Here is a 115,343-nt window from a genome sequence, read left to right as displayed (position 1 = left end):
AACATTAAGACTTGACCGCCACGGCGTGCGAAGTTTATTGCACGTTCCTGTGTAGCCGTTACGCCGACACATTCAATGACGATATCATATTTTTCATCATGCTCTTCTTTTTCAGGATTGAAAACTTTTGTTGCCCCAATTTTTTTTAACGTCTCAACTTTTTTCGGATTACGGCCGCTGACATCGACTTTCTTCAATCCTCTATTTGCCAGATATTGCGTAAACATTTGTCCAATAATGCCATCGCCTACCACGAGGGCTGTGTATTGCGGTTTAATTGTTAGTTGCCTTATTCCATATACAACACAGCTGACCGGTTCAGCCATCGCGGCTTCTTTAAAACTTAGACTGTCGGGAATCTTATATATATTGGTTTCTGGCACATTGACATACTCTGCCATTCCGCCATCGCGTGTAACACCGATTGCTTGCATGTTAACACAAAGCTGAGGCTTATTTTCATGGCAATAATCACAGTAGCCGCATGAAATATTCGGATCTATGGTTACACGATCCCCGACTTTGAGTTGGCTTTTCACACCTTTTCCTGCTTCTGCAATTACCCCGGAAATTTCGTGTCCTAAAACGATCGGCGGATTGGCTTGTGCGGAACCTGGCTGACCATGAAACAAATGCTTGTCAGTACCGCATATGCCCACGTATTTCACCTTCACCTTCATTTCATTATCTGCTAATGGCTCCTCAGAAACTTCTTGAAGTTCCATACGCTTATTTTCAGTTAATACTAAAGCTTTCATGTGATGAAAAATCTCCTTTCGGTCATTAAAACAATCTATGTATTATTATGGTCTTTCCCGTAATTTTTCTATCGTAATCATTATTCCCCACATCAAAATCAATAATCATCCAAAAAGTCTGGGATTTTGGGAGGGAGTTATTGTGATATTACCTGAGAGTATTAGTAAAGAGGAGTTAATAGCCATTATACAAAAATAAAGCCAGTTCCACTAAATATAGGGAACTGGCTATTATTTCTGAATCCCATTTATGAGGTTCAGACTAAAGCATCATTGTTTTTTTTCATTCTTTTTATTCTGGTTTTCAGCTTTTTTCCGACGGCGTTCTTCTCTTTTTAACATCACATATTGATTTATTGTATTTCTTACAACTGCTTTTGTGTCTTTGAGGGTTCGAGCTGTTTGTTGTACTCTCTGCTCCAGTTCTTCATCAGAATAATCGGACAGCTGTTCCTGTGTAATCAGTGTCAGGTTATAACTTTCTTTGACCAAATGAACTGTATATCTGCCGGCTCCTCCGACTCCATGTCCAATATTCTTTCCGGAAGGGTTTTTGCTGAATTCAACTATTGATGCAGCAATATTTCTACTGAGACGAGTATTCCAAAAAGAGATTAACGGACCTGCAAAAAATGAAATAATGATTGTTGCTGGACCAATCGGACCGCCTGCAATTAAAGCAGAAACCATAAATCCTAAATCCTGGACAACTCGGCAAATTCTATACTTAACACGCAGCCTTTTTGATGCGATCGGCGCAAGTGCATCATAAGGAGCAACACCGACTTTCGCGCACATATATAAAGAAGTGCCCAGAGTGAAAAGAAGCAGTCCTAATATTCCATTCACAATGCCGGTCAGAATGGTTGGTTCATAATGAAATACAGAGCTGTAAATACTCGAGAACCAATCAATCATAAAACCGGCACCAACCATATTAATAACTGTGCCAATGCCGATTTTTTTTCGATCCAAAAATAAAACAAATAAGATAATGAACAGATTGGCCAGGAGCTGATAAGTGCCTAAACTCAAGCCTATTTTATCCGAAATTCCAATATTTATCGCTGTAAAAGGATCGAGCCCTACATTTCCTTGTTTACACAGCATTGCCCCCATAGCAAGCAAGGCTACGCCAATGAATGACATAATCGATTTTAAGAAAATTTCTAGTCCTTTATGTTTGTTATCCGAGTTTTCCAACAGATTCATAATAACCTCCGCTTAATTAAACAAATTCTTTAAATGTTGCGTTGTTTTATGTGTTGTATATTACTAATATCCTATATCATAACATTGATTTTCTTCAATCACACGGATCCCAGCACATTTACCCTACTTTTGCCCTTTAATTGTTGGTAAAAGGGAAAAGGACGAATATTACCTAATTATTATTATTATATCCATATGAAACCAATTAGTCTAAATAAGATGTACCAAGAGCTATCTCGTAGAAATGAAGGAAAAGTGGCAAGAGAGAGATTAAAGGATATAGAGGTCGACTTTAGAAAGAGAAAGAGGGGCTGTGTTTAAAATTAAAGCATCCAAACAAATCCATCCAGCGATCGCGTAGCATTCCTAAGAACATACGCGATCGCTGGATGTTTTTTTAATAAACGATTCAAACAATTTGCGATACGGACTCTTTCATCTCTGCGGTAATACGTTCTTCAGTTTCATTATCAAAGAAGTGCGCCTTCGCCATATCGAAGGCTAACTCTTTAAATTGTCCGCTTGCTGCTGAAGCCTGCGCATCCACACGAGCGACGAAATTCTGGTTGTTGATGCTAGAGTACAGGTATGTTTCAGAACCCATTAATTCGGAGACCTCGATCATGATGTTTAACTTTGTTTCTGATGATGCTTTCATAAATTCTGCATCATCGTGAATGTCTTCCGGGCGAATGCCAAGGATTATTTCTTTATTGTTATACCCTTGATCAAGTAAATCCTTGTATTTATCCTCAGGCACTTTCACTTTCGTTTTCTCATCAATATGAAAGTATCCGTTTGATAGGGTACCTTGAAAGAAATTCATTGAAGGAGAGCCGATGAACCCGCCAACGAACACATTGTCTGGATTGTCATAAACTTCTTTTGGCGCGCCCACCTGCTGAATGATACCGTCTTTCATGACGACTAAGCGAGTTGCCATAGTCATCGCTTCGGTTTGATCATGTGTTACATAGATTGTTGTCGTTTGAAGCCGTTTATGCAGTTTTTGAATTTCTGTTCTCATTTGCACACGAAGCTTTGCATCCAGATTAGACAAAGGCTCGTCCATTAAGAACACTTTCGCATCACGAACAATCGCCCTGCCGAGGGCAACCCGCTGACGTTGTCCGCCAGACAGCGCTTTTGGCTTGCGGTTTAAATAGTCCTCTAAACCGAGAATTTTTGCTGCATCTTTTACACGGCGGTCGATTTCGTCTTTTTTATATTTTCTTAATTTTAATCCGAATGCCATATTGCTATAAACATCCATGTGAGGGTAAAGGGCATAGTTTTGAAAGACCATCGCGATATTTCTGTCTTTTGGGGCAACATCATTCATCAGCTTGTCGTCAATATAGAAGCTTCCGGAGGAAATTTCCTCAAGTCCGGCAATCATACGTAAAGTGGTTGATTTGCCGCATCCGGAAGGTCCGACAAAGACAATAAACTCTTTATCATTAATTTCTAAATTAAAATCCTTAACCGCTGTCACGTTTTTATCATATGTTTTATAAATATTTTGCAAGCTGATTCTAGCCATATGTATCCCTCCGTTTTCTTTTCTTACAATTATCATAAGGCAAGCTGATTTTCGAAGTAAACGTGCAGCCTGCATAAGAAATTTGTCGGGAGTTTGTTCAATATCACGAAAATCAGGAGCTTGTGTGTCAACGCGAAACTTCATTTCTTCAGAATGACTGCCCAGTAATTATTTTCGTTTAATTCCGACACTTTCAAAAAACCCGATTTTTGTCATAATACAGATAATGGATAATCTTAAATTTGTAAAAAGGAAGGGGGGAAAGTGATTGACTAATGAAGGTTCGTATGAAGAAGTCGCTAAAATGTTAAACCATTGGTATCACGACATTAAACGACACAATATTCCTAAGGCAGTTGCAATGAGAGATCAGATTCTTCATACCTATCCTGTTATAGAAGACCACCAAGACTTACTCCTATACTTTAGTCTCTTAGATTTTCGTCATAGCCTCATGGTTCAAGAATTCCCAGAATCAGATAGAGTTTATCAATTGATTAATAAAAACAAAGGCGATATTAAACAAACAAACACCATGATTCAATATTATTATTTATTTTTTTCAAGAATCTACGAATTTCATAAAAAAAACTATATGGATGCGATCAATTATTACAAATTTGCTATTGCCTATTACCAAGTCGATCAACACTTCTTTTCATTAAATTATGCAAAAAAAGCGTTCGAATCTTTTAATGCAACTGAGGACTATATTGAAAAAACCATTAACAGTGAAATGGTTTTAGCAGCAAATAAACTTGATCTTCACCGGTACGATGAAGCCGAAAACCATTACAAGAACGCCTTAGATAGAGCGAAAACCCACGGGTTTCGTTACACAGAGAGCCTTGCTTATTTCAACCTCGGTATATCCTATGACTGAAGAAACGTGTTACCAGAAGCTATAGATTGTTTTTTGAAAGCGATTAATATTCCAGAACATAACCAATCCATCTTTTGTATTCGTTCGATGTACATGCTAAGCAGGAGTTTATATAAATTGGAAAAGATGGACGAAGCGCGTCATTGGCATACCCAAGCTGTTTCTCGTGCTAAAGAAGAAGGAGAAATTGAGTATTTATCGAAACTAAATTTGATCCATGCTTTGTATGACATAGGAGATAGTATTTCAATTGAAAATGCATTGGATTACCTAGGCAGTAAAGATTGATGGTCAGACGTTGCCGAATTAACCTTAGATATTGCGATGTATCATAAACATCATGATGATTTTGAAAAGGCATCAGCATACTTCGAAAAAGCTCACCAAGCAACCTTGAATTGGCGAATGAGCCTATCAAGACATACGAAAAAAACGTATTTATTTAAATTTGACTAGAGAAATAAGAAATTGGATTAAACAAGTTGAAACTTGCTGAAGGATTGATCTGATAGAGTAGGAAAGCGTCTTCGATTGTTATCTCGAAAAAGTCTCCCATTTCTGAAGATAAAGATAGCATCATTGACACATGGGAGACGAATTTCTTTGATTCTACCTGAGAAGAGTTTTTCGTTTACTGATACGAGGACCTTGAGGATTTACTAATGAAGCATATTTATCTGGATGTGGCAATTTATCCAGTTTTAATTCCTGGAGGGGATTGTGTTTCAGTGCATGGAACTTCATATCTTCACGAATCCAAGCTTTCGTTGGATTGGAATGTTTCCACTCTTTCTTAATGTCTTCAACCCTTTTAAATGTAGCAAAAGTATGAGTATAACGCTTCCCGTTTACTATATACCGGCGATCCAACCAATATACCAGCATTTGCCTCGCACCACTTTTTCAAGTGCCACCAAGCTCCAGCTCACCCGCTTAATCCTGAGCATCTAAAAAAACAAAAATACAACAATGCAGCACAGAGTGTTCGGCAAGGCAAAGAGTGCCCAGTTAATTCCGCTATCCGTTCGTTGTTTACGATCCTCTTTGCTTTCTGTATTGGAATGTCCTCGCTGCTGGAATTCAGTGGTAAACGTCTGGAGATAAAGCCCTGATAAAATAATTCCGATGACTGCAAGAGTGCCTGCTACTTTATAGATGTATTGTATCATTTGTCAAAAGAGAACAGATAATTGAAGCCAGCGTCGATAATAACCCTGCGTAAAAAAACTTTTTCACTGCTTCAACCCCCTACTGATTCTCACGTTTATACTGATGTAGCCCTTTTTTAAATAATTCAAGGACGATTTCGTGCTGGGTTTTGCTTAAGACGTGCTCTTTGATTTTGTTTAGTTCGTCGACGAGCTCGGCATCGAGATGGAGGTTGACTGTTTTTCCTTTTTCGCTTGGCTCGATGAGGCAGTCGTTTTCTTCTTTTTTTGCTTCTCCTTCGATGATCAGATTATCCTTATTCCAATATTTGTGTGGTATGAGGATTTTTTCTCCAGAAAACACAATTTCCGATAAATTTTCTTCAAAGGAGATTGATACAGTATTTCCTGTACGGAGATTGTAATCTCTGATTTGCCGGGCAATGGCTTGATTTTCTTTATTGTTTATCAATCGGACGTTTGCTTTCATCGATCAAATCTCCTTCTCAACTAGCTGCAGGTCATCTTCATTGATTCCGCTAATGGATTGGAACGTGCCGTCAAGCTGGAGAGTGTAGCAAAAATGTTCTTTTTCGAGATAAAAATCAATAATCATTCCTTTAATCCCTTGTTTTGCTTCAACCGCATCGAGCACTGCAAATTTAGGTTTTAAGTAGCCTTTTTCATTTAAAAATGGAAAAACGGCAGCTTTCGGATACACGTATCTTTTTTTCCCTTGCTTAGATTTTATGGCCCAGAATCTTTCTTTTTCATCAATAACTTCTCCAAGGTAGCCTTCGTCTGCCCATCGTTTCATGGTAGACATATTCAACCGTTTGCCGATGTGTGAATAAACCAAATCGATTATTTCTTTAGACGAAATAAAACGGCGGCGTTCTGCTTCCTGTTCTTCCAAACAAGTTAATGTTTCCTTTAATTGAGCCAATGTGTGCTGCTGTTCTTCTATTTTTCTTTCCAGCGCATTGATTTCAGCTGCCATCTCTTGCTGATTCATACTCTCACATCTCTCTATCTTTTTCATTATTATAAATGAGTTTTCTATTTTATAAAATAAAAACATATTTTAATATGCAATTAAAAGATTGACATTCAATTATTGATACAATACGATAATGTTATGAATTTTGAGAAAATTTAAACGAAAGAGGTGCATGAAAAGCTTGAATAAAAACAGACTGCTGCATAAAAATATTTCACTTCACGATCTCTCAGCCAATTTTGCAGAAATTGAACCTGATTTATCACCGAAAGAAGTAATGGATGAAGCAAACAGATGTCTGTACTGCTATGACGCGCCTTGTATAAAAGCATGCCCAACAGAAATAAATATTCCATCGTTTATAAAGAAGATTGCCTCAGGAAATATGAAAGGATCGGCTAAAGTGATCATGGATGCGAATCCGGTAGGAGCAACATGTGCCAGAGTTTGTCCGACAGAAGAGCTGTGCGAAGGGGCCTGTGTTTTGAACGATGCTTCCCTTCCGATTATGATTGGCAATTTGCAGCGTCACGCTACGAATTGGGCGATGACAAACAATCAGCAGCTTTTTCAGCCCGGATTGCCGAATGGGAAAAAAATTGCAGTGATCGGAGGAGGTCCCGCAGGGCTATCGGCCGCAAGAGAGCTCGCCCGCACTGGCTTTAGTGTCACAATCTTTGAAGCTGAAGATAAGGCTGGCGGTCTCGACACATATGGGATTGTTTCTTTCCGACTGCCGCAAGACGTATCATTATGGGAAGTAAGCCAGGTAGAACAGTTAGGAGTTGAGATCCGCACCAATTCGCGAGTAGGCACGGATATTTCGGTAAAAGAACTTATTGATGGACATGATGCCGTCGTCTTAGCTATAGGCATGTCTGATGTTCCTTCCCTGAACATTGAGGGAGAAGGTTTAAATGGAGTGTATGACGCGATTGATTTTGTAAAAAGTACGAAATCACCTCCATTAACACAAGATTTTGTCGGAAAAAAAGTAACCGTCGTAGGTGCCGGAAATACGGCAATAGATGCCGCTACCTGTTCGGTTCGTTTAGGAGCTAAGAAGGTAAATGTCTTATACAGAAGGACAGTTAAGGAAATGACCGCGTACCCTTTTGAATACGATTTTGCTAAGCAGGATGAAATTGAATTTGAATGGCTCACACAGCCCGTCAAGATTCTCGGAGATGAAAACGGAGCTGTAAGGGGGATTGAATGTGTTTCCATGGAAATCAAAGAGCCTGATCACTCCGGCAGACGACAGGCAGTTCCTATTGAAGGGTCGAACGAAGTGATGGATACGGATGCCGTTATTCTCGCCATCGGCCAAACCCGATACACCCGTCTAATAGAAGAAATGGAGCTTGACCATGAGCAAGGTATCGTAACGATTGATAGCGGAACGTACCAAACCTCCAACTCGAAAATCTTTGCTGCAGGCGATGTCATTTTTAAAGCAGGCAAAGGGGATGCGATGGTTGTGACGGCTGCTCAGCAAGGAAAAATGGCTGCCCATTCAATTCACCGTCTACTGTCAGCTGCAGTAAAGCATGAAACAGCTTAATAAAGGAGGTTAGCTCTTTTGGCAGATTTACATATTACCTTTGCAGGGATCGAGGCTCCTAATCCGTTTTGGCTCGCCTCGGCACCGCCGACCAACTCAGGATATCAAGTTCAGCGGGCATTTGAAGCGGGATGGGGCGGAGCGGTCTGGAAGACGCTCGGCGATCCAATCCTCAATGTATCATCAAGATTTTCTGCCCTTCATTTTAACGGCCGCCGCGTTACGGGCTTTAACAACATTGAACTCATCACCGATCGTCCTCTCGAAGTAAACCTAAAAGAAATTTATGAAACAAAAAAGAAATTTCCAAACCACGCGATCATTGCATCCTTAATGGTTGACCCGATTCAGGAAAAATGGCACGAGCTTGTGAAAAAAACAGAGGCTGCAGGAGTGGACGGATTGGAGCTGAACTTCGGTTGTCCGCACGGTATGGCAGAACGCGGTATGGGATCAGCGACCGGACAGGTACCGGAGCTGGTGGAAAAACAGACGTATTGGGTGAAGGAAGCCGCAAAGACGCCGGTCATTGTCAAGCTGACGCCAAATATAACGGATATCACAGCAACTGCATATGCTGCTGTTCAAGGCGGAGCGGATGCGGTGAGCATGATCAATACGATTAACAGCTTAATGGGAGTGGATATTGATTCTTGGAATACTGTTCCTCACGTTGGCGGGAAAGGATCACACGGAGGTTATTGCGGTCCCGCGGTTAAGCCGATTGCTCTTAATATGGTTGGGAAATGTGCCGGTGACACCAGCATTAACGTGCCGATTTCAGGTATAGGCGGAATCTCTGATTGGCGGGATGCCGTCGAATTCATGCTGATGGGAGCGGGAAGCGTTCAAGTGTGTACAGCAGTAATGCATCACGGATTCAGCATCGTTGAAGATATGGTTGACGGACTGACCAACTATTTGGATGACAAAGGGCTTCACTCGGTTGAAGAGCTGATCGGAAAAACAGTCGAACGGTACACCGAATGGGGCAACCTGGATTTGAACTATAAAAGCGTCGCACGTATCAATCAGGATGCGTGCATCAACTGCAACAAATGCTACATTGCTTGCGAGGACACGGCGCACCAATGCATTGACAGGCTGACCGATGAGCACGGCAAGGGCTATCTTTCTGTCAGAGAAGAGGATTGTGTCGGCTGCAACCTGTGCAGCATCGTTTGCCCGGTAGAAAACGCGATTGACATGATTGAAATTCCGAGCTCGAAGCCGATGACATGGAATGAACGCCAAGCGGCGATACAAAGAATCACTTGATTAAATGAAGGAGGGCGTAAAGCGGTGGCAAAACTAATTAAAGGCGGAACAATTGTAACAGCCTCAGACATGTATGAAGCGGATGTCTTGATTGAAGACGAAAAAATTGCTGCGATTGGAACGGATTTTGACGCGGAAGAAGCGGAGATTATTGATGCGACAGGGAATTACCTCTTTCCTGGCGGGATCGATCCTCATACTCATCTCGATATGCCGTTTGGCGGCACAGTAACGTGTGATGATTTTGAATCAGGAACGATCGCAGCTGCTTATGGCGGGACTACGACGATCATCGATTTTTGCCTTACGAATAAAGGAGAGCCCCTGCAAAAAGCAGTCAATACTTGGCATGAAAAGTCGCAGCACAAAGCAGTCATTGATTATGGATTTCATCTGATGATCGGCGAGGCCAATGAAGCTATTTTAAATGAGCTTCCTGTTATCATCGAAGAAGAAGGGATTACCTCCTTTAAGGTATTCATGGCTTACAAGCATGTTTTTCAGGCTGATGATGAAACGCTTTTCCGTACGTTAGTGGAAGCGAAGAAGCTTGGCGCCCTCGTAATGGTTCATGCTGAAAACGGTGATGTGATTGAATATTTGGTCACTAAAGCGCTGAGTGAAGGGAACACTTCCCCGATTTATCATGCGTTAACCCGTCCTCCAGAGCTGGAAGGAGAAGCAACGGGAAGGGCAGCCGAGCTAACAGGGCTCGCAGGCTCCCAATTGTATGTGGTGCACGTGTCATGTGCAGAAGCGGTGAAAAAAATTACCGAAGCCAGGTCGAAAGGCTACCAAGTATGGGGTGAGACGTGCCCACAGTATCTTTTGCTCGATCAAACGGATTTGGAAAAAGAAAATTTTGAAGGTGCCAAGTACGTTTGGTCCCCGCCGCTGAGAGAGAAGTGGAATCAAGAGGTGTTATGGAACGCGCTAAAAAGCGGACAGCTGCAGACGTTCGGTTCTGATCAGTGTTCGTTCCATTTTAACGGCCAGAAAGATTTGGGACGGGATGATTTTTCGAAAATACCAAATGGCGGACCGATGATTGAAGACCGGTTCAGCTTGTTATTTTCGGAAGGTGTAAAAAAAGGAAGAATCAGCCTTAATCAATTTGTCGATCTCGTCAGTACGAAAAGTGCAAAGCTGTTCGGACTTTTTCCGAAAAAAGGGACGATTGCTGTCGGCAGTGACGCTGACATTGTGATCTTTGATCCGAATAAAAAGCGGACAATTTCTGCTTCCACTCACCATATGAATGTGGACTACAATGCTTTTGAGGGCATGGAGGTTACTGGTGAGCCTGTATCTGTGCTAAGCAGAGGGGAATTTGTCATCAAGGATAAGGCTTTTACAGGAAAGCCGGGAGCCGGAAAATATTTAAAACGAAGCAGATTTCGATCGGAATCCGAACTGAAAATGCCGGTCCAACATCGCTAGCTATGTGTAAGTATTAATATAAAAAGGATGAAGCGGATGTCAGAATTTAAGGAATACGAAAAGGAAAAAAAGCTGATTGATGGGCTTCTGGCTAATGGATACTACATTAGTCATGTGTATGAAAACTTTAATGGCTCTGTGCTTAAGTTTTCCCATTCGCAAACAGGTGACGTTAAGCAGTTGATCATAGGCAATGCAGATGCCAGAAAGTACTTTTCAAATGTGATCATCAATCAGAAAGAAAAAAATGCAACAAGCTAGAAAAGAGCAGTCTGGATGGCTGCTCTTTTACGTTAAACAATCAAATCCTGAATACTGAAGGAAAGGTGCCACGAGATTTTGCCTATTTGTTTTTCGGGAAAATAAGAAACATAATGAATTAATTCGTCTCCAAGGTGGGATATCACGCCATCATAGCCCTTCAGAAGCAAATACTCCTTTATACAATCCCCGATCCTTTCAGAAGAAGGCTGTGACATCGATTCAAATAGAGCTGATGATGTTTTCCACGTCCATGCATCCAATTTCAGCTGTTTTTCTCCATAATTTCGATTAAGAATCAATGGATTTTCAAACACGACTTCTTGCTTTAAGACAACCCCAGGCTGTAATTCAGCCTCTGCATGACAAAACGCGTACTGAGCAGCGAGCTCTAAATCGTTTACCATATAAACCCCTTGGCCATAAACGGGTTTTGCTGTAATCCCATTGCAAAAAACTCTCGATTCGCTCCTTACATACTTTTGATGCCTGATCACATGCTCAGCTTCCCTTAAACTTATCCCGCGATAAGAGGTTCTTTTCAAACCACTCTCCCCCTTTTAAAAGCTTCCCTTCAAGAGTAAGTATTCTTAAATGATTTAGACATGCGAGGACAAAGAAATAAATAGGTGAAATTTACAATAGCATATTTTTTGAGTAGAAATGGAATTTTTGTAAGGAAATATACCAATTGATTGATTTCTAATTATTTACATGTAAAATCTGAAAGCTTTCTGTTGATTTTTTTACTATCCTAAATTAATATTTAACTTTGTTAACAAATTTATTTACATGTTTGAAAGGAGAAAATCATTATGAGCAGAGGAAAATTGCTTGTAGCAAATCTAATTGGACTTATTGTCATTCTTGCTCTCATTGCAGGAGGCGTTTATTTTTATTATCAAAACAGCTCATTTGTCAAAACAGATGAAGCGCATGTACAGGGGGACCGGACACAAATCGTTGCTTCGGCTGCTGGTGTTTTGAACGACTGGAACATGAATGAAGGAGATAAAGTATCCAAGGACGATAAAATAGCAAAGGTCAAATCTGAATCCGGTTCACAGGATGTGAAGACCATTTCTGATGGAACGATTGTTAAGAACGAAGCGCAGGATGGACAACTCGTTCAAGCCGGGCAAGCCTTGGCGGAAGTTATCGATATGGATAACCTGTACGTAACTGCAAATATTAAAGAAACCGATTTAAGCGAAATAGAAGTAAATGACAAAGTAGATGTCACAGTCGACGGGGATCCGGGTTCCACATTTGAAGGGACAGTTGAAAAGATCGGCTATGCAACAAACTCCACGTTTGATTTGCTTCCGCAAACAAACGCAAGCGGGAATTATACGAAAACGACTCAAAAGGTTCAAGTGAAGATATCTATCAGTAACCCTTCTGATAAAGTTTTACCGGGTATGAACGCGTCTGTGAAAATTGAAAAATAATGAAAGCTCAGGTTGAACAGAAAGGAGGTTTTTTACCATGGCATTGCAAGAAAATAAACCAAAAACAGAAAATCCGAAATCGATTCTGATCATTCTAATGGCTGGCTTGTTTTTGGCTATTTTAAATCAAACGCTATTGAACGTGGCGTTGCCTCATTTAATGACAGAATTCGGTGTTGACACCTCTACTATCCAATGGTTAACGACCGGCTATATGCTGGTCAATGGCATCCTGATTCCTTTGTCTGCTTTTTTGATCACCAGATTCGGCAGCAGGTCTTTATTTCTTACAGCGATGATGTTTTTTACAATTGGAACATTGATCTGCGGAATAGCGACCAATTTTCCAATCATGATGACAGGGAGGCTCATCCAAGCAATTGGGGGAGGAATTTTACAGCCGCTTGTTATGACGACAATCCTATTTATTTTTCCGCCTGAAAGCCGAGGAAAAGGTATGGGTGTATTTGGGCTGGCCATGATGTTTGCTCCCGCTGTAGGTCCGACTTTATCCGGCTGGATTATTGAACATTATCATTGGAGGCTTATGTTTAATGGCCTAGTGCCGCTGGCTTTTGTTGTGCTGATCGCCGCATTTTTCTTATTCAGAAATATGGTTGAGCCGAGGAAAATTAAAATTGATCTTCTTGGAACAGTCCTTAGTGTCGCAGGCTTTGCCTCTTTGCTTTACGGGGTAAGCGAAGCGGGAAGTGAAGGCTGGGATGATCCTATAGTGCTGACAACTGTTATTATTGGTGTCGTTGGAATTGCCGCGTTCATTTTTCAACAGCTGAAGTCACCTGAACCTATGCTTGATTTTCGAGTGTTTAAATACGACATTTTCTCATTATCAAGCGTCTTAAATATCATTATTACGGTAGCTTTGTTTTCCGGTATGTTTTTGCTGCCGATCTATCTGCAGAATTTGCTTGGTTTTTCGGCATTGGATTCTGGGCTGCTCTTATTGCCGGGGGCATTAGTGATGCTTGTCATGTCACCGATTTCAGGAATACTTTTTGATAAATACGGACCGCGGCCTCTGACGATTGCCGGACTAATCATAACTGCGGTTACAACGTTCGATTATACGTTCTTAACGGTACAGACATCTTATACTCACATCATGGTCATTTATATGATACGCGCGTTTGGAATCTCACTGCTTATGATGCCGGTAATGACAGCAGGTATGAACCAGCTGCCAAAAGAACTGAACAGCCACGGAACGGCGATGGCAAATACCCTTCGTCAAATCAGCGGATCGATTGGAATCAGCTTAATTACTACTGCTTATACTAACCGGACATCGTTTCATTACTCAGTTATAGCTGATCAGACGAACACAGCAGATCCGAGTTTTATGCATAGCTTTCAATCTTATGTACAATCGATAGCAGGCCATCTGCATATTCCTCTTGATCAGGCGAAGCAAATCGTTTATAGCAGCCTTCTCAAACAGGCAAATGCCGAAGCAAATGTAATGGGTATTAACGACGCATTTTTTCTAACTGCTTTTATATGCGGCATTGGTGTCGTTCTTGCATTATTTTTAAGAGATGTGCGAAAAGATCATTTGCGAAAGAAAGCACATAAAAAGAACGTGAAAATGCTGCCTGCTCCAAAAGAAGTGAAAGAGTATTAAACTGAGAATTTAGGAGGGTGCAAGATGAAGATTTATGTTGTTTATGACAGTGAAGGCAATCATACGAAGCAGCTGGCTGAAGCGATTGAGAATGGAGCAAAAGAAATCCCTTCAGCGGAAGTTTTTATTGACCACGTTGATCAAGCTGATATTGATAAGCTTGAAGATATGGATGCAATTATTTGGGGATGTCCGGGCCATTTCGGAACCATCAGCTCAGGGTTGAAGTCATGGATTGACAAGCTTGGAAAACAGTGGGCAAAAGGGCTGCTTGTTAATAAAATTGGAGCCGTTTTTTGTACAACAGCTACAACTCATGGCGGCATTGAAACCACGATGCTGAACCTGATCACCCCGATGCTTCATCAGGGGATGATCATCGTCGGGCTTCCGGCGAATGTTCCAGAAAACGCCCTGTATGGCTCTTATTATGGGGCGGGCGTTACTTGCTCGGTAAACGATGGCGATATTTTGCCGGAGGAAGGAGCTGCAATTGGAACGGCTCTAGGAAGACGTGTTGCGAAAGTCGTCCAAGCGGCAGCAAACTAAGGAAAAGGAGATGATCGTATGACGTATTTGATAGGTATTGTCATCCTTGTCATTATTGTCATTGCAGCTCTCATTACGATGAATCTTAAAGCTGCCTCTCCTGAAAATAGAAAAACGGGTGCTCCCGATCATTTGCCGGAGGAAGAGCCAGAGAGGAACGAAGGGATCGGGAGTCCGGTAACCAGGGAAGATGTTCAGCCAGAAAAGATGAACGACGTCTCATACCGTCAGGCTTTAAAAGAGCTCCAACCTTTAGACAATGAAACCTATGATACAGAAAAGCCGAAAAACGAGCTTAATGACAATCTTTATCGAAATGTCTTAAAGAATTTTTCTGAAAATGACAAACGATAACGAGCGCGTATCCATCGGAAAAATCCACTGAATGAGGTGGATTTTTTTGTTCATATTAAAAATAGCAGATGAATAACGCCTCCCTTCTTATAAAATCGAATGTTATAATCGTCCTACCTGAGAAAGGAGTGATCTGTATGAGCAGAGTTGATGTAAACTGTGACTTGGGAGAAAGCTTTGGTACATATAAAAAAGGGAACGATAGTGAGATTCTTGATTATGTCACCTCAGCGAATATCGCATGCGGATTTCATGCGGGAGATCCGAGTGTTATGCGAAAGACGGTAGGCCTTGCGTTAGAAAAAGAAGTAAAAATCGGCGCTCACCCCGGTTTGCCAGATTTAATTGGTTTTGGTCGTCGGAATATGCAGCTTTCTTCTGAAGAAGCATATGACCTTGTTGTCTATCAAATTGGCGCCCTCTACGGATTTTTAAAAGCGGAAGGTGCTGAGATGCAGCACGTAAAACCGCATGGGGCTTTATATAATATGGCTGCCGCGGATCCTTCTTTAGCGGATGCTATTGCCAGAGCGGTATATAAGGTTAATCCTGAGCTCGTTTTATTCGGACTTTCCGGCAGTGAATTAATTAATGCCGGAGAAAATATAGGACTTGCTACCGCAAGTGAGGTTTTCTCCGATCGCACCTATCAACCAGATGGTACATTGACTTCCAGAAGCCAGCCTGAGGCACTGATTACGAATGATGAAAAAGCTGTCCATCAGGTGATTCGGATGGTGAAAGAAAAGAAAGTTGCAACGCTTGGCGGAGAAGAAATATCGATACAAGCAGACACCATCTGTATTCACGGCGACGGAATCCGTGCATTATCCTTTGCGAAAAAAATTAGAGGAGCATTCGAACAAGCTAACATTGAAGCAAAATCCGTACGCTAGGAGGAAAAACATGGATCCGATTAATACATCAGGAAAAAACGGAAAGAAAAGCAATTGGACGCTATTGCTCGGTGCGGCCTTTTTGATGGCAACATCAGCGATCGGACCCGGGTTTTTAACTCAAACGACAGTATTTACCCAAAGCCTGCTTGCAAGCTTTGGTTTTGTTATTTTAATTTCATTACTATTAGATATTTTCGCCCAGACGAATGTGTGGCGCATCATTGCAGTCACTGAAAAAAGAGGACAGGATATTGCTAATATGGTGCTGCCGGGTCTGGGCTTTGTACTTGCAGGCTTAATCGTGATCGGAGGATTGGCATTCAACATCGGCAATATTGCCGGTGCCGGTCTCGGATTGCAGGCTCTATTTGGCATCTCTCCGCAAATGGGGGCTGCAATCAGTGCAGTAATTGCCATTCTGGTCTTCTTGGTAAAAGAAGCAGGAAAAGCGATGGACCGTTTTACGCAAATTGCCGGCATTGTTATGATTTTATTAACGATTTACATTGCCTTCGCTACAACACCACCTGTTGGAGAAGCTGCAGTAAAAACGTTTGTGCCTGACAAAATTGATATACTTGCAATTGTGACACTTGTCGGAGGAACGGTAGGCGGATATATTACATTTGCAGGCGGTCATCGGCTTTTGGACGCCGGAGTCAAAGGAGTTGACAGTCTTCCGGAGGTAACGAAAAGCTCGATTATCGGAATATTGGTTACGACGGTAATGCGTATCGCTTTATTCCTTGCTGTGCTAGGTGTTGTGTCTAGCGGAGCAGCATTAGATCCAAACAACCCGGCTGCCTCCGTTTTTCAGAATGGAGCTGGAATGATTGGGCTTAAATTTTTCGGTATTGTGATGTGGGCGGCTGCGATTACGTCTGTTATCGGTGCTGCATACACCTCTGTTTCGTTTATTCAAACCTTCAGCCCGGCAATTGAAAAAAATAAAAATCTCATTATTATTGCGTTTATTGCCATTTCAACAATTGCTTTTATAACGGTTGGACGTCCTGTCGACGTTTTGGTTATTGTCGGAGCATTAAATGCTCTTATTTTACCGATCGCTCTTGGGTCGCTTCTAGTTGCGGTAACGAAAAAAAGAATCGTCGGCGACTATAAGCATCCGAAATGGCTGCTCATTTCAGGAATGTTTGTTGTTGTCGTCATGACGTTTATGGGGATTTATACGATCATTGATTTATTTCAATCATAAGGAGAGTGGCAGTCTTGAAAAATTTAGCCGGGAAGTCTCCGCGTGAGATTCGTGAGTTAATCCGAACCAACCAGTTTAACGGGCCGACAGCAGGTGTGGCCAGAGGATATGCCCAAGCCAATCTCGCAGTATTAAAAAAAGAAGACGCCTTTAGTTTTCTGCTTTTTTGCCAACGAAACCAAAAACCCTGTCCGTTGCTTGACGTGACCGAACCAGGTTCGCCGATACCTTCCCTGGTTGCTCCAGAGGGTGACATTCGAACTGATATCGGAAGCTACCGTATCTATCGGAATGGAGAGTTATCTGAAGAGGTTCAGGATATTACGCCATTTTGGGAAGATGACATGGTCGGTTTTCTGATTGGCTGCAGCTTTACTTTTGAACACGCTTTGATCAACAATGGCATTCCGATTCGGCATATTGACCTGGGGTGCAACGTACCGATGTATAAGTCGAATATCGCTTGTACAAGGGCAGGGAAATTTGACGGGAATATGGTCGTCAGCATGAAGCCGGTAAAAGAAAAAGATGTGGTCCGTGCTGTCCAGGTGACGAGCCGTTTTCCAGCTGTTCATGGCGGTCCGGTACACATTGGGAGCCCAGAAACAATTGGGATCCAAGACTTGGCTGCGCCTGATTTCGGTGATGCGGTTTCAGTTGATGCTGGGGAAGTTCCCGTATTTTGGGCTTGCGGAGTAACCCCCCAGGCTGTTGCCATGCATGCTAAGCCGGAACTGATGATTACACATTCCCCAGGCCACATGTTTGTAACCGATGTTAGCGATGAACAATACGGTGTACTATAATGAATACAGAAAACTTTGATTTTCTGTATTTTTCTTTTATATAGAGGTGATGTTATTGTCAGCGAAAGAATCAAGAAGCATAACGATATCCTCCCTTGGTGATTCAGCAATAACAGTCAGGTTTGGCGAAGAAATCAACCAGAAGGTGCATGAAATGGTCCAGACTGCTGCCCGTTATTTTGAAGATCACCCGTTTAAAGGCTTCATTGAATGTGTAGCCTCATTTACAAGTGTTACTCTGTTTTATGATCCCTGGGTCGTCTATAAGGATTCGAAGCAGGCTCCATTTGAGTGGGTGAAATCGAATATAGAAGAAAGCCTTGATAAAATGCCAGGCTCATTGGAAAGTACTGCCCGCACCATTCGTATCCCGGTATGCTATGGTGGCAGATTTGGCCCTGATTTACAGGAGGTTGCAGCCAGCAATGGCCTGACAGACGATGAGGTAATAGACATCCACACGAATGGGGAATACACAGTTTATATGATCGGTTTTGCCCCTGGTTTTCCTTTCCTCGGAGGGTTGGATGAAAAAATCGCAGCCCCGAGGCGCTCTTCACCGAGAACTTCAATTCCGAAGGGCTCGGTTGGGATCGCAGGGAAGCAGACTGGCGTGTACCCTATTTCAACACCTGGGGGCTGGCAGCTGATCGGACAAACCCCGCTAGCTTTATTCAGGCCGCTATCTGAACCACCGAGCCTGCTTCAAGCAGGAGATATCGTTAAATTCCACCCGATAAGTGAAGAAGAATTTTTAGCATATGAAGAGGAGGAAGACGCATGAGTCTCCTTATCGAAAAACCCGGCCTGCTCACGACAATTCAGGATCTCGGCCGATTTGGCTACCAAAAGCATGGTGTTCTGACGGGAGGTGCAATGGATACTTACTCTCTCAGAATTGCAAATTTCCTTGTCGGCAATCCTGAAAACGAAGCTGCTCTCGAAATCACTTTAATGGGACCCGGACCCTCACTTCGAGCAGAGGAAGATGTACTGCTTGCCGCAGCTGGGGCTGATGCAGCACTTTCGATTGACGGGAGCCCGATGAAAGCGTGGAAACCGTTTGTTTTAAAGAAGGATCAGACGCTTACCTTCGGACCCAGGCGTTCCGGCTCACGCTGTTATTTAGCAGCTGCAGGAGGATTTGATGTTCCTATAGTGATGAACAGCAAAAGTACATATCTCAGGGGCGCGATTGGCGGGTTTAGCGGAAGAGCGCTGCAAAAAGGAGATCCACTGAAAATCGGTGAAAAGAAGGAAGCGGTCCTGAGGTTTATGAATAAGCTGCTTAATGAATACAGCTGCGCCGCTCCGGAATGGTCTGTCTATTATCCTCCTTTTCTATCTTTTAAAAAGGAACCTGTCATTCGGGTGATTCCGGGAGAACAATTTGAAAAGTTTACGAATGAAACACAAAAGAAGTTTTTATCTGAAGCTTTTCAAATTTCCGGCCAGTCAGACCGGATGGGCTACAGAATGAACGGACCGCAGTTAAAATTGACAGAGCCACTCGAAATGCTTTCTGAAGCTGTATCCTTTGGGACGATACAAGTACCTCCTGATGGCAATCCGATTATCCTCATGGCAGATCGGCAGACGACCGGAGGCTATCCGCGTATTGGACAAATAATAACGGCCGACTTACCTACCATTGGTCAATTGATGCCAGGTGAAAAGCTCCGTTTTTCTCCAGTAACTCGGAAAGAAGCTGAAGACATCCTGATAGAAAACGAACAAATGATGACTGAGCTCCAAACCGGTATTGCATTGGAATACAGGAAAACATAACCTTAGAAAGGAAGTTGGGTCACCGGGATGAAATTGGATCGGCTGTTAGCAATCATCGTTGTGTTGCTTGGGAAGCGCAGAATTCAGGCAAAAGAGTTGGCTGATATATTTGAAGTTTCTGTCCGAACGATCTACCGTGACATCGATACGATCAATCAAGCGGGAATTCCGGTCATCACTTATCAGGGGACCGGAGGCGGCATCGGAATCATGGATGAATATCGTATCGAGAAAAAGTGGCTGACCGAAGATGAACTTGCAGCTATCGCTACAGCTTTACATAGTATTTCCTCTACGTATGACTCCAATCATATGAGAGCTGCATTGGAAAAAATCCGAAATCTTGTCAAGCATGATGGTGAAAGTAAATTTCAAGCAAAAACAGACAAGTGGTTTATCGATATTTCGACTTGGGGAAAAGACGAGAAGATAAAAAATAAGCTGCAGCTCTTAAGCGAGGCAATTGACAGCACTCATATCGTTTCATTTTCCTATGTAAATAATAAAGGGATGGTTTCAGTAAGGCAGGCTGAGCCGCATACGTTGGTACTGAAATCGCGGAACTGGTACCTTTATGCCTACTGTATGGAGAAAGAAGCATTTCGCTTTTTTAAACTGATGCGGATGAAGGATATCCAGACATCAACCGTGACTTTTGTTAGGAGAAAGGTAGAGCTTACAGACCTTCCTTGGGATACAGAATGGAATAAGCCTGAAAATTTGGTGGAATTAGAGATTCGTGTGAAAGACAAAGGCAAAAGACTGGCTGAGGAATGGTTCGGAGTCGAAGCAATACAGCTGAATGAGCGGGAAGAAATGATCATTACTACAGCGTATCCGGAAGACGAAGGGCTGTACGGCTTTTTGCTGAACTTCGGCACGTCTATTGAAGTGGTCCGGCCGTTGCATATTCGTAAAAAACTAAACGAATTAGCAAAAGAAATTTATCACATGTATGAAACCTGACAAACTGCTGTCAGGTTTCTCTTTGTATACTTGGAGAAAAAGGAGGAGATCAAATGGAACAAATTTGCCAAAGCTGCAGCATGCCAATGTCATTAGAGGTTTTTGGAACCGAACAAACAGGAGAGAAAACGAATGAATATTGTAAGTATTGTTACGAAAACGGTACATTCACTCAGCCAGACACCACAATGGAAGAAATGATAGAAATCTGCGTACCGCATATGACAGGGGAAGGAATGCCCGAGCAGCAAGCGAGATCGATTTTAAAAGAAGTACTGCCTGCATTATCGCGTTGGAAAGGTGATCCGTTATTTGTGAAATTGCCGACGCAGGTTTTCAACGGAGACATCGAATGAGAAAGAAATAGACGGCAAAGGAGAAATTCCGTTGTTATGGGAGCGATATTTTGCAAGGCAATCTCCAAAAGAAGATATTATTGCTTTATATACAAATTAGACAAGTGATGAATCAGGGGGGTATACTTTTGCGATTGGAAGCTTTACAGAAAAAAAGGAGGGATCTTCATTTTCCAGCCTGCTGCCGGAATCAACATATGCGGTATTCACTTCTCGAACAGGAAATGTCAAAGAGGTGGTGCCTGAATTATGGAACACAATCTGGAATTGGAAAGACAAGCATCCGCGCACCTTCACAGGAGATTTTGAAGTGTATGATGCTGAGTCAATAAATCCAGACGAAGCACAAGTGAAAATATATATTGCTGTGAAGGCTTAGGTTTTTGGCTCCATCTGCATATGCAGGTGGATTTTTCGTATTGTCAGCAGCCTGTCTGGAGCAGTTGCGAGGCGAATTATTTAGAAAATGGTCCAAAAAAAAGGGGAAGAGGTCGCAAAAACTTCCGTAGCGGTCAGAATCCCGTGAGCAAAGCGGATTCGCTGCCTGAGGAAAAGCTGCCGGAATCGGGTGAGGTCGAATAAATTCGCTAGTGGTCCGAAAAAAAGCAGAAGAGGTCGTAATAAATCCCGAAGTGGTTACAAAAATCAGCGAAGCGGTCGCAAAAACACTCAGATCGGTCAGAATCCCGTAAGCGGAAGCGGACTCACTGCCTGAGAAGAAGCAGCCGTACCCGGTGTGGGAAGAATAATTTCGCAAGTGGTCCGAAAAAAAGCAGAAGAGGTCGCAATAAATCCTGAAGTGGTCACAAAAATCAGCGAAGCGGTCGTAATAACTCCCGAAACGGGTCGAATCCCGTTTGAGAAGCGGATCGGCTGCCCGAGGAAAAGCTGCTGGAATCGGTTGGGGGTCGAATAATTTCGTAAGTGATCCGAAAAAAAGCAAAAGTGGTCGCAAAAAATAGCAAAGTGGTTACAAAAATCAGCCAAACAGTCACCAAAATTCCCTTATCGGTCAGTATTCTCCTGGTAAAAGTAGATTCTTAATCCAGGCAGAAGCAAGATCGACTTTTTCTATAAAAATAATCTTAAATTAGAGGTATACCTTCTCCATTGCCGAAGCAACTCGTATAATAGAAGAAAAAGGAGTGTCCCTTTTTGATCGTAAAAGATAGAAAAATCCCCCGAAAAATTTTAATCTTCAAGGCTTTGTTAAGAAGACTGCCTTCAAATCATCCCAGCCGCAAAAAAATCGAAGAAGAGCTGTTAAAAAGTTATGCCGGCTATCGGGGAGAGCAATCGATTGACTACCACTTAACTTTTCTTCCGGCAGACAAGTATCATTTACTGCATGATCTCAGGCTTCAAAATCGCCAAAAGCATTATTTTCAAATGGATACTTTAATTTTGTCACCGCATTTTTTTCTGATCCTTGAAGTGAAAAATATCTCTGGAAGCCTGTACTTTGATCAGGTATTTCACCAGCTGATTCGTACAGTTGACGGCAAGGAAAAAGGATTTCCGGACCCTATTTTGCAGGTGAAGAAACAGGAGAAGCAGCTCAAATACTGGTTAGCAGATAATCATTACCCGAGTGTACCGATTGTCTCATTGGTCGTCATTAGCAATTCTTCGACAATTATAAGGTGCTCCCCTAATGAGAAAGAAATGAAAGAAAAAGTGATCCACTCCAATGCACTCCCTTTCAAGCTTGAAGCTCTCGAAGCATTACATAAAACAGTGAAATTATCGAATAAAGAACTGAAAAAAATTTCTCATCGCCTTTATAAAAATCATCAACCAATCCAACCTTCTATTCTGCAGCAATTCCAAATCGCAGAGAAAGACATTCTGACAGGTGTGCATTGTCCGTCTTGTGATCGACTGCCAATGAAAAGAGAAGAAGGCAAGTGGAAGTGTGATCATTGCGAAAACTCAAGCAATGATGCCCACCTTTCCTCATTAGATGACTACGCTCTTCTTTTTAGTACTGAGGTTACAAACCAACAAATACGCCGTTTCCTTCATATGAAATCCGTCAAGCAATCCAGAAGTCTATTAACATCCATGAATTTGCACAAAACAGGAATGACCAAAGGCAGAACATACCACCTCGAACCGCCGCAATCATTTTAAAAACCGATTCTTAGGTTTAGATCTGCTAAAAAGAGTTTAAATAATTCAGTAGATCAAAGCTTGAAAAGAGGTGTCCGCTTTGTTTTTTTATTTGCTCGACTTTATCTGGCTTATGCTCTTGACAGTAGCCGTAAAGGGTGCGATGAACGTTCTTGGCGGCCATTTTAGCAAATAGCTTTTTTCGTCTTGGTTTTTGCAGCATTTAAAAAAGCCAGCGTTCGCGAGAAGCTGGCTTTTTGTACGACGACTTATTTGTAAATTTTCACGCGATCTTCAAGTGGTAAAAATTCTTTTTCTCCTGCTGGGGCAACCGGTTTCCCAAATGGCATCTGGGCGATCATCTTCCAGCTTTCCGGGATGTTCCATTCTTTTTTTACATCTTCTTCAATGAGTTCTGTGTAATGCTGCAGAGTTGCGCCGTATCCTTCCAGCTCCAGTGCCGTCCAGACAACAAGTTGATGCATGCCTGATGTTTGTTGAGACCAGATTGGGAAGTTATGTGCATATGGTGCGAACTGTTCTTGCAAAGATTCGATCACTGTTTCGTCTTCGAAGAAAAGAATCGAACCGTATCCATTTTTGAAAGAATTGATTTTTTCTTCTGTTGGTGCAAATTGTTCAGCAGGTACGATTTTGCGTAACGCTTCTTTTGTAATATCCCAAAGTTTATCGTGCTGCTCGCCAAGTAGGACGACTACCCGTGAACTTTGTGAGTTAAAAGATGAAGGTGTATGTTTTACGGCATGCTCTACGATTTCTTGAATTTTTTCGTCTGATGCTACATTTTCCTTACTGATGGCATAAATTGAACGTCTGTTTTGAATCGCTTCATAAAAGTTTGTCATAGCTTTTGTCTCCTTATTCGAAAATAGTTTGCTGAAGCCTCCCATAAGTATTCACCTGTCTGACATAAGTTATAAGTAAGTTACTTTACGTAAGTAAGTATAAATAATTAACATAGTTACGTCAAGTAAGTTCGTTAAATAAAATTTAAGTACATGTCAAAAAGATTCTTATACTTAAAGAAAAACAGATGATTTTTGAGTATAATTACCTATAAAAGAAAATCACAGGAGAAGATGTGCTACGTGGGCCGTAAGCAAAAACACGGCAGCTTTTTCAAAAAAATGAGGCGGAAACTAGTTCTTTAGACTCGGAATTAATTGATCAATTTATCAACGAATCTCAGGTGGCTTCTGATCAGTTGCTTTCGGCGGTTGAAGAGGTCCATTCCGCGATGGACCGGCTAAAGCGAATTGCAGACAAATCGGTTACAGAAAGTGAAGGATTAAAGGAAAGTAGCGACAAAGCGATGGAGCAAATTCAAGATGCTTTTGCCACCTTGCAGCAGGTTTCCGCCGCAGCTGTACAAATAAAAGAAATATCCAGCCAGTTAAGTACTGATAGCAATGATTCGCTAGAGACTGTCAGCGATGTTAGAAAATCGTTGGCGAATACAAGTCAAATGGTTACTGAGCTGAAGGAATATAATCAATCCGTCAGTAAAAAAATTGCCGAGCTATCCCATCAAGCTTCAACGATTGAAGATATGAACAGCATCATCAAAGAAATTATCAAAAAAACGACAATGCTCTCGCTGAATGCATCAATTGAAGCAGCAAGAGCAGGGGAACATGGGAAAGGATTTTCAGTTGTCGCGCAAGAAATTAAATCGCTTTCCGATCAGAGCCGTGATGCAGTTAATCAGTCATCGCAGCTGCTCTCTGCCATTGAGGAGAGTGTTTGTGAGGTAGTGGAGTCCGTTGAAAATGAAAAAAGGGCAGTCGAAAAAGGAATTGACGAAATAGAAAAAATGTCAGCTCAGATGGAAGGCATATATCAAAAGAAAAAGGGTGTTCATCAACAAGTTGAACAAACAGAGAACGCCAGCATAAACCAATCAGCCATGTCACAAAATGCCGCTGCAAAACTTGAATTAGTTGTAAAGACGGTTCAGCTGACTCTTGATTTTGTGACATGAAATGGGCCTTCAGCACAAAGAGGTTGGATACCTGCAATCCATTGGCAAGGGACTGCATGAAACGTCGAATTCGTTAGCAGCTGCTATTCAAGGTATGAATGTAGAAAATAGGGCGATTACGAATGATATTCAAAATCTTGATACGCTGCAAAAGCTGCTTGCCAAAATATCGAGCCATCACGAGCTTCAAACACTCGATCCCCGGCTGCATCATGAAATATTGACATCTTATTTTAATGAAACCGCCGAAATTGAGGCTATTTGGTCAAATAAAACTGATGGTACATTTATTTTTTCAAAGCCTGAAGCGGGCTTGTTCAATGCGAAGCAAAGAGAATGGTGGAAACAAGCAATGGATGGAGCCGTTTATGTATCCGATCCGTATATTTCAGCGATCACGAAAGCCTCTTGTGTGACTCTTTCACAGGCGATCAAAAATTCAGAGGGAGAAACAATAGGCGTCATCGGTATGGATTTACACACAAAAATAGAACGGCAATAGCTAATTGCCGTTCTATTGATTACTTTCGTCGTTAGAAGGATAGCTAATAACTGGAGAATTGCCCGACCCATTGCCGCTATAATACTCGGGTACTTCTCCTGGAAAAAAGTAGTCGCCGATTTTGACTGTTGTCTTCATCGGTTCTTCAGAGGTTAATGAAGGAATAATGACTTGAATGTCGACATTCAGCTCGACTAATATTTCTAACCAGACATTATTGATCCCTTCACTTTTTGTATTCGTCTTCAATTGTGATTCTACGGTGCCGGCGAGCATCATTTCGATCGGAATTTTCGGGCCGGTATTGGCAAAAATGGTATTTCCGGTAGCCGCACCTAACGGGATATAATAGACTTTTAATTCTTTTTCATCGTCGTTTGCTTCTGAAAAATGGTTGGTCTTTTTCCCTATTTCCTCATGAATATCCTTAGTCAATCCTGTCAAAAATTCTTGATACACGGAAGGATTAAAGCTAATTGGCGAGTTTTTCCCATCCCCCTGGCTATGGCGGACAATTAGCTTATTAATATCAATTTTCTCGCGATTTTTTTCTATGGCTCCATTTATCGCGTCCGTTGCAATGCTTTTCACCTCAATTTTAGCAACCTTCATTAACATCGGTTCAATGATTCGATCCACAATCACAAATGTACAAATATTAAAGAAGAGCAATAGGATCAAAGAATAGATGAAAACTATTTTGAAAGGAACAGGCCCTTTTCGTCTCAATCGCTTTGGCCGGTAGATTTTTTTCAGCTCTGATCCTCCTCTCTTGAAACTTTGCTATATTTACAAGCCTATGCGAAAAATGCGAAAAGCTTTCCTTTTATCTAAGATGAAAATGACATGATATTCCCTTATAACAATTATTTCTGAATGGGTTCTGAAGAGCTTTTAGAGAAGGCAGGAATAATCTTATTCAGTATTTCGTCCAACGGCAGAGCATACTGCTGTGAAAGCTCAGAGAGAAATTGCTTTCCTTCTTCGGATGCATGAAGAACCATCGATAATATTTTCGAGTTCATTATTTCACTTGGAGGTAATGACAATGTATTTACTGCCCAATACAATCCATAAAGTTCAAAGTTACGCTGGATGGTTGCATGTTTGAGAAACAAATCCATGTATTTTTTGGCAAAAGCAATTCCTTCCAGCTGTACTTTACTCACATATTCAACGCCTTGCCATTGCAAATCACATGCGCAGTTCAGCCACCATGCAGGCTCAATCACCTCCTGTATCTTTCGGAGAACCCTTTGCTCAAAATTGGGTTTAAAGGATCAATTTTTTGCTCCTGCAAACAGATTTCCAGTAGTTCTGCTTCCATCGCAGCGACTGTCATTCCTTGACCAAATATCGGATCAAAAATGCAGAAAGCATCTCCTAAAACTAACAAACCAGATGGCCATCTCTCCATTTTTTCAAAGTGATGACGGTTCAATTCAGAAACGCGAAATCCTCGTGGTGGAGTGATTGGTTCAAACTCTTTGACGATTTCGGAGATGATCGGGCTTGGAAGCTGTGAAATCTCCAGTTCAAATTCTTCGGCATTTACAGGTAGATAGCAGCCCCTTGGACGATAAAGCAAAACCTCTGCTACATGATTTTCAATAAAGGAAAAGACTCCTGTAAAAGTTCCATTAGCAGGTTGGCCAGCGATGTTAATGACATCCCATTTGTCTGTCAGATGTATTTGGTGAGAAGCAAGCTTATAACGGCGAGTATTATAGCCGAGAGATACCTTTAAAAGATCCGGTTCTGGCACGTTGTATCCCAAATCCTCCAGCCATTTCGCGAGTTTAGAGGTGCGGCCGCTCGTATCAAATACCATGTCTGCGAAAAGTGTTTCCTCCTGCCCGATTTGGCCGCGTTCTCGGACACTGACCCCTGTGACAACTGTTTGCTCTGGATTCGTTACTAGACAGATGACATCTTGCTTCGAGAGAAAATGAACATTGGGTATCTTTTGCACGCGTTTTCGAATCACCCACTCTAGCAAAGATCGGCTAAACTTAATATCATTCCGTGGGTATTGCAGTGTGAGGCTTCCATATTGATTCATTTGATAAATGGTTTTATCTAGTGATGAAGGGGCTCCATAAGATAATAATTCTTCTTCGTACCCTAGAAAAAAACGTTCAAAAATTATTTTGCCACTCTCTGTGAAACGATGGGGATGAAAAGCCTGTGGAGTGTCTGAACGGACTTGCGGGTATTCTGGTAAATCGTCTTTATCAACGATAAGAACCTCTTCATAATAATCAGCAAGCACTCTCGCAGCCAGTAATCCGGCGATACTTCCCCCGATAATCAGAGCACGATCTGTTTTTCCTTGCGTAAGCTTTGAAGTAATCATAATAAGTTACCTCCAGTATTTTAAAAATGAATGATTTATTCATTCAAAAAAAGAATGTGATTTCTTTTCCTTTCTGTCAATATAAAACAAAAAACTTTACAATTCATATTGCAATTCAGCGGTCCGTATCTGGTAGTAAAGTTTGGAAAAAATGAGAGGTTTCATCCTCCTTTTGACGTACAACTAATTCTTCTTTCTCATTCACTAAGGTTCAGAAAAACCTAAAATTCTGCGTAATGATTCTATGCTCAGGGTAATAACTCTGCAGATAGATCGCTATAATGTTAAATAATGGGTTTTAAAAGAAACTATTTTACTAAGTTTTCTTCATTGGTATGCCTACAGAAAATGGGTCTACTCGCTTTTTCTTTCCTGTTTTACAATATGTTTACAGAATAATTTGAAAGCAGGCGTGCCCGCTCGAAGGTTGTTCTGAAATGAGAGGAGTGTGAATGATGAAGAAGAATCTATTAGCCTATCTCACGTTATTTCTTACAGCTGTTTTCATTTTTATATTTAACGGCTCTGCCTCAGCAGAAAGTACAAGCCTTAAATCAAAAGATTATATCGTAGGGTTCAAATCTTCTGAAATCGGTGCCATGTCAAACGAAGTTACCGTGTCTAAAGCCGGAGGAAAGTTAGAAAAGCAATTTTCAATCATTAACGCGGCAAAGGCGACTCTCACAGATAAAGCTGTGAAGGATTTGAAAAATAATCCCGCGGTTGCATATATTGAAGAGGATCATATTGCTACAGCCTATGAACAAGCTTATAAGCTGAAGCCATCTGCTCAAACGGTTCCATACGGAATCCCGCATATTAAAGCAGATCGTGTCCAAGCTCAAGGCTACAGTGGCGGCGGGGTAAAGGTGGCTGTTTTAGATACCGGAATTGATGCTTCCCATGAGGACTTGAATGTCGTTGGGGGAGCAAGCTTTGTTCCGAGTGAGCCAAGTCCATACAGTGATGGCAATGGCCATGGTACTCACGTATCTGGTACAGTTGCAGCATTAAACAATACGACCGGGGTGCTGGGGGTTGCTCCAGATGCTTCCCTATATGCCGTTAAAGTGCTGGACTCTGCAGGAAGCGGCTCTTACAGCGGCATTGTAAGCGGTATTGAATGGGCAACTGCAAACGGAATGGATGTCATTAATATGAGCTTGGGGGGATCATCAGGCTCAAAAGCATTGAAGCAAGCCGTAGATAATGCGTATGCAAATGACGTCGTTGTTGTTGCTGCAGCAGGAAACAGCGGTTCGTCTGGCGGAAGAGTAAATACAATCGGCTACCCTGCCAAGTACAGCTCCGTTATCGCTGTCGGCGCAGTGGATAGCAACAATAAAAAAGCATACTTTTCAAGCGTAGGAGATGAGCTGGAAGTGATGGCTCCGGGAGTCAGTGTTCAAAGTACATTACCTGGAAATCAATACACCGAGCTGGATGGAACGTCGATGGCTTCTCCTCATGTAGCTGGCGCAGCTGCATTAATTAAATCAAAGCATCCTGACCTTTCGGCAAGTCAAATACGTCAACGTTTATCCGACACAGCAGATTATTTGGGTGATCATTTTTATTACGGAAACGGAGTTATTAATGTAGAGGCTGCTGCGAATTAAGAAAATCAATTTCCCGGAAAAAGAACTTTTCCGGGTTTTCTTTTCCCTTTATTCAGAACATATGTTTGTTATCATTTTCGACTGATTTTAATGAGCCATATATGTTTTATCAAATTCATACGTGGTAACAACATAATGTAACAAAAATTAAGGAGGTATAAAAAATGGCTAACAACAATGATAACAAAATGAGTCGTGAAGAAGCAGGCAGAAGAGGCGGAGAGCAAACGAGCAAAAACCACGATAAAGAATTCTATCAAGAAATCGGTGAAAAAGGCGGAGAAGCAACTAGCAAGAATCACGACAAAGAACATTATCAAGATATTGGCGAAAAAGGCGGAGAAACAACCAGCAAGAATCATGATAAAGAATTCTATCAAGAAATCGGTGAAAAAGGCGGAGAGCAAACAAGAAAGGATCACGATAAAGAATATTATCAAGAAATCGGTGAAAAAGGCGGAGAAGCAACCAGCAAGAACCACGACAAAGAACATTATCAAGAAATTGGCCGCAAAGGCGGTAGAAATTAAGAAGATTCTGGGGAGTTCAAAATGCTTTACGTTTTCTTCCTAGAAAAAAGGGTGACTCAGATAGGAAGCATGCTGCTCCTTTCTGTGTCACCCTTTTTAAACTGTTTTTTAATGCCGATAAATCTTCGTTATCTTCGGATAGCTCAACGAAATAGCCCTCTTCATCCATTTCAAATACGATTTCTAATTGTCGGCGGCTTCAGCCAGTCTGCCGAGTAAGCAATAGTAGGATGTCCGGTTGTACCGGCTCATAACATCGCCGGGATCCAAAGATATTACTTGGTAAACAATTTTTAGAGTGAGCTCAAGCTTATCCAGCTAGCGATAAACAATGGTTACACATCTCTTTTTTCACTCTGTTGTTCATTTCTTATTGACGTGAACTCCAAACGTGTTATTCTAAGTATGTGAAGTGTTTCACAATATCACAAATTTGAGGTGTTTTCTTTTGAAGAAAAAACCTATTTATGTGGAGATTCCTATTGATACAAGCATGGATCAATTGTGGGAATACACTCAAAATCCAATAAAGCATGAGGTATGGGACTTGCGCTTTACGAAAATTGAGTATTTGCATAACAAAAAGAATGAACCCCAACGATTTTTCTATGAAACGAATATCGGGTTTGGCTTGGCTGTTTCAGGGACCGGGGAGACGATTATTGAAATGAATAAAAACTCTGGAGATCGTGTTTCCTCGTTGAAATTTGGAACGGACCATCCCCTTTCGATCATAAAAGAGGGCAGGGGATACTGGAAGTACATACAAACCAAGAAAGGCGTTACTTTTTTGACTCAATATGATTACGATACGAATCACGGGTGGGCAGGAAAAGTGATCGATCGATGGATGTTTCGCCCTCTGCTAGGCTGGGCGACTGCATGGAGCTTTGATGCGCTAAAGATTTGGCTTGAAAAGGGTGATCATCCCCGACAGCTGTTTCGGCAATTTATTATGTATTGGATTTCTTCTGCTGTGGTCGCATTTGTCTGGATATATCATGGCCTGGTTCCGAAGCTGCTGTTTGTTCATCCTGAAGAAATAAGCATGTTTTCTGCGCTTTTTCCAGCTCTTCCAGCCACTACCACCAGTAAAAGGAATCGGGATATGTGAAATCATTTTTGGTCTTTTATGGCTCTTGCCCGTTAGGAGAAAAAACTGGTTTCTCATTCACATCGGACTTTTGCTGATGTTGACGGCCGCAGCAGCTTTCGCAGGAATCGGCGTATTTCTTCATCCTTTTAATCCTGCTTCTTTGCATGTGGCTCTCATTGGTATTTCCATCATCGGCTGGATAAATGCCGATAATCTTCCCAGTGCTGGAGACGCCAAAAGAAAGAGGGGATAATATGTCGATTTATCAAGCTATTTTAGGACATGATTTTCACATGCTCCATCCGAAATTGCGAAAACGTTATCTGATTACAGCTGATAAAGAGTTTAACGGAAAAGGGACCATGTCTGAAATATCCGGAGGTAACGCTTTTGTCCGCCTATTATTTAAATTGGCGCTGCCTTATCGTTGTTTTTATCCTGAGAGAGGGGAAAACATTCCGTTTTCAATCGTTAACCGTGCGATAGAAGCAGAAGACGGAACAGCTGGAGTCCTTTGGAATCGAACTTTTTCATTTGGTAAAAAAAACAGATATTTTGACGCGAAGATGATACTTGATGATGAAAAAGATGAAATCATTGATTTTTTTGGACAGCCGCCGTTTTTTATCAGCACCCTGGAGTTTTCTGTAGAAAGTGATGGCTCGCTCGTCATCACATCAGATAAGCAGTGGCTATACGTGTTCAAAAAACGAATTCCTCTTCCGAAAATGCTTTACGGCTACACTCTGGTGAAAGAATCGTATGATGACAAAAACGACTGCTATCTCATAGAGGTTCATGTTGATAATCCCCTTTTTGGCACATTATTTTTTTATAAAGGAAGCTTTCGGGAATTGGAGGAATCAATTTGAACCGTACAAACGGCATTGCCGGCTGGATATTGTTTGTTTTATTTTTGGCCTGTACTTATCAGCAATTTTTGATCGCAGAAACGCTAGTCTTGGCATCAATTTTGATATTTGTACCTGCCGTTATGAAGCTTACTTCACATTCATACAGAAATGGGAAAGAGCCTTTTCTAAAAAAAGCCGTGATTGGTTTGTATCCATTTGCCGCTGCTGCCGCAACTCTGGCTTTTCTGTTTGATTCTGTTTATTTTGCATCTGGTTGGTTTCTCTACACTGGACTTCTGGCATTATATGGGTTTCGAAGACTGGCAGAAAGAGGGTTTGCCAATATAGAAGAAACGTCAATCGATGCAGGATTTATGTACTTGGTTCTTGGAGGTTTCTGGTTTACTGCTTACGTAGGAGAATTCGAGATTATGAATTTTGGCCCGTTGATCCTTTTGTTAACGGCTGTCCACTTTCATTATTCTGCTTTTTTGCTGCCAATCTTCAACGGATTATTGGGGAGAAGGTTGACGTCTTTCCGCAGGGTATATGCCTGCGTGACTTGGATACTTCTTCTCTCTCCTCTAGTGATTGCTGCTGGGATTTCTTTTTCCAGGCAGCTTGAATTTGTTTCAGTTTTTTTATATACAGCTTCTCTTTATGTATACGGCTTTCTTGTTTTAAAGACACCTTTCTCACGGCGAATCGCCAAGATGTTGGTTGGATTCTCGTCGTTCATATTGCTGCTGACGATTTTCTTTTCCCTGATTTACTCCTTTGGCGTGCTTCGGCAGCAAGCCACATTTACAATTGAAAATATGATTTGGATCCATGGCCTTGTTAACGCAGCAGGTGTCATCGTTCCTGCCTTAGTTGGTTGGAGCCTGGAAAAGCCAGCCGCAGCTTATTCATTTTACGGACTCCCTTTGAGCGAAATAAAGGGTTCTGGCAATATAGGCGAACGATTTTTAGAGAAAGAGAATTTAGTATCGGAAGCAAACTGCACAGGTTTGGTCGATCAAATAGCTGACTTTTATTCTGTTGATTTCAAAGGGACTGATCCCCTGATAAAGGATTTCTATGAGCAGACAGAAAATTATCAGCTTTATGCACAAGTGACTTGGAAAGGCTGGTTTCGGCCATTTCTTGCAATCTATTCTTTTTTCAGCAAGCGAATGGGTCAGCTTTATTTGCCGCAGCACGCAGAATGGGAGGAAATGACGGGAGAATTAAAAGGGGTTGATTCCAAACAAGATGGCAGAGAAAAAGTCCGTGCCTGGGTCAGATGCAACCAACGCGGGGAAGCGATTTTTCTTGCATTATACAGCAAGCATTCGTATCAAAATGAGACATATATGAACGTTGCATTGCCGCTCCCCTTTGCAAGTATGACCGGAATATTGAAGCCCTACGGAACGAAGAATGGCGGGCTCCTTTTAACGAGCAAACGCCGGAAAGACGGGTGGGGGGACGAAGGAATCTATTTGAACAAGCTCCGTCTCCCGCTTGAAGAATCGTTTGATTTATCCGCAGATGGCAGCCAGGAGCTGTCGGCTGTGCACCGGATGTGGATTGTTGGATTGCCATTTTTAACAATTGACTACATCATCAGAAAAAAAGACCGGTTTAAAAAGGCTTAAGCGGTTTCCACCAGTCCTCGTTTTGCATATACCAGGTGATTGTCTCTTTAAGGCCATCAGTAAAGCTGATTTCGGGCTTCCATCCGAGGCTGTTTATTAATTTTGATGAATCAATCGCATAGCGATAATCATGGCCCGGCCTATCTGCGACGAACTCAATGAAAGAGGATGGAAGTCCAAGTTCGTATAAAATCAATTCAGCTAATTCAATATTGCTCCGTTCATTGCTGCCTCCTACATTGTAGGTTTCGCCCAAACTGCCCCGATGAAGAACAGCATCAATTGCTGAACAGTGATCCCTTACATGAATCCAGTCGCGAACGTTTTTACCGCTTCCGTATACAGGAAGTTGTTTTTTTACTAAAGCATTCGTAATAAAAAGGGGGATCACCTTTTCCGGATGTTGAAATGAACCATAATTATTTGAGCATCTTGTTATGACTACCGGCAGCCCGTACGTTTTGTAATAGGCTCTGGCTAAAAGATCTGCTCCGGCTTTACTGGCTGAATATGGACTGTTAGGCAGGAGAGAATCAGTTTCTTGAAATGATCCAGTATCTCCAAGGCTTCCGTAAACTTCATCGGTTGAAATCTGGATGTATCGATCGACTTGAAATGTGAGAGCCGCATCCAACAATACTTGTGTACCGCCTAAATTCGTCTGTGTAAAACGGCTGCTGCTTTGTATGCTTTTGTCAACGTGGGTTTCAGCCGCAAAATGCACGATAATATCAATGGAATGCTTGCGCATCGTTTCATGCAACAGCTCGGAGTCGTTTATACTTCCCTTGACAAAGATATGCTTGCTGTTTCCTTCTATCTCACGGAGCGTTTCCAGGTTTCCGGCATACGTGAGGAAATCATAGTTCACAATCAAGCACCCGGGATATGTGGAAAGCATATATTTAACAAAGTGGCTTCCAATAAAACCTGCTCCGCCAGTTACTAATATATTCATAGTATCACCATTCAAAAATATTTTTGCTACCTAGTATTATACACTTGAAAAGGGTTTCAAACCGAATTTCTTTTTAACTTGGGCAGTTTGTGGAATAATCTTCATAGGATAAAATGAATGTCACGATAGGGAGAAGATCAATATGAAAATAGGAGTTTTTTTGGGTAGTGCAAGACGGGAAGGCAACACGGAGGAACTTGTCAATCGGGTGATTAAAAATATTGATGCAGATGTATTCCATTTGCTTGATTATCGGATTGAACCGATTGTAGATATGAGACATACGGAGCAGGGTTTTTCGCCTGTAGACGATGATGCAGAAGACTTGGTAAAGAAAATGCTTGAGTATGATGTGCTGATTTTTGCTACTCCGCTCTACTGGTACACGATGTCGGGGCATATGAAAAATTTTATCGATCGGTGGTCGCAATTTTTAAGGAGCGAGTCACTTGGCTTCTTACCTAATATGAAACAAAAGAAAGCTTACCTCATAGTTACATCCGGGGATAAGAGAAAAATTACGCCGCTGCCATTGGTTCAGCAATTTCAATACATATGCCAATTTATAGGAGTGGAATTTGTAGATTATTTACTTGGCACAGGCAATAAGCCAGGAGAGATAGTTGATGATTCTTCCGCCCTTGCAAAAGCGGAAGAATGGAATGCAATATTTAGAAATATGTAGAAAGGCGAGGCGCTGTTGTCCTCGCTTTTTTTACTGCAGTTTTCCTCTTTATTTTTTTAAAATCCAGCCGATATAAAAGATAGAAAATGATAGGAGCTGATCCCTGCTAATGCCAATTGACAAAGTGACATCGTTATCCAATCGTACGATAGAAGCTTATCATTCTAGGACATCAGGTATTCGCACAGAGGATTATCAGCAGAATGAAGAAAAATTGACAAGTGATGAAACGAACCTTAAAAAGACGGTACAGGCAGCAAATGAGCTTCTGGAGCCGACACAGGTACATATTCAGTTCGAGCTCCATGAGAAGCTGGATGAATATTATGTAAAAGTTATCAATACAAAGACAGATGAGATAATCAAGGAAATCCCCACAAAAAAATGGCTTGATTTTTATGCCGCTATGGTTGAGTTTATGGGGTTTTTAGTCGATAGATCGATATAGGAAAGGAGACAGTCATCATGAGGATTGGCGGATTAGCATCTGGAATGGATATAGATTCAATGGTTGGAGAATTAATGAAGGCGCAGCGTATGCCACTGGACAAGCTAAATCAAAAAAAGCAGGTTCTTGGTTGGCAGCGCGACCAATACCGGGATATTAACAAGAAAATGGCCGATTTAGATACATATATATTTGATAAGATGGCTCTTTCAAATACGTATAACAAAAAAAAAGTGACGAGCTCTGGTGAAAGCAAGGTTACAGCACGTTCCATTAATTCAACACAAAATTATTCGGCAAAAATACAAGTAGACAAGCTTGCGACATCAACGACATATAAATCGGGAGATATTACGAAGTTTACCCAGGGAGATCATGCGCTGGAATTTCATGTGACAGATCCGGGGAACTCCCAAGCAAATCCAGACCCTGTGAAAATTAATATCGCATCAACAGATACACTGGACGATATTGTCAAAAAAATTAACGGGTCAGAACTCGGCGTCACCGCGATGAAGGAAAAGATATTAGACTCAAGCACAGGGGAATATACCGAAACGATTGCCTTTACCTCCGTAAAAACTGGAAAAGGCGGCAAGATTGAAGCTGCAGATGATGCGACCGCGAACTTTATGAGTTCTTCTCTAGGTTTTTCGTTAAATGGGCGTGAACTGAATTCACTTCAACTAGGGGAAAATGCCAAAGTAAAAGTAAATGGCTTTGACATGGAAAAAACATCAAACCAGTTCGCCATCAACGGAATGGAGTACACCCTTTTAAATACGACGTCTTCAGAATTGACAATATCAAGCGAAACGGACACTGATGGTATTTATGACACGATTAAAGAATTCGTTGATAAATACAACGGCTTGATCGATGAAGTCAATCAGAAGGTGAACGAGTCACGTTATCGGGATTATCAGCCTTTAACGGCAGAGCAAAAGAAAGAAATGAGCGAAGATGAAATAAAACTGTGGGAAGAAAAAGCAAAGAGCGGATTGCTGAAAAATGACAGCATCTTAACAAGCGGTATGAATGGGATGAGAATGGACTTTTATTCCGGAGTGAAAAGTGATGGCACAACTCAGCAGCTGACTGAATTCGGAATTTCAACTTCGAGTGTGTATCAATTACGAGGCCATCTTGAAATTGATGAAGATCAATTGAAACAAAAAATCAAGGAAGATCCAGAATCGCTGCAACAGCTTTTCGTTGGAGGAGGCAGGAATGCGTCTTATGAAGAAAAGGGCATCGCTTACCGTTTGCGGGCGACGATGGATACGACCATGAAGCAAATTGAAAATAAAGCGGGAAATACGACGAAGTCAAATAATCAGTTTTCGATCGGAAAAAGCCTTGATGATGTTGACAAGCAGGTGAATCGTTTTGAAGACAGGATGAAGCAAGTCGAAGATGGGTACTGGAGGCAATTCTCTGCGATGGAAACAGCGATTCAGCGAATGAATGAACAATCAGCATATATGTCTCAGCAATTCGGAAGTTTAGGAGGATAATAGATGGCAATGAAAAACCCTTTCACAGCCTACCAGCAAAATTCAGTCAATACAGCATCACCAGGAGAATTAACACTTATGCTGTATAACGGCTGCCTGAAATTCATAAAACTGGCGGCACAATCAATACAAGAGGGTGCGATAGATCAAAAGAACGAAAACTTGGTGAAGGCTCAAAACATAATTCAAGAATTACAGGTAACGCTTAACCGTGACGTTACGATCTCAGAGCAATTCGCCATAATTTATGATTACATTTACCGCCGCTTGGTGGACGCGAATGTGAAAAATGACCTTTCCATTCTGTTGGAAGTGGAAGGATACATTATTGAATTTCGTGACACATGGAAGCAGGCCATCCAAATAGACAGACAAGAACGGCAAAAATCAGGCGGGTTTAAGTAATGGGCAGCACAGCCACACTGTTTAAAGAGACTAAATCATTCATGGAAATGCTTGAAGGTGAAAAAGACAGTGATTTGCAGATTCAGGAAATTGAAGAATTTATTGACATGAGAGAAGAGTTGATCTACGACATTAAGCCGCCTCTTTCTCAAAACGAGCAACAACAAATGAAACAGCTTTTAGAATGGAATTCAGACCTTTTAATCCAATTCACCAGCTTGAAGAAATCAATAATGAAAGATATCGGGCAAGCAAAATTAAAACGGGTCACTAGAAATCGCTACATAACGCCTTATGCTCAAAGTCAGATCGATGGCCGTTATTATGATAAACGCAAGTAGGAAATCCATAAGTCTAAATGCGGATAATCTGAGTGAGTAAGCTGTACGGTTGAACCGGCAGCTTTTTTTCATAAAAATCGGAGCATATAGACTCTGTCCGAAAGAATATGTTTATTTAAGCAGAAGAAGAGTACATTTCAATTAAAGTTACAAAATTCAGGAAATAACAACAAATTTCATGTTTGTGCAGGGTTTTTCGAGGGAAATGGAGAAATAGGTTATATATCCTTAACCTAAAGGAGGCTTCTTTTGATGGAGTTTATTATTAGAGGGGAAAACATTGATGTGACATCAGCGTTAAAAGAGCATGTAGAGCGAAAAATCGGCAAAATGGAAAGGTACTTTGAAAAAAGCGTCAATGCCATTGTAAATGTCAATTTAAAATTTTACAGTGACCAAGAATCGAAGGTAGAAGTGACCATTCCAATGACCGATTTAGTGTTAAGGGCAGAAGTGCATAACGAGGATATGTATAACGCAGTTGATCTAGCTTCCGGCAAACTGGAAAGGCAAATTCGCAAACATAAAACGAAAGTCAACAGAAAAGTCCGGGAACTGGATACACCTAAGCATTCATTTGAAAACGGAGCAGCTAACGGAGAAGCTGCAGCTGCCGCAGAAGAAATAGAGGAAGACCGGCCTGAGATTGTCAGGCAAAAAAGGTTTAATTTAAAACCGATGGATAATGAAGAAGCAATTCTGCAAATGAATATGCTGGGACACAATTTTTTTGTTTTTACAAATGCCGAAACCAATTTAACGAATGTTGTTTATAGAAGAAACGACGGAAAATACGGATTGATTGAGCCGACTGAATAACATCTTATGAAAAAGACTGCCTCCTACAGGAAAAACTGGAGGCAGTCTTTTGTATATGGTTTGGAAATATCATAAGATGTGATAAAATAAATCTAGACACATTAACCTATGCCAGTTTTATCATCCTGTTTAGGTATGGGACAAGAGGAGCGTTTATACATGCTTGGAATTTTAAACAAAGTGTTTGATCCGACGAAACGTACATTAAACCGTTATGAAAAAAAAGCGAATGAAATAGATGCATTAGGCAAGGAAATGGAACAACTGTCTGATGATGAATTAAGGAGTAAAACCGCAGATTTCAGAGAGCGGCTGGATAAAGGAGAAGGGCTGGACGATCTTCTAACGGAAGCCTTTGCGGTTGTAAGAGAAGCCTCTAAACGAGTGACGGGCATGTACCCTTTCAAAGTACAGCTTATGGGCGGGGTAGCACTTCATGAAGGCAATATTTCAGAAATGAAAACCGGGGAAGGAAAAACGCTGACTTCCACCATGCCGGTTTATTTAAACGCGCTTTCTGCCAACGGTGTTCATGTCGTTACCGTTAACGAATATTTGGCTAGCCGCGATGCCGAGGAAATGGGTAGAATCTTTGAATTTTTAGGGCTGACAGTTGGTTTGAATTTAAACAGCTTATCAAAAGCTGAAAAAAGAGAAGCCTATGCAGCGGATATCACCTATTCTACCAATAACGAGCTTGGTTTTGATTATTTACGGGATAACATGGTGTTGTATAAAGAAGACATGGTACAGCGGCCGCTGAATTTTGCCGTTATTGATGAGGTCGATTCGATTCTTGTCGATGAAGCGAGGACACCATTAATTATTTCCGGCCAGGCTGCTAAATCAACAAAGCTGTATGTGCAAGCAAATGCTTTTGTCCGTACTCTCAAAAAAGAAGACGACTATATTTATGATGTAAAAACAAAAGGTGTACAGTTAACTGAAGACGGAATGACGAAAGCCGAAAAAGCATTCGGAATTGACAACCTATTTGATGTGAGAAATGTAGCCTTAAACCACCATATCGGCCAGGCATTAAAAGCACACGCATCCATGCAAAAGGATGTTGATTACGTTGTTGAGAACGGCGAAGTCATCATCGTTGATTCATTTACGGGTCGTTTAATGAAGGGGCGCCGATACAGTGATGGCCTGCATCAAGCCATTGAAGCGAAAGAAGGTTTGGAAGTACAAAACGAAAGCATGACACTAGCGACGATTACGTTCCAAAACTATTTCCGGATGTACAATAAAATTGCTGGTATGACGGGTACTGCGAAAACAGAGGAAGAAGAATTCCGCAATATTTACAATATGCAGGTTGTCTGTATTCCGACCAACAAAGAGATAATCCGTGATGATCGCCCGGACTTAATTTACCGCTCAATGAAGGGGAAATTTAATTCAGTTGTAGAAGATGTTGCTCAGCGCTACATGACAGGCCAGCCTGTTCTTGTAGGGACAGTTGCTGTTGAAACGTCAGAGCTTATTGCTAAAATGCTGAAAAATAAAGGAATCCCCCATGAAGTATTAAATGCAAAAAACCATGAACGTGAAGCACAAATAATTGAAGCGGCCGGCCAAAAAGGGTCTGTCACAATTGCCACGAACATGGCTGGACGCGGAACCGACATTAAATTAGGTGAAGGCGTAAAGGAACTGGGAGGACTTGCCGTTATCGGGACTGAACGCCATGAATCAAGACGGATAGACAATCAGCTGAGAGGTCGTTCAGGTCGTCAGGGAGATCCGGGAATTACGCAATTTTACTTATCTATGGAGGATGAACTCATGCGCAGATTTGGTGCGGAGCGGACGATGGCGATGCTCGACCGGTTCGGCATGGACGACAATACTCCGATTCAAAGCAAAATGGTTTCGCGAGCGGTTGAATCTTCCCAAAGACGCGTAGAAGGCAACAACTTTGATTCCCGTAAGCAGCTGTTGCAATATGATGATGTTCTTAGACAGCAGCGCGAAGTCATCTATAAGCAGCGTTTCGATGTCATTGAGTCGGAGGATCTGCGTTCAATTGTTCTCGACATGATCCGCTCTTCAATGGAGAGGACTGTCGCTTCGTTCACACCAAAAGAAGAGCTTCAGGAAGAATGGAACCTGGATGGGCTTGTTGAACAAATTAATGCGATTTATTTGGATGAGGGCGCTTTGGAAAAAAGCGATATTTTCGGTTTAGAGTCTGAAGAAATATCAGAACGAATCATGGATCGCATTGAAACGAAATATAGTGAGAAAGAAGAAAATTACGGCGTTGAACAAATGCGCGAGTTTGAAAAAGTCATCGTGCTTCGTGCAGTAGATTCCAAGTGGATGGATCATATCGATGCGATGGATCAGCTTCGCCAAGGTATCCATTTACGGGCTTATGCGCAAACAAATCCTTTACGCGAATATCAAATGGAAGGCTTTGCGATGTTTGAAAACATGGTCGCTTCGATTGAGGATGATGTGGCAAAATACGTCCTGAAGGCAGAAATTCAAAATAACCTCGAACGAGAAGAGGTCATACAAGGGCAGACTACCGCACATCAGCCGAAAGAAGGCGATGAAGAAAAAGCTGCGAAGAAAAAACCAGTCCGTAAAGTGGTGGACATTGGACGAAACCAGCCATGCCATTGCGGAAGCGGGAAAAAATATAAAAATTGCTGCGGCAAAGCAGAATAAAGTGAATAAATCTTAGCTCTAACGGTCAGTTGATCCCTCGCGTAACATCAATCCTACGGCCTGTTAGAGCTGGAAACACGTGGCAGCCAAGTGCTGCCGTTCTTGTCGCATATAACAATTTTATGAGGTGAAGAGATGGAATTAGTAGAAATTCGTCAGGAATTAGAAAATATGGCTGCAAGGCTGGCTGACTTTAGGGGGTCTCTTTGACCTCGAAGTCAAAGAAGCAAAAATTAGTGAGCTAGAGAACCAGATGGCTGATCCTTCCTTTTGGGACGATCAACAAAAAGCGCAGTCTGTCATTAACGAAGCCAATGCGCTTAAAGAGTACGTAAATTCTTATCAAAGTCTAAGTGAATCTCACGAAGAACTGCAAATGACACACGATTTATTAAAGGAAGAAGCAGATCAGGATCTTCAAAATGAACTAACAAAAGAAGTGAAAAACCTGACCAAAGAATTTAATGAATTTGAGCTTCAGCTTTTGCTAAGTGAGCCTTATGACAAGAACAACGCTATATTAGAGCTTCATCCTGGCGCAGGAGGAACAGAGTCACAAGATTGGGGAGCCATGCTTCTCAGAATGTATACGCGCTGGGCTGAAAGAAAAGGGTTTAAAGTCGAAACTCTTGACTACCTGCCTGGAGACGAGGCAGGCATTAAATCTGTTACGCTGCTCATTAAGGGACATAACGCCTACGGGTATTTGAAGGCGGAAAAAGGCGTACACAGGCTTGTCAGGATCTCGCCGTTTGATTCCTCCGGACGCCGCCATACGTCATTTGTTTCCTGTGACGTCATGCCTGAATTCAATGAAGAAATCGATATTGACATTCGAACGGAAGATATTAAGGTTGATACGTATCGTGCAAGCGGGGCAGGCGGCCAGCACGTCAACACGACCGACTCCGCCGTACGGATTACACACATACCGACCGGAGTTGTGGTAACCTGCCAAACGGAGCGTTCACAAATTAAAAACCGCGAACGTGCGATGAAAATGCTAAAGGCAAAGCTTTATCAACGACGTATTGAAGAGCAGCAGGCTCAGCTTGATGAAATTCGTGGAGAACAAAAAGAAATCGGCTGGGGCAGCCAGATCCGTTCCTATGTATTCCATCCCTATTCGATGGCCAAAGACCATAGAACGAATACTGAAATGGGAAATGTGCAAGCGGTTATGGACGGCGATATTGAAATATTTATTGACGCTTATTTACGTTCAAAAATTTCGTAATGGTAAAACATCCTTAAGGGGATGCTTTACCATTTTTTTAATTGTACGAGAAGCAGCATGAAAAAAGATATGAGCATAATCGCGCCTACCCAGAGCCAGGCCAAATGCATGTTTCCGGAATCTAAGGCCACATAAATCGCTGTCGGAATCGTTTGTGTTTGCCCTGGAATATTCCCCGCAAACATAAAAGTTGCCCCGAACTCCCCTAAAGCACGGGCAAAGCTTAACACACTGCCGGACAGAAGGGATCTGGCAGCAAGAGGAACTGAAAGATAAAGAAAGACTTTCCACTCACTGCCTCCGTCCACTCTTCCTGCTTCTTCAACTGCGGAATCGATGTCCGCAAACCCGGATTTTGCTGTTTGATACATCAGTGGAAAAGCGACGACCAATGATGCAATTACTGCCGCCCACCAAGTAAAAATGACAGGCTGATCGAACAGCTGTTCAATTCCTTGTCCAATTATACTGTTCCTGCCAAAGATGATAATTAAAAAAAATCCAACTACAGTAGGCGGAAGAACGAGCGGAAGCATAATCAACGTTTCCACAGCTGCTTTCCCGCGAAAAGTAGCCCGTGCCATCAAACGGCCTGTGAGGGTACCTAATAAGATAATAAAAACGCTGGAAAGCATTGCAACCTTTAGCGAAAGCTGAACCGGAGCCCAAAATTCAGCCGAGCCTAGATTATTTAGTAGAGAATCCATATTTGTCCAATGTTTGTTTAGCTTCCCTGCCCAGGAGAAAGGAGAGAAAAGCTTTCGCTTCTTCCTGGTGCTTAGAATCGCTGATGACTCCTGCAGGATAAATGATCGGCTGGTGCGTGTCTTCCTTTGCTGTTTCTACTGTTTTCACATTGTTGGAAATGAGGGCATCCGTTTGATAAACAATCCCCGCCTCAACATTTCCTGTTTCTACATAAGACAGAACCTGGCGGACATCCTTTGCGTACACAGCCTTTGGCTCCACTTGATTCCACAGACCCATATTTTGGAGAGACTGTTTCCCATATGCTCCTGCAGGGACGGTCTCGGGCGTACCAAGAGCAATTTTTGTGACAGAATCATCTGCAAGCGCCTGAAACGATGTGATCGAAGAATCCTTTGGAACAATAAGGACAAGCTTGTTGCCTGCTAAACGAATGGCATCCTCTTTTGAAATGATCTTATCATCCACAAGCAATTGAAATTTATCCTCGGCAGCTGAGATAAATAAATCAACTGGTGCCCCTTGGGAGATTTGTTGCTGCAAGGCACCAGAACCGCCAAAATTAAACGTCAACTCAACCTCTGGATGCTCTTTTTGATAGGCTTCCTGAATATCTTCCATGGCATCCTTTAAACTCGCGGCTGCAGAGATTGTCAGCTGTACCTTATCTGTAGAAGCAGTCCCGCATGCGGTGAGAAGGAAGAATAAACTTAAGGATAATAGTAATAACTGAGAACGCTTCAACCATAAAACCTCTCTTTGTTTTGTAATAAAGTGAACCTTCAATCAGTGGGGAGCGGTGCATAGGATATGCTAGTGAAGGCGCACGAACAAGACGCCTGAGCTTTTAGCCTTCGTATCCTCCCCCACTGATTGTTAGGTGAACCAATCGGGCTTTTACGGGCAGTTGACCTCCACCTGCACTTCTTTAGTGGTGGCCTAAAGTTTTCGAGGTGGAGGGCTTACTGCCCGTTATTGCGGGATAAACCAATTATAACTGAAATCGAAGGTATTTCTAAATCATTTATCGAATGGTTAATCATTGAAGGAGATGATCATTTGATTGCAAAAAAACGAACCACACCGCTGCAGCTTTATGCACTAGAATCTTTAATTTCCCGCATGAGGCAAAAACATAAAAAGCGCAGTGACATAGAAGGAGATTTAACAAAACGGAAAACTGGCTTTAAAGGAGAACTGGCACTGGACTATGAGCTCGGAAAACTTCAGGGTAATAACTATTATATATTTCAAGACCTCAGATTAAAATCAGGCCATCTTTACTTTCAGTTAGACACTCTTTTGCTGACGAAGCACTTCGGGCTCATTTTAGAAATCAAAACTACCATCTAATGAAGTAAATAATCCAGCAAAAATTACTACTTTACCCCGCTAATACGTTATCCTGGTGTTGTTCAAATAAATGAGTTCAGATGTTATACTTCCAAATGGTGATTTACTAACTAGAAAGAAGGATATTTTGATGGTGAAAAAAGTACTTCATTTGGACGTATTTCGGGATTATTTATATATTTTTGTTGGATCAGCAATTGTGGCGGTTACTTTTAATGTTTTTCTCCTTCCGAATCACATTGCGGCTGGCGGAATCAGCGGAATTAGTACGATCATGGAGTCGTTTGGATTTGAAGCGGCTTTTGTGCAATGGGGATTGAATATTCCGCTGTTTATTGCCGGTTTCTATGTGCTGGGCGGGAAATACGGATTAAAAACCTTGGCCGGCTCCATATTTTTGCCGTTCATCGTTTACATGTCAAAGGATCTTGGACGGGCAACCCACAATGAATTGCTGGCTGCGATTTTTGGAGGCGTTGGAGTAGGAATCGGAATTGGTCTTGTGTTCCTTGGAAAAGGATCAACCGGGGGAACGGCACTAGCCGCGCAGATCATTCATAAATATACAGGTTTGACACTTGGAACTTGTTTGGCTTTTATTGATGGGCTTATTGTTCTGTCCGCTGCTTTCGTATTTAATCTGGAGCAGGCGCTGTTTGCGATGATCGGCGTTTACGTGTCGAGCAAAACGATTGATATTGTACAGGTTGGCTTCAACCGTTCCAAAATGGCGATGATTATAACGAACGAGGAAGCTGCTGTGCGAGATGCCGTTCTTCATCGAATTGACAGGGGAATCACGAAAATATCAGCCCAAGGCGGGTATACAGATGATGAGCGGCCCATTTTAATGTGCGCAGTTGGACAAGCAGAGTTTACAAAATTGAAACATCTTGTGAAAAGCATTGATGAGTCTGCATTTGTTATTGCCATGGATGCGGCAGAGGTGCTTGGAGAGGGTTTCAAACGCGCATAAACAGGTTATAATGGATTCATCATTGCCAATAAGGGAGATGAACCATTTTATGAAACGCAAACTTTTCACGCTAGCTGTATTTCCTGCGATCCTTTTATTGGGTGCTTGCGGAGCCGGGGATAATGATTCCGATTCATCAGATAAGAACAATGAAACGGCAGGAAATGGTGAAGATCTATATCAAGAAAGCTGCATCGGCTGTCACGGACAGAATCTGGAAGGGTCTTCCGGACCTAATTTGCAGAAGGTTGGGGCAAAGTACTCAGAAAGCGAAATTGTAGATATTATTAACAACGGACGGGGCAACAACATGCCTGGAGGGCTTGTCAGTGAAGAAGAAGCCACGGAATTAGCCAATTGGCTTTCTGAGAAAAAATAACGTGAAAAATCAGGAAAAAGGGAAAACCGAGATCAAAAAATTGACCTCGGTTTTTTTTCGATTTTATTCGACAACATCCGACTTTTGAAATATAATTGTAATGTCAGTGTGAGTTTTCATAAAGTATAATGGAAATTGTTGAAATTTGAAAAAGATCGTCAAAGTTTGTATTTATTTTTAAAACACTCTGCCGATATATAAATTGTAGTTTACTATAGATAAATTGTTTTTTTATGGACAGAAAGATACATATTGCTCCGAACAGTATGACCGGGTAAACAACTTAAAAGATTAGGTGATCGCATGATAGAGATGAAAGACGTTTACAAAACTTATTCTAATGGCGTATCTGCAATCGCCGGATTAAGTGTCACTATACATCCTGGAGAGTTTGTCTATATCGTTGGTCCCAGCGGTGCAGGCAAATCGACATTTATTAAAATGATATACCGCCAAGAAAAGCCTACAAAAGGTAAAATTGTAATTAACAGCTTGAACCTTGCGGATATAAAAGAAAAAGAAATTCCTTTTTTAAGGCGGAAATTAGGGGTCGTGTTTCAGGACTTTAAACTGTTGCCAAAGCTCACAGTGTTTGAGAATATTTCATTTGCGCTTGAAGTGATCGGAGAGCATCCAAAAGTAATTAGAAAAAAAGTGCTTGAAACACTGGATCTCGTTCAACTGAAGCATAAGGCGCGGCAATTTCCAGACCAGCTTTCCGGCGGGGAACAGCAGCGGGTATCGATTGCAAGATCAATTGTTAATAGTCCGGACATCGTTATTGCAGATGAGCCGACTGGAAATTTGGATCCGGATACTTCATGGGAAATTATGAGGACTCTTGAAGAGGTTAATAATCGCGGAACCACTGTTGTGATGGCAACTCACAACAAAGAGATCGTAAACACGATGAAGAAAAGAGTTATTGCTATAGAAGATGGTCTAATTGTGCGTGACCAAGCGAGAGGAGAGTATGGCAATTATGAATAGAACTCTCGTTAGGCACATTCGCGAAGGCTTGAAATCACTTGGAAGAAATTCATGGATGACCTTTGCGTCTATTAGTGCTGTAACAGTAACCCTGCTGCTGGTTTGTGTATTTATAGTCATCATGTTCAACTTGAACAATATGGCAACAAACGCAGAGCGGCAGGTAGAAATCAAAGTATTGGTAGAACTGACTTCCGAGCAAAACGATCAAGATAAACTGCAGTCACAAATTGAGAACATAGATGGCATTGAAAACGTCAGGTTTTCTTCAAAAGAACAAGAGCTTGAACAGCTGATTGACAGTCTTGGAGAAAATGGCCAGACGTTTGCGATGTTTGATCAAAGCAATCCTTTATACGATGCGTTTATTGTGAAAACAACAAACCCAAGGGATACGCCGAAGGTTGCTGCTGAAATTGACAAACTGGATCAAACATACAAAGTAACCTACGGTCAGGAAGAAGTCAGCCGCCTATTTAGAATTGTAGAAGTGTCACGAAATATTGGCATCGCTCTGATCATCGGATTGGTGTTTACTGCCATGTTTCTGATTTCTAATACGATTAAAATCACAATTTTTGCGAGACGGAAAGAAATCGAGATTATGAAATTAGTAGGTGCGACTAATGGGTTTGTGCGCTGGCCGTTTTTCATTGAAGGATTATTGCTAGGTGTATTTGGAAGTGTCATTCCGATAGCGATCCTTTTGAGCAGCTACAATTCTTTGATTGAGTGGATTGCTCCTCGTGTTCAAGGCTCGTTTATCACCCTTCTCCCATACAATCCGTTTGTTTTTCAGGTTTCACTGATTTTGATTGCTATTGGAGCAGTAATTGGTGTTTGGGGAAGTCTTATGTCCGTTCGAAAATTTCTTAAAGTATAGGCCGGCCTTAGAGCTGGCTGTTCTTTTCTAGTAATAAGCCGATCATACATAAACAACGTGAAAGGCCGGATAAGCCCTTTTGCATTTTTAGGAGGAGTTTTTTTGAAAGGAAAGGTATTATCAATCGGTGTAGCAACTGCTGTCTGTGCTTCAGGATTCATACTTCCTGCTTTAGAAAACCGTGCGTACGCTTATGAAGATTTGGACAAGCAAAGAGAAGAAGTAGAGAATAAACAATCAGAACTCGAAAAAAGGCAAGCTGACAATGAAATTAAACGTGCAGAGTTAGAAGCTCAGGAAAAAGATTTGAATGCTGATCTGCAAAAGCTGGATACAGAAATCATAACAACGAATGATTCCATTGAAAAAAGGCAGGCTGATATTAAGCAAACTAATCAAGAGATTAATAAATTAAAAAAAGAGATTAAAGAGATTACAAAACGGATTGAAAAAAGAAATAAACTGCTTCAGGATCGTGCACGCGCGATCCAGGAAAACGGCGGGAACGTAAATTATTTAGATGTGCTTTTAGGTGCTCAAACCTTTGGCGACTTTGTCAGCCGTGTAAGTGCTGTAACAACAATTGTTTCAGCCGATAAAGATATCATAGAAGCCCATAAGAAAGACTTAAAGCTTGTTGAGCAAAAAGAAGCAGAACTAAATAATAAACTCGATAAACAACATGCCGCCCTTGATGAGCTTGAAGCTTTAAAAGCTGATTTGGACAAGCGGCAAACCGAAAAGAACAAATTAATCGAACAGGTGAAAAAAGATCAAAAAAAAGCGGTTGATGAGCTCGGTTCTATGGAAAATGAAGCTGACCTTTTAAAGCGTCAAGATGAAGCAATCAAGGCAGAAGAAACACATCGGAAACAACAAGAGGCCGAAAAAAGACGAAAAGCTGAAGAAACACAGAATCAGCAAACTGCATCAGCTTCCGAGCCGGTGGAGTCAAATACATCCGGGTTTATCAAGCCTGCTCCTGGCAGTTTCACTTCACCATTTGGACCAAGAGATGGTGGTAATCACTTTGGAGTAGATATTGCTCTTGCAGGTTCTGATGTGCCTGTTCACGCTGCTGCATCAGGGACGGTGTACAACGCACACTATTCAACCAGTTATGGAAATGTGATTTTTGTGACACATAACATTAACGGTCAAACATATCAGACGGTTTACGCCCATCTGTCTGGAATGCAAGTCTCAACTGGCGACCGTGTAGAACAAGGCCAACGAATCGGAACGATGGGCAACACTGGTGCTTCGCACGGACAGCATTTGCATTTCGAACTACATAAAGGTCTTTGGAATGCAGCAAAATCAAACGCAGTTGATCCAAGACCGTATATTCAATAGCATTCCCTTATTTTAACTCTTAAAACATCTGTTTTAAGAGTTTTTTTCATTTCTTCCATTACATGAAATGATTCTCTTTTGCACATACTATCTCAACCCACATGATTGAAGGAGGCAGAGAATGAAAAAGAGAATCGCATCATGGATTGTAATGTGTACCTTAATCGTCAGCGGAATGGGGCTGTATGCAATTATCGAGCCTGCAGGCTTCCATAAAGCAGATGCCCTCTCCTCTCCAGACCGGGAAGAGGTGAATGGGTTTGAAAAATTTAAAAAAGCTTATGAATTAATATCGAATGAATACGTGGAAGAGGTTGATCGGGAGAAGCTTCTTGAAGGGGCTATTCAAGGAATGCTTACTTCTTTAAATGATCCATATTCTGTCTATATGGACAAGCAGACAGCCAAACAATTTTCAGACGCACTCGATTCATCGTTTGAAGGAATCGGAGCGGAAGTAGGAATGGAAAATGGAAAAATAATAATTGTTTCTTCTTTTAAGCGCTCCCCTGCGGAAAAATCAGGCCTAAAGCCGAATGATGAAATCATCAGCATTGATGGTGAGTCGATGGCGGGTAAGGATTTGAATGATGCGGTATTAAAAATTCGCGGCAAGAAAGGGTCGAAAGTAAAGATCGAAGTTCACCGTACCGGAACGAGGGAGAATTTATCTTTTTTGATTAAAAGAGATGAAATACCTCTTGAGACAGTCTTTGCGTCGATAAAGAAAACAAAAGATAAGTCGATTGGCTATATTTCGATTTCATCTTTTTCTGAAAAAACTGCGGATGATTTCTCAAAATCATTAAAAAATCTTGAGGATAAAGGAATCGACGGTTTGGTTCTTGATGTTCGCGGGAACCCGGGAGGCTATCTTCAAAGTGTAGAAGAAATCATGAAGCATTTTATTACAAAGGACCAGCCATATATTCAAATTGCAGAAAGGAACGGTGAAACAAAGAAATTTTATTCGAAATTAACAAAACCAAAGCCGTATCCGGTATCTGTTATAACGGATAAAGGCAGTGCCTCCGCTTCTGAGATACTGGCGGGTGCTTTAAAGGAAGCCTGCCACTATGATGTGATCGGAGAAACTTCTTTTGGGAAAGGAACGGTTCAGCAGGCAGTCCCAATGGGAGATGGAAGCAATATAAAACTTACGCTGTACAAGTGGCTGACCCCGGATGGCAACTGGATTCATAAAAAGGGAGTCAAGCCGACGATTCTGGTTACACAGCCTAAATTTTTATCAGTAGGACCTCTGCAAATAAAAGAACCTTTAAAAGAGGATATGAACAACAACGAAGTAAGCCGCGCCCAAATTTTGTTAAAAGGCCTCGGGTTTGATTCAAAACGGATGGATGGATATTTTAATAAAAGTACAAAAAAGGCAGTTAGAAGCTTTCAAAGCAAGCACGGCCTAAAAGAAACCGGAGTGATTGATAACCGCACGGCACAACGGATCAACGAGAAAATTAATTCTCTAAAGGAGGATGAGAAAAACGATCTTCAACTTCAGGCAGCTTTAAAAACAATATCGAAACAAAAGTGAGCACAGCATTGCTCACTTTTTTGTTTTGGCAATATTTTCATGAAAAATGAAACTTTCGTTGGTTGTAATAGAAATGAAATATTTTTAAAATGTAAGAAAGGTTTACAAAAAGGGTAGGTTCTTCTAGCGTAGATGATATAATACATGCTTCAAATAGAGCCATTTTAAGAAATGGAGTTTGCGCTTTTCTTAGTAGATAGAAAATGGAGGTTCAATATTGAAAAGGGCAAGTCTAGTTAGAGAGAAAAGATACAAAGGGTTGGTGAATGAATTAACACACCATACACAAAAAGTAACCTTTTCTTCGACAAAAGCTACGGAGCTTCTGATGATGTTTTGCAGGTATTTAGTCAACTATACATCAATCAGCAGTGTAAAGGATATTACGGAAGATTGTGCGGAATATTATTTTGATTATTTGATGAGGAACCATAAAAGGCTGGGTGTGAATTTAACAGATATCAAACGGTCGATGCAGCTCGTTGGGAATGTCTTAGATGTTGAGGTTGATCATTATCTAAACGATTTTTCCCTTTCCAATGTTACGCTGTGGATCAATCAAGACATAGAAAAATAACCTCAGGTTGGCATATTCATTTATTTATTAATTTGATAAACTAGAATAATAATGCTAGGTTGAGGCGGTGAACGTTTCCTTGATGGTCGAATGGTTGTATCAGTTCGCTAAAGGAGCAGGATGGTTCTTTGTTAATCCTCTCTTCTATTTTTTTGTAGTCATGAGTTTGTTTTATGGACATGTCCGTATCAAAAGGGAACGAAAAACCTTTCACACCCGTGTGAAGGACATTACAGATGAATTGAAATTTACATATACGAAAGGGATCGCTGCAGGTCTAATACTGTCTGTTTTGTTTTGTGCAGTTGGAATCGTTTTGCCGTTCGGGCTTCTCATGCTCATTTTCATAATTACGGCTCTCTTCAGCTTCACATTTCGTATGAGCGCGTTGTCGTCTGCCTACACGCTTGGAATCACAATAATTATTGGATATGGGGCTGCTTTTTTTCCTGAAGCGGACCGAATGATTCCGCAGCTTCCATTAACAAATTGGACCGGATTAGCAGTTTTATTGGGGTTGCTGCTGCTGGCAGAAGGACTATTATCTTACAGGTCTGCACATGTTAAAATGTCTCCGGCAATAGCTATCAGTAAAAGAGGGTCGTACATTGGTCGGCAGATCGCAAACAGGGTATGGCTTCTTCCCCTTTTTCTGTTCATTCCCGGAGACGGAATCAGCGTGCCTTTTGACTGGTGGCCTGTTTTTTCTGTTAATAGTCAGTCATTTATTCCGTTATGGATTCCGTATTTTATAGGGTTTGGCCAGCGTGTCCAAGGATCGCTTCCCATCATAAGCATGCAGCTTACAGCAAGAAGGGTATGTATTCTTGGGATTGTAACACTTGCTATCGGAGCCGCCAGTTATTTCTGGAGTCCGCTGTCTTTAGCGGCAGCTGCTGTGGCAGTAGCAGGACGAGCGTTTTTAAGCTGGAAGCAGCGAGTAAATGACAATAGTGCGCCGTATTACTTTTCTAAGCGTAACCAGGGCTTGATGGTGCTTGGCATTATCCCTCATACACCTGCTGAAGAGCTGAATTTGGAAATTGGTGAAATTATAACGAAGGCTAACGGCATTCAAGTGAGGAAAGTCACTGATTTTTACGAAGCGCTGGAGAAAAACCGGACGTTCATTAAGCTGGAAATTATTGATTGTGACGGCCAGCTTCGTTTTGAACAGCGTGCTTCTTATGAAGGTGAGCATCACGAGCTCGGTATTTTGTTTGTAAAGGAAGATGACGAAATGGAATACCGGCAGTACCGTAATTCATGAAATGTAAAAACGCGATAAGACGCTGAGTGAAGCTCAGCGTCTTTCTTATGTGCTTTTTATCGAATAAGTTTAATTAAGATATTATTATAGTTTTGAAACCTGATTCCCCCTAGCCTCGTCAAAACAATGATCGGTACTAAGGGGGAGAATAAAGTGGGGACACCTATGAAAGAGTATGATAAAGATCAAGAATTAGAAGAGATTATGCATGCATATGGAGACGAGCTCGTCCGGCTGGCTTACACTTATGTGAAAGACGCAGATACAGCGAAGGAAGTCGTACAAAATGTTTTTGTTACGGTATATTCGAAGCTGCATACGTTTCGCAAGGAATCATCCTTGAAAACGTGGTTGTATCGGATAACGATTAATAAGTCCAAGGATTATTTGAAAAGCTGGTATGTGAAGAATAAAGAGTCACTTGCTTCATCCCACTTTGAAGCGCTTCAGCTCTCTCCCTCAGCAGAATCGATTGTTATGAATGAACAGCATGCTTTACAAGTAAGACAGGCTCTGTTTCGTCTACCGAAAAAATACCGAACTCCCGTTTATCTCTATTATTACGAGGATTTTTCGGTAATAGAGATAGCTGAAATATTGCGTACTTCAACAAACACGATAAAAACAAGGTTAAGAAGGGGAAGAGAGAAATTAAAAGATCTTCTTCAGGGGGTTATTGAATGACAGACGACAAGAAGCTAAAGGAATTATTATCTAAAGCTTATCGTAATAAAACTTTTACCGAGCGGGACAGAGCGGCTGTTTTTGCCAAAATAAAAGAGAGGGAAGAGGAAGATATGCATACAAGAAGCAGAAAAAGACCTGGTTCAGTATGGCAGCATCTCGTACCTGTTGCACTCACGTTTGTCTTATTGCTCGGGGTAGGTATTTTCACATTTTCTTCTGCAAAGAATTTGTGGTTTGAGCAAAATCAAGCGTCTCCTTCTATACAACAGCAAGGACCGAATAATGAAAACACCCAAGCTAATGAAGCAGAACCCAAAGTAGATCCGAATCCTAATTCAGATAACGAGCCAAATAAAGTGCCTGACCAAGAACAGCGAAAAGAAGATACCGAAAAAGGCACGGATTCCAAACAAACCGAGGGCTATACATCTTTAGAAGCATTGTTGAAAGACGTCGAGACCTATTTAAACACCGATATTCCATTTGTCAAACCTACCAACCTTCCAAAAGGTGAGAAAACATATTATACGGCTGCGTATGATAATAAACCAGACGGCTACAGCGTGATCATATATCAAACCGATCATCCGGTTCTAATCAATGACCGTTCTTTAAATAATGTCGGTGAGGATAGCCAACTTGTAACGTTGAGAGGGGAAAAGTATGAATCTGCAGAAGCAGCACAACAGGAAGTTGGTTACCAAGAAGTTCAGAAACAGGATCATGCGATTGATTTAGGCTACGGATTATGGGGGATGCAGGACGCAGGAGCAGGACATAAATTCTTTAACTGGAATGAAGGCAGATGGTATTTAGGTATGCAGGCACAAACGCAAAATCAGATTGATTTACCAGGTAAAGCAAAAGAAATGGTTGAGTTTCTTGAAAACAATACACTGCCGATTCCTAATCAATTTGCCCGATTCTCAGTAGCATACGAAAATAATGATGTAACGAATTCGGCTTTTTGGCAAGAAGGCCAAATAGTCTATGAAGTAGAGCCGAATACGAAAGACCCTGTAGATGCATTGCGGATCGTCACTTCAATTACGGAAAATCGTTAACGTAAATTGATGTGTAAAGCTGCCTCACAGGAATTTATAGAGAAAGGGATGCATATTGCATTCCTTTTTCTGTTTTAACTTTGCAAAGTATTGATACATTGACGCAAAAATGGATTTTTGTAATGATATGTGTATCCCATTTAACGAAATTGGAGGAGGGTTTTTGTGATTACAAAAGCCGTTTTTGCTCTAGTATTCCCTTTTTTGCTTGTCGTTCTTTTTACTAGGGTAACATACAGTCATTATGTAGCCATTGCGTTGACAGCTGCTTTGCTGTTCGCCTCCTATTTAAAAGGTTATACACAAACCTATTTTATTGTCGGTCTTGATGTGCTTTCATTAATTGCCGGCTCGCTTTATATGGCGAAGAAAGCAGTTGAAGAAAAGAAGAAAAGTGATTGAAATGATTGAGAATGGTCAACCCTGCTTTTATGGATCGAAGCAGGTTTTTTATTTGAGTAAAATAAAGCGAACTTTAGTTCGTATTTTTCTCGATTTTAACATGTTTTGTGGTAAACTATTGGTAGGAAGATTTCGTTATGAAATGGAGGCTTTTTTGTGAACGATCGTTTTGAGCTCATTTCAGCTTATCAGCCCCAAGGTGATCAGCCAAAAGCCATTGATCACCTGGTGAGGGGAATTAAAGAAGGAAAAAAACATCAAACATTGTTGGGTGCAACTGGAACAGGAAAAACGTTTACCGTTTCGAATGTGATAAAAGAAGTAAATAAACCTACGCTCGTGATTGCCCACAACAAAACACTTGCCGGACAGCTGTACAGCGAGTTTAAGGAGTTTTTTCCGAATAATGCGGTTGAATACTTTGTCAGCTACTACGATTATTATCAGCCGGAAGCTTATGTACCGCAGACGGATACATTTATTGAAAAAGATTCGAGCATCAATGATGAGATTGATAAATTACGGCACTCTGCTACATCTTCTTTATTTGAACGGAAGGATGTTATCATAATCGCCAGTGTATCCTGCATCTACGGTTTGGGTTCCCCAGAGGAATACCGGGAAATGGTGCTTTCTTTGCGAACAGAAATGGAATTGGAAAGAAATGAGCTGCTCAGAAAGTTGGTCGATATCCAATATGTGAGGAACGACATCGATTTTCAGCGCGGGACATTCAGGGTACGGGGCGACGTCGTCGAAATTTTCCCTGCCTCAAGGGATGAGCATTGTATTCGCGTTGAATTGTTTGGCGATGAAATCGAGCGGATCCGGGAAGTCGATGCATTAACAGGAGAAATCCTGAGAGATCGGGACCATGTAGCAATTTTCCCAGCATCCCACTTCGTCACCCGTGAAGAAAAAATGCAAAAAGCCATTGCCAATATTGAAACAGAGCTGGAAGAGCGCCTCAATTATATGCGTGAAGAAGGTAAGCTTTTGGAAGCGCAAAGGCTTGAGCAGCGGACGCGCTATGATCTGGAAATGATGCGGGAAATGGGCTTCTGTTCCGGTATTGAAAACTATTCAAGGCATTTAACATTAAGGGAAGCTGGAGCAACCCCTTATACACTTCTCGATTACTTTCCTGACGATTTTATGATCGTCGTAGATGAGTCGCATGTCACTCTTCCTCAGGTAAGGGGAATGTATAATGGGGACCAGGCAAGGAAGCAGGTACTCGTCGATCACGGCTTTCGGCTGCCTTCTGCCTTAGATAACCGTCCCCTTCGCTTTGAAGAATTTGAAAAGCATATGCATAATTGCATTTATGTATCAGCCACTCCGGGTCCTTTTGAACTGGAGCATACACCAGAGATGGTTGAACAAATTATCCGCCCGACCGGCCTTCTTGATCCAATTATTGAAGTCAGGCCAATTCAAGGCCAGATCGACGATTTAATTGGCGAGATCAATGCAAGAATTGAAAAAAATGAAAGAGTTCTTGTGACGACACTCACGAAAAAAATGTCTGAAGATCTCACAGACTATTTAAAAGAACTCGGCATCAAAGTAAACTATCTCCATTCAGAAATTAAAACACTGGAACGAATTGAAATCATTAGAGATTTACGGCTTGGGAAGCACGATGTTCTAATCGGCATCAACTTGTTGCGGGAAGGGCTTGATATACCTGAGGTTTCCCTTGTAGCAATATTGGATGCGGATAAGGAAGGGTTCCTAAGATCCGAACGATCCCTAATCCAAACGGTAGGGCGTGCGGCCAGAAATGCGAACGGACGGGTTATTATGTATGCCGATAAGATAACGAATTCTATGGAAATCGCTATTTCGGAAACGAAAAGGCGCCGTGAACAGCAGGAAGCTTTCAATAAAGAACATGGCATTACACCTCAGACGATTAATAAGAAAATACGCGATGTCATCCGAGCGACGTTTGCAGCTGAGGATCAAGAGGAATATGAAACAAAAGCGGCACCGAAGCTTTCAAAAATGACGAAGAAGGAAAAGCAAAAAGTCGTCGAACAAATGGAGCACGAAATGAAAGAAGCAGCAAAAGCGCTGGATTTCGAACGTGCGGCAGAGCTGCGGGATTTGCTGCTTGAGCTTAAATCGGAAGGATGATGATAAATGGCTTTAGACCGAATTGAGGTGAAAGGAGCAAGAGTCCATAACCTGAAAAATATCGATATCAATATCCCTCGGGATCAGCTGGTCGTCGTGACGGGGCTGTCGGGTTCAGGAAAATCGTCTCTTGCTTTTGATACGATATACGCAGAAGGACAGAGACGTTATGTTGAGTCCCTTTCTGCCTATGCACGCCAATTTTTAGGGCAAATGGATAAGCCGGATGTCGACACCATTGAAGGGTTGTCTCCGGCAATCAGCATCGATCAGAAAACAACAAGCCGCAACCCTCGTTCAACTGTTGGTACGGTAACAGAAATCTACGATTATCTTCGATTGCTGTATGCAAGAATCGGAAAGCCGTACTGTCCAAATCACGGCATCGAAATCGAGTCACAGACGATCGAACAAATGGTGGACAGGATCCTTGAGTTTCCTGAGAAAACAAAGCTTCAGGTCCTAGCCCCAATTGTTTCCGGCCGAAAAGGAACACACGCGAAAGTTTTCGAGCAAATTAAAAAGCAAGGGTACGTAAGAGCACGGGTGGATGGCAATGTAGAAGATTTATCCGAAGAGATCGTGCTGGAGAAAAATAAAAAACACAGCATTGAAGTTATTGTCGATCGTATCGTTGTGAAAGAAGGAGTAGCGGCCAGGCTATCTGATTCATTAGAAACAGCTCTTCGCCTCGGAGAAGGAAAAGTGATGATTGATGTTATTGGCCAGGAGGAATTGCTGTTCAGTGAGCTTCATGCCTGCCCAATCTGCGGATTTTCCATTGGCGAGCTTGAGCCGAGAATGTTCTCCTTTAACAGCCCGTTTGGAGCATGTCCAAGCTGTGACGGTCTTGGATCGAAGCTTGAGGTTGATCTTGAGCTGGTCATTCCTGATAAGACACTTTCGTTGAAGGATAACGCGATCGCACCTTGGGAGCCCCAGAGTTCTCAATATTATCCGAAGCTTTTAGAAGCCGTGTGCAATCATTACGGTATTGACATGGATATGCCGGTAGAGGACATACCGACGCATTTGTTTGATAAAGTTCTTTATGGCAGCGGAAAAGAAAAAATATATTTCAGGTATGAAAATGATTTCGGCCAGATTCGAGAAAACCATATTGAATTTGAAGGCGTAATCCGCAACCTTGAACGCCGTTACAAAGAAACGTCTTCCGATTATATCAGGGAGCAAATGGAAAAGTATATGGCTCATCAGCCTTGTCCTGAATGCAAAGGGCACCGCTTGAAAAGAGAAGCCTTGGCTGTACTTATTAATGAAAATCATATTGGGAACATAACGAAGCTCTCCATTACTCAGGCTTTGGACTTCTTCCATTCTCTTGAGCTGTCGGAAAAAGATATGCAGATCGCAAGACTGATATTGCGTGAAATTGAAGAACGTCTTGGGTTCTTGAATAATGTGGGCTTGGATTACTTAACGATGAGCCGCTCTGCTGGAACGCTTTCAGGAGGAGAAGCACAGCGGATCCGCTTGGCTACTCAGATTGGCTCCAGACTGACCGGAGTCCTTTACATTCTTGATGAGCCTTCTATCGGCTTGCATCAAAGAGACAATGACCGTCTCATTGATACCCTAAAGAGAATGAGGGATATCGGCAATACACTTATTGTTGTCGAGCATGATGAAGACACGATGATTGCAGCCGATTACTTGATTGACATTGGACCCGGGGCAGGAGTGCACGGTGGAGAGATTGTTTCTGCCGGAACTCCTGAGGATGTTATGAATGATTCCAACTCATTAACCGGCCAATATCTTTCCGGAAAGAAATTTATTCCGCTGCCTGTCGAACGTAAATCATCTAACGGAAGGTTTATTGAAATTAAAGGGGCGAAAGAAAATAACCTGAAAAATGTTTCAGTCAAATTTCCACTGGGGACATTTATTGCTGTTACAGGTGTGTCTGGGTCAGGAAAAAGTACGCTCGTTAACGAAATTCTTCATAAAGCATTAGCTCAAAAGCTTCATCGGGCGAAAACAAAGCCGGGTGAATTCAAAGAATTAAAAGGGGCTGACTATCTTGATAAGGTGATTGATATTGATCAATCTCCTATCGGAAGAACGCCTAGGTCCAATCCGGCAACATACACCGGTGTATTCGATGACATACGGGATGTCTTCTCTCAAACAAATGAAGCGAAGATCCGGGGATACAAAAAAGGAAGGTTTAGTTTTAATGTCAAGGGCGGACGTTGCGAAGCGTGCCGTGGTGATGGAATTATTAAAATTGAAATGCACTTTCTGCCTGATGTCTATGTTCCTTGTGAAGTATGCCATGGTAAACGTTACAACAGAGAAACGCTTGAAGTAACTTATAAAGGGAAAAATATCTCTGATGTTCTGGAAATGACAGTTGAGAATGCCCTTCAATTCTTTGAAAACATACCGAAAATTAAAAGGAAGCTTCAAACGATTTTCGACGTTGGTCTGGGCTACGTCAAACTGGGACAGCCTGCCACAACAATGTCTGGCGGTGAAGCACAGCGGGTAAAATTGGCTTCTGAACTCCACAGGAGATCAAACGGCAGATCCTTATATATATTAGATGAACCGACAACGGGACTGCATGTCGATGATATTGCAAGATTATTAGTTGTTTTACAAAGACTCGTTGATAATGGAGATACTGTTTTAGTAATTGAACATAATTTAGACGTCATTAAAGCGGCTGATCATCTCATTGATTTAGGTCCGGAAGGAGGCTCAGGCGGCGGGCAAATAATAGCTGTCGGAAGTCCTGAAGAAATTATTAAGTCAAACGAATCCTACACTGGACGGTATCTTAAACCAGTTCTTGAACGTGATCGGTTAAGAATGAAAGAGTTATTAAAAAGCAAAGAAACGATTACTCCTTAAAACCCTCTTAGAAGGGTTTTTCTTTTTTGTTTATTTTAACCGATCGATTTGTCTGCTTAGGCGGATCAAATCATTTGAGATATGAGCGCTGCTGCTGTCAAGAAGCACTTTTAAGTAATGGATTTCTTGAGACATTGACGGCAGCGATGATAATTTTTCAAGCTGCAATATCATTTCCTTGTTCATTCGTTTTTGCTCATTCACAAGCTCCAGCAATTCTTTTTTCGTATAGGCTAGCTCTTCTGGATTGGAGGGCTTGTTTGGCATTATAAATACCTCCTGTTTTTTTACCAATTTTAAAGGGTAATAAAAAAAGAATCTATTTAATCGCTCAAAAAAAATTAATTTGAACAAATTGGCTCATGCCCATAGAATGAAAATGAAACCTTTTCACAGGGGAACCGTATAACTATGTAAATGGGCACTGACCCTTTGGCATAAAAACGATACAGAATGATAAAGCGGAATGAAATTTTAATAAATGCATAAAACTCAAGTGGAGGAGGAAATAAAAATGCAAGAAGAAAAAAAACGTATCTTAAAGCTGGTGGAAGAAGGCAAACTGACAGCCAGCGAAGCGATTACTTTAATGGAAAAGCTTGAGGAAGCATCCGAAGAAAGCAAAACAACTTCACTATCTGCTGAGGTTAAAAAAACATCCTCATCTTCAGAAGAGACGAAAACAACTCATAAAACATCATCAATTGGAACGAAATTGTTTGATTTAATGGACACCGCTGTTAAGAAAGTTAAGGAAGTCGATTTTGATTTGAACTTTGGCCAGTCTTATGATGTCAAACATATTTTTCAATATAAAGAAACTGAATTTAACAATCTTGACATTCATTTAGCGAACGGAAGCTTAAATATTTTACCGTGGGATGAGAGTGATGTTCGTGTAGAATGCCAGGGCAAAATATACAGGGTTGACAATCAGGAGGAAGCAAAGACGGCGTTTCACAATCATTTTGAATGCGGTGTTGAAGGCGAAAAGCTTTTCATCCGTACAGAAAAAAAGACGATGAAAACAAATGTAACGCTTCAAATTCCGCAAAAGCAGTATGAAAAAATCCGTATCAAATTGTTTAATGGTCCAGTCAGAGGGGAACATTTGAAAGTAAATGAATTAAATGCGAAAACAACAAATGGAGTTGTTTCTTTTTCATCATTAAAAGCTGACAAAGCTGGGATTGAAACAGCTAATGGGCAAATCAAACTGGTTGATTATGAATGCGGTTCGATCGAGGCAGAAACGATCAATGGAATGATTGAATTGCGCGGGTCCAGCCAATCACTTGATTTGCAAAGCTTTAACGGCAACATCACAGCAAAAATTACCGATCCAAATGTTAAATCGGTATACGCAAAAACGACAACCGGAAGCGTGGAGTTTTCGATTCCCCATGGAGTTGAAGTGAAAGCAGAGCTGAAAAGCAATCTTGGATCATTAGCTGCAGATCTTGACGAGGTCGTGATGATCAGAGAGAAAAGTGACACGCTCCAAAAGGAAATGTATTTCAAAGCAAACCAGGGGCAGGAACACAAATTGACACTATTTACAGAAACGAAAACTGGATCTATTAAGCTTAAACAATTGTAGAGGGTGATTTTGTGAAAAAATGGTTTCGATCAACGACCGATAAAAAAATTGCAGGGGTCATCGGTGGATTAGCCCAATATTTAAATATAGATGCTACTCTGTTACGGATTATTACGGTTATCCTGGCGATTATTACTACAGTCATCCCCTTTCTGATTATTTATCTCATTTGTATTTATATGGTTCCGGAAGAAGGAGAAATTAAGTAAATGTTGAAATGGATTATCAGTGTTCTTGTCAATGCTTTGCTGTTGATCGTTATTGCCGGTTATTTTGAATCAGTAGAATTAACCGGAATATGGGCAGCAATTGTGGCAAGTTTCATTTTATCGATTTTAAATGTACTGGTAAAACCGATCTTGGTCATTCTGACGCTGCCTGTAACGGTTTTAACGCTTGGGTTGTTTTTATTCATCATCAATGCTATTACCTTGGCGATGACAGCTGCCATTATGGGAGACAGCTTCAATATCGATGGTTTTGGAACAGCGATCTGGGCTTCAATTGTGCTTTCCCTCTTTCATTTGTTGATTCAAAAAGGAATAATTGAACCTTTAAATCAAAAAAAATAACCCGGATTGGGTTATTTGTTTTTCCTTCAACTTCCTTTTGTTTCTGTCTATAAGACCTCCTTGCTTGTGACATCCTATTAGAAGGAGGTCTGCTTATGGGAATTGTTAGACATAAATTCAAGCCTTTTATTCTTACAGTCGTCTTTTTCATCTGCTTCACAATGGAGAATGGAGTACAAGCGTCAAATGAAACAGCCGCCGGAAATTGGCTCTATAAAAAAGAATATACGTTTATTTGGATGTCCGATACGCAATACTATTCAGAAAGCTATCCGCATATTTTAGAAAAACAGGTGAATTGGATTACAGAAGAAAAAGAAAAGCTTAATATTCAATACGTTTTCCATACCGGAGATATTATCAATAAAGCAGATAAACGCGTTCAGTGGGAGCGTGCGGATCGGCTTTTAGGCGTTTTGGACAAAAATCTTGTGCCGTATGGAGTGTTGGCAGGAAACCACGATCTCCTGAACGGCAAGGACAATTACACGAAGTATGGAAAATATTTCGGCTATTCAAGGTTTAAAGATAACCCCTGGTATGGTGATAGGTATCTACAAAATAAGGGGCATTATGATTTAATTTCTGCCGAAGGAGACGACTATATCATCGTATTTATGGGCTGGGGAATCAATCAGGAGGAAGTGAACTGGATGAACGATGTCCTTCAACAGTATCCCGATCGTCGGGCGATCCTTGCCTTTCACGATTATTTGTATACAAACGGCGAAAGAAGCCAAGTAGGCGAAAAATTATACGAACAGATTGTAAAGCAAAATAAAAACGTAGAATTGGTGTTAAGCGGTCATTATCACGGAGCAAATGTAAAAGCGGATGAGATTGATGACGACGGGGACGGAAAAGCAGACCGGACAGTTTACCAAATTCTCGCAGATTATCAAGCTGCACCAAATGGCGGGCAAGGCTACTTGCGGGTGCTTACTGTTAATCCTAAAGATGACACCATCCACTTCACCACGTTTTCTCCTTATCTTCATTCATTCAATTATTATGACGCAGAAACCTATCCCGGGAAGGATGAATTCATCATTAAGATGAAAGGGAAGAAAAATAAATGGTTCTTCAGAAAACTTCAATTTTACAATAAATCTTAAAGAGAAAAGACAAATGAGGATAAATCCCAGACATGGGAGGATAACCCCCAGCAATGGATGATTAAACCTCAAACGAAACCATAGTAAAATGATAGTGCAGTAAAAAAGGCCCTTGGTTAAGGACCTTTTTTGAATCATTCATCAAAGCCAGCTTTTTTAGCGTTGTAACTAGTTTCTCAGCATGCTCGTTCTCATCAAACGCACCCGCTTGAACCATGTTTAGTCCGGCGCTTTCGCTTAAGCTTGTAAAACCCGGTAATGCCCTTAGTGATTGCTTCTGCACATGCTTGACGATAAGCGGGTGTTTTTAACAGGGCGGCTTCCTCTTTATTGGTCATAAAACCACATTCACAAAGGATCGCCGTCATTTTTGTTTCTCTCAGCACATGAAAGTCAGCCAGCTTCACGCCCCGGTTTTTTCTTTCCGTCGCCTTGATTAATTCGTTTTGAATCGTTTGTGCAAGAGACGTGGCTTCCGTTGGCTTTGATAGGTAAACGAACGTTTCAATTCCGTTAACATCGTTCCACTCTTTTCCATTGCCACTCGCGTTGGCATGAATGGATAGATACAAATCGGCAGAAGCCTTATTTGCAAGAGCTGTTCGTTCCTTTAAAGGGACGTCTCTCTTGTCGCTGTGAACGGAAGATACCTGAACAGATGAATAGGTTTTAAGCAAGGTTTTTACCTTTTCGGCAATATCTCTGTTAAACTCGTACTCCTTCATTCCATCAACCGTACGTTTTCCCGGCGTTTGATACCCATGGCCAGCATCTAAAAATATTTTCACTTAATCAACCTCCTTTATCTCTGTTATAAACAGTAGATACTGTAAAAGGAGCATGATTAGCGCTATTTTTGTCGATCCATCTGAAAAATAAATGAATATCGGTCTCCTCGATAAACGGATTTTACATATTCGAACGGTGTCCCGTTTTGCAAAAATGATATGCGTTTCATCAGAAGAACAGGTGTTCCTTTCGAAATGTCAAGATGGCTTGCTTCGAAAGCATCTGCAATACCTGCCTCCAATTCTTGCCTGGCGTGACTGATCAATGAATCGAGATGTTTTTCCACGTATTCATAAAGAGAGGCCTTAAGATCTGCTTCAGTCAGCCCTTTCAACAGATCAATGGGAATATACGTCGTTTCTAATGCCATAGGGATATCGTCTGCAAGCCTGATTCTCATGATCTCATATACGCTTGCGCCATAAGGGCGGCTTAATTGGTTCGAAATGTGTTCATCCGCTTTGATGATTTCAAACCGAAGGAGCTTACTGCTTGGTTTTCGTCCGCGGCTTTTCATATCTTCCGTAAAGCTTGTCAATCCCTGAAGCGGCTGTTTAATTTTTTGTTTGCTGACAAACGTTCCTTTTCCCTTTTGCCGATAAAGATATCCTTGGCTGACTAAATTTGAAAGGGCCTGTCTTACAGTCATTCGGCTGATTCCGAATGTCTCTGAATATTCCCGTTCAGAAGGAAGCAGCATATCTGGCTGCAGCTCTCCCTTGTCTATCATCGCTTTCAGCTGTTCTTCAATTTGATGATAAATAGGGACTGGTGAATGCTTATTAATATACATTAATTTAATCCTTTCAATCGTCTAATAAAGATGCAGCATCACGATCGATGAAAATCGTCGTATTCGGATGGAGATGAAGAGCTGACGCAGGGAAGCTTTCATCCACGGTACCTTCAATCAGCCTTTTTACAGCACTGGCTTTCTTTTTTCCAGATGCAAGCAAAATAATCCTCTTGCTGTTTAAAATGCTCTCAATCCCCATCGTTATGGCTTGCTTAGGCACGTCTTCTATAGTATGGAAATACCTTGAGTTCGCTTCGATTGTTTGCTGTTTTAATGTTACAGTGTGTGTTTTGGTCGAAAATGGCGTTCCTGGTTCATTGAAACCGATATGGCCGTTATGACCGATTCCGAGAAGCTGGAGGTCGATGCCGCCGCGGGAGGTGATCAGCTTTTCATAATCCTCACATTCCTGCAGCAAGTTCTCATTCGTTCCGTCAGGCAGGAAATATTGATCTTTTGGAATATCAATATGTGAAAACAGGCGTTTCGTCATGTAATAGCGATAACTATTCGGATCGTCTGAACCAAGCCCGACATATTCATCGAGGTTAAAGGTCACGACAGAACGAAAAGAAAGATTTTGTCTTTTATGAATGTCAATAAGTTCATCGTATACTCCTTCAGGTGTCCCTCCCGTAGCGAGTCCGAGAACAGAATCGGCTTTTCTTTGAATTTGGCTTGCAATTTCTTCAGCTGCGGCCCGGCTAAGTTCTTTGTAAGAATGATAAATAAGAATATTAACCATTATAATTCCTCCGTTCTTTCCCAGGCAATTTTTCCTTTGCAATAAGTTTTAAGTACGTCTCCTTCAGGACTTACTATCACAAGGTCTGCATCTTTTCCAGCAGCAAGGCTTCCTTTTCTGTCATATACCTTCAACTGGTTTGCTGCGTTGGCTGAGGTCATGCGGACAATATCCAAAAGTGAACAATTTGTAATTTTCATCATCAGCTTTGCCCCTTCGTTCATTTTTAGAATGGATCCTGCAAGTGTTCCGTCAGAAAGAAAAGCTGTGTCTCCTTTTACCTCAACCGTTTGTCCGCCAAAGTCATAACGTCCGTCACTTAGACCTTTTCCTCTCATGGAATCGGTGATCATAATAATTCCGCTGCTACCTTTCGCTTGATAGGTCAGTTTTACCGCCGCTTCGTGACTGTGAATTCCGTCTGTTATCAATTCGGCAAAAAGATCTTCGCGAGCAAGCGCAGTTCCTGCAACTCCCGGTTCCCGGTGATGAAATCCTCTCATACCGTTGAATAAGTGTGTCACATGCTTGGCTCCAGAAGCAATTGCTTCGTTCATTTGGTTATAATTTGCGTCGGAATGGCCGATGGATGGAATAATATTCTGAGATGTTAAGTACTTCACAAAAGTATGGGAGGTGTCTTCTTCAGGTGCGAATGTAACAATTTTAATTCGATTCTCTGAAAGCTTTTGCCATTTAATAAACGTTTCTAGGTTAGGTGGAATTATATGGTTCTCCGGCTGTGCTCCTGCCTTGTTCTTATTAATAAAAGGGCCTTCTAAATGAATTCCCAGCATTTCAGCCCCCATGTGGTTGTGCTGGCCATTCATCCAATGAGCTGCATTTCTTAATGCATCTTCAATGCGGGAGTGCTCTTGGGTAATCGTTGTGGCCAAAAAACTTGTCGTTCCCTCGGAGGGAAGATGCTTTGAAATGGTCTGTAATGCGTCAGGAGTTGCATCCATAGTATCCGCTCCGTACCCGCCGTGAATATGAATATCAATCATTCCCGGCAAAAGAACTGAGCCGCTCGGTGCCGTAATAACCTTGTCGCAAGAAATATCCGGCTCGCCGTGCCCGACCTTGAGGATGACTTCATCTTCAAAGATAAGATATCCGTTAGGTATGATCTCATGCTCTTCTGCGATTTTTACGTTCTGAATGGCAAGTCTTTGTCCCATATTCTCCTCCAGTTATTAATAGAGTATAGTTGTCTATACAAATGTACCATTTGTTTGTCGTTTAATAAAATATGTTTTGGCTTTTTTTTAAAAGTGATAGAATATAGCTGTATGTCAAAAAAAACCTCGACCTAGAAGGGGGAAAAAGTAATGCCAAAGGTTCGAACGAAAGACCTAATGGACCATTTTCAACTCGAATTAATAAGCGGAGAAGAAGGGATCAATCGGCCAATTACTATGAGTGATCTGTCCAGACCAGGTTTGGAAATGGCTGGATACTTTACATATTATCCAAAGGAACGTGTCCAGCTTTTGGGAAAAACCGAAATTTCCTTTTTTGAAAAACTTTTGGATAGTGAGAAAAGGCATCGCATGGATTCTTTATGTACGGATATAACACCAGCCGTTATTGTAACGAGAGACATGCATGTGCCGCCTGAACTGATCGAATCATCTGAACAAAACGGAGTCCCTGTTTTAAGATCGCCATTAAAAACGACGAGGCTTGCGAGCAGACTGACCAATTATCTAGAGAGCAAGCTTGCGCCAACGACTGCTGTTCATGGTGTATTGGTTGATATTTATGGTGTAGGTGTTCTCCTCACGGGAAAAAGTGGTGTAGGAAAAAGTGAAACGGCGTTGGAATTAATAAAAAGAGGCCATCGATTGGTTGCAGACGACTGTGTTGAAATTCGCCAAGAAGATCAAGATACACTTGTTGGAAGTGCGCCTGAACTGATTGAGCATCTTCTAGAAATTAGAGGGCTGGGCATCATCAATGTGATGACTTTATTTGGTGCCGGTTCTGTACGAAGCTATAAACGTATTACGCTTGTCATGAACCTGGAGCTTTGGGAACAGGGAAAGCAGTACGACAGGCTTGGACTGGAAGAAGAAAAAGTGAAAATCATCGATACAGAAATTACGAAACTTACGGTTCCGGTACGTCCCGGAAGAAACCTTGCCGTTATTATTGAAGTAGCGGCTATGAATTTCCGCTTGAAGCGGATGGGCTTAAATGCAGCTGAACAATTTACAAATAAGCTTGCAGGCGTAATTGAGGAACATGAGCAGGACTAAAAAGGAGCTGAGACCATGAACGAAGAAATTACACCAATAAATCCTGTTGCGTTTGAGCTGGGGCCATTAGCTGTTCATTGGTACGGAGTAATCATTGGACTAGGGGCATTGCTCGGGCTATGGCTGGCAGTCCGTGAAAGCCAAAAAAGAGGGCTTCATAAAGATACATTTGTTGATTTAATTTTATTTGCGATTCCGATCGCGATCCTTTCAGCAAGAGCATACTATGTTATTTTTCAATGGAATGAGTATTACAGGGATCATCCGGGTGAAATCGTGAAAATATGGGAAGGCGGACTGGCCATCCATGGAGGATTAATCGGAGCTGTTGTTACGGGCATTATTTTTGCAAAGATTAGAGGTATTTCATTTTGGAAGCTTGCTGACATTGCAGCTCCTAGTATTTTGCTTGGGCAGGCTATTGGGCGATGGGGAAATTTTATTAACCAGGAAGCCTACGGTGGCCCTGTTACGAGAGCATTTTTGGAAAATTTGCACCTTCCGGAATTCATCATTAACCAAATGAATATACAAGGTCAGTACCATCATCCGACTTTTTTATATGAATCGCTTTGGAACTTCGCAGGAGTTATTCTGCTGCTTGTTCTTAGAAAAGTAAACCTTGGCAGGGGAGAGCTTTTCTTAACTTATGTCATATGGTATTCAATCGGACGTTATTTTATTGAAGGAATGCGTACCGACAGCTTGATGCTGACAGATACGTTACGTGCTGCCCAAGTGATATCGGTCACGCTGATTGCAGCTGCAATTATTTTCATTATAGTCAGACGTGTCAGAGGAGATTCTAAAACAAGATATTTGGATCCCTCTTAAAAAGCTAGCAAAAGGAGAATCTATATGAAAAAAACTCTGGCTGCAGGTGCTAAATCAGGCTTGCAAACAACATGGACACTTGGAAAGGTAATCTTTCCAGTTACAATCCTCATCAGTTTGCTGCAGCATACACCTGTGATGGGTTGGATTATTAAGCTTATTTCTCCAGTTATGGGCATTTTTGGTTTATCTGGAGAAGCCGCCATCCCTCTCGTAATCGGAAATATGCTTAACCTTTATGCAGGAATTGCAGCTATATTTTCCCTTGAATTAACAGTTAAAGAAGTGTTTATTCTAGCGATTATGCTGTCTTTCTGCCATAACGTAATCATCGAATCGACAGTTGCGATGAAGGTCGGCATAAAAATTTGGGTTATTTTAGCCGTACGAATCGGCCTTGCCGTTTTTTCCGGTGTTCTCATTCATCTTTTTTGGCACGGCGGGCAAAGCACGGCTCAATATGGTTTTGTTTCAGTAAACAAAACAGCCCCTCCAGAAGGTTGGTTTGAGATCGTGATGGCTGCGTTTGCCAAAGCCGGTATGAATATTTTGCAGCTTGCTGCGATTATTATTCCTTTGATGATTGTCATCCAGATTATGAGGGATAAAGGATGGCTTAACGTATTCTCCAATTGGATCGCTCCATTTGTCAGACTTCTTGGAATGAAAGAAAATACTTCGATGACAATGGTTGCCGGCCTTACGATTGGGCTTGCGTACGGAGCCGGTGTTATGATCAAAGCAGTAGAGGAAGATGGAGTAAGCAAGAGGGATCTTACGCTTGCTTTTATTTTTCTAGTTGCTTGCCATGCGGTGGTTGAGGATACACTTGTCTTTATTCCGCTCGGCATACCTGTCTGGCCGCTGTTGGTGATACGATTGACAACAGCTTTATTATTAACGATAGCGATTTCTTATTTATGGAAAAACAGGGACTATCATTCTGAAAGAAAAGGAGCCGTCTATGAAGGTTAATACGATCTTATTCGATTTGGATGGAACATTAATCAATACAAACGAACTAATTATAGCTTCTTTCTTGCATACGCTCGAGCATTATTTTCCTGGCAAGTACAAAAGGGAGCAGGTTCTTCCTTTTATCGGCCCATCTCTTCATACAACCTTTACCGGGTTAAAACCGGGACACGAGGAAGACATGATCAAAATGTACAGGGAATTCAACCACAAAATGCACGATGAATTGGTGACAGAGTATGAAACGGTTTATGAAACACTGGAACAGTTAAAGCAATCGGGTTTCAAGCTGGGCATTGTGACAACAAAGCTGAAAAATACTGTAACAATGGGGCTCAAGGTTACCGGGCTTGAACGTTTTTTTGAAGCGATAGTTACTCTCGATGATGTTGAGAATGAAAAGCCGCATCCAGAACCTGTATTAAAAGCGTTAAAGCAATTAAACAGCAAACCTGGGGAAGCAATTATGGTTGGAGATAATTATCATGACATTGAGTCAGGCAAAAGCGCTGGAACTAAAACTGCCGGTGTAGCATGGAGCATTAAAGGGAAAGACTATCTTGCAAAGTACAAACCTGACTATATGCTTGATAAAATGAGCGATCTAATTGCCATCGCAGGAGTGAAGTAATGTGAGGAGAACAACCCGCTATCCGGTTGAAGGCGGTAATTCACTATGGCATGTGTATAAAACTGTGCCCTTCCTTAAAGTCATAAAAAATTTTATCGTCATACAATTAGCGAGATATACTCCTTCTTTGAAAATGAAAAATTGGCTTTACCGCACTTTTTTACATATGAAAATCGGCGATCAGACTTCGTTTGCGTTAATGGTTATGCTCGATATTATGTTTCCTGAAAAGATATCCGTCGGAAGGAACACGGTTATTGGCTACAATACAACGATCCTGGCCCATGAATACTTAATTAAGGAGTATCGGCTGGGGGAAGTCAAAATAGGCGATGAAGTCATGATCGGAGCCAATACAACGATTTTGCCAGGTATAGTCATTGGTGACGGCGCTGTAATTTCTGCAGGTACACTTGTTCATAAAGATGTACCCTCCGGCGCATTTGTAGGAGGAAATCCGATGCAATTTATTTCTATGAAAAAAGAAGCGGAGGAACATAACGGCCAGAGTTAGGCAGGCTGATACCAAGGGAAATTCTAAAAGGAATTTCCTTTTTTTAACCTTTAAAGAATTGCGAAAATCTCTTTTGCATGTTAGCATATTATCATATTAGCGAACTAAAGGATTTTGTTTTTTTGCTCACTTAAACTATCATTAATTTTTTTCAAAAATACTTAAGCTTATCTTCAAGGGGTGCTTACTCATCATGTTCATGTTTGAAAAACCGCAGGGAATGAGAGATACTCTTCCTGATTTATATAGTACAAAAGAAAAAATCCGCTCATCTTTGACAGATGTCATTAAAGGCTGGGGCTATCAGCTGATGGAAACCCCGACTCTCGAGTTTTATGAGACAGTTGGATTCAGATCATCAATTTCAGAAGAAAATTTATTTAAGCTGTTGGATCATTCCGGTCAAACACTTGTGCTCAGGCCGGATATGACAGGTCCCATCGCAAGGGTTGCCGCTTCAAAAATTAAAAAACAGCAACATCCCCTCCGCATCGGTTATTCTGCAAATGTTTTCCGGGCTCAAGAACGGGAAGGCGGAAGGCCAGCAGAGTTTGAACAGACAGGTGTTGAATTAATAGGTGACGGTACAATCAGCGCTGACGCGGAAGTTATCGCACTTGCCATCAGCTCGTTAAAAAACGCGGGGCTAAAAGGGTTTCAGGTTGCGATCGGACATATCGGGATCACGGAGGCGCTTCTCTATGAAAGTGTCGGAGACAGAGAGGCATCAAATCGCCTGCGTCGTTTCCTTTATCAAAAAAATTATGTAGGATATAAAGAAGAAGTATACACTCTGCCGCTAGATCCTGAGAAAAAAAGGAAGCTGTTAGAGCTCCCTGAACTCCGCGGTGACATGGATAAAGTCATTCAAGCATCGAGTACACTACTTTCTGAAGAAGGAAAAAAAGCGGCAGATGATTTAAGAAAATTAGACGAAATTTTGAAAGAATACGGATGTACGGAACATATTAAGCTGGATTTGAGCATGGTAAGCCATATGAGTTACTATACCGGGATTCTGTTTGAGATTTATGCAGAAAATGTAGGCTATCTGATTGGGAATGGCGGACGCTATGACCATTTGCTTGATCATTTTCAGGCAGGGGCTCCTGCGACGGGATTTTCGATTCGTACAGACAGGCTGGTCGAAGCATTGCATATCAGTATGGAAGATGCTGAAATTGAAGCTATTGTATTTAGCGAAGAAAATCGCAAAGCGGCGATAAGATTAGCGGACAAAGAGCGCATGGAAGGGAAAAAAGTTGTGCTTCAGGATATCAGAGGTGTAACTAATTTTGAAGAACTGGAAATATCCTTCCAAAACATCACGTATCTGACAGGTGACGGAAAGGAAGAGAAAAATGGATAAACCACTAACGATCGCTATGCCGAAAGGAAGAATATTTGAGGAAGCTGTAACACTTCTGAGAATGGCAGGATACAAACTTCCTGATGAATTTGAAGCTTCCAGAAAGCTGATTATTAATGTACCTGCTGAGAATCTTCGCTTTATTCTTGCCAAGCCGACTGATGTAACGACTTACGTAGAGCACGGAGTGGCGGATGCAGGTATAGCAGGAAAAGATGTTATGCTAGAGGAAGAACGGGATGTATATGAAATTTTAGATTTGAAAATCAGCAAATGCCGTTTGGCAGTTGCCGGTCTGCCTCAGGCTGAAATAGGTGGAGTAGCTCCTCGAGTGGCTACCAAATACCCGAATGTAGCATCAAAGTATTTCCGTGAGCAAGGGGAGCAAGTAGAAATCATAAAATTAAATGGCTCTGTGGAATTGGCTCCTTTAGTCGGACTTGCTGAACGCATTGTTGATATTGTTTCAACAGGGCAAACTCTTAAAGAAAACGGATTGGTAGAAAGCGAAAAAATTTGTGATATCACATCGAGGCTTATTGTAAATCCTGTCAGTTACCGTATGAAAGATAAAATCATTGAAGAGCTGGCTTCAAGGCTTGCGCTCGTTGTGGAAGGGGAACCGGTAAAATGAAGATTACAAAAATAAGTAAAAATTTTAAAATTAAACGTTCCATTGACTACGGAACGGACGAACAGAAAAATACGGTAAAGCACATCATTTCAGAAGTGAGAAAAAACGGTGATTCTGCAGTAAAGTCCTTTACAAAACAATTTGATGGAGTTAATCCGAATCCCGTCGTATCAAAAGAAGAGCTAGCTGCAGCTTACAGCACTCTTGATGTTCACTATCACCAGGTGATAAGGGAAGCGATTGAAAATATAAAGGAATATCATGAAAGGCAACTTCAAACTTCATGGTTTTATCATCGAAATGATGGATCAATGCTCGGACAGAAAGTTACAGCGCTTGATTCTGTCGGTGTTTATGTACCGGGTGGAACGGCTGCCTATCCTTCTACCGTTTTAATGAATGTCATTCCTGCACTCGTAGCGGGGGTTGAACGAATTGTGCTTGTTTCTCCGCCAACGAGAGATGGAGGGCTGGCACCAAGCGTGCTCATTGCCGCAGCAGAGCTTGGAGTCAGTGAAGTATATAAAATGGGAGGAGCCCAGGCAATTGCTGCATTGGCATATGGAACAGAAACGATTGCCAGCGTCGATAAAATTACGGGACCCGGAAATATTTACGTGGCTCTCGCCAAGCGTGAAGTTTTCGGTCATGTAGATATTGATATGATCGCAGGACCGAGCGAGATCGTTGTTCTTGCTGACGGCTCTGTCGCTGCTCATGAAATTGCTGCTGACCTGCTTTCGCAAGCTGAGCATGACATACTTGCATCAAGTATTCTTGTTACCCCTTCAGAGGCTTTTGCAAAAGAAGTGCAAACAGAGGTCGATAAACAATTAAAAGCTCTTCCACGCAAGGATATTGCGGCAAAATCTATTGAAAACAACGGACATATCTATGTAACTGAAAATCTGGAGGAAGCAATTGATGTTGTCAACCAGCTGGCACCGGAGCATTTGGAAGTCATGACAAAGCATTCTCAATCGTTGCTGGGAAAAATCAAACATGCTGGAGCGATTTTTCTTGGACGCTACAGTACGGAGTCGGTGGGGGATTATTTTGCAGGACCGAATCACGTGTTACCCACGAACGGAACCGCCCGTTTTTCCAGCCCATTAAATGTAGCAGATTTTCAAAAACGGTCAAGCATTATCGCCTACAGCAAGAAGGCATTTCTTGAAAATTCGGGAAAAATCGCTTCTTTTGCAAGGCTGGAAGGACTTGAAGCTCACGCTAGAGCAGTAGAAGCCAGAAAACAGGAGGATGGTAATGAGAATCGCTGAACGGACACGGAAAACGAAAGAAACTGATATTGCTCTTTCTTTTTCAATTGACGGAAAAGGAAATTCCAATATCGAAACCAACGTCCCATTTATGTCACATATGCTAGATCTGTTTACAAAGCACGGAAATTTTGATTTGACCGTTAATGCCAAGGGAGATGTCGATATTGACGATCACCATACCACAGAAGATATCGGAATATGTCTTGGTCAGGTTTTGCTTGAAGCGTTAGGTGATAAAGCTGGAATCAAGCGCTACGGTACGGCGTTTGTTCCCATGGATGATGCGCTGGCCCAGGTTAGCATCGATTTAAGCAACAGGCCGCATTTGGAAATGAGGGGAGAGTTTCCTTCCCAAAAAGTTGGTACATTTGATACAGAGCTTGTCCACGAATTTTTATGGAAGCTGGCATTGGAAGCACGTATGAATCTGCACGTGATTGTTCATTATGGCACGAACACCCATCATATGATTGAAGCAGTCTTTAAGGCACTCGGACGTGCGCTTGATGAAGCCACGACGATTGATCCAAGAATTACCGGAGTCCCTTCAACGAAAGGAATGCTGTAGATGATTGGAATTATTGACTATGGTATGGGTAACCTTTTTAGCGTAAAAAAAGCGTTGGAGCGTTTAGATGTTCCATACATTTTATCTGATAAACCTGAAGAATTATCTGATGCCGATGGCTTTATCCTTCCCGGTGTCGGCGCTTTTAAAGATGCAATGAGTCTACTTAGGGAGAGCGGGCTTGAAGCCTTCGTTCATCAAATTGTCGCTGATCAAAAACCGCTTTTAGGAATCTGTCTTGGGATGCAGCTTTTGTTTGACGAGAGCGAAGAATTTAAATTAACAAAAGGGCTGGGTCTCCTTAAAGGCAGGGCGGTCCATATCAACAACCAGGATGAGGATGGACTTCGTTTGAAGGTGCCTCACATGGGATGGAATCGACTAACATTTCATCGTGAAAACGAGCTGCTCAGAGAGGTGAATGAAGGGTATTGCTATTTCGTTCATTCCTTCTACATTACGGAAGCTGAGGAGGACACACTTCTGGCCACCGCGGATTATGGTGTACCAGTTCCTGCAGTTGTCGGAAAAGGAAATGTGTTTGGCACCCAGTTTCATCCTGAAAAAAGCAGTGAAGTCGGTATGGCGATTCTTAGCCAATTTACGAAAATCGCGGCAGAACAGAAGGTGAAAAAATGAGTGCATTTACCTTATATCCAGCTATAGATATGAGAAACGGAAAATGTGTAAGACTTGTTCAGGGAAATTACGATGACGAAACGATTTACGGAGATTCTCCGCTTGAAATGGCTTCGTTTTTCGCCGGTCAGGGTGCAGAATGGATTCACTTGGTCGATCTTGATGGTGCTAAAGCGGGAAAACGAATCAATGACCGCCATGTGCTGGAAATTGCCAAAACGTTAGACGCAAATATTCAGGTTGGCGGAGGAATCAGAAGCGAAAAGGATATCGATTATTATTTAACCAATGATGTCAATCGAGTTATTCTTGGCAGCTCAGCTGTTTCGAACCCGTCGTTTGTGAAAGAAATGCTGAAAAAATACGGAAAGCATATCGCGATTGGGCTTGATGCGAGAAACGGCTTCGTCTCAACCGAAGGCTGGCTTGAGGATTCCCATGTAAAAGCATGCGATTTGGGAAGAGAATTAGCACATGTTGGGGCGGAGGTCTTTATTTTTACGGATATTGCAAATGACGGCATGCTATCCGGCCCAAATGTCGAGAGCACGATTGAGCTTGCTGAAGCCACAGGGAAGGAAGTCATTGCATCTGGCGGAGTCAGCTCATTAGAAGATCTAGAAACGCTTGCAAAAAACAGGGATAAAGGCATTGCCGGAGCAATCGTAGGAAAAGCGCTTTATACAAATCGTTTCTCTGTTGAAGAAGGATTGGAAAAGGTGAAGTCCATATGATTACAAAACGAATTATTCCGTGTCTGGATGTAAAGGACGGACGAGTGGTTAAGGGTATACAATTTCTGGAGCTTAAAGATGCGGGAGATCCGGTTGAGCTTGCTGCTGTCTACGATTCAGAAGGCGCAGATGAGCTTGTTTTTCTTGATATTTCAGCTTCCCATGAAGGCAGAAAAACGATGATTGATGTTGTTGAAAAGGTTGCTGCCGCACTTGCAATCCCCTTTACTGTTGGCGGCGGCATTAATCACCTGGATGATATGAAACGCATCCTCCGGGCAGGAGCGGACAAGGTATCTGTCAATACTTCAGCTGTTTCGCGCCCTGAGCTGATAACAGAAGGCGCCAATTTTTTCGGCTCCCAATGCATCGTGGTTGCGATTGACGCAAAATATGACCCGGAATCCGATACGTACAAAGTATATACCCATGGCGGGCGAAAAGAGACAGATCTAGAAGTTGTCGAATGGGCAAAAGAAGCCGTTATGAGAGGGGCCGGAGAAATTCTATTGACGAGCATGGACTCAGACGGAGAAAAAAACGGCTTTGATCATCGACTGACCAAGCTTGTTTCTGAAGCTGTATCTGTTCCGGTAATTGCTTCAGGCGGTGCCGGCAACGCAGAGCACATGCTTCATGCATTTACGAAAGGGACAGCCGACGCTGCCTTGGCTGCATCAATTTTTCATTATAAAGAGACCTCAATTCATGAAGTGAAAGCATACATCAGAAACCGTGGAGTGAATATTAGATGATCACGATAGACGAGCTAACATTTTCAAAAGATGGACTTATTCCGGCAATCGTTCAAGATGCCTTCAGTAAGGAAGTATTAACGCTTGCATATATGAATAAAGAATCGCTGGAAAAAACGATCGAAACGAAACAAACCTGGTTCTACAGCAGATCCCGGCAAGAGCTCTGGCATAAAGGAGCAACTTCGGGAAATATCCAGCATGTAATCGATATTCGCCAGGACTGTGACAGCGACGCTCTCGTTGTGCTCGTTGATCCGAAAGGACCGGCATGCCACACAGGAAGCTACAGCTGTTTTACCCCGAATGAAAAATCCGAGGCTTTAGAGGTTGGAAGCAGTGAAATATTAAATGAGCTGGAAAAAGTTATTGCAAAAAGATATGCCGATCGGCCGGAAGGCGCTTATACAACTTACCTTTTCAACGAGGGGATTGATAAGATCTGTAAAAAAGTTGGGGAAGAAGCGGCTGAAGTTATTATAGCGAGCAAAAATAGAGATAAAGACGAGTTGAAATGGGAATCGGCAGACTTGCTTTATCATTTGCTGGTACTTCTACGTGAACAGGGGCTTCCATTTGAAGAAGTGCTGCAAACGCTAGCTGAAAGACACGGCAATAAGAAGTAGAATGTATAATTGACAGATCATCATTTAAATCAGGTGGAGACTCTTCTTCACCTGATTTGTTTAAAGGTGAGGGATTTATCCTCCTTTTTAATTCCCGTTTTCCTTCAAAGAAGCTGTAAGTTATCAATGTAGTATGGTATACTATGCACGGTAATAATCATGAATTGGAGGGTATCTGTGGGAAAATTCATGTTGGAGCATCAGAACAAACCGAAAGTAATAGAGCTTTTGCAAGATGGCCATTACTTTTACCATAAAGGATTAAAAGCATATCGGGAGCGGAACTTGACCAGAGCAAGCAAGCTTCTTCAGCGTGCCATTGTTTTGGAGCCGGAAAACGCATCCATGCTTTATCAGCTTGCTGTCATCTACACTGAAATGGGTCATTACCAGCAGTCAAATGAACTTTTATCATACATCTTAAATCATCTTAAAGACGATATGGCTGAATGCCACTTTTTTATGGCTAATAATTACGCCTATCTCGGATTATTCCATGAAGCGTACAAATCGGCAACGAAGTATTCTGCTGCTGAACCGGATGGAGATTTATGCGAAGAAAACGAAAGCCTGCTTGAACTGCTTGAAATGAGCGATGAGGATTTAAGCGATCCGCATAATCAAGACGATTTACTTGTGAATCAGGATGAAGCGAGATCCCTTCTTGAAGAAGGAATGCTCGATGAGGCGATCCAAATCTTAGAAAAAATTATTAAGGAATATCCTGAGTTTTGGTCCGCATATAACAATTTGGCATTGGCCCATTTTTATGCAGGAAATGTTGACAAAGCCAAACAAACGCTGCAAACCGTTCTTAAAGGAAACAGTGGGAACTTGCATGCCTTGTGCAATCTTCTCGTCTTCTATTATTACGAACATGATGATGAAAAGATGCTGGCTTTAAGTGATAGGCTTTCCAATGTTTGTCCGCTGCTGATTGAACAGCAGTATAAGCTTGGTGCGACGTTTTCACTGATCGGCCGCTTTGATTTGGGATTCAAATGGCTAAAGAAGTTATATAAGACGGGTTTTGAAGGAGACGACACCTTTTATTATTGGCTCTCATGCTCTGCCTATCGAACAGGACGCTTGAAATTTGCCAAGATGATTTGGAAGCGGATGAAGGAAGAATTTCCTGAGGATAGCCGGATTGAACCGTGGAAGAGTGAATCGGAGAAGCCTCCTGTATATCGGAAAACAGAGGAAAGGGTTGCCGCATTATTTTTCTCTTTCTATACCAATCGGACAAACGAAATTCAGAGGTATCTTCAGTCAGACCGGGTGAAAACACCGTTTGAAACACAAGTCGGTGAGCTTTTGATCCACGGAGAACAGCCGGAAATGAAAGTATCTGATGATGCCCTTTTTGCATTTCGAATGGTAAAATCGGTACATCACGCAGATGGAGAGGCAGGACAAGAAGACGTGTTTTGCTTGTTCATGGCCCATGTTATCCAGCTAATACGCGGTGCTAATTTATCCATGAGGACGCCGCGAGGATGGGCTGCTGCTGTTTATTATTCATGGAAGTGCGCCCAGGATCAGAAAGTAGCTAAAAAGCATGTTGCAGACGCTTTTCAGATCTCTGCGGCTACGTTAACGAAGTATGTCAATCTAGTGGATAGCTTGCTTTAATACGGCTCACCTTGCAGATGATGTCAAGGTGAGTTTCTTTTTTTACGGCGGATCGAATCTCAAGCAAAATAATGGCATGATCATTTGATTTTTTATAGGATATGGGTAAGGATAAATCAATTGGGAAAACTTAAACGCATACGATAGAAAGAAGCAAGGAGTGGATATTATGTCTGAAGAAAAGATTTATGATTGCATTATTATCGGAGCAGGACCTGCAGGCATGACTGCGGCTGTTTATACTTCCAGAGCCAATCTTTCGACATTAATGATTGAAAGAGGCATACCCGGAGGTCAAATGGCAAATACAGAAGATGTTGAAAATTATCCTGGGTTTGACAGCATTCTTGGTCCTGAGCTTTCAAATAAAATGTTTGATCATGCGAAAAAATTCGGTGCGGAATATGCGTATGGAGACATTAAAGAAATTGTCGATGGAGAAGAATACAAAATTGTCAATGCCGGAAACAAAGAATACAAAGGACGTTCAGTCGTTATCACAGCAGGTGCTGAATATAAAAAACTCGGTATTCCTGGTGAGCAGGAATTAGGAGGCCGCGGAGTTTCTTATTGTGCAGTTTGCGACGGAGCATTCTTCAAAAACAAAGAGCTTGTCGTGGTTGGCGGAGGCGACTCAGCAGTTGAAGAGGGAGTCTATCTTACCCGCTTTGCCTCAAAAGTGACGATTGTACACCGCCGAGATGAATTAAGAGCACAAAAAATTCTGCAGCAGCGTGCTTTTGATAATGAGAAAATTGATTTTCTCTGGAATAAAACTGTAAAAGAAATTCATGAGGACGGAGGAAAAGTCGGTAAGGTAACTCTAGTTGACACAAAAACGGGTGAAGAACAAGAATTTACCTGTGACGGTGTATTTGTTTATATCGGTATGCTTCCTCTATCCAAGCCGTTTGAAAATCTCGGCATCACCAATGCGGAAGGCTACATCGAGACAAATGAACGTATGGAAACAAAGGTTGATGGTATTTTTGCCGCAGGGGACATAAGAGAAAAATCGCTTCGCCAAATCGTCACCGCGACTGGTGACGGAAGTATCGCGGCGCAAAGCGTGCAGCATTACGTAGAGGAATTGAATGAGAAGCTGAAGGCTGTTAACTAACTTCAAATCGTTACGATGATTTAACGCCGTTGTAACAGGAGTGAAACAATTTTCAGTTATGATATGAATAGTAATTGACCCCCTTTTATTAAGTATAAATTGTGTGGCACGGAACCTGTTTCCGTGTCCTTTTTTTCGTTATTCCAGACGACGTATATTGCATGGTCGTTGAGTGCATTTGTTATAAAAGGTATAATAGAAATAGATGGATGAAGGATAGGTGACATTTTTTGCAAAGAGTGACCAATTGTTTACTTACATCAGAAGATAAAGCCCTTCTATTACAAAAGCCGCGTCGCGGATGGTGGGTAGCTCCTGGAGGAAAAATGGAAAGCGGGGAAACAGTTCGAGATTCCGTAATCAGAGAATATCGCGAAGAAACAGGCCTGTTTTTGACCAATCCAATTTTAAAGGGAGTCTTCACCTTTATCATTAAAAATGGGAATCAGGTTGTATCAGAATGGATGATGTTTTCTTTTGTCAGCGATTCGTATACAGGAAAAGCACTTCAAGAATCGGAAGAAGGTATTTTAAAATGGCATGGCTTAAAAGAGATAAAGAATTTGCCAATGGCCCCAGGAGATCTTCACATTCTTGATTATTTATTAAAAGGCAACGGCCTTTTGCATGGCAGTTTTACGTATACACCTGACTTTGAACTGCTTTCCTATCGTCTGGATCCGCAGGGGTAAGTAACAAAATAATTAGGCTAGGGGGAGAGCAGCATGGCTTCAAGTACATCTCACGAAATAGAGCTCGTAATTATTACCGGCATGTCAGGCGCCGGAAAAACGGTGGCTATTCAAAGCTTTGAGGATATGGGTTATTTTTGTGTCGATAACCTTCCTCCGTCCTTGCTTCCTAAATTTTTAGAGCTGATGAAGGAATCCAGCTCGAAAATGAGCAAGGTAGCCATCGTCATGGATCTTCGAGGACGCGAATTTTTCAAAACATTAATCGAAGCATTGGATGAAATGTCCGAAGTGACTTGGATAACACCACGAATTTTATTTTTGGATGCTAAAGATCAGATATTGGTGACAAGATATAAAGAAACAAGGCGTTCCCATCCACTCGCTGCAAGCGGGCTGCCTCTGGAAGGGATAGGTCTGGAACGAGAGCTGCTTGAGGAGCTGAAAGGCAGGTCGCAAATCATTTACGATACATCTCAAATGAAACCGAAAGAACTTCGAGAAAAAATCGTACAGCATTTTGCGACGAACCAGGGGCAAACCTTTACAGTCAATATCATGTCCTTCGGATTTAAATATGGGCTTCCGATTGATGCAGATTTGGTGTTCGATGTGAGATTTCTCCCCAACCCTTATTACATAGATTATTTGCGGCCAATGACAGGAAAAGATGAAGAAGTATCATCCTATGTCATGAAATGGAACGAAACTCAGAAATTCCTGGAAAAACTGACCGATCTTTTAACCTTTATGCTCCCTTTTTATAAAAGAGAAGGAAAAAGCCAGCTTGTAATAGCCATCGGCTGTACAGGAGGCCAGCACCGCTCAGTTACGCTTGCAGATCATCTTGGGAACGTTTTTAAAGAAGACTATTACACTTTCGTGTCTCATCGGGACATTGAAAAGAAAAGCAGGCGATAGATGTCTACGAAGCAAAAAATCGTTATTTTTGGCGGAGGTACTGGACTGTCTGTTCTGCTCAGGGGATTAAAAGAGAAACCGATCGATATTACTGCAATCGTCACCGTTGCTGATGACGGAGGGAGCTCGGGAAGGCTTCGCGATGAACTTCATATTCCGCCCCCTGGGGACGTTCGGAATGTGCTTGCTGCCTTATCTGATGTCGAGCCTCTCGTCGAGGATTTATTTCAGCATCGATTCAGCAAAGGCAACAATTTGGTAGGGCATTCTTTAGGAAACTTAATTTTAGCAGCGATGACAAACATTACAGGAGACTTTTTTCATGCGGTAACCGTAATGAGCAAGGTGCTTAATGTCCGCGGCAGAGTGCTGCCGGCTGCGAATACAAGTGTTGTGCTGCATGCTGAAATGGAGGATGGAAAGATTGTTTCTGGAGAATCTGCCATCCCGGCATACGGGAAAAAAATTAAAAAGGTCTTTCTGACCCCGGAAAAAATTGATCCGCTGCCGGAAGCAATTGAGGCGATCCGCGGGGCGGATTTAATCATCATAGGGCCGGGGAGCCTTTATACGAGTATTCTTCCAAATTTGCTCGTACCGAAGATCGGAGAAGAAATTTGCAAAGCACAAGCAAAGAAAGTATACATTTGCAATGTCATGACTCAGCCCGGGGAAACGTTGTACTACAGCGCAGCTGATCATGTAAAAGCGCTAAATGACCACATGAACAAGGATTTCATCGACACAATCATAGTGAATGATGAGGAAATAACGGAAGATTTTAGAGAAAAATATGCAAAAGAACTTGCCCAGCCTGTTCAATTTAATGCGGAAAAGCTAAAAGAGATGGGCTTAGAGGTTATTCAAGACCGGATTATTTCTTATGACAATAACGTCATAAGGCATGATACACACAAAATGGCTTCACTTCTGATAAAATTGGTAGAAAAATGATGATTCTGTAAAAAATACACGTGTTCACTTTTATGAATGGGGGTGGCATTATGTCATTTGCATCTGAGACAAAAAAAGAGTTAACGAACCTTGAGGTAAAGGATTGCTGTGCAAAAGCTGAACTCTCTGCCCTCATTCGTATGAATGGTTCAATGTCTTTTTCAAATAAAAAGCTGGCTGCTGATATTCAAACGGAAAACGCAGCGATTGCTAGAAGAATTTATACTTTAATTAAAATGCAATATGCGGTGCCCGTTGAGCTTCTTGTCAGAAAAAAAATGAGATTAAAAAAGAACAATGTGTATATCGTCAGGCTCACAGCAAATGTGAAGTCGATTTTAGAGGATTTAAAGATCCTTGGAGAGAATTTTATATTTGCAAGGAATATTTCTGAAGAGCTTGTAAAAAAGCGCTGCTGCAAAAGATCCTATATCAGGGGGGCTTTTCTCGCCGGAGGTTCAGTGAATAACCCGGAAACCTCTTCCTATCATTTGGAGATTTTTTCATTATATAAGGAGCACAATGATTCTCTCTGTGATTTAATGAATCTTTTTCATTTGAACAGCCGTACATTAGAGAGAAAAAAAGGATACATTACGTACTTAAAGGAGGCTGAAAAAATCACAGAGTTTTTGAATGTGATTGGTGCTCACAATTCTCTGCTCCGGTTTGAGGATGTTAGAATCGTCCGTGATATGAGGAATTCGGTCAACCGCCTCGTCAATTGTGAAACTGCCAATTTAAATAAGACAATTGGTGCATCACTCAGGCAGGTGGAAAACATAAAATATATTAATGAAAAAATAGGATTGGATGCACTGCCTGATAAGCTTAGTGAAATTGCCCGTCTCCGTATCGATTATCAAGAAGTTACGTTAAAGGAATTAGGGGAAATGGTATCTAGCGGCAAAATCAGCAAATCAGGCATTAACCATCGGCTGAGAAAGCTTGATGAAATTGCAGAGCAGTTAAGGCAAGGCCAATCCATTTCATTTAAATAAAGACAAACGAAAAAGAGGGGATTATATGCTTGAGCGTAAAATGGAAATAAAATTGAAAACTGGTTTGCAGGCAAGGCCAGCTGCATTGTTTGTCCAAGAAGCCAACCGCTATACTTCTGATATTTATTTGGAGAAGGATGGGAAAAAAGTAAATGCAAAGAGCATCATGGGCCTAATGAGCCTGGCTGTAGGCTCAGGCGCTATGATTACACTCATTACAAATGGGACAGATGAACAAGAGGCCCTAGATGCATTGTCCGATTTTGTACAGAATGAGAGCTAGGGAGATCAGATTGGATCCCTTCCTGTCAAACCAGGCAGGATAGGGAAGCATTGGGGTAAAATCTCGAAAAAAACGTAAACGCTTTAATAGATATTGAAACAAATGGAAGCCTTAGCCGAAGCATTGGATTTTGAAAAAGACGAAGGAGGTTTTTTTATGCCCGAGTATATGATTGGAGTAGATATCGGAACAACTAGCACAAAGGCCGTTCTTTTCACAGAAGACGGGAATATGGTCGACAAAGCAAACATTGGTTACCCTTTAATAACTAAAGTTCCTACTGCTGCCGAACAAGACCCCGAGGAAATATTCCGGGCAGTTCTCGATGTCATTAAAGAGCTAATGACGAAAAACAAGCTGATGCAGGAGCAAATCCTGTTTGTGTCTTTCAGTTCTGCCATGCATAGCTTGATAGCTATTGATGAAAAAGGGAAGCCGCTCTCGCCGTGCATTACGTGGGCTGACAATCGCAGCACGAAGTGGGCAAAGGAAATCAAAAATAACCTGAATGGCCATGAGATTTACATGCGGACTGGCACCCCGATTCATCCGATGTCGCCGCTTAGTAAAATTCTCTGGATATATAAAGAAGACCAAGACCTTTTTGCCAGCACACATAAATTTATCGGCATCAAGGAATATGTTTTTAGCAAATTGTTTAACCGATACGTTGTGGACCATTCGCTTGCTTCGGCAACCGGCTTAATGAATTTAGAAGAGCTTGATTGGGATAAAGAGGCACTTGAGGTTGCCCATATCACACCGGATCATCTGTCAGAAATCGTTCCTACGACGTTTTCACTCCAAGGAATTGTTCCGGAATTTGCCCAAGAGATGGGGCTCTCAGAATCAACTTCATTTATCATTGGAGCGAGTGACGGGGTCTTATCCAATTTAGGTGTAGGCGCAATCGGAGAAGGAGTTGTCGGCTTGACAATCGGCACGAGTGGAGCGATCCGTACGGTCGTGGATAAACCTGTCGCAGATCCGAAGGGAAGAATCTTTTGTTATGCGTTAACGGAAAAGCATTGGGTAATCGGGGGACCGGTCAATAACGGAGGAATTATCTTCAGATGGATACGCGATGAATTTTCCGCTTCAGAGGTTGAAACTGCTAAACGTCTCGGATTAGACTCCTATGAAGTATTAAGCAGAATCGCTGAAACCATCAAGCCGGGATCTGATGGATTAATTTTTCACCCGTACCTGGCAGGAGAAAGGGCGCCTCTGTGGAATGCGGACGCGCGAGGATCATTCTTCGGTCTTGCAATCCACCATAAAAAGGAACATCTGATTCGGGCAGCGCTTGAAGGTGTGCTGTACAATTTGTATACCGTGCTGCTTGCACTAAAAGAAATTACAGGGACGCCAAAGGAGATCAACGCGACTGGCGGCTTTGCGAGATCAGCTTTATGGCGGCAGATGCTGGCTGATATTTTTGATCAGAATGTCATCGTCCCTGAAAGTTTTGAAAGCTCTTGCTTAGGTGCTGTTGTCCTAGGAATGTATGCAACTGGAAAAACAGAATCGTTAGATATCGTAAAAACGATGGTCGGTACAACTCACACCCACGAGCCGATTAAAGAGCACGTAGAAGTTTATCAAAAGCTTTTGCCTATCTATATCAGGCTCTCCAGAAAGCTGGAAGAAGATTATCAAAGCATAGCCGACTTTCAAAAAAGCCAGCTTACAGAATAAACGCTTGACCCCGCTTTTGTTGTGCGGGGCTTTTTTACGCAATTTTAAGAAAATGTTAAGCTTTTCAACGAATTTCCAATGATACACTAAGAATGGAAAGAGAGTGAAACCTTCTCTCGTTATATCCGTAAAAAATAGAGACAACGTTTTTAGTAGGAGGATTTTGGTATGAGTGAAATGAAAATGGAAGCAGGAAAAAAACCGTCATTGTTAGGATTATTCACTAATCCGACGGAGCAGTTTGAGAGATTAAGAGAAAAACCGATTGTTGCCATTCCGATGGTTATTGTTTTTCTCATGATGTTGGCAGGGACTGTTCTAACCCTGGCAGGGATGGATTTTGCTGCTGAAATGCAAAAATATGGCGGCACGGTTGGTGATCAGAAGACCTTTGAGACGATAACCTGGATTATCGGCATTATCGGCATCATTTTTACTTTTTTAGGCTCAATATTTCTTGGAGCTCTGATCTTATGGGTATGTGCCAAAATTGCAGGCAGTAGTGTTAAATATAAACAAATGCTTTCTATGGCTTCGTTTACTTTATTTATTTCTAACATCGGAATGGTGATTCATGGATTGGTTGTATTTTTTACCGATGTTAATTCAACAATGGCCGTAACTTCTCTGAAAAGCATAATACCTGCAGAGGAGCCGGTGGCATCTATTCTCGCACCATTTGAAGTTTTCAGTATTTGGAGCTATATTCTTTTGGCTATCGGCTTTCAAAAAGTTGCGGGCCTATCGAAAAAAGCTTCTTGGACAATTACGATCATTATCTTTGCAATTATGCTTATAATCTCCTTTTTGGGAGGCGTATTTGCTTCGTTTTCACAATCATTTGAAGGGAACGTGTAAAATTGAAAAAACTATGGATAGGTATCGGAATTGTTGTAATTATTGCTATTTTTATTGGAGTAAATGTTTTCAGAACGGTCCAGACAAGCGGAACAAGCCGCGAAGTACAAGTGGTTTCCCTGGAAGAAAAAGAGATTTCTTCAACTGTGATGGTTCCCGGCACTCTTGGTTTCTCACAAGAACAAAATGTTTTTTATGAGGCGGATAAAGGAGAAGTTCAACAAATCCTCGTAAAAGAAGGCGATGCGGTAAAAAAAGGGACTCCGCTTCTTCGCTACACCAATGAGCAGCTTGAGCTCGAAAAGGAACAAAACGCGTTAACCATTGAATCGAAGGAGCTGCAGATTGATCAATTCGAGCAAAAAAGAGAAGATCTTGAGCAAAAAGAGAAGGACTTAACAAAACAGCTGGGGGAAAAGGAAGCTAAAAGTCAAATCGATCCCGAAAGAGAGCAGCTGGATATGGATGAAAAGCTGGCTGATTTGGAAATTAGGCAAAATATGATCCAAAAAGAAACGATAGAGAAGCAACTGGATGCACTTGTAGTGAAAAGCGAGGCAGACGGTACAGTCATCTCCGTGGATAAAGAAGCGGCTTCCAAAAAAACTGAAATTCAGGAGCCGATTATTCATATCGGAAATACGAAGAATCTAATCGTTGAAGGCGTTCTGTCAGAATACGATACGTTGAAAGTAAAAAAGGAGCAGCCAGTCAAATTAACCTCTGACGTCATCCAAGGTCAGGAATGGAAAGGAAAAGTCACAGCAGTGGGGCTCGTTCCTAACACTCAAGGTAATGAAGGAGGTGCCCAAGCTGGCGGAGAGCAAGCTGTCCAATATCCGCTTGAGGTTAAATTTGATGGAAAACTGCCAAATGCGAAAACCGGATTTAAATTTATTATGGAAATTGAAACAGATAAGCGGAAAGCGGCAACCCTTCCGGCTGAAGCGATTAAGAAAGATGGGGACCAAAGCTATGTGTTCATTGTTGAGGATGGAAAAGCGAAGCGAGTAGATATAAAAGTAGGAGAATCAGCTGATGAAAGCATTGAGATCATAGAAGGCCTGTCCGCAGACAACCAAGTCATATTATCCCCCGCCGCTGATTTGCAAAGCGGAACGGAAGTGAGCATCTGATGATCGAATTAAATCAAGTAATAAAGAGCTATTCGATTGGAAAAGAAACGATTGATATTTTAAAGGATATCAATATGCTTATTAAAAAAGGGGAATACGCGGCGATAATGGGACCATCTGGTTCCGGGAAATCAACCATTATGAATATTATCGGCTGCTTGGACAGACCGACGAAGGGCAGTTATAAATTGGAAGGCAACGATATATCCGCTTATAATGATAAGCAGCTTGCTGAAGTAAGAAATCAGTCGATCGGATTTGTCTTTCAGCAATTTCAGCTTTTGCCGAGACTAAACGCCAAAAAAAATGTTGAGCTGCCGATGATATACGGGGGGATTTCGAAAAAAGAACGAGAAGAGCGGGCTGAGAACGCACTTGAAAAAGTAGGGCTGAAGGATCGAATGAAACATATGCCCAATGAACTTTCTGGGGGGCAAAAGCAAAGAGTTGCTATTGCGAGAGCGATCGTGAATGAGCCTAAGCTGATTTTGGCGGATGAGCCTACCGGCGCCTTGGATACAAAAACGAGCTTTTCGATTATGGAGCAATTTACCGCATTGAACGAAGAGGGAACGACCATTATTCTCGTTACCCATGAGAAGGAAATCGCAGATTATACAAATCGAATCATTACGGTTCGGGACGGGGAGATAGTGGACAGCGACAAAGAGCAAAGGAGCGTGAAGGCATGAGCTTAGTGGAAAACCTGAGAATGGCTTTAAGCTCGCTGTTTGCTCACAAAATGCGCTCCATTCTCACGATGCTTGGTATTATTATCGGAGTTGGCTCAGTTATCGTCGTCGTGGCAATCGGACAGGGTGGCGAGCAAATGCTAAAACAGCAAATTTCTGGACCAGGCAATACGGTTGAGTTAATGTATCAGCCAAGTGAAGAAGAGCTTGCTTCTGATCCGAATGCGTATATGAATGCCAGTTTCACCGATGAAGATATCCGCAGGTTAAGGGAGCTTGATGGGGTCGAACAAATCGTAACGTCATCCAGCGAATCCATGTCTGTCAAATTCAAGGAAGAACAAATCGATGCAAATGTTACCGGCATTAATGAAGGATACATCGAAGTTAATTCTCTTGCCATTGCAGAAGGCCGGGAATTTTCCGAAGGAGACTTTCTATCTGGAAAGCGGGTCGGCATCATTTCGCAAACGATGGCAGAAGAGCTTTTCAAAGGAAAAGCACCAATCGGAGAAATTGTGTGGGCAAACGGACAGCCGGTTGAAATTATCGGAACTTTGGAGGAATCGACCGGACTTTTTGCATTTGGCATGAATGAAATTTACGTTCCTTTCCCTATGATGCGTGCTGCATATGGCACGAATGATTACAGCAGTGTTTCGCTTCAGGCAGCATCAACGGACGAGTTAAAGGATGTTGGAGATCGTGCGGCTCAGCTGATGAATGATGTTCATGACACAGAAGACTCATACTCCGTTTTTAATATGGAAGAGATTGCAGCGGGAATTGGTCAAATTACGTCCATTATGACCGCAATCATCGGCTCCATTGCGGGAATTTCATTAGTAGTCGGAGGAATCGGCGTCATGAATATTATGCTCGTCTCTGTAACAGAAAGAACGAGAGAAATCGGAATCAGAAAAGCAATGGGCGCCACACGGGGACAAATCTTGACCCAATTTTTGATTGAATCTGTCGTCCTTACACTATTCGGAGGCCTTATTGGAATCGGTCTGGGATACGGAGGAGCCTCACTTGTATCCTTATTTGCAGGATGGCCGTCCTTAATATCCTGGCAGGTTGTCGCCGGAGGGGTTCTGTTCAGTATGGTTATTGGTGTCATATTTGGTATACTTCCTGCCAATAAAGCAGCACGTTTGGATCCAATCGATTCACTTCGATACGAATAATTACGCAAGGGAAGCACTGAAGATTCAGTGCTTTCTTTTTTATGGGTGATTTTGGAATTGTATTGGGTAGGGGTTATTATGAAGGACAAAAAGGAGAAAAAGAGCCAGAGAAAAGTCCTTCAAGGGGACTATGAAGGACAAAAAAGAGAAAAAGAGCCAGAGAAAAGTCCTTCAAGGGGACTATGAAGGACAAAAAAGAGGAAAAAAGCCAGAGAAAAGTCCGTCATGCAGGTGATGAAGGACAAAAAGGAGAAAAAGAGCCAGAGAAAAGTCCGTCATGCAGGTGATTAAGGACAAAAAAGAGGAAAAAAGCCAGAGAAAAGTCCGTCATGCAGGTAATGAAGGACAAAAAGGAGAAAAAGAGCCAGAGAAAAGTCCGTCATGCAGGTGATGAAGGACAAAAAGGAGAAAAAGAGCCAGAGAAAAGTCCTTCATGTGGTTTCTGAAGGACAAAAAAGAGGAAAAGAGCCAGCAAAGGTTCTGAAGTAAAATGCGTTATGGTACATCTCAATGTCTTTGGACGTTTCATTTTTTGTAAATCGCTTTCAAAGACGATAATTTTATTTATTCGGTTTTGCAACTTTTACATCATCAAATCGTCTTTACTATGAGTCACATATAGATGGGAGATACATGTGATGAAGAAAAGGGAAAGCCCATTTGAAGTGATAGAGGATATTTACAATAAACACTATCAGTATCTTCTAAACTTTTTGTTAAGCTTCACATCGGATAAACAATTGGCTGAGGATATCATTCAAGAGGTATTTTCAAAAATGCTGCTGCAGCCTGAGAAAGTCCTGCTTATCAATAATTTTAAAAGTTTTTTAGTAAGGAGCGCAAAGAATCGGCTGATTGATCACTTTCGGAAGAAAAAACCCTCCTTGTTTAAAGACGACCAGGAAATTGAAAATTTGATGGTCGATCAGTACTCAACGAATCAATTTGTTGAATTCAGTGAAATTAATGAAATTCTTTTAAAGCTGCCTTCCAAGTACAGCTTTGTCATTATCGCAAGAGATTATCACGGGTACAGCTATCAAGAAATTTCTGACTTTCTCGATATTTCGTTAGTAAACGTAAAATCACGAATATTCAGAGCGAGAAAGCTTTTTTTGAAATACTATCATGAGGTGAATAAAGGTGGCTAGATTTGAAGATATTCATATTTTATGCCAGGAATTAATTCCGATTTATAACGAATTGGAAGAAGACGCAAAGCGGGTCATTGAAAAACATGCGGAGGAATGTGAAAGCTGCAAAGAGCAGCTGGAGTCTGTAGGGAATATTGAAATCACTCCAAAAGAAATGAATCATAATCAAGCCCCAATGAAGCGATTTAAGAAGCTTTTCTTATTTAAACGAGTGAATACATTACTCATGTTCTTTATACGAGTCATTGTCCTCGGGCTGATTGCGTTTGATTTCTCCCAGCACTTTTCTGCTGATGTTCCTTACGGGATTCAATTTGAAGGCCTTCGTGCAAGCCTGGTTTTATTTTATATCCCGCTCGCCTTTGTATTATTAATGTTTACGTGGTTTTTAAAGAATATGAAATTGTTATTGATGTCGTTGCTTGTCGATCTTTTGGTCATTTACTTTTTTGACGATCTGATCCGGTTAATTGTCTAATAAGGGGAGGGAGATCAAATATGAGAAAATGGTTATTTTTAAATTATACTTTGCTCGTAGTTTGTCTCTATTTATACTTTGCGACTGGTTTCGGAGCTGCATTATTCGGCATCGTTATTTTCCTGGTTTGGCCGGTCATTCACGGCGGGAAAACAATATTACATTTAATAAAGAAGCCCTCTCTCAAAAGAAAGGGCTCCTGAAAAACTTATTTTAGATCATTGACTTCCCAAGCGAAATCAGGAACCAATACATCGACATCTTGGTTTTTAACGAGTGATTTCGCATACTCTTTTGATACATCAGCGAAGAAAACTGATTTTTCCTTTTCAAGGTTGGCCAGCTGATCTTTATTTACTGTTCCAACTAAACTTGTAAAGCCAGAAAATTTAACGCCGCGACCTTTGGTAACGTTATCATATTGTGCTTTAGAAAATAGTTCTTTTTTGTCTGGAGTTCCGCCAATTGTTGTCCATTCACCTTTTTTGTCAGTAGATTTAATTTCATAGGAATCTACTGCAATATCGTATTTCTTTATTAACTTTTCAACTTCTTTAACAGATAACGATTTGTTGAAAGTTAACACGACTTCAATGTTTTCCTTATCGATTTGTTTAAGTAATTCTTTTTGCTGGTTTTTATACTTGCTGAAGTCTGCTTTCGATGCTACGTTTGGCTGCACGTATACATCTGCCGTTTTACTGTCCGCTTCTTTGACTTTCGCAATTTTCAAACCATTATTCGAGTAAAGGACGTCTTCTTTTGCAGATGGGGCTGATGCAACCGGACTTTTTTCCTTAACACTGTTTGCGGAATAAAGCCCGCTCCAACCTCTATTTGTGATTTTATCGTAGTGCCAAGCTTCCATTTCTCCGGCGATAGGATTATATAAGGATCTTTGAACAATAAAATCAAAGTTTCCGGAACTTGAAAGCCACCAAGAAGATTGAAATCCATACCCGGTGTATGCACTGATCGATTGTTTCCATCCATCAGCTTCGATATAGGCTTCTGCTTCTTCTGACCAGCCATTGCCGTTGTCGTCATCACGATCGTATCCAGGGTCCGGCAGGTTCGTCCAATACCAGCCAGTATGGCCGTTGTGATCCCTTGTATGGTTGATCTCAAATGTCAGATAGTACATAGAGTTATGGGAACTTGCAGCCGAGCTACTGAATTTTACATTTGTAAATGAACCGGTAATCTCGTTGTTCCATTTGAACCCGCTGGCAGACCATGTATAAGGAGACCAGCCGAACGAAGCTCCATTTGTATAATTAGTGTCTCTTGCATAACTCGTATTCGGAAATGCCAAGGTAGCGGCTAAACCGAGAGAAGCAGCCAACATCGCTAATTTTTTCTTTTTCACTTTCATTCCTCCTGCTTAATTTTTTTTGGTGAAGCTTTATTTCAGGTTTTTCGACTTTCTCCTCCTTCCTTTTCGTAAATTCGTTGATTGAAGATTACTTCATCTATTTCATATAAGAATTACAATTTCGTTTTTTTTAGGAAGTCTTTCAAGAGAGAATTTACGAATTCTTTTACGAGTAATAAAATGAAGGGTTACTCGAATACCTGTTAATTCAATTTGTCGAACCAAGTTTCCTTGAACACAACGAACTGTTTTTATTTACAGAAAAAATACATGATACAGAACTATATTAATGTTGACAACCTTTTTCATAGATGGAAAGGCATAATAAAAAATGGGTCTTTTTGACGAAAATTGAATGAAATAGGAGAACGGTTTTGTAAGAAAATATCCCAGTATGAAAGGGAAATAGAGGTTCTTTGCTTGCATTTCTTTTTGAATTGAATTAAATCCGTCATCTTTAGTTCTTATTAACTATTTTTATAAATTTTGGGAACAATCAGAAAGATTAAGATGCAATAATTTGGTGCATTTTCATTTATGGAAGAACCTATGGATGAATGAAGGGTCGCCAGAATAAGAGGAAGATCGCCGGAATAAGTGAAGGATCACCAGAATATGAAAAGGATCGCCAGAAAATGAGGAAGATCGCCGAAATATCGAAAAATTGTCGGAAAATCATTTCGGTTGCCGGAATATCAGAAAGATCACCGGAAAAAGAAGAATCACTGAAATCATGAAGAAGATCGCCTGATTTCTCCCATAAATCGCCGATGAAGCGATTCAATGTCATCTAACCTGTATCGGGCTACAAAAAAAGAGCCTGCACATGCTAGGCTCTTTGCTTTCAAACGAGTTAAGCTCTTTCTTCAAACAAACGGCTGATCTCGACGATGACTTGGACAGCTTTAATCATATTTTCTACAGAAATAAATTCAAATTTGCCGTGAAAGTTTTCTCCGCCGGTAAAGATGTTCGGAGTTGGGAGCCCCATATATGATAACTGGGATCCATCCGTTCCTCCCCTGATCGGAGAAACTTTTGGTTCGATATCAAGTTTCTTCATCGCATCGGAGGCAATATGAACGATTTCCTTGACGGGTTCAATTTTATCCTTCATGTTGTAGTACTGATCGTTTAGCTCCAGCCTAACGCTTTCTTCACCGTATGTTTGCTTTAGCTCCTCAGTGATTTGCTGAACCTTTGCTTTTCTCGCTAGAAATTGTTCTTTATCGTGATCTCGGATAATATAGGAAAGCTTTGTTTCTTCAACTGTTCCTTGAAATGAGATTAAATGGTAGAAGCCTTCGTAACCTTCCGTATGTTCAGGAGCCTCTTTAGGAGGGAGCTTTGCCTGAAATTCCACGGCGATTTTCATCGAATTGACCATTTTGTTTTTTGCCGTGCCGGGATGAACGCTGTTACCTTTAAAGGACAGCTTTGCTGAGGCAGCATTAAAGCTTTCGTATTCCAATTCGCCAAGCGGACCGCCATCAACGGTGTAAGCGTAGGAAGCATTAAATTTCTTTACATCGAACTTGTGCGGCCCTCTGCCTATTTCTTCATCTGGAGTAAAGGCGACTCTGATTTTTCCGTGCTTGATTTCCGGATGCTCAATCAAGTAGGCCATTGCCGTCATAATTTCAGCAATTCCGGCTTTGTTGTCAGCCCCAAGCAAAGTGGTTCCGTCTGTTGTAATCAGCGTGTGTCCTTTATACGAAGGAAGATTCGGAAACAGCTCTTTTGTCATTACAACATTTTCGTTTAAAACGATATCATTGCCATCGTAATTGTCTATCACTTGAGGATTGACGTTTTTACCGGTGAAGTCAGTCGCTGTATCGACGTGGGCTAAAAATCCGATGACAGGCACATCCTTATCCGTATTTGACGGTAAAGTAGCCATCACGTAGCCGTTTGCATCAATTGTTACCTCTTCCATTCCAATAGATTTTAGTTCTTTAACGAGCATATTGCCTAGTGTCAGCTGGCCGGGTGTGCTCGGGCAAGTAATATTATCTTCATTAGACTGGGTGTCTACTTTTACATATGTAGTAAATCGATTGATTATCTCTTTTTTCATAGGTTCATCTCCACTCTAGATACGAATACAACCATTTTATCACACCCTTTCTTTTTTTCAGAAGAAATAGACAATACATATAGGAAAATGGTAAGATGTCTGTATTAATTGAATATGATATGAGTGAAGGTATGCATTGTTTTGCATTGTATTTAAAAGGGAAGACTGGTGAAATTCCAGCACGGACCCGCCACTGTAAGTGAGGAGATATCTAGCAAGAGCCACTGTGAAAAACGGGAAGGCGCTAGACATTGTTAATTCACAAGTCAGGAGACCTGCCTTCAATTGAAAGCCAAATTTCCTACGGGTGTTAGGGAGGTGTAGTGACAATAGAATCAGTGTAAGCACTGTTTGCAATAAAGCACGCCCTTTTTTATGGGTGTTTTTTTGTGGTTATCCCGCATTAACGGGCAGTAAGAAATGGTGGGGGATTAACTGCCCGTAAAAGCTAGGGTTGGCTTCATCTAACAATCAGTGGGGGATGTAATGTACGAAGGTAATTACTCAGGCGTCCTGTTGCAACGCCTCCACTAGCATATCCTATGCGTCGAAACCCCCACCGATTAAAGATTCACTTTATATAGAAAAATTAGGGAGAAGAAGTAAATGAAAATAAATAAAATAATTGCTTTATGGCTGGCTGTCCTGGTTGCAGCGACATCATTTTTTACATACATACCTCAAGCATTTGCACAGGAAAACACAGCGACACTGGCCGTAATTGGAGATTCAGAAAAAGGAATTATCGTATGTCCGAAATCGATTGAAATTTCTGAAGGGGAAACAGCATACAGTCTACTCTCTAAGGAGCTTGGAGATAAAGTTGAGGTTTCCAAATTTGGATCTTTTGAATATGTTAGCGGAATTGATGGACTTCGTGAACTGGATCACGGCGAACAAAGCGGCTGGCTCTATGAAACGAACGGTGAATCACCAACGGTTGGAGCGAATCAGTACGAGGTAAAAGAAGGAGATGTCATTGCTTATCGTTATTCCCTTAATTGGGGAGAGGATCTAAAGGAGAAAACCCTTGAAGAAAGCATCAAAGCGCTTGGCGGATGTGAACAAGCCCAGCCAGATCCTTCTAATCCTGGTGAAGATCCGGTAGAACAGCCAACTGACCCTTCAGTTCCTGAGGACACAGAACAGCCGCCTACTTATCAAATCACAGGTGAGATCAAGCAAACCGTTGACCACATCTTAAAGAAGAAGGAATGGAGTGACTGGGAGCTATTTGCTGTGGCCAGGTCAGGCAACAAGATTCCTGATTCGGTTAAGAAAAAGCATATAGAAAAAACGACAGAATACGTAACGTCTAAAGATAAAAATGGAAGGTTGTTCGGCACAGATCTTGAGCGAGCGATTTTTACTGTACTTTCCCTCGAGCAAGATCCGACGAATTTTGCCGGGAAGAATTTGATTCGCATGCTTTATACAGATGAAAAGAATCGAATCGGTTCGATTAATACAGTCATTTATGGGTTGCTTGCTATCGACAGCAAAACCTATCAACTGCCAGAAAACGCAAAATGGACGCGGGAAAAGTTCATCGACAATATTTTAAATAAGCAGCATAATGATGGAGGATGGGCACTTTCAACCATTGATGCACAAAGCGAGCCGGATCTGACAGGAATGGCGATGACGGCGCTTGCTCCATACAAAGATAAAAATGAAAAAGTGAAAACGGCTCTTGCAAAAGCCGGAGATTTCTTAAGCAGCACGCAAACTGATAAAGGTGGATATGCTAGTCTCGGCCAGGAAAACAGCATCAGCGCAGCACAGGCATTAATCGGAATTGTACTTTCCGGTGATGATCCAACTAGCGAGAAGTACACAAAAAACGGTAACAATGTGATTGATGCCATTTTAAGCTATCGCACAGGAAACGGATTTAAATGGATAGATTCCGAAAACGGAGTAAATGATATGGCTACTGAACAGGTTTTGAATTCGCTCATTCAGTATCAATCCGTGCAGGATGGCAAAGGAAGCATCTATGTTTGGACGAAGGAACAAACTCCGTCAGAAACTAAGCCAACACCTGCTCCTGATAAGGATTCGGATCAAGAGCAGACTCCGAAACCAGAACAAGATCCGAAACCAGAACAAGATCCGAAACCAGAACAAGATCCGAAACCAGAGCCGGAGCAGCAGCCAACTGATAGCAGCCAGAAGCCGGCAGCCGATAATCAAAATAAATCTCAAGCACCTGCTGACGATTCGCAAAATAAAGAAAAAGCAGCGGATTCTACCGAAGGACACAAGCTGCCGAATACGTCACTTTATGGCTGGGATTTGGTTGTTTGGTTTGGTTCCGGACTACTGCTAGCTTTACTTGGATTTATTATCTATAGAAAAACATTACACGTATAATATGTACATACCGGATTGGGCGATATGGGTCTAATCCGGTATGCTATGAGAAAGGAGATTACTCAATGCAGAGATGGAAATTTGTTGTCGGTCTTTTGTTAGCAACAGCTTTTGCCATTTCAGGGTGCGGGCAGTCATCAAATGAACAACCATCCAACTCTCAAACGATTGCATCTCATAAATCTGAAGCAGCCGAGGAAAAATCCTCCGATCATGTAGAATCCGAACCCAAAGACGAAAAGACAAAGCCATCTGGCAATGACGATACACAGAATAAAACGGAGAAACAAAAACAGCCAGATCAAGCTGAAAAGAAAAATGATCCTGCACCTAACAAAAAAACTACTAATGATTCTCAGGAGCAGAAGAAAGCACCGGATGAAAATTCAGGTGAAACGAAAAAGCAGGAAAGCAAGGCAAGCGAGCAAAAAGAAAACAAATCAGATAAAACTAGCAAACCGGATTCTCCGCCAAAAGAAGAAGCAAAATCAACGCCATCGAAGCCTGCTGAAGAAAATAAAAAAACAGAAACGAAACCTCAAGCACCAAAGAAAGAGATAGATCAGGCCCAAATTATGATTCAAGGTGACAACGATATGGGAAGTATTCTCGGTGCAACCAATGTCGACTTGAAAAATGGCGATACGGTTTACGATGTCTTGTTTAAAATTACAAAAGAAAAACATATCCAGCTGGAAACGAGCGGATCCGGAGCAGGCCTCTACGTAAAAGGTATCAATAATTTATATGAGTTTGACCGTGGTGATCTGAGCGGCTGGGTATTTAAAGTGAATGGAAAAAAAGCAACGAAAAGTGCCGGCGAATTTGCCGTAAAAAAGGGTGACAGGATCGAATGGCTCTATTCCGAAAATATGGGGAAAGACGTTTGAGCCGAAGGAAAGCAGAATCGGAATTTTCGACCATGCATCCTTTGGTTCTTTTCGTTTATTATGTTTCGGTCATTATCCTGTCAATGGTTTTGCTGCATCCGACTTTTTTGCTTTGCTCCGTAATTCTCCTTATTTTGCTGAATGTAATGCACGGGATTGATCGGTCACTAAAAAAATTAATTGCGGGCTCGCTTATTCTTGCGTTTATAATTGCTGCAGCGAATCCATTATTATCTCACAGAGGCGCGACAATATTGTTTTATTTAAGAAATAATCCGATTACGCTTGAAGCCATCACGTATGGTTACACGTTAGGACTGTCTTTTTTGACGATTGCATTTGCATTTGCTTCTTATCATCACATTGTGACCAGCCACAAATTTCTCTATCTGTTTCAGAGAATATCTCCAAAAGCAGCCATCCTTATGATGATTACGATCCGTTTTGTGCCTTTGTTTTTTCAGCGTCTCAAGCAAATTACAATGGTGCAAAAAACAAAAGGAGTCGATGTCGCCGGGGGGTCTCTCCGTACTCGGGCGAAAAATGGGATGAAGCTTGTTACACTGCTACTCGTTTTTTCTTTGGAAGAGGCATTGCAGACAGCGGACAGCATGCAGGCGCGTGGATTTGGAGCAGCAAAAAGAACAACCTTCGAGCGATATCGTTTTACCATGAGGGATGGTTTGCTTATGTGCATGATTGGATTGGCATTATTAACCTGCCTGATTGGCTCTTTTTATGGATACGGCGTTCTTTCTATTTACCCGACAGTTGCCTCGCTCGGAATAAATGGGGTAGAAATCTTTATCCTAATCATATATCTTTTGCTTATTTCATTACCAATTCTCATCGAAGGAAGGGAGCGAGTTTGGTGGCGCATGCAGAAATCATAGACCTTTCATTTACTTACCCGGATGAGTCGGAAAAAGCATTGCGTTCTGTTTCCGTACGTCTTGAAGAAGGCGAGTTTGTCGTGGTTAGCGGACCGTCCGGCTGCGGCAAATCAACCCTTCTAAAGCATTTTAAACAAGAGGTGCTTCCTGTTGGCGATCGTGAGGGAAGCATTTTTTATCAAGGAATAGCGATTCATGAATTGGATAAAGTGACCTCTGCCCGTGAAATCGGGATGGTTTTTCAAAATCCGGAAAATCAGATCGTGATGGAAACAGTGATTCAAGAAATTGCTTTTTCGCTTGAAAACATCGGATTTCCTTCAGAAGACATAAAGAAAAAAATTGCTGAGCTTGTACGTTTTCTAGGGATTGAATATATGCTTCATCAGTCGGTACATACCTTGTCCGGCGGCCAAAAACAGCTCGTTAATTTAGCGTCGGTTCTCGCATTGCAGCCCAAGCTTTTGCTGTTGGATGAACCGACAGCCCAGTTAGACCCAGTGGCAGCAAAGGAATTTTTGGAGTTATTGAAACGAATTCATGAGGAGCTCGGCGTGACGATCGTTGTTGTCGAGCATTGTCTCGATGAGCTTCTTCCTTTGGCAGAACGGCTTATCTTTATGGAAAAAGGAACGATTCTTTACAACGATTCCCCCAGAAGTGTCATCGTTGATTTATGGAAAGATGCAGCGTATCGTTCCTACATCCCAGATATTCCAAGGCTATTTCTGGAAAGTGAAAGCAATACTGTTCCTTTTTCTGTGAAAGAAGGTATGAAACACATAAATGATCGTTTGCCGCTTCATGGTTCCACTGAAAAAAAGCAGCATCATGAGGGAAAGCCACTCATAAAAGGAACAGGCCTCACTTTTCGATATGAAAGGACGAGCGAAACGGTGCTCTCTCAACTTGATATAGCCGTTCACTCAGGGGACTGCATGGCTCTGGTTGGTGCGAACGGGTCGGGAAAGTCGACGCTTCTCACTATTCTTGCGGGGTTACATAAACCTAGAAAAGGGAAGGTTGTTTTTCAAAATCAGCGGATTGAAAAATGGACGCAGAAAAAAAGATATATGAAAATTGGTTACGTCAGCCAGCAGCCTGCTTATCATTTTACGTATGATGAGGTTGAACTGGAGCTGTATGAACGATGCCGGCAGTTCGCTGAACTAAACCCGAAGCCATTGGCTGATAAGCTAATGGACGATTTTCAATTAGGCCATATCAAACATCGTCATCCATTGGATATAAGCGAAGGGGAAAAACAGATTTTCGCCATCATTCTTGCTCTCCTTTCTCAGCCTGAACTGCTTTTGCTAGATGAACCGACAAAGGGGCTCGATCCAGAAAAGAAGGAACAGCTTGGTTGCCTATTTCAAAAGCTTCAGCATGAAGGAGCTGCCATCATGCTTGCCACGCATGATATCGAGTTTGCTGCAAAGTATGCGAATCGTTGTGCTATGCTGTTTGATGGTGAAATTGTGTCGGAAAACGATCCTGCTGGATTTTTTTCAAGTAATTATTTTTATACGACAGGCGTGAACAGACTTGTTCGTAAAAAACAACCCTATGCTTTAACGTGGGAGGACGTGAACATGTTATGTCAAAACGATCAAACATTGCGAATGTAGCGGCTGTCTCATTTTTTGTTTTGATGCTGGCAGGAATGACTTGGATGTCTGACAGACACTATATGTGGTTTAGCTTTCTAATGCTCGCAGCGGTCATGCTTCCGTTATATATTCGTTTTGAAAAACGGGCATTTACTTCCCGGGAAATTGTTTTGCTCGCCGTGCTCGCTGTCATTGCCGCAGTAAGTCGCATCCCCTTTACACCTTTACCTGGCGTGCAGCCCGTTTCATTTGTCATAATCATGACGGCAATCGTTTTTGGAAAAGAATCAGGCTTTATGGTTGGCGCTACAGCAGCCGTCGTATCGAATTTCTTTCTCGGGCAAGGCCCTTGGACCCCATGGCAAATGTTCGCATGGGGAATGGTTGGTTTTACAGCAGGACTATTAAAAGATACACGATTGATGAAAAAAATATGGGGACAGCTTATTTTTGGCTTCATTGCTGCATTTTTGTTTGGCTGGATTATGAATCTTTGGTTTGTGGTCGGATTCTTGAGTGAGCTGAATCTGGAATCTGTGATTGCCGCTTATGCAGCAAGCTTTCCTTTTGATTTTGCCCATGCCCTTTCCAATGTCTTTTTTATCGCCGTTATGGGAAAGCAGTGGAAGAAAATTTTGGAACGATTCAAACGGAAGTATGGCTTGCTTAAAGTGTCTTGATCCTTCCCTTTGTATCCGACAAAAAAGGAAGAGCGGTCTAATAACTACCAACATAATCAAGAAGATCTTTGTAAAAATTAATACCGACAGCGCAAAATCATGAAGGAAGTGATTGAAGTTGAATAATTTTCAATGGATCAATACTCTTTTAAATAGAGGAAATTCCAGAAAAAGAAACAATGGAATGATGCTGTGGGTGTCTGTGTTAGGATTAGTCAGTGCCGTATTTTTTGGCTTACGCGGCAGCCGTTCGGGTAATATGATGAGCCCTGTTCAAAATTTCTTTTCGAATCTAATGCAAAATAAAAATTTAATGCGAAAACCTGTTCCTGTGGCAAGTAAAACTGAGTTTTCAAACGAATTAACACCTAATAAAAAATAAATGAATTGTAATTACTTTTGCAGTGCTAGAAAACCTGGCACTGCTTTTTTAATGGACCATTTTAATAAATTCAGGAATGTCTTTTCTAAAAAAAGGAATAATACCTCAGAGGCAATATGGATACATTTTTTGCTAAAAGCTTTCTTAACGAAAATAGCGAAAATGGAGGAGGGTACATAATGAAACAGCCTATAGTAACTATCGTAGTTCCGTGCTACAACGAAGAGGAAGCTATAATACAAACATGCCGCCAGCTAAGTACTGAATTGAAATGCTTAATGGATGATAAATTCATCTCAGCTGAAAGTAAAATTTTGTTTGTCGATGATGGAAGCCAGGATCGTACGTGGTCACTGATTGTGATGGAAAGTGTAAAGAACAGCTATGTAACCGGCATAAAATTAATGAAAAATGCAGGACACCAAAAAGCTCTTTTAGCCGGACTGGAAAAAGCAAAAGGCAGCTCGGATTGTGTGATTTCAATAGATGCCGATCTTCAGGATGACGTGTCTGTTATTCGTGATTTTATCGAGAAATATAAAGAAGGGTACGAGATTGTCTACGGCGTCCGCCGCAGCCGCCAAACAGATACTTTTTTTAAGCGGACAACTGCTTTAGGCTATTATTCACTAATGAATAAGCTTGGGATTCAGTTAATTTATAATCATGCCGATTATCGTTTAATGAGCAAGCGTGCACTTGAAGAGCTCGGTCGCTATCGTGAAGCCAATCTGTTTTTGAGAGGAATTGTCCCTATGATCGGCCTGCGATCGACAAAGGTATTGTATGATCGAAAAGAGCGTGTGGCAGGAGAAACTAAATACCCTCTGAAAAAGATGCTGTCCTTTGCCTTTAAAGGGATTACATCATTTAGTGTGACACCGATCAGAAGTATCACATTGCTAGGAATTTTATTGTTTTTTTTAAGCGTTTCTGCAGGGATATACGCTTTGATTCAAAAACTTCTCGGGCACACAAACGTCGGCTGGACCTCTTTAATGATTTCGATTTGGTTTTTAGGCGGGTTGAATTTAATGGGGATTGGCATTATTGGCGAATATATCGGCACGATTTTTACGGAAGTGAAACGTCGCCCCCATTATGCGATAGACATTGATTTAGAAACCGAGCGATTGGGCCGTCTAAAGCGCCAGGAGAATGAGCAAGTACCGGAGAAAAAGTTTAGCTCATAAAGTTATAGGATAACTTTACAATACGAAACTTTGGGAGTAATATAATTTTCAGAATCAACCATCTTGATCGCTGAATCCGTGTGGAACGGGGGAACCAGAATTGTAACAAACATTTTGTTACTAGGGGTGAATCCTTCATGATGAAGGCAGGGTTACTTCTGTACCCGAACCCGACAGCTAACCTCGTAAGCGTTAAGGAGAGGATGTGAACTTGTGATCGGAGAATAAAACGACCACTGGGGAATCCTTTGTGGTCTTTTTTTTGTAAAATGTAATACTTCTGTGTTTGTTAACAAACAACTATAGAAAATGAATCAAGGAAGGGTTAAGATGAAGAAATTATTCGCCGTATTTGGTTTAGGACGCTTTGGATCAACCCTTGTTAAAGAGTTTTATGAAATGGGTATTGAAGTATTAGCTGTAGATAAAGATGAGACAAGAGTCAGTGAATATATGCAATTTGCCACACATGCAGTTTGTGCAAATGCAATCGATGAAACGGTTTTGCAAAAGCTGGGCGTTCGAAATGTTGATCTTGCGTTCGTTTCCTTTGGAGATGATATGCAATCAAGCATCTTGACTTCATTACTCTTGAAAGAAATAGGTGTGACTAAAGTTTGGGCAAAAGCACAGGATGAAAACCATTCAAAAGTTCTCGAGAAAATTGGTGTTGACAGAGTTATTCATCCGGAGCGTGATGTGGCTAAAAGAATAGCCCATCATATTGTGACCGATAAGATGATTGATTTTATTGAGCTATCTAAAGATTTCAGCATCGTGGAAATTATAGCAACAAAAAAGGTTGATCACCGTTCCTTGGAAGATCTAAACATACGGGCCAATTACGGATGTAATATTGTTGGAATTCAACGTGATGGGAAATTTATTGTTTCTCCTTCTGCTGAAGAAGCTATTTATAAGGACGACGTGTTAATTGTCATAGGAAACAATAAGGACATTGAACGATTTGAAAAAGAAGGAGTTTAAATGAATATAAAATACATTCGATTGAATCCCTCCCAGCTGCTGCTATTAGTGTTTTTGTTTTTTATTATACTAGGTACAATTTTATTAAAGCTACCGTTTGCAACAACCGAATCTGTCAGCTGGACCGATGCATTGTTCACTGCGACGTCAGCTATGACAGTCACGGGTCTCGCGGTTGTTGATACAGGTACCGCTTATACCCTCTTTGGCCAGCTGGTTATAGTCATGCTTATCCAAGTCGGCGGCTTGGGGATCATGTCTTTTGCAGTTCTCATTTTTATCATGCTGGGAAAGAAAATTGGTTTTAAAGAACGGCTGCTTATCCAGCAGGCTCTTAATCAAACCTCTCTCGGCGGGATTATTAAATTAGTGAAAAACTTATTTATCTTCTCATTATCTATAGAATTGATAGCCATGCTGCTGCTCGCTATCCGATGGGTTCCGGAATATGGCTGGGGAAAAGGGATGTATTATAGCTTTTTTCACTCAATATCTGCTTTTAACAATGCGGGATTTTCTTTATGGCCAGACAACTTAATGGGATATGTAGGAGATCCGTTAGTCAACCTCGTGATTTCTTCTCTGTTCATTTTAGGCGGAATAGGCTTTACTGTTTTAGTGGATGTGTGGTATAAACGAAGCTTTAAAAAATTAAGTCTGCATTCGAAACTAATGATTGTAGGTACACTGGTGCTTAATGTAATAGCCACTGTTATAGTTTTCTCAATGGAATACAATAACCCTGACACGCTTGGCCCTATGTCATTAGGCGATAAATTTTGGGGATCCTATTTTCAAGCGGTGACAACTCGAACAGCAGGGTTTAACAGTTTGGATATTGGCAGTTTACACGAAGCTACGATAACATTGATGCTGCTGTTTATGTTTGTCGGGGCAGGAAGCGCCTCAACCGGGGGCGGAATTAAACTTACTACATTTTTAGTGATTGTTTTATCCGTATTAACCTTTTTGCAAGGAAAAAAACAAATAACAGTCGGCAGAAGATCTATTAAAGATGAGGTCATTTTCCGTTCGCTTTCGATTTCGGCTATTAGCATTCTATTTATTTTCTTAGCTGTATTGCTATTAAACATTACCGAGCCAATCCCATTTTTGAAACTATTATTTGAAGTGATTTCAGCATTCGGTACGGTAGGGTTGTCCATGGGGATTACGGCCGACCTATCAAATATCGGCAAGATCATCATTGTGTTCATCATGTTCTTAGGTAAGCTGGGACCGCTAACCTTTGCTTTTTCATTAGCAAAGCCTGAGCAAGAAAAAATCCGTTATCCAAGCGAAGATGTTTTGACAGGGTGAAAAAGGATTTTTCACCCTGATTTATATGACCGTTTTTACACCAAATCCGATTAATATGGCTCCAGTACATTTTTGAAAGACGTTCTGAAATGAATCCTTTTTCAGCCACTTTTTCCAATGATCTAAGAGAGAAACCAAGATAAAAAACCATCCTGCTGCAATAATAGTAAGGATCAATCCTAATCCAATCAGTTGCAGGTTTGTGTTGCCATTAAGATCAATGAATTGAGGCATGAAGGTGATGTAGACAAGAACAGTTTTAGGGTTGAGAATATTACTGATGACACCTTGAAAATAGGATTCTTTGTAATGAGCGTTCGATGGCTTGTCAATCGAACTCTGACTTTCCGCATGAACAGCATCTAGTGAAAGTGTACGTTTCGTAAATAATGCTCTAACACCGAGATAGAATAAGTATGCGGCTCCTAAATACTTGATTATATTGAAAAGAAATATGGATTGGGCAATGACAACGGACAAACCGAGAATGGCAATAACCGTCCAAAATGTAAGACCAGTCACCATTCCTAGTATTGTATAACGCCCGGCCTTAGCTCCGTGGGTAAGGGTATTTTTTAAAATAATCACCGTATCTGTGCCGGGCAGCATTGACATCATAAGGGCAATTAGCATATAGGCAAGTAAGTTATCCATCTTTCTCCTCCTCTTTTTTAACCTTGCTATAAAAACTTTCACTACCTCAGCAGAGAAAAGCTTCCGGTTAAACGATTAACTTTTTTCTTTTCTCCATAGATGTCAAGTCCGAAGTGTTGATAGTCTGTTTTTGCTTGATTCTGTAGTTTTGCTGTATACTCCTCATACGTTTTACAGCTCCTGCGCCGCATCTGAAAAATCAGTGACGAGCAGATCGGCGAACGGTTCTGACATTGTCTGATCCCTTAGTTCGCGAAGAAGGCTGCTTGTGGCTTTTAAAATTGGAACCGGTGTTTTTACAATTCTCAAATGATTTATTCCCGAGAGGTCTTCTACGCTGCTGCCCACCAACTCGGGCGCTAATTTCTCAAGTAATATACCTAAGATGGCTGCTGTGTTGGCGTTCAATCCTAAAGGCAACATTTCATCAATCACAATGACGCATTTGGTTTCAAGCGGACTCATGAGGTTCCTCCTTCACTTTCGAAAATTCTCATATATTGTTTTGGTGTTAACCCAACAAGGCTCTTAAAGTTTTTTGTCAAATGGCTTTGATCGCTAAATCCTGTTAAAAACGCCACTTCAATCGGCTTATTTCCTTGCTCCAACATCTTTTTTGCATGATTGACCCGAATTGTTTCCAAATAGCTGTAAGGAGAGATTCCCATTTGTTTTGTGAACGATCTTAATAAATGATATTTGCTCCATCCAGTTAGGGCACTTAAATCATTCAACTTAATCGTTTTTGTATAGTTTTCCTCCAAATAGGCGCACACTGTTTTTATCTCATGAGAGGTTTCAGAAGCTTGCGGAACAATTGCTAGGTCAGAGTACGTTTGAATAAGATCTTCCAATAAGTGGTAAAACAATTCTTCTTTCTTAAATTCGTGATCTTCCTGTGTTATTTTTACATGCAGCTCTCGCAAATTGGATACAAGTTCGCTGCGGTACAATACGTTTTGTTTGAAGCTGGGAAGGTTATCTTCACCATTAATTTGTAGCATCACCTTTTTCATAACCTCCGGCGTAACATTGATGCAGCGATAATCCAACGTTTTGCCGTCTATTCGTGCACAGCTGTGAGTATCATACGGATTGAACAATAATAAATCACCCGGATTAATAATGTATTCCTCGCCTTTGCAAGCTAAAAAGCGCTGCCCTTCTTCAATAAAACCGATCACATAATATTCATGAAAGTGAGCAGGGAACTTCTGCATGATTCCTTTAAATCGATAAGCCTCGATGTCTAAATCAGAATCTAGATAAATGGTACGAACTTCATTTAACATCCAGCTATCCTCCTAATCGTCAATGGCAATTTTAAAAATATCATAATATCAAAACCTATTCTTGTATGATATTGCGCTTTTAGATAAAAATCTTAACTAAGAAAAAACAGCACCCATTCGGATGCTGTGGTCATGACAAGCATAAGCTGTTTTATGTGCAGTTAACAACAAAATGGCATTTCACCGATACAGTTAAATATCCTTCAATTCCTTCACCGGATTTGGCGCTTTTCTTCCGTGCACGACTTCAATCGTATTTTTAGCGGCTTGCTTAAACATATTGAGCCTGACGATTTCTGTTGCAGATCCGATGTGGGGGGCGAGTGTAACGTTTTCCAATTGTAAGAGCGGATTATCCTCGTTAATCGGCTCTTTTTGAAAGACGTCAAGTCCGGCTCCAGCAATCGTACCGTTTGTCAGGGCTTCTATAAGGGCATCTTCATCTACGGTATTTCCTCTTGAAACGTTGATAAAATGTGCGGTGGATTTCATTTTCTTAAATTCTTCTTTACCGATCATATGATAGGTTTCGTCGGTTAGCGGCGTGATCATCAATACAAAATCCGAGCTTGCGAGCAGGTCATCGAGGGATTGATAAGAGACCCCGTAAGTTTTTTCTGCTTCAGGCTTCCGATTTCGATTATGGTAGATCACCTCCATGTCAAACCCGAACTTTGCACGCTTGGCAACCGCTTCGCCGATCCGTCCCATACCGATGATTCCCAGCGTTTGATGATGTACATCCGATCCGAAGATTTCCTTTGCATCTTTTTCATGCCACTTCCCTTTTCGTATGTATCGATCGAGCTCGCTGATGCGGCGTGCTGAAGAAAGGATCAACGCAAAAGCAAGATCAGCGACTGTATCGTCAAGTGTAAAAGGAGTATGAGTGCCGATAATATTTCGTTTTGCCATCTCATCAATATCGAAGTTATCGTAGCCGACGGAGTAATTGCTGACGACCTTCAGGCGGGGAGCATGCTCTAAAAGCTCTTTGTTAATCGATATTCCTGAAGTGATTAAGCCTTCAGCCTCTTTCACATTTTCGTAAAGAGCCTCTTTAGAGATCGGTTCTTTTCCTTCCCACATTCCCAATGTGCAGCTTTCTTCAATCAGCTCTTGAACCTCTTTTGGCACAGTTTTTGTAAGGTAAACATATGGTTTCATAGAGAATCTCCTTTTTGCTTTTATTATAAAAAAGAAAGGATTTGAAAAAAAGCGGGATGCGTTACATTAAACTCTACCCAAGATCCTCTGCAAATCGTTTCGTCAGCTTTTCCTTATGACTCGCAATGACTTCCTCCAGAGAAACGCCATAGATATCTGCGAGAAGGGTGATATTGCCGATCACGTCACCCATTTCTTCAATCAGCTCCTGCTTTAATTTCTCCTTCGGCTGTTCAACTTCGTCGGGTCTGTCTCTTCCAATCTCATAAGCTCTTACGGCTCTTGCTACTTCTCCAACCTCTTCCATCAAAAAACCAGTCCGAATAAAAGGACCGTACTTCGTCCAGCCTCTCTGTTTATAGAATGAGAGAATCCATTTTTCTGCGTCTGTTATTTGCAAGATTGCAACACCCTTTTGCTATGTTTTACTATCCATCATACATCAATAAACGATTTTTTCAACGACCAGGATGAGCTGGGAAATTTCCCGTCCAGTGGGAAAAAAAACAGACAATGAGTAAACTCCCTACTCACCGTAGAATTGTTGTAACCGATTTCATGTGGTGATATAAATAGAATTGAAAACAGGAATAGGAGGAATAAATGATGACAAAATCTTTTTCAGTAGTAATTGCAGGCGGTGGCAGCACGTTTACTCCTGGTATCGTTCTTATGCTTTTGGACAATCTTGACCAGTTTCCGATTCGCAAACTGAAATTATATGATAATGATAAAGAAAGGCAGGACAAAATCGCAGGAGCATGTGAGATTTTTATCCACGAAAAGGCGCCGGAAATCGAGTTTTTAGCAACTGACGATCCAGAGCAGGCTTTCACAGACGTTGACTTTGTCATGGCGCATATCCGTGTTGGAAAATACGCAATGAGGGAATTGGATGAAAAAATCCCGTTGAAATATGGTGTTGTCGGCCAGGAAACGTGCGGACCGGGCGGAATCGCTTATGGAATGCGGTCCATTGGCGGAGTTCTAGAGATCATCGACTATATGGAAAAATATTCACCAGATGCATGGATGTTAAATTACTCAAATCCAGCGGCCATTGTTGCAGAAGCAACCCGCCGCTTACGTCCTGATTCAAAGGTTCTGAACATATGTGACATGCCTGTCGGTATAGAGGATCGTATGGCTGAAATCGCTGGCCTTTCCTCCAGAAAAGAAATGAAGGTCCGGTATTACGGCTTGAACCATTTTGGCTGGTGGACGGAAATTCAAGACAGTGAAGGAAATGACTTAATGCCTGTGTTAAAAAAACATATTAAAGAATTTGGTTATACACCTAATGCAAATCATCATCCAACGGAAAAAAGCTGGAATGATACATTTACGAAGGCACGTGATGTGTATGCGACAGATCCTGACGTTCTTCCAAACACATATTTGCAATACTATTTCTTCCCGCAGCAAATGGCGAAGAAGTCCAACCCGGATTTTACAAGAGCGAATGAAGTGATGGCCGGGCGGGAAGCGTTTATTTTCTCGCAATGCCAGAAAATTGTTGAAGAAGGCAGCAGCAAAAACAGTGAGATTGAAATTGATGACCACGCTTCCTACATCGTCGATCTTGCAAGAGCGATTGCTTATAATACCGGCGAAAGAATGCTGCTGATTGTTGAAAATAACGGTGCGATCGAAAACTTTGATTCGACGGCAATGGTTGAAATTCCATGCATCGTCGGCAGTAACGGACCTGAGCCTTTGGCGGTCGGAAAAATCCCTCAGTTCCAGAAAGGATTAATGGAACAGCAGGTTTCAGTTGAAAAGCTGGTCGTTGAAGCTTGGGTAGAAAAATCTTCCCAAAAGCTCTGGCAGGCGATCATTCTGTCGAAAACGGTGCCTGGAGCTGATGTGGCAAAAGCGATTTTAGAAGATCTAATAGAAGCCAATAGAGAGTATTGGCCGCAGCTGGAAGAGAAACCTTTGCAGCCAATCATCTAACTACTTCTGTTTTATTCCCTCCCTTATGTATAATAGAATTATAGGGGAGGGAATAGGCAGTGCAATTAGAACAGCTTATTAATAAGCACTACAACAAGTTAAATGAAAACGATTTCTATGTTTTAAAATACATTTTGAACCATAAAAAGGAATGCTATCAAGACAGCATTACGGAACTTGCAAAAAAGTGCAATGTTTCAAGGTCATCGATTCTTCGTTTGGCTCAGAAGCTGGATTTTAGCGGATACAGTGAATTTCGTATTTTTTTAAAATGGGAGGACAAGCCTGTCGAAGTTCATAATCACTATTTTGAAAGTTTAATGAGTGATATTGAATCCAATATCAAAGCTTTACGAAATACAGATATGGAAGGAATTTGCCGTCTAATTAAAGATGCGGATCGAATTTTTGTCTACGGATCAGGAACTGCTCAAACGAATTGCGCGAAAGAGCTTCAACGATCCTTTGTTTCAGAGCGGAAATACTTATCAATTATTCAAGATAAAATTGAATTTGATACGATGTTTCCTGATTTCAAGCCGGAAGACTTACTTATTATTATTTCTCTATCTGGAGAAACGCCGGAGCTAATCCCTCAAGCAAAACTTCTTTCGATTAGAGGGATCCCGTTTGTATCGATTACAAATTTAAAAAATAATTTGCTTGCTCAATTAACTCCGTACAATTTATATGCAACGAGTAAAACCGTTAAAGTTGAGAATGATAGAGAGCTTACTGCTTTTGTTCCGTTTTTTTTAGTTGGAGAGGCTTTGTTCAGAAACTATGTCGATTATGTTCATGGGAAAAAATAATTAATCAGAAATGGGGTTATTACGATGATGCAGAAAGTTCAGCGATTTGGAAGCGCGATGTTTGTCCCTGTCCTATTGTTCGCTTTTGCAGGAATTGTCGTTGGATTATGCGCTCTTTTTAAAAATCAGCAAATCATGGGAACGTTAGCAAGCCCCGACACGTTTTGGTCGAAATCATGGTTTGTTATTGAAGAAGGGGGCTGGACGATATTCAGGCAGATGCCACTTCTGTTTGCCATCGGGATCCCGATTGCGCTTGCGAAAAAGGCACAAGCCAGAGCTTGTTTGGAAGCGCTTACCACTTATTTGACGTTTAACTACTTTGTCGGTGCGATATTAACGGTTTGGGGAGATTCTTTCGGTGTCGATATGAGCCAGGAAGTTGGAGGAACGAGCGGTCTTGCTGAGATCGCCGGGATCAAAACCCTTGATACAAATATATTTGGCGCGATCTTAATCTCTTCAATCGTCGTGTATTTGCATAACCGGTACTTTGATAAAAAGCTTCCGGATTTTCTCGGTATTTTTCAAGGATCTTCTTATGTTGTCATTCTTTCGTTTTTTGTCATGATTCCTTTAGCCATTGTAATGTCTTATGTTTGGCCGATTGTTCAGGACGGCATTGCATCCATGCAGGTGTTCTTAAAGGGATCAGGAGCCTTGGGAGTTTGGATCTATACGTTTTTGGAACGGATTCTTCTTCCGACTGGTCTGCATCATTTTATTTACACGCCTTTTGTATTTGGTCCGGCTGTCGTGGAAGGTGGAATCGTCACTTATTGGGCGCAGCACCTTGGCGATTTTTCTGCATCGAATCAGCCGCTGAAGGAGCTTTTTCCTGAAGGAGGCTTCGCTCTACATGGAAATTCAAAGATCTTCGCGATTCCAGGAATTGCTTTAGCCATTTATGTGACGGCCAAAAAAGAAAAGAAAAAAATTGTTGCCGGTCTTTTGATTCCGATTACTTTAACTTCCGTTATTGCTGGGATTACGGAGCCGATTGAGTTTACATTTCTCTTTATTTCGCCGCTATTGTTCCTCATTCATGCACTTCTGGCGGCATCCATGTCGACATTAATGTACATGGCAGGAGTTGTCGGAAATATGGGTGGCGGACTCATTGAAGTTATGACGCTGAATTGGATTCCGCTATTTGGCAGCCATGGGCTGACATACATTTACCAGTTTGCAATCGGATTATCCTTTACAGCCATTTATTTCTTCATCTTCCGCTTCTTAATCGTAAAGCTGAATGTGGCAACTCCGGGACGGGAAACAGACAATCAGGCAGAAACGAAAATGTACAGCAAACAGGAATACCGAGAAAGAAAGAACGGCAAACAAAATGAAGTCGCTGCAAGCGCGGAAGCTCCTGATCAAGCCGCTTTGTGCATAGAAGCATTGGGCGGAAAGGAAAATATTAGTGAGATCACAAACTGTGCGACAAGGCTCAGAGTGAGTGTAAACGATCATTCAAAAGTAAAATCTGATAGTGAATTCAGAAGCCTGGGCGCTCATGGAGTCGTCAGGAACGGGAACGCCCTGCAAATTATAATCGGCTTATCTGTTCCGCAGGTTAGAGAACGAATCGAACAACAATTAGATTATAAATAGGAAAATATACACTCGGGTAAAGCCGGACGGTCTTTCATTTTGTCATTCAGATATAGTAAAATGTATTTTATTGAAGACAATATACATAAGCGGAGATGACAAAAATGAAGACAATATGTGTGTTTGCAGGGTCGAACCCGGGTGTAAATGAAGAATATCGTACGAAGGCAAAAGACCTCGGAAAATACATGGCTGAGAATGGGTACAGACTTGTATACGGAGGGTCCAAAATCGGCTTGATGGGTGAAATTGCGAACACCATCTTAGAAAATGGCGGAGAGGTCATCGGGGTTATGCCTAAAGGGCTGTTCTCAGGTGAAGTGGTCCACCGCGAGCTGACAGAGCTGATCGAGGTAAACGGCATGCATGAACGCAAAGCAAAAATGAGTGAGCTATCTGACGGCTATATCGCGATGCCGGGTGGCTTTGGAACCTATGAGGAATTGTTCGAGGTGTTATGCTGGGCGCAAATCGGCATACATAAAAAACCAATCGGGCTTTACAATATTAACGGATACTTCGAGCCAATGATGCAAATGGTTAAATACAGCATTCAAGAAGGATTTTCCAATGAATCTCATCTGAAGCTGATACATTCTTCATCCTATCCAGAAGAGCTTGTCCAATTAATGAAAAGTTTCACATTTCCGGACTTGAAAAAGAAGTGGACGGAAATCGGTTAAGCAGCGGGGCCAAAGGGGCCCTTTTTTTGTTTGGGAAAGAGGGCTGGGAGCATATTTCTTGATGATGGGTGGATATATTTTAATGAAGGTCGGATAAATTTTAAAAATGGTCGGATAAAATGATAACAGCGCCCTTTTTCACTATTTTTTGTCATACTCTGATTCCCGCCAAGACGGTAATAAAGGAGCTGGTAATTGTTGAAAGTAGCAGACACACATTGTGATGTTTTATATCGATTATATCAAAATAGGTCACTAAGATTTTCTGATTCTCCGGAACTTCAAACAAATATCAGCAGGTTAAAGGAAGGAAATGTCTGGTTACAGTTTTTTGCTGTCTTCGTGGAGCCTGAAGTGAAATCGGATGAAAAATTCCAAGTTGCTTTAGATCAGATCAATCTTTTTCATACAGAGGTTTTAGCGAACAATCCGACAATGAAAAAAATCGATTGCTGGGCAGATATTGACCGGCTGCAAGACAATCAAATAGGAGCCGTTCTCACTTTAGAGGGAGCTGATGCTTTTGGCAACGATCTTACCAAATTAAGAACCCTTTACCAATTAGGGGTAAGGTCTGTCGGATTAACATGGAATCATGCCAATCTGTGCGCAGATGGAGCTGATGAGCCGAGAGGAGCAGGACTAACTGAGCTTGGGAAGGAAGTCGTCCGATTAAATAATGAATACAGTGTATTGACTGATGTTTCGCATCTATGCGAGAAAGCATTTTGGGATGTGATGGAAATTGCCGACTTTCCAATTGCAAGCCATTCAAATTCAAAGACAATTTGTAACCACCAAAGAAACCTTACTGATCAACAGGCACAGAGCATTTTTGAAAAGAATGGCTTCATTAGTGTCGTTTATTACCCGCCTTTCGTTAAAGAAGACGAAAAGGCAGACATATCTGATGTAATGAAACACATTGACCATTTTTGCAGTCTCGGCGGAGTCGATCAAATTTGCTTTGGCTCGGACTTCGATGGGATCTCAGCATTTGTCGAAGGCTTAGAGGACGCTTCTTGCTATCAACATTTAATTAATGAACTTCTCAAACATTATAAAGAAGATGAAGTGAAGGGTTTTGCTTACCAAAATCTTTTAAATCACCGGCCGGGGTACAGAAAATAAAAAAAACCGCCGGATTCACCCGGCGGAAAAGTTTACTTGTTATTGTCGTTAGATTCCCTTTTTGTCAAAACGTGATCGATCAAACCGTATTCCTTCGCTTGCTCAGCAGATTTGAAGTTGTCACGATCCGTATCGCGCTCGATCACTTCAAGTGGCTGGCCAGTCCGTTCAGCTAAGATTTTGTTTAATTTATCACGAAGGAGCAAGATTCGTTTTGCTGCAATATCGATATCAGTGGCTTGACCTTGTGCGCCTCCTAGCGGCTGGTGAATCATCACTTCACTGTTTGGCAAGGCAAAGCGTTTTCCTTTTTCACCTGCTGCCAGCAAAAATGCACCCATTGATGCAGCCATACCGGTACAAATGGTGGAAACCTGCGGCTTGATAAGCTGCATTGTATCATAGATTGCCATACCGGAAGTAATGGAACCGCCAGGGCTGTTAATGTAAATGGAAATATCTTTGTCCGGATCCTCTGCTTCTAAGAACAACAATTGAGAAACAATGGAGTTAGCCACGTTATCATCAATTCCTGATCCAAGCATAATGATACGGTCTTTCAACAATCTTGAGTAAATATCGTAGGCTCTTTCCCCACGATTTGTTTGTTCAATAACTGTAGGTATTAAATTCATAATGCTCCTCCTTCACCTTATAGGGTAAGTATGTATTTCAATCATACATTTTTGGTCAATAAAGGTCAAACAATATGCTGTCCTTTATTTTGACGCTCTGTCCAATTAGAAATATGCCAAACTACTGTATCATTTTCCCCAATATTGAAAAGCTTCAAACCACCTGAAGCAATCTCCTCTTTATCGTAACATTGCTTGCTCAACACTGAAAATGTTTTT

122 protein-coding genes, 2 pseudogenes and 2 riboswitches (1 of these 126 only partly in view) are annotated in these 115,343 nt (G+C 41.5%); of the genes and pseudogenes, 95 read left to right on the top strand and 29 right to left on the bottom strand.

Annotated elements, in window-relative coordinates; all coding sequences use genetic code 11:
- The 3 genes from JOC74_RS09130 to JOC74_RS09120 all read right to left on the bottom strand — a co-directional run.
- Positions 1 to 758: the 5' portion of a zinc-dependent alcohol dehydrogenase family protein gene (locus JOC74_RS09130; RefSeq protein ID WP_211086126.1), read on the bottom strand. The gene continues 250 nt to the left of window position 1, outside the view; the window shows 758 of its 1,008 coding nt (coding positions 1-758); the start codon lies at positions 756 to 758; its stop codon lies off the left edge, out of view.
- Between the two features lie 270 nt (positions 759 to 1,028).
- Positions 1,029 to 1,970, bottom strand: coding sequence for a YczE/YyaS/YitT family protein (locus JOC74_RS09125; RefSeq protein WP_053604283.1), 942 nt, complete (start codon positions 1,968 to 1,970; stop codon positions 1,029 to 1,031).
- Between the two features lie 409 nt (positions 1,971 to 2,379).
- Complete coding sequence (locus JOC74_RS09120) at positions 2,380 to 3,513, bottom strand: ABC transporter ATP-binding protein (protein WP_053606114.1); 1,134 nt, start codon at positions 3,511 to 3,513, stop codon at positions 2,380 to 2,382.
- Positions 3,514 to 3,781: 268 nt separating this feature from the next.
- Here JOC74_RS09120 and JOC74_RS23470 point away from each other — a divergent pair, with 268 nt between their 5' ends.
- Both JOC74_RS23470 and JOC74_RS23465 read left to right on the top strand, forming a co-directional pair.
- On the top strand, positions 3,782 to 4,396 hold the full coding sequence (locus JOC74_RS23470) for a response regulator aspartate phosphatase (RefSeq protein WP_053604282.1): 615 nt from the start codon (positions 3,782 to 3,784) through the stop codon (positions 4,394 to 4,396).
- A 117-nt stretch (positions 4,397 to 4,513) separates the two neighbouring features.
- Entirely contained in the window at positions 4,514 to 4,684 is a 171-nt protein-coding gene (locus JOC74_RS23465; RefSeq protein ID WP_225970228.1) for a hypothetical protein, read from the top strand.
- 321 nt (positions 4,685 to 5,005) lie between these two features.
- Here JOC74_RS23465 and JOC74_RS09110 read toward each other — a convergent pair whose 3' ends face one another.
- From JOC74_RS09110 to JOC74_RS09095, 4 genes are all read right to left on the bottom strand, one after another.
- On the bottom strand, positions 5,006 to 5,281 hold the full coding sequence (locus JOC74_RS09110; RefSeq protein WP_053604281.1) for a hypothetical protein: 276 nt from the start codon (positions 5,279 to 5,281) through the stop codon (positions 5,006 to 5,008).
- 62 nt (positions 5,282 to 5,343) lie between these two features.
- Positions 5,344 to 5,565: a DUF5316 domain-containing protein gene (locus JOC74_RS24285; RefSeq protein WP_211086125.1), complete on the bottom strand. Its 222-nt coding sequence runs from the start codon at positions 5,563 to 5,565 to the stop codon at positions 5,344 to 5,346.
- Between the two features lie 79 nt (positions 5,566 to 5,644).
- Positions 5,645 to 6,034 carry a hypothetical protein gene (locus tag JOC74_RS09100; protein WP_053604279.1) on the bottom strand — a complete coding sequence of 130 codons (390 nt, stop codon included), beginning with the start codon at positions 6,032 to 6,034 and terminating at the stop codon, positions 5,645 to 5,647.
- Positions 6,035 to 6,037: 3 nt separating this feature from the next.
- A complete protein-coding gene (locus JOC74_RS09095) occupies positions 6,038 to 6,559 on the bottom strand; it encodes a hypothetical protein (protein ID WP_053604278.1) in 522 nt (173 codons plus the stop codon).
- 184 nt (positions 6,560 to 6,743) lie between these two features.
- Here JOC74_RS09095 and JOC74_RS09090 point away from each other — a divergent pair, with 184 nt between their 5' ends.
- Genes JOC74_RS09090 through JOC74_RS09075 form a run of 4 tightly spaced genes read left to right on the top strand, consistent with a single transcriptional unit; the run spans position 6,744 to position 11,087 of the window.
- Positions 6,744 to 8,108 (top strand): NAD(P)-dependent oxidoreductase, encoded by a 1,365-nt coding sequence (locus tag JOC74_RS09090; RefSeq protein WP_376773387.1) that lies wholly within the window; start codon positions 6,744 to 6,746, stop codon positions 8,106 to 8,108.
- A gap of 18 nt (positions 8,109 to 8,126) precedes the next feature.
- Positions 8,127 to 9,386, top strand: coding sequence for an NAD-dependent dihydropyrimidine dehydrogenase subunit PreA (gene preA, locus JOC74_RS09085; RefSeq protein WP_053604276.1), 1,260 nt, complete (start codon positions 8,127 to 8,129; stop codon positions 9,384 to 9,386).
- A gap of 24 nt (positions 9,387 to 9,410) precedes the next feature.
- The gene (gene hydA / locus JOC74_RS09080; RefSeq protein ID WP_053604275.1) at positions 9,411 to 10,826 is read left to right on the top strand and encodes a dihydropyrimidinase; all 1,416 of its coding nucleotides are present in this window, start codon (positions 9,411 to 9,413) and stop codon (positions 10,824 to 10,826) included.
- 36 nt (positions 10,827 to 10,862) lie between these two features.
- Positions 10,863 to 11,087 (top strand): hypothetical protein, encoded by a 225-nt coding sequence (locus JOC74_RS09075; protein ID WP_053604274.1) that lies wholly within the window; start codon positions 10,863 to 10,865, stop codon positions 11,085 to 11,087.
- Positions 11,088 to 11,119: 32 nt separating this feature from the next.
- Here JOC74_RS09075 and JOC74_RS09070 read toward each other — a convergent pair whose 3' ends face one another.
- Positions 11,120 to 11,632 (bottom strand): hypothetical protein, encoded by a 513-nt coding sequence (locus JOC74_RS09070; protein ID WP_053604273.1) that lies wholly within the window; start codon positions 11,630 to 11,632, stop codon positions 11,120 to 11,122.
- A 270-nt stretch (positions 11,633 to 11,902) separates the two neighbouring features.
- Here JOC74_RS09070 and JOC74_RS09065 point away from each other — a divergent pair, with 270 nt between their 5' ends.
- The 14 genes and pseudogenes from JOC74_RS09065 (at position 11,903) to JOC74_RS09000 (ending at position 23,247) form a co-directional block, all read left to right on the top strand.
- Positions 11,903 to 12,538, top strand: a complete 636-nt coding sequence (locus JOC74_RS09065; RefSeq protein ID WP_053604272.1) for a biotin/lipoyl-containing protein — start codon at positions 11,903 to 11,905, stop codon at positions 12,536 to 12,538.
- 37 nt (positions 12,539 to 12,575) lie between these two features.
- Complete coding sequence (locus JOC74_RS09060; protein ID WP_053604271.1) at positions 12,576 to 14,180, top strand: DHA2 family efflux MFS transporter permease subunit; 1,605 nt, start codon at positions 12,576 to 12,578, stop codon at positions 14,178 to 14,180.
- Between the two features lie 24 nt (positions 14,181 to 14,204).
- Entirely contained in the window at positions 14,205 to 14,729 is a 525-nt protein-coding gene (locus tag JOC74_RS09055; protein ID WP_053604270.1) for an NAD(P)H-dependent oxidoreductase, read from the top strand.
- Positions 14,730 to 14,747: 18 nt separating this feature from the next.
- The gene (locus JOC74_RS09050) at positions 14,748 to 15,083 is read left to right on the top strand and encodes a hypothetical protein (protein ID WP_053604269.1); all 336 of its coding nucleotides are present in this window, start codon (positions 14,748 to 14,750) and stop codon (positions 15,081 to 15,083) included.
- 137 nt (positions 15,084 to 15,220) lie between these two features.
- Positions 15,221 to 15,979, top strand: a complete 759-nt coding sequence (gene pxpA, locus JOC74_RS09045; RefSeq protein ID WP_053604268.1) for a 5-oxoprolinase subunit PpxA — start codon at positions 15,221 to 15,223, stop codon at positions 15,977 to 15,979.
- Between the two features lie 10 nt (positions 15,980 to 15,989).
- Complete coding sequence (locus JOC74_RS09040) at positions 15,990 to 17,198, top strand: NRAMP family divalent metal transporter (protein WP_053604267.1); 1,209 nt, start codon at positions 15,990 to 15,992, stop codon at positions 17,196 to 17,198.
- A 14-nt stretch (positions 17,199 to 17,212) separates the two neighbouring features.
- Entirely contained in the window at positions 17,213 to 18,004 is a 792-nt protein-coding gene (locus JOC74_RS09035) for a putative hydro-lyase (RefSeq protein WP_053604266.1), read from the top strand.
- Between the two features lie 55 nt (positions 18,005 to 18,059).
- On the top strand, positions 18,060 to 18,788 hold the full coding sequence (gene pxpB, locus JOC74_RS09030) for a 5-oxoprolinase subunit PxpB (protein WP_225970226.1): 729 nt from the start codon (positions 18,060 to 18,062) through the stop codon (positions 18,786 to 18,788).
- Positions 18,785 to 19,792: a 5-oxoprolinase subunit C family protein gene (locus JOC74_RS09025; protein WP_053604264.1), complete on the top strand. Its 1,008-nt coding sequence runs from the start codon at positions 18,785 to 18,787 to the stop codon at positions 19,790 to 19,792. Before pxpB ends, JOC74_RS09025 begins: the two co-directional genes overlap by 4 nt.
- A gap of 27 nt (positions 19,793 to 19,819) precedes the next feature.
- Positions 19,820 to 20,758 (top strand): helix-turn-helix transcriptional regulator, encoded by a 939-nt coding sequence (locus tag JOC74_RS09020; RefSeq protein WP_053604263.1) that lies wholly within the window; start codon positions 19,820 to 19,822, stop codon positions 20,756 to 20,758.
- A gap of 53 nt (positions 20,759 to 20,811) precedes the next feature.
- Positions 20,812 to 21,114: a zinc ribbon domain-containing protein gene (locus JOC74_RS09015; RefSeq protein ID WP_211086124.1), complete on the top strand. Its 303-nt coding sequence runs from the start codon at positions 20,812 to 20,814 to the stop codon at positions 21,112 to 21,114.
- Positions 21,115 to 21,232: 118 nt separating this feature from the next.
- Positions 21,233 to 21,493, top strand: a pseudogene (locus JOC74_RS23460) (GyrI-like domain-containing protein); the annotation flags it as partial.
- Positions 21,494 to 21,850: 357 nt separating this feature from the next.
- Positions 21,851 to 22,030, top strand: coding sequence for a hypothetical protein (locus JOC74_RS09005; RefSeq protein WP_148564335.1), 180 nt, complete (start codon positions 21,851 to 21,853; stop codon positions 22,028 to 22,030).
- A gap of 239 nt (positions 22,031 to 22,269) precedes the next feature.
- A complete protein-coding gene (locus JOC74_RS09000) occupies positions 22,270 to 23,247 on the top strand; it encodes a nuclease-related domain-containing protein (protein ID WP_053604259.1) in 978 nt (325 codons plus the stop codon).
- Positions 23,248 to 23,495: 248 nt separating this feature from the next.
- On the opposite strand, the gene JOC74_RS08995 is transcribed toward JOC74_RS09000, so the two are convergent.
- Positions 23,496 to 24,092: a nitroreductase family protein gene (locus tag JOC74_RS08995; protein WP_053606113.1), complete on the bottom strand. Its 597-nt coding sequence runs from the start codon at positions 24,090 to 24,092 to the stop codon at positions 23,496 to 23,498.
- Positions 24,093 to 24,484: 392 nt separating this feature from the next.
- On the opposite strand from JOC74_RS08995, the gene JOC74_RS08990 reads away from it, so the two are divergent.
- Positions 24,485 to 25,228, top strand: coding sequence for a methyl-accepting chemotaxis protein (locus JOC74_RS08990; protein WP_376773386.1), 744 nt, complete (start codon positions 24,485 to 24,487; stop codon positions 25,226 to 25,228).
- A 1-nt stretch (position 25,229) separates the two neighbouring features.
- Positions 25,230 to 25,730 (top strand): PDC sensor domain-containing protein, encoded by a 501-nt coding sequence (locus JOC74_RS08985; RefSeq protein WP_053604257.1) that lies wholly within the window; start codon positions 25,230 to 25,232, stop codon positions 25,728 to 25,730.
- 12 nt (positions 25,731 to 25,742) lie between these two features.
- On the opposite strand, the gene yunB is transcribed toward JOC74_RS08985, so the two are convergent.
- From yunB to JOC74_RS08975, 3 genes are all read right to left on the bottom strand, one after another.
- Complete coding sequence (gene yunB / locus JOC74_RS08980; protein WP_053604256.1) at positions 25,743 to 26,459, bottom strand: sporulation protein YunB; 717 nt, start codon at positions 26,457 to 26,459, stop codon at positions 25,743 to 25,745.
- A 137-nt stretch (positions 26,460 to 26,596) separates the two neighbouring features.
- On the bottom strand, positions 26,597 to 26,962 hold the full coding sequence (locus JOC74_RS24100; RefSeq protein WP_312883793.1) for a hypothetical protein: 366 nt from the start codon (positions 26,960 to 26,962) through the stop codon (positions 26,597 to 26,599).
- Positions 26,959 to 28,086, bottom strand: coding sequence for an FAD-dependent oxidoreductase (locus JOC74_RS08975; RefSeq protein ID WP_312883792.1), 1,128 nt, complete (start codon positions 28,084 to 28,086; stop codon positions 26,959 to 26,961). Before JOC74_RS08975 ends, JOC74_RS24100 begins: the two co-directional genes overlap by 4 nt.
- A gap of 452 nt (positions 28,087 to 28,538) precedes the next feature.
- Between JOC74_RS08975 and JOC74_RS08970 the strand changes: the two genes are divergently transcribed.
- The 5 genes and pseudogenes from JOC74_RS08970 to JOC74_RS08950 all read left to right on the top strand — a co-directional run bounded on the left by JOC74_RS08970 (position 28,539) and on the right by JOC74_RS08950 (position 33,825).
- Complete coding sequence (locus JOC74_RS08970; protein WP_053604255.1) at positions 28,539 to 29,705, top strand: S8 family peptidase; 1,167 nt, start codon at positions 28,539 to 28,541, stop codon at positions 29,703 to 29,705.
- Between the two features lie 164 nt (positions 29,706 to 29,869).
- Positions 29,870 to 30,235, top strand: a complete 366-nt coding sequence (gene gsiB, locus JOC74_RS08965) for a glucose starvation-inducible protein GsiB (RefSeq protein ID WP_211086123.1) — start codon at positions 29,870 to 29,872, stop codon at positions 30,233 to 30,235.
- A gap of 493 nt (positions 30,236 to 30,728) precedes the next feature.
- Positions 30,729 to 31,584, top strand: a pseudogene (locus JOC74_RS08960) (DoxX-like family protein).
- A gap of 1 nt (position 31,585) precedes the next feature.
- The gene (locus JOC74_RS08955) at positions 31,586 to 32,203 is read left to right on the top strand and encodes a DUF4166 domain-containing protein (protein WP_053604254.1); all 618 of its coding nucleotides are present in this window, start codon (positions 31,586 to 31,588) and stop codon (positions 32,201 to 32,203) included.
- Positions 32,200 to 33,825 (top strand): YndJ family protein, encoded by a 1,626-nt coding sequence (locus JOC74_RS08950; RefSeq protein WP_211086122.1) that lies wholly within the window; start codon positions 32,200 to 32,202, stop codon positions 33,823 to 33,825. The genes JOC74_RS08955 and JOC74_RS08950 overlap by 4 nt, the downstream gene beginning before the upstream one ends.
- On the opposite strand, the gene rfbB is transcribed toward JOC74_RS08950, so the two are convergent.
- A complete protein-coding gene (gene rfbB / locus JOC74_RS08945) occupies positions 33,812 to 34,783 on the bottom strand; it encodes a dTDP-glucose 4,6-dehydratase (RefSeq protein WP_053604252.1) in 972 nt (323 codons plus the stop codon). The two genes, JOC74_RS08950 and rfbB, sit on opposite strands and share 14 nt — an antisense overlap.
- Positions 34,784 to 34,931: 148 nt before the next feature.
- Here rfbB and JOC74_RS08940 point away from each other — a divergent pair, with 148 nt between their 5' ends.
- From JOC74_RS08940 to prfB, 8 genes are all read left to right on the top strand, one after another.
- Positions 34,932 to 35,468, top strand: coding sequence for a flavodoxin family protein (locus JOC74_RS08940; RefSeq protein WP_192841153.1), 537 nt, complete (start codon positions 34,932 to 34,934; stop codon positions 35,466 to 35,468).
- Positions 35,469 to 35,577: 109 nt separating this feature from the next.
- Positions 35,578 to 35,916, top strand: coding sequence for a flagellar protein FlaG (gene flaG / locus JOC74_RS08935; RefSeq protein WP_053604250.1), 339 nt, complete (start codon positions 35,578 to 35,580; stop codon positions 35,914 to 35,916).
- 17 nt (positions 35,917 to 35,933) lie between these two features.
- A complete protein-coding gene (locus tag JOC74_RS08930) occupies positions 35,934 to 37,433 on the top strand; it encodes a flagellar hook-associated protein 2 (RefSeq protein ID WP_053604249.1) in 1,500 nt (499 codons plus the stop codon).
- Between the two features lie 3 nt (positions 37,434 to 37,436).
- On the top strand, positions 37,437 to 37,838 hold the full coding sequence (fliS, locus tag JOC74_RS08925; RefSeq protein ID WP_053604248.1) for a flagellar export chaperone FliS: 402 nt from the start codon (positions 37,437 to 37,439) through the stop codon (positions 37,836 to 37,838).
- Complete coding sequence (fliT, locus tag JOC74_RS08920) at positions 37,838 to 38,179, top strand: flagellar protein FliT (protein WP_053604247.1); 342 nt, start codon at positions 37,838 to 37,840, stop codon at positions 38,177 to 38,179. The genes fliS and fliT overlap by 1 nt, the downstream gene beginning before the upstream one ends.
- Positions 38,180 to 38,431: 252 nt before the next feature.
- Positions 38,432 to 38,998 carry a ribosome hibernation-promoting factor, HPF/YfiA family gene (hpf, locus tag JOC74_RS08915; RefSeq protein ID WP_053604246.1) on the top strand — a complete coding sequence of 189 codons (567 nt, stop codon included), beginning with the start codon at positions 38,432 to 38,434 and terminating at the stop codon, positions 38,996 to 38,998.
- 159 nt (positions 38,999 to 39,157) lie between these two features.
- Entirely contained in the window at positions 39,158 to 41,683 is a 2,526-nt protein-coding gene (gene secA, locus JOC74_RS08910) for a preprotein translocase subunit SecA (protein WP_053604245.1), read from the top strand.
- Between the two features lie 135 nt (positions 41,684 to 41,818).
- Positions 41,819 to 42,920 (top strand): peptide chain release factor 2 gene (prfB, locus tag JOC74_RS08905; RefSeq protein ID WP_098945243.1). Its coding sequence is split into 2 segments (ribosomal slippage): positions 41,819 to 41,890 and positions 41,892 to 42,920, totalling 1,101 coding nucleotides; the frame shifts between segments, so codons are not numbered across the junction.
- Positions 42,921 to 42,946: 26 nt separating this feature from the next.
- Here the strand turns inward: prfB and modB are convergent.
- Together modB and modA are read right to left on the bottom strand one after the other, a co-directional pair.
- Positions 42,947 to 43,627 carry a molybdate ABC transporter permease subunit gene (gene modB, locus JOC74_RS08900; protein ID WP_053604243.1) on the bottom strand — a complete coding sequence of 227 codons (681 nt, stop codon included), beginning with the start codon at positions 43,625 to 43,627 and terminating at the stop codon, positions 42,947 to 42,949.
- Positions 43,608 to 44,372: a molybdate ABC transporter substrate-binding protein gene (gene modA / locus JOC74_RS08895; protein ID WP_053604242.1), complete on the bottom strand. Its 765-nt coding sequence runs from the start codon at positions 44,370 to 44,372 to the stop codon at positions 43,608 to 43,610. The genes modB and modA overlap by 20 nt, the downstream gene beginning before the upstream one ends.
- Positions 44,373 to 44,603: 231 nt before the next feature.
- Here modA and JOC74_RS08890 point away from each other — a divergent pair, with 231 nt between their 5' ends.
- The 14 genes from JOC74_RS08890 to uvrA all read left to right on the top strand — a co-directional run bounded on the left by JOC74_RS08890 (position 44,604) and on the right by uvrA (position 60,139).
- Positions 44,604 to 44,981: a nuclease-related domain-containing protein gene (locus JOC74_RS08890; RefSeq protein WP_053604241.1), complete on the top strand. Its 378-nt coding sequence runs from the start codon at positions 44,604 to 44,606 to the stop codon at positions 44,979 to 44,981.
- 130 nt (positions 44,982 to 45,111) lie between these two features.
- Entirely contained in the window at positions 45,112 to 45,957 is an 846-nt protein-coding gene (locus tag JOC74_RS08885; RefSeq protein WP_053604240.1) for a YitT family protein, read from the top strand.
- 49 nt (positions 45,958 to 46,006) lie between these two features.
- Positions 46,007 to 46,336: a cytochrome c551 gene (gene cccB, locus JOC74_RS08880; protein WP_053604239.1), complete on the top strand. Its 330-nt coding sequence runs from the start codon at positions 46,007 to 46,009 to the stop codon at positions 46,334 to 46,336.
- Between the two features lie 303 nt (positions 46,337 to 46,639).
- Entirely contained in the window at positions 46,640 to 47,326 is a 687-nt protein-coding gene (ftsE, locus tag JOC74_RS08875; protein ID WP_053604238.1) for a cell division ATP-binding protein FtsE, read from the top strand.
- A complete protein-coding gene (ftsX, locus tag JOC74_RS08870) occupies positions 47,319 to 48,209 on the top strand; it encodes a permease-like cell division protein FtsX (protein WP_053604237.1) in 891 nt (296 codons plus the stop codon). Before ftsE ends, ftsX begins: the two co-directional genes overlap by 8 nt.
- Before the next feature lie 102 nt (positions 48,210 to 48,311).
- Positions 48,312 to 49,565 carry a murein hydrolase activator EnvC family protein gene (locus tag JOC74_RS08865; RefSeq protein WP_053604236.1) on the top strand — a complete coding sequence of 418 codons (1,254 nt, stop codon included), beginning with the start codon at positions 48,312 to 48,314 and terminating at the stop codon, positions 49,563 to 49,565.
- A gap of 121 nt (positions 49,566 to 49,686) precedes the next feature.
- Positions 49,687 to 51,117 (top strand): S41 family peptidase, encoded by a 1,431-nt coding sequence (locus JOC74_RS08860; RefSeq protein ID WP_053604235.1) that lies wholly within the window; start codon positions 49,687 to 49,689, stop codon positions 51,115 to 51,117.
- 217 nt (positions 51,118 to 51,334) lie between these two features.
- On the top strand, positions 51,335 to 51,694 hold the full coding sequence (locus tag JOC74_RS08855) for a swarming motility protein SwrAA (RefSeq protein WP_053604234.1): 360 nt from the start codon (positions 51,335 to 51,337) through the stop codon (positions 51,692 to 51,694).
- Positions 51,695 to 51,773: 79 nt separating this feature from the next.
- The gene (locus JOC74_RS08850) at positions 51,774 to 52,964 is read left to right on the top strand and encodes a PDZ domain-containing protein (protein WP_053604233.1); all 1,191 of its coding nucleotides are present in this window, start codon (positions 51,774 to 51,776) and stop codon (positions 52,962 to 52,964) included.
- A gap of 153 nt (positions 52,965 to 53,117) precedes the next feature.
- Positions 53,118 to 53,648 (top strand): sigma-70 family RNA polymerase sigma factor, encoded by a 531-nt coding sequence (locus JOC74_RS08845; RefSeq protein ID WP_053604232.1) that lies wholly within the window; start codon positions 53,118 to 53,120, stop codon positions 53,646 to 53,648.
- Positions 53,645 to 54,715, top strand: a complete 1,071-nt coding sequence (locus tag JOC74_RS08840) for a hypothetical protein (protein ID WP_053604231.1) — start codon at positions 53,645 to 53,647, stop codon at positions 54,713 to 54,715. Before JOC74_RS08845 ends, JOC74_RS08840 begins: the two co-directional genes overlap by 4 nt.
- 165 nt (positions 54,716 to 54,880) lie before the next feature.
- The gene (locus JOC74_RS08835) at positions 54,881 to 55,117 is read left to right on the top strand and encodes a DUF2198 family protein (protein ID WP_053604230.1); all 237 of its coding nucleotides are present in this window, start codon (positions 54,881 to 54,883) and stop codon (positions 55,115 to 55,117) included.
- A 156-nt stretch (positions 55,118 to 55,273) separates the two neighbouring features.
- Positions 55,274 to 57,259, top strand: a complete 1,986-nt coding sequence (uvrB, locus tag JOC74_RS08830; RefSeq protein ID WP_211086121.1) for an excinuclease ABC subunit UvrB — start codon at positions 55,274 to 55,276, stop codon at positions 57,257 to 57,259.
- Between the two features lie 6 nt (positions 57,260 to 57,265).
- Entirely contained in the window at positions 57,266 to 60,139 is a 2,874-nt protein-coding gene (uvrA, locus tag JOC74_RS08825; protein WP_053604228.1) for an excinuclease ABC subunit UvrA, read from the top strand.
- Between the two features lie 30 nt (positions 60,140 to 60,169).
- Here the strand turns inward: uvrA and JOC74_RS08820 are convergent, their stop codons facing one another.
- Positions 60,170 to 60,406: a hypothetical protein gene (locus JOC74_RS08820; protein ID WP_053604227.1), complete on the bottom strand. Its 237-nt coding sequence runs from the start codon at positions 60,404 to 60,406 to the stop codon at positions 60,170 to 60,172.
- A 247-nt stretch (positions 60,407 to 60,653) separates the two neighbouring features.
- Between JOC74_RS08820 and JOC74_RS08815 the strand changes: the two genes are divergently transcribed.
- The 4 genes from JOC74_RS08815 (at position 60,654) to JOC74_RS08800 (ending at position 63,426) form a co-directional block, all read left to right on the top strand.
- The gene (locus tag JOC74_RS08815; protein WP_053604226.1) at positions 60,654 to 61,739 is read left to right on the top strand and encodes a DUF4097 family beta strand repeat-containing protein; all 1,086 of its coding nucleotides are present in this window, start codon (positions 60,654 to 60,656) and stop codon (positions 61,737 to 61,739) included.
- Positions 61,740 to 61,750: 11 nt separating this feature from the next.
- Complete coding sequence (locus JOC74_RS08810) at positions 61,751 to 61,948, top strand: PspC domain-containing protein (protein ID WP_053604225.1); 198 nt, start codon at positions 61,751 to 61,753, stop codon at positions 61,946 to 61,948.
- Positions 61,949 to 62,311, top strand: a complete 363-nt coding sequence (locus JOC74_RS08805) for a phage holin family protein (RefSeq protein ID WP_053604224.1) — start codon at positions 61,949 to 61,951, stop codon at positions 62,309 to 62,311.
- Between the two features lie 95 nt (positions 62,312 to 62,406).
- Positions 62,407 to 63,426: a metallophosphoesterase gene (locus tag JOC74_RS08800; protein WP_053604223.1), complete on the top strand. Its 1,020-nt coding sequence runs from the start codon at positions 62,407 to 62,409 to the stop codon at positions 63,424 to 63,426.
- Positions 63,427 to 63,620: 194 nt separating this feature from the next.
- Here the strand turns inward: JOC74_RS08800 and JOC74_RS08795 are convergent, their stop codons facing one another.
- The 4 genes from JOC74_RS08795 to nagA form a co-directional block, all read right to left on the bottom strand.
- Positions 63,621 to 64,214, bottom strand: a complete 594-nt coding sequence (locus tag JOC74_RS08795; RefSeq protein WP_053604222.1) for an N-acetylmuramoyl-L-alanine amidase family protein — start codon at positions 64,212 to 64,214, stop codon at positions 63,621 to 63,623.
- A 62-nt stretch (positions 64,215 to 64,276) separates the two neighbouring features.
- Positions 64,277 to 65,008 carry a GntR family transcriptional regulator gene (locus JOC74_RS08790; protein WP_053604221.1) on the bottom strand — a complete coding sequence of 244 codons (732 nt, stop codon included), beginning with the start codon at positions 65,006 to 65,008 and terminating at the stop codon, positions 64,277 to 64,279.
- A 13-nt stretch (positions 65,009 to 65,021) separates the two neighbouring features.
- Complete coding sequence (gene nagB, locus JOC74_RS08785) at positions 65,022 to 65,756, bottom strand: glucosamine-6-phosphate deaminase (protein WP_053604220.1); 735 nt, start codon at positions 65,754 to 65,756, stop codon at positions 65,022 to 65,024.
- Positions 65,756 to 66,937 (bottom strand): N-acetylglucosamine-6-phosphate deacetylase, encoded by a 1,182-nt coding sequence (gene nagA, locus JOC74_RS08780; RefSeq protein ID WP_053604219.1) that lies wholly within the window; start codon positions 66,935 to 66,937, stop codon positions 65,756 to 65,758. Before nagA ends, nagB begins: the two co-directional genes overlap by 1 nt.
- 150 nt (positions 66,938 to 67,087) lie before the next feature.
- Here nagA and hprK point away from each other — a divergent pair, with 150 nt between their 5' ends.
- The 28 genes from hprK (at position 67,088) to JOC74_RS08640 (ending at position 91,594) form a co-directional block, all read left to right on the top strand.
- Positions 67,088 to 68,017, top strand: a complete 930-nt coding sequence (hprK, locus tag JOC74_RS08775) for an HPr(Ser) kinase/phosphatase (protein ID WP_053604218.1) — start codon at positions 67,088 to 67,090, stop codon at positions 68,015 to 68,017.
- A 15-nt stretch (positions 68,018 to 68,032) separates the two neighbouring features.
- Positions 68,033 to 68,851 carry a prolipoprotein diacylglyceryl transferase gene (lgt, locus tag JOC74_RS08770; protein ID WP_053604217.1) on the top strand — a complete coding sequence of 273 codons (819 nt, stop codon included), beginning with the start codon at positions 68,033 to 68,035 and terminating at the stop codon, positions 68,849 to 68,851.
- Between the two features lie 24 nt (positions 68,852 to 68,875).
- Positions 68,876 to 69,826, top strand: a complete 951-nt coding sequence (locus JOC74_RS08765; protein ID WP_053604216.1) for a nucleoside recognition domain-containing protein — start codon at positions 68,876 to 68,878, stop codon at positions 69,824 to 69,826.
- Entirely contained in the window at positions 69,816 to 70,457 is a 642-nt protein-coding gene (gene ppaX, locus JOC74_RS08760) for a pyrophosphatase PpaX (RefSeq protein WP_053604215.1), read from the top strand. The genes JOC74_RS08765 and ppaX overlap by 11 nt, the downstream gene beginning before the upstream one ends.
- Position 70,458: 1 nt before the next feature.
- Positions 70,459 to 70,971: an acyltransferase gene (locus JOC74_RS08755; RefSeq protein ID WP_053604214.1), complete on the top strand. Its 513-nt coding sequence runs from the start codon at positions 70,459 to 70,461 to the stop codon at positions 70,969 to 70,971.
- A 193-nt stretch (positions 70,972 to 71,164) separates the two neighbouring features.
- Positions 71,165 to 72,340, top strand: coding sequence for an ATP phosphoribosyltransferase regulatory subunit (locus JOC74_RS08750; RefSeq protein ID WP_053604213.1), 1,176 nt, complete (start codon positions 71,165 to 71,167; stop codon positions 72,338 to 72,340).
- On the top strand, positions 72,333 to 72,974 hold the full coding sequence (gene hisG, locus JOC74_RS08745) for an ATP phosphoribosyltransferase (protein WP_053604212.1): 642 nt from the start codon (positions 72,333 to 72,335) through the stop codon (positions 72,972 to 72,974). Before JOC74_RS08750 ends, hisG begins: the two co-directional genes overlap by 8 nt.
- Positions 72,971 to 74,254 (top strand): histidinol dehydrogenase, encoded by a 1,284-nt coding sequence (gene hisD / locus JOC74_RS08740; RefSeq protein ID WP_053604211.1) that lies wholly within the window; start codon positions 72,971 to 72,973, stop codon positions 74,252 to 74,254. Before hisG ends, hisD begins: the two co-directional genes overlap by 4 nt.
- A complete protein-coding gene (gene hisB / locus JOC74_RS08735) occupies positions 74,241 to 74,825 on the top strand; it encodes an imidazoleglycerol-phosphate dehydratase HisB (protein ID WP_053604210.1) in 585 nt (194 codons plus the stop codon). Before hisD ends, hisB begins: the two co-directional genes overlap by 14 nt.
- Positions 74,826 to 75,464, top strand: coding sequence for an imidazole glycerol phosphate synthase subunit HisH (gene hisH / locus JOC74_RS08730; protein WP_053604209.1), 639 nt, complete (start codon positions 74,826 to 74,828; stop codon positions 75,462 to 75,464).
- A complete protein-coding gene (gene hisA / locus JOC74_RS08725; RefSeq protein WP_053604208.1) occupies positions 75,461 to 76,198 on the top strand; it encodes a 1-(5-phosphoribosyl)-5-[(5-phosphoribosylamino)methylideneamino]imidazole-4-carboxamide isomerase in 738 nt (245 codons plus the stop codon). Before hisH ends, hisA begins: the two co-directional genes overlap by 4 nt.
- Complete coding sequence (gene hisF, locus JOC74_RS08720) at positions 76,195 to 76,953, top strand: imidazole glycerol phosphate synthase subunit HisF (protein WP_053604207.1); 759 nt, start codon at positions 76,195 to 76,197, stop codon at positions 76,951 to 76,953. Before hisA ends, hisF begins: the two co-directional genes overlap by 4 nt.
- Positions 76,950 to 77,579, top strand: a complete 630-nt coding sequence (gene hisIE / locus JOC74_RS08715) for a bifunctional phosphoribosyl-AMP cyclohydrolase/phosphoribosyl-ATP diphosphatase HisIE (RefSeq protein WP_053604206.1) — start codon at positions 76,950 to 76,952, stop codon at positions 77,577 to 77,579. Before hisF ends, hisIE begins: the two co-directional genes overlap by 4 nt.
- Before the next feature lie 177 nt (positions 77,580 to 77,756).
- Positions 77,757 to 79,214: a tetratricopeptide repeat protein gene (locus tag JOC74_RS08710; RefSeq protein ID WP_211086120.1), complete on the top strand. Its 1,458-nt coding sequence runs from the start codon at positions 77,757 to 77,759 to the stop codon at positions 79,212 to 79,214.
- A 169-nt stretch (positions 79,215 to 79,383) separates the two neighbouring features.
- Positions 79,384 to 80,334, top strand: coding sequence for a thioredoxin-disulfide reductase (gene trxB, locus JOC74_RS08705; RefSeq protein WP_053604204.1), 951 nt, complete (start codon positions 79,384 to 79,386; stop codon positions 80,332 to 80,334).
- Positions 80,335 to 80,564: 230 nt separating this feature from the next.
- Complete coding sequence (locus tag JOC74_RS08700) at positions 80,565 to 81,026, top strand: 8-oxo-dGTP diphosphatase (RefSeq protein ID WP_053604203.1); 462 nt, start codon at positions 80,565 to 80,567, stop codon at positions 81,024 to 81,026.
- 33 nt (positions 81,027 to 81,059) lie between these two features.
- Positions 81,060 to 81,947 (top strand): RNase adapter RapZ, encoded by an 888-nt coding sequence (gene rapZ, locus JOC74_RS08695; RefSeq protein WP_053604202.1) that lies wholly within the window; start codon positions 81,060 to 81,062, stop codon positions 81,945 to 81,947.
- Positions 81,948 to 82,901 carry a gluconeogenesis morphogenetic factor MgfK gene (gene mgfK / locus JOC74_RS08690; RefSeq protein ID WP_053604201.1) on the top strand — a complete coding sequence of 318 codons (954 nt, stop codon included), beginning with the start codon at positions 81,948 to 81,950 and terminating at the stop codon, positions 82,899 to 82,901. It begins immediately after the preceding gene.
- 50 nt (positions 82,902 to 82,951) lie between these two features.
- Positions 82,952 to 83,902: a DNA-binding protein WhiA gene (gene whiA, locus JOC74_RS08685; RefSeq protein ID WP_053604200.1), complete on the top strand. Its 951-nt coding sequence runs from the start codon at positions 82,952 to 82,954 to the stop codon at positions 83,900 to 83,902.
- A 25-nt stretch (positions 83,903 to 83,927) separates the two neighbouring features.
- Positions 83,928 to 84,185 (top strand): HPr family phosphocarrier protein, encoded by a 258-nt coding sequence (locus JOC74_RS08680; RefSeq protein ID WP_053604199.1) that lies wholly within the window; start codon positions 83,928 to 83,930, stop codon positions 84,183 to 84,185.
- Positions 84,186 to 84,341: 156 nt separating this feature from the next.
- A complete protein-coding gene (gntK, locus tag JOC74_RS08675; RefSeq protein ID WP_053606112.1) occupies positions 84,342 to 85,883 on the top strand; it encodes a gluconokinase in 1,542 nt (513 codons plus the stop codon).
- 168 nt (positions 85,884 to 86,051) lie between these two features.
- Positions 86,052 to 86,741, top strand: a complete 690-nt coding sequence (gene yknW / locus JOC74_RS08670; protein ID WP_053604198.1) for a YknW family membrane protein — start codon at positions 86,052 to 86,054, stop codon at positions 86,739 to 86,741.
- Positions 86,742 to 86,743: 2 nt separating this feature from the next.
- Positions 86,744 to 87,877: an efflux RND transporter periplasmic adaptor subunit gene (locus JOC74_RS08665; protein WP_053604197.1), complete on the top strand. Its 1,134-nt coding sequence runs from the start codon at positions 86,744 to 86,746 to the stop codon at positions 87,875 to 87,877.
- The gene (locus JOC74_RS08660) at positions 87,877 to 88,569 is read left to right on the top strand and encodes an ABC transporter ATP-binding protein (protein WP_053604196.1); all 693 of its coding nucleotides are present in this window, start codon (positions 87,877 to 87,879) and stop codon (positions 88,567 to 88,569) included. The genes JOC74_RS08665 and JOC74_RS08660 overlap by 1 nt, the downstream gene beginning before the upstream one ends.
- The gene (locus JOC74_RS08655; protein ID WP_053604195.1) at positions 88,566 to 89,759 is read left to right on the top strand and encodes an ABC transporter permease; all 1,194 of its coding nucleotides are present in this window, start codon (positions 88,566 to 88,568) and stop codon (positions 89,757 to 89,759) included. Before JOC74_RS08660 ends, JOC74_RS08655 begins: the two co-directional genes overlap by 4 nt.
- Before the next feature lie 638 nt (positions 89,760 to 90,397).
- Positions 90,398 to 90,910, top strand: a complete 513-nt coding sequence (locus JOC74_RS08650) for an RNA polymerase sigma factor (protein ID WP_053604194.1) — start codon at positions 90,398 to 90,400, stop codon at positions 90,908 to 90,910.
- A complete protein-coding gene (locus JOC74_RS08645) occupies positions 90,903 to 91,391 on the top strand; it encodes a zf-HC2 domain-containing protein (protein ID WP_053604193.1) in 489 nt (162 codons plus the stop codon). Before JOC74_RS08650 ends, JOC74_RS08645 begins: the two co-directional genes overlap by 8 nt.
- 20 nt (positions 91,392 to 91,411) lie before the next feature.
- Complete coding sequence (locus tag JOC74_RS08640) at positions 91,412 to 91,594, top strand: hypothetical protein (RefSeq protein ID WP_053604192.1); 183 nt, start codon at positions 91,412 to 91,414, stop codon at positions 91,592 to 91,594.
- A 5-nt stretch (positions 91,595 to 91,599) separates the two neighbouring features.
- On the opposite strand, the gene JOC74_RS08635 is transcribed toward JOC74_RS08640, so the two are convergent.
- Both JOC74_RS08635 and pepT read right to left on the bottom strand, forming a co-directional pair.
- Positions 91,600 to 92,760: a glycosyltransferase family protein gene (locus JOC74_RS08635; protein ID WP_053604191.1), complete on the bottom strand. Its 1,161-nt coding sequence runs from the start codon at positions 92,758 to 92,760 to the stop codon at positions 91,600 to 91,602.
- Positions 92,761 to 93,619: 859 nt separating this feature from the next.
- Positions 93,620 to 94,846, bottom strand: a complete 1,227-nt coding sequence (pepT, locus tag JOC74_RS08630; protein WP_053604189.1) for a peptidase T — start codon at positions 94,844 to 94,846, stop codon at positions 93,620 to 93,622.
- Positions 94,847 to 94,956: 110 nt separating this feature from the next.
- Positions 94,957 to 95,143, top strand: a riboswitch (cobalamin riboswitch).
- Between the two features lie 309 nt (positions 95,144 to 95,452).
- Here pepT and JOC74_RS08625 point away from each other — a divergent pair.
- The 9 genes from JOC74_RS08625 to JOC74_RS08585 all read left to right on the top strand — a co-directional run bounded on the left by JOC74_RS08625 (position 95,453) and on the right by JOC74_RS08585 (position 105,180).
- Positions 95,453 to 97,222 (top strand): DUF4430 domain-containing protein, encoded by a 1,770-nt coding sequence (locus tag JOC74_RS08625; protein ID WP_053604188.1) that lies wholly within the window; start codon positions 95,453 to 95,455, stop codon positions 97,220 to 97,222.
- Positions 97,223 to 97,287: 65 nt separating this feature from the next.
- Complete coding sequence (locus JOC74_RS08620) at positions 97,288 to 98,112, top strand: DUF4430 domain-containing protein (protein ID WP_053604187.1); 825 nt, start codon at positions 97,288 to 97,290, stop codon at positions 98,110 to 98,112.
- 32 nt (positions 98,113 to 98,144) lie between these two features.
- Positions 98,145 to 99,005 carry an energy-coupling factor transporter transmembrane component T gene (locus tag JOC74_RS08615; RefSeq protein WP_053606111.1) on the top strand — a complete coding sequence of 287 codons (861 nt, stop codon included), beginning with the start codon at positions 98,145 to 98,147 and terminating at the stop codon, positions 99,003 to 99,005.
- Entirely contained in the window at positions 98,981 to 100,636 is a 1,656-nt protein-coding gene (locus tag JOC74_RS08610) for an ABC transporter ATP-binding protein (protein WP_053604186.1), read from the top strand. The genes JOC74_RS08615 and JOC74_RS08610 overlap by 25 nt, the downstream gene beginning before the upstream one ends.
- Positions 100,606 to 101,298, top strand: coding sequence for an ECF transporter S component (locus tag JOC74_RS08605; protein ID WP_053604185.1), 693 nt, complete (start codon positions 100,606 to 100,608; stop codon positions 101,296 to 101,298). The genes JOC74_RS08610 and JOC74_RS08605 overlap by 31 nt, the downstream gene beginning before the upstream one ends.
- Before the next feature lie 118 nt (positions 101,299 to 101,416).
- On the top strand, positions 101,417 to 101,680 hold the full coding sequence (locus JOC74_RS08600; RefSeq protein ID WP_053604184.1) for a hypothetical protein: 264 nt from the start codon (positions 101,417 to 101,419) through the stop codon (positions 101,678 to 101,680).
- Positions 101,681 to 101,859: 179 nt separating this feature from the next.
- On the top strand, positions 101,860 to 102,873 hold the full coding sequence (locus tag JOC74_RS08595; RefSeq protein WP_053604183.1) for a glycosyltransferase family 2 protein: 1,014 nt from the start codon (positions 101,860 to 101,862) through the stop codon (positions 102,871 to 102,873).
- A 58-nt stretch (positions 102,874 to 102,931) separates the two neighbouring features.
- Positions 102,932 to 103,080, top strand: a riboswitch (cyclic di-AMP (ydaO/yuaA leader).
- Positions 103,081 to 103,203: 123 nt separating this feature from the next.
- On the top strand, positions 103,204 to 103,860 hold the full coding sequence (locus JOC74_RS08590) for a potassium channel family protein (RefSeq protein WP_053604182.1): 657 nt from the start codon (positions 103,204 to 103,206) through the stop codon (positions 103,858 to 103,860).
- The gene (locus tag JOC74_RS08585) at positions 103,861 to 105,180 is read left to right on the top strand and encodes a TrkH family potassium uptake protein (protein ID WP_053604181.1); all 1,320 of its coding nucleotides are present in this window, start codon (positions 103,861 to 103,863) and stop codon (positions 105,178 to 105,180) included.
- A gap of 21 nt (positions 105,181 to 105,201) precedes the next feature.
- On the opposite strand, the gene JOC74_RS08580 is transcribed toward JOC74_RS08585, so the two are convergent.
- The 6 genes from JOC74_RS08580 to JOC74_RS08560 all read right to left on the bottom strand — a co-directional run bounded on the left by JOC74_RS08580 (position 105,202) and on the right by JOC74_RS08560 (position 108,693).
- A complete protein-coding gene (locus tag JOC74_RS08580) occupies positions 105,202 to 105,834 on the bottom strand; it encodes a LysE family transporter (protein WP_053604180.1) in 633 nt (210 codons plus the stop codon).
- A gap of 41 nt (positions 105,835 to 105,875) precedes the next feature.
- A complete protein-coding gene (locus JOC74_RS23905; RefSeq protein ID WP_264080128.1) occupies positions 105,876 to 106,025 on the bottom strand; it encodes a DUF2000 family protein in 150 nt (49 codons plus the stop codon).
- Positions 106,006 to 106,299, bottom strand: coding sequence for a DUF2000 domain-containing protein (locus JOC74_RS08575; protein WP_245212881.1), 294 nt, complete (start codon positions 106,297 to 106,299; stop codon positions 106,006 to 106,008). The genes JOC74_RS23905 and JOC74_RS08575 overlap by 20 nt, the downstream gene beginning before the upstream one ends.
- The gene (locus JOC74_RS08570; RefSeq protein ID WP_053604179.1) at positions 106,296 to 107,126 is read right to left on the bottom strand and encodes an AraC family ligand binding domain-containing protein; all 831 of its coding nucleotides are present in this window, start codon (positions 107,124 to 107,126) and stop codon (positions 106,296 to 106,298) included. Before JOC74_RS08570 ends, JOC74_RS08575 begins: the two co-directional genes overlap by 4 nt.
- A gap of 192 nt (positions 107,127 to 107,318) precedes the next feature.
- On the bottom strand, positions 107,319 to 108,293 hold the full coding sequence (locus JOC74_RS08565; protein ID WP_053604178.1) for a 2-hydroxyacid dehydrogenase: 975 nt from the start codon (positions 108,291 to 108,293) through the stop codon (positions 107,319 to 107,321).
- A gap of 73 nt (positions 108,294 to 108,366) precedes the next feature.
- Positions 108,367 to 108,693 (bottom strand): MazG nucleotide pyrophosphohydrolase domain-containing protein, encoded by a 327-nt coding sequence (locus tag JOC74_RS08560; protein WP_053604177.1) that lies wholly within the window; start codon positions 108,691 to 108,693, stop codon positions 108,367 to 108,369.
- 203 nt (positions 108,694 to 108,896) lie between these two features.
- On the opposite strand from JOC74_RS08560, the gene glvA reads away from it, so the two are divergent.
- The 5 genes from glvA to JOC74_RS08535 all read left to right on the top strand — a co-directional run bounded on the left by glvA (position 108,897) and on the right by JOC74_RS08535 (position 114,489).
- Entirely contained in the window at positions 108,897 to 110,249 is a 1,353-nt protein-coding gene (gene glvA, locus JOC74_RS08555) for a maltose-6'-phosphate glucosidase (protein ID WP_053604176.1), read from the top strand.
- 59 nt (positions 110,250 to 110,308) lie between these two features.
- A complete protein-coding gene (locus tag JOC74_RS08550) occupies positions 110,309 to 111,061 on the top strand; it encodes a MurR/RpiR family transcriptional regulator (RefSeq protein WP_053604175.1) in 753 nt (250 codons plus the stop codon).
- A 24-nt stretch (positions 111,062 to 111,085) separates the two neighbouring features.
- Positions 111,086 to 112,675 (top strand): alpha-glucoside-specific PTS transporter subunit IIBC, encoded by a 1,590-nt coding sequence (locus JOC74_RS08545; RefSeq protein WP_053604174.1) that lies wholly within the window; start codon positions 111,086 to 111,088, stop codon positions 112,673 to 112,675.
- A 104-nt stretch (positions 112,676 to 112,779) separates the two neighbouring features.
- A complete protein-coding gene (locus JOC74_RS08540) occupies positions 112,780 to 113,358 on the top strand; it encodes an LOG family protein (RefSeq protein WP_053604173.1) in 579 nt (192 codons plus the stop codon).
- 198 nt (positions 113,359 to 113,556) lie between these two features.
- Positions 113,557 to 114,489, top strand: a complete 933-nt coding sequence (locus JOC74_RS08535) for a dipeptidase (RefSeq protein ID WP_053606110.1) — start codon at positions 113,557 to 113,559, stop codon at positions 114,487 to 114,489.
- Positions 114,490 to 114,521: 32 nt separating this feature from the next.
- Here the strand turns inward: JOC74_RS08535 and clpP are convergent, their stop codons facing one another.
- Positions 114,522 to 115,124: an ATP-dependent Clp endopeptidase proteolytic subunit ClpP gene (gene clpP, locus JOC74_RS08530; protein ID WP_053604172.1), complete on the bottom strand. Its 603-nt coding sequence runs from the start codon at positions 115,122 to 115,124 to the stop codon at positions 114,522 to 114,524.
- Positions 115,125 to 115,343 lie beyond the last annotated feature (219 nt).

This window comes from Bacillus capparidis (assembly GCF_017832095.1).
In the GTDB taxonomy this organism is placed as follows: domain Bacteria; phylum Bacillota; class Bacilli; order Bacillales; family Bacillaceae; genus Bacillus; species Bacillus gobiensis.
The sequence above is the reverse complement of the archived record's forward strand: the minus strand, read 5'-3'. Positions and strand labels throughout refer to the sequence as shown.

What these genes read in the sequence shown, in the direction of transcription:
- JOC74_RS09125 (WP_053604283.1), bottom strand. Translation starts at nt 1,970, where the DNA reads ATGAATCTGTTGGAAAACTCGGATAACAAACATAAAGGACTAGAAATT.
- JOC74_RS09120 (WP_053606114.1), bottom strand. Translation starts at nt 3,513, where the DNA reads ATGGCTAGAATCAGCTTGCAAAATATTTATAAAACATATGATAAAAAC.
- JOC74_RS09110 (WP_053604281.1), bottom strand. Translation starts at nt 5,281, where the DNA reads ATGCTGGTATATTGGTTGGATCGCCGGTATATAGTAAACGGGAAGCGT.
- JOC74_RS24285 (WP_211086125.1), bottom strand. Translation starts at nt 5,565, where the DNA reads ATGATACAATACATCTATAAAGTAGCAGGCACTCTTGCAGTCATCGGA.
- JOC74_RS09100 (WP_053604279.1), bottom strand. Translation starts at nt 6,034, where the DNA reads ATGAAAGCAAACGTCCGATTGATAAACAATAAAGAAAATCAAGCCATT.
- JOC74_RS09095 (WP_053604278.1), bottom strand. Translation starts at nt 6,559, where the DNA reads ATGAATCAGCAAGAGATGGCAGCTGAAATCAATGCGCTGGAAAGAAAA.
- JOC74_RS09075 (WP_053604274.1), top strand. Translation starts at nt 10,863, where the DNA reads ATGTCAGAATTTAAGGAATACGAAAAGGAAAAAAAGCTGATTGATGGG.
- JOC74_RS09065 (WP_053604272.1), top strand. Translation starts at nt 11,903, where the DNA reads ATGAGCAGAGGAAAATTGCTTGTAGCAAATCTAATTGGACTTATTGTC.
- JOC74_RS09060 (WP_053604271.1), top strand. Translation starts at nt 12,576, where the DNA reads ATGGCATTGCAAGAAAATAAACCAAAAACAGAAAATCCGAAATCGATT.
- JOC74_RS09055 (WP_053604270.1), top strand. Translation starts at nt 14,205, where the DNA reads ATGAAGATTTATGTTGTTTATGACAGTGAAGGCAATCATACGAAGCAG.
- JOC74_RS09050 (WP_053604269.1), top strand. Translation starts at nt 14,748, where the DNA reads ATGACGTATTTGATAGGTATTGTCATCCTTGTCATTATTGTCATTGCA.
- pxpA (WP_053604268.1), top strand. Translation starts at nt 15,221, where the DNA reads ATGAGCAGAGTTGATGTAAACTGTGACTTGGGAGAAAGCTTTGGTACA.
- JOC74_RS09040 (WP_053604267.1), top strand. Translation starts at nt 15,990, where the DNA reads ATGGATCCGATTAATACATCAGGAAAAAACGGAAAGAAAAGCAATTGG.
- JOC74_RS09025 (WP_053604264.1), top strand. Translation starts at nt 18,785, where the DNA reads ATGAGTCTCCTTATCGAAAAACCCGGCCTGCTCACGACAATTCAGGAT.
- JOC74_RS09020 (WP_053604263.1), top strand. Translation starts at nt 19,820, where the DNA reads ATGAAATTGGATCGGCTGTTAGCAATCATCGTTGTGTTGCTTGGGAAG.
- JOC74_RS09015 (WP_211086124.1), top strand. Translation starts at nt 20,812, where the DNA reads ATGGAACAAATTTGCCAAAGCTGCAGCATGCCAATGTCATTAGAGGTT.
- JOC74_RS08995 (WP_053606113.1), bottom strand. Translation starts at nt 24,092, where the DNA reads ATGACAAACTTTTATGAAGCGATTCAAAACAGACGTTCAATTTATGCC.
- JOC74_RS08990 (WP_376773386.1), top strand. Translation starts at nt 24,485, where the DNA reads ATGGACCGGCTAAAGCGAATTGCAGACAAATCGGTTACAGAAAGTGAA.
- JOC74_RS08985 (WP_053604257.1), top strand. Translation starts at nt 25,230, where the DNA reads ATGGGCCTTCAGCACAAAGAGGTTGGATACCTGCAATCCATTGGCAAG.
- JOC74_RS08975 (WP_312883792.1), bottom strand. Translation starts at nt 28,086, where the DNA reads ATGATTACTTCAAAGCTTACGCAAGGAAAAACAGATCGTGCTCTGATT.
- JOC74_RS08970 (WP_053604255.1), top strand. Translation starts at nt 28,539, where the DNA reads ATGATGAAGAAGAATCTATTAGCCTATCTCACGTTATTTCTTACAGCT.
- gsiB (WP_211086123.1), top strand. Translation starts at nt 29,870, where the DNA reads ATGGCTAACAACAATGATAACAAAATGAGTCGTGAAGAAGCAGGCAGA.
- JOC74_RS08955 (WP_053604254.1), top strand. Translation starts at nt 31,586, where the DNA reads ATGTCGATTTATCAAGCTATTTTAGGACATGATTTTCACATGCTCCAT.
- rfbB (WP_053604252.1), bottom strand. Translation starts at nt 34,783, where the DNA reads ATGAATATATTAGTAACTGGCGGAGCAGGTTTTATTGGAAGCCACTTT.
- flaG (WP_053604250.1), top strand. Translation starts at nt 35,578, where the DNA reads ATGCCAATTGACAAAGTGACATCGTTATCCAATCGTACGATAGAAGCT.
- JOC74_RS08930 (WP_053604249.1), top strand. Translation starts at nt 35,934, where the DNA reads ATGAGGATTGGCGGATTAGCATCTGGAATGGATATAGATTCAATGGTT.
- fliS (WP_053604248.1), top strand. Translation starts at nt 37,437, where the DNA reads ATGGCAATGAAAAACCCTTTCACAGCCTACCAGCAAAATTCAGTCAAT.
- fliT (WP_053604247.1), top strand. Translation starts at nt 37,838, where the DNA reads ATGGGCAGCACAGCCACACTGTTTAAAGAGACTAAATCATTCATGGAA.
- hpf (WP_053604246.1), top strand. Translation starts at nt 38,432, where the DNA reads ATGGAGTTTATTATTAGAGGGGAAAACATTGATGTGACATCAGCGTTA.
- secA (WP_053604245.1), top strand. Translation starts at nt 39,158, where the DNA reads ATGCTTGGAATTTTAAACAAAGTGTTTGATCCGACGAAACGTACATTA.
- modB (WP_053604243.1), bottom strand. Translation starts at nt 43,627, where the DNA reads ATGGATTCTCTACTAAATAATCTAGGCTCGGCTGAATTTTGGGCTCCG.
- JOC74_RS08885 (WP_053604240.1), top strand. Translation starts at nt 45,112, where the DNA reads ATGGTGAAAAAAGTACTTCATTTGGACGTATTTCGGGATTATTTATAT.
- cccB (WP_053604239.1), top strand. Translation starts at nt 46,007, where the DNA reads ATGAAACGCAAACTTTTCACGCTAGCTGTATTTCCTGCGATCCTTTTA.
- ftsE (WP_053604238.1), top strand. Translation starts at nt 46,640, where the DNA reads ATGATAGAGATGAAAGACGTTTACAAAACTTATTCTAATGGCGTATCT.
- ftsX (WP_053604237.1), top strand. Translation starts at nt 47,319, where the DNA reads ATGAATAGAACTCTCGTTAGGCACATTCGCGAAGGCTTGAAATCACTT.
- JOC74_RS08860 (WP_053604235.1), top strand. Translation starts at nt 49,687, where the DNA reads ATGAAAAAGAGAATCGCATCATGGATTGTAATGTGTACCTTAATCGTC.
- JOC74_RS08840 (WP_053604231.1), top strand. Translation starts at nt 53,645, where the DNA reads ATGACAGACGACAAGAAGCTAAAGGAATTATTATCTAAAGCTTATCGT.
- uvrA (WP_053604228.1), top strand. Translation starts at nt 57,266, where the DNA reads ATGGCTTTAGACCGAATTGAGGTGAAAGGAGCAAGAGTCCATAACCTG.
- JOC74_RS08820 (WP_053604227.1), bottom strand. Translation starts at nt 60,406, where the DNA reads ATGCCAAACAAGCCCTCCAATCCAGAAGAGCTAGCCTATACGAAAAAA.
- JOC74_RS08815 (WP_053604226.1), top strand. Translation starts at nt 60,654, where the DNA reads ATGCAAGAAGAAAAAAAACGTATCTTAAAGCTGGTGGAAGAAGGCAAA.
- JOC74_RS08805 (WP_053604224.1), top strand. Translation starts at nt 61,949, where the DNA reads ATGTTGAAATGGATTATCAGTGTTCTTGTCAATGCTTTGCTGTTGATC.
- JOC74_RS08800 (WP_053604223.1), top strand. Translation starts at nt 62,407, where the DNA reads ATGGGAATTGTTAGACATAAATTCAAGCCTTTTATTCTTACAGTCGTC.
- JOC74_RS08790 (WP_053604221.1), bottom strand. Translation starts at nt 65,008, where the DNA reads ATGTATATTAATAAGCATTCACCAGTCCCTATTTATCATCAAATTGAA.
- nagB (WP_053604220.1), bottom strand. Translation starts at nt 65,756, where the DNA reads ATGGTTAATATTCTTATTTATCATTCTTACAAAGAACTTAGCCGGGCC.
- nagA (WP_053604219.1), bottom strand. Translation starts at nt 66,937, where the DNA reads ATGGGACAAAGACTTGCCATTCAGAACGTAAAAATCGCAGAAGAGCAT.
- hprK (WP_053604218.1), top strand. Translation starts at nt 67,088, where the DNA reads ATGCCAAAGGTTCGAACGAAAGACCTAATGGACCATTTTCAACTCGAA.
- lgt (WP_053604217.1), top strand. Translation starts at nt 68,033, where the DNA reads ATGAACGAAGAAATTACACCAATAAATCCTGTTGCGTTTGAGCTGGGG.
- JOC74_RS08765 (WP_053604216.1), top strand. Translation starts at nt 68,876, where the DNA reads ATGAAAAAAACTCTGGCTGCAGGTGCTAAATCAGGCTTGCAAACAACA.
- ppaX (WP_053604215.1), top strand. Translation starts at nt 69,816, where the DNA reads ATGAAGGTTAATACGATCTTATTCGATTTGGATGGAACATTAATCAAT.
- JOC74_RS08750 (WP_053604213.1), top strand. Translation starts at nt 71,165, where the DNA reads ATGTTCATGTTTGAAAAACCGCAGGGAATGAGAGATACTCTTCCTGAT.
- hisG (WP_053604212.1), top strand. Translation starts at nt 72,333, where the DNA reads ATGGATAAACCACTAACGATCGCTATGCCGAAAGGAAGAATATTTGAG.
- hisD (WP_053604211.1), top strand. Translation starts at nt 72,971, where the DNA reads ATGAAGATTACAAAAATAAGTAAAAATTTTAAAATTAAACGTTCCATT.
- hisB (WP_053604210.1), top strand. Translation starts at nt 74,241, where the DNA reads ATGAGAATCGCTGAACGGACACGGAAAACGAAAGAAACTGATATTGCT.
- hisH (WP_053604209.1), top strand. Translation starts at nt 74,826, where the DNA reads ATGATTGGAATTATTGACTATGGTATGGGTAACCTTTTTAGCGTAAAA.
- hisA (WP_053604208.1), top strand. Translation starts at nt 75,461, where the DNA reads ATGAGTGCATTTACCTTATATCCAGCTATAGATATGAGAAACGGAAAA.
- hisF (WP_053604207.1), top strand. Translation starts at nt 76,195, where the DNA reads ATGATTACAAAACGAATTATTCCGTGTCTGGATGTAAAGGACGGACGA.
- hisIE (WP_053604206.1), top strand. Translation starts at nt 76,950, where the DNA reads ATGATCACGATAGACGAGCTAACATTTTCAAAAGATGGACTTATTCCG.
- trxB (WP_053604204.1), top strand. Translation starts at nt 79,384, where the DNA reads ATGTCTGAAGAAAAGATTTATGATTGCATTATTATCGGAGCAGGACCT.
- rapZ (WP_053604202.1), top strand. Translation starts at nt 81,060, where the DNA reads ATGGCTTCAAGTACATCTCACGAAATAGAGCTCGTAATTATTACCGGC.
- mgfK (WP_053604201.1), top strand. Translation starts at nt 81,948, where the DNA reads ATGTCTACGAAGCAAAAAATCGTTATTTTTGGCGGAGGTACTGGACTG.
- whiA (WP_053604200.1), top strand. Translation starts at nt 82,952, where the DNA reads ATGTCATTTGCATCTGAGACAAAAAAAGAGTTAACGAACCTTGAGGTA.
- JOC74_RS08680 (WP_053604199.1), top strand. Translation starts at nt 83,928, where the DNA reads ATGCTTGAGCGTAAAATGGAAATAAAATTGAAAACTGGTTTGCAGGCA.
- gntK (WP_053606112.1), top strand. Translation starts at nt 84,342, where the DNA reads ATGCCCGAGTATATGATTGGAGTAGATATCGGAACAACTAGCACAAAG.
- yknW (WP_053604198.1), top strand. Translation starts at nt 86,052, where the DNA reads ATGAGTGAAATGAAAATGGAAGCAGGAAAAAAACCGTCATTGTTAGGA.
- JOC74_RS08660 (WP_053604196.1), top strand. Translation starts at nt 87,877, where the DNA reads ATGATCGAATTAAATCAAGTAATAAAGAGCTATTCGATTGGAAAAGAA.
- JOC74_RS08655 (WP_053604195.1), top strand. Translation starts at nt 88,566, where the DNA reads ATGAGCTTAGTGGAAAACCTGAGAATGGCTTTAAGCTCGCTGTTTGCT.
- JOC74_RS08650 (WP_053604194.1), top strand. Translation starts at nt 90,398, where the DNA reads ATGAAGAAAAGGGAAAGCCCATTTGAAGTGATAGAGGATATTTACAAT.
- JOC74_RS08640 (WP_053604192.1), top strand. Translation starts at nt 91,412, where the DNA reads ATGAGAAAATGGTTATTTTTAAATTATACTTTGCTCGTAGTTTGTCTC.
- pepT (WP_053604189.1), bottom strand. Translation starts at nt 94,846, where the DNA reads ATGAAAAAAGAGATAATCAATCGATTTACTACATATGTAAAAGTAGAC.
- JOC74_RS08625 (WP_053604188.1), top strand. Translation starts at nt 95,453, where the DNA reads ATGAAAATAAATAAAATAATTGCTTTATGGCTGGCTGTCCTGGTTGCA.
- JOC74_RS08620 (WP_053604187.1), top strand. Translation starts at nt 97,288, where the DNA reads ATGCAGAGATGGAAATTTGTTGTCGGTCTTTTGTTAGCAACAGCTTTT.
- JOC74_RS08615 (WP_053606111.1), top strand. Translation starts at nt 98,145, where the DNA reads ATGCATCCTTTGGTTCTTTTCGTTTATTATGTTTCGGTCATTATCCTG.
- JOC74_RS08605 (WP_053604185.1), top strand. Translation starts at nt 100,606, where the DNA reads ATGTCAAAACGATCAAACATTGCGAATGTAGCGGCTGTCTCATTTTTT.
- JOC74_RS08595 (WP_053604183.1), top strand. Translation starts at nt 101,860, where the DNA reads ATGAAACAGCCTATAGTAACTATCGTAGTTCCGTGCTACAACGAAGAG.
- JOC74_RS08590 (WP_053604182.1), top strand. Translation starts at nt 103,204, where the DNA reads ATGAAGAAATTATTCGCCGTATTTGGTTTAGGACGCTTTGGATCAACC.
- JOC74_RS08585 (WP_053604181.1), top strand. Translation starts at nt 103,861, where the DNA reads ATGAATATAAAATACATTCGATTGAATCCCTCCCAGCTGCTGCTATTA.
- JOC74_RS08580 (WP_053604180.1), bottom strand. Translation starts at nt 105,834, where the DNA reads ATGGATAACTTACTTGCCTATATGCTAATTGCCCTTATGATGTCAATG.
- JOC74_RS23905 (WP_264080128.1), bottom strand. Translation starts at nt 106,025, where the DNA reads ATGCGGCGCAGGAGCTGTAAAACGTATGAGGAGTATACAGCAAAACTA.
- JOC74_RS08575 (WP_245212881.1), bottom strand. Translation starts at nt 106,299, where the DNA reads ATGAGTCCGCTTGAAACCAAATGCGTCATTGTGATTGATGAAATGTTG.
- JOC74_RS08570 (WP_053604179.1), bottom strand. Translation starts at nt 107,126, where the DNA reads ATGTTAAATGAAGTTCGTACCATTTATCTAGATTCTGATTTAGACATC.
- JOC74_RS08565 (WP_053604178.1), bottom strand. Translation starts at nt 108,293, where the DNA reads ATGAAACCATATGTTTACCTTACAAAAACTGTGCCAAAAGAGGTTCAA.
- glvA (WP_053604176.1), top strand. Translation starts at nt 108,897, where the DNA reads ATGATGACAAAATCTTTTTCAGTAGTAATTGCAGGCGGTGGCAGCACG.
- JOC74_RS08545 (WP_053604174.1), top strand. Translation starts at nt 111,086, where the DNA reads ATGATGCAGAAAGTTCAGCGATTTGGAAGCGCGATGTTTGTCCCTGTC.
- JOC74_RS08540 (WP_053604173.1), top strand. Translation starts at nt 112,780, where the DNA reads ATGAAGACAATATGTGTGTTTGCAGGGTCGAACCCGGGTGTAAATGAA.
- clpP (WP_053604172.1), bottom strand. Translation starts at nt 115,124, where the DNA reads ATGAATTTAATACCTACAGTTATTGAACAAACAAATCGTGGGGAAAGA.